The following is a 115,343-nucleotide window of genomic DNA, read 5'->3' as shown; positions in this document are numbered from 1 at the left end:
AAGACGCGCGATAGCAACCTGCTGATGATCGGCAGTGGAACCGGCATCGCACCCTTTCGCGCCTTTATCCAACGTATCTACAGCACACACCAGGGATGGGATGGAAAAGTCAGACTCTTTTTCGGCGATATGAACGGACTTGATCTGCTCTATATGAATGACGTCGACAGCGACTTGGCCAACTACTATGTGAATGAGACCTTTGAAGCTTACCAGAGCATCAGCACCAAATATGGTGTAAATGCTGATGAAGCACTGGAGTTGACCTTGGAGGAACATGCAACAGAAGCCTGGGATATGCTGCAGGATCCGAAGACCCATGTATTTCTCGCGGGCACTCGCAAGGCCAATGACGCGCTAGACAAAATTCTGGCCCAGCTTGCAGGCTCCACGGAAACCTGGGATGTGATGAGACAAAAAATGAAGGATGAAAATCGCTGGTCAGAATTGCTCTACCTCTGAGCAGAAGTATCCCGATGAACACACTCCGTGTTCAGAACGGGATCAGGTAGCCAACAGATCGACCGGGCTGCGAACACCATGTCCGCCACGCTGCATGACGTGAGTGTAAATCTCAGTGGTAGAGACATTTGCATGCCCCAACAGGGCCTGTACAGTACGGATGTCCTGCCCCGACTCCAACAAATGGGTGGCAAAGGAGTGACGTAAGGTATGGCTGGTTACGCGCTTGTCAATACCGGCTTCCAATGCTGCCCGTCGCACCGCCTTCTGTAGCGCAGACTCATGCATGTGATGGCGCCGGGCAGCACCACTTCTCGGGTCCGTAGAGATACGGCTGGCAGGAAACAGATATTGCCAACGCCACTCCTTCGCCGCATTCGGGTACTTACGTTTCAAAGCGCTCGGCAGGTAGGTCTCGCCGAAACCTTTTCTTAGATCCTCATCGTGTAGTTTTTCCGCCTCCGTCATGTTTTCCCGGACGGTGTTACTGAGGCTATCCGGTAGTGGCACGACCCTATCCTTGCCGCCCTTTCCATGACGTACTGTAATCTGCCGGTAGTCAAAATCAAGGTCCATAACACGCAGCCTGACACACTCCATAACACGCATTCCGGTACCATACATCAGCGATGCCATCAGATGCGTACGACCGTTCATGCAGTCAAGCAAGGCCTTCACTTCCCGATGTGACAAAACCGTAGGAATACGCCGTTTCGGCCGGGCGCGGACGAACGAAACAGCATCAGTAACATCGAGACCCAGAACCTCACGATAGAGAAAGATCAAAGCATTGAGTGCCTGATGCTGAGTAGACGAAGAGACACTCCTCTGAACAGCAAGGTGCTCCAGGTAAGCGGCAATCCCTTTTGCGGCAAGGGTTTCAGGATCAGCCCATTGGTGAAAAGAAAGATAGCGGGCAACCCATTGGCGGTAGGCCTTCTCCGTGTTATAGGCAAGCCCCCTCACCCGCAGAGCAGTCAGCAGGCGCTTGAACAGATCCGGAGCATTTGCTGCAAAATTGCGCGAGTGGATGTCAGCGTCCACATTGAAGAGCAGCAACGGATCGGTGGTAATTACATCTCTTCCATGTGTCGCGTGATCATTTTCAAGCGATTTAGCTGCCAGGAAAATCCCCTTCCAGTCAATCAAACCGCACCAATCCACATCGAGTTGCCGACAGAATAAGATACGCAGCGCATCTACCGCTTGACTAAAGCGCCACGCCTCAAGCCGCTGATCCCGCCCGATTGTCTCAAGATATGAAGCCACCTGCTTCGCTGTATGTTCAGCAAGCCTTGCTGGTTTGGTGGCAGTAATATACGCCTCTACATGCCTCCTGTACCAAGGCATTGCACGTGCAGCGACAGACTCATTTCTCAGTAACTTCTGATAGTTACCCCAAAACTGAGCAACTTTTACCCGATCTTTCTGCAAGACATCCTGATTCATCTCCGCCCTCCGTGGCTGGATTCCAATTCCCATTGGAGTACACTACATTGAGGAAGAATTGAAAACAATATCCCGAAGCAGGATAACTCCCAATATGTGGGATTATTTGGGAAGCTGTATATTTAACTGTTAAATGTCATAAAGGAAGATCGTGGAAATATTCAAATACAAATACGATGAACTTTTTAATCCAGTGCTACAGGCTTTGCATAAGCTTGGTGGCTCTGGTACCAATTCTGAAATTGAAGAACAAGTCATCCTATTGCTCAATCTTTCAAACGAAGAAATAGAAGACATTCATAGGGGCAACACCACAAAGCTTTCCTATAGGTCAGCATGGGCAAGAAATTATCTAAAACGACTCGGGTTAATAGAGAATTCTAGCCGCGCAGTATGGTCTTTAACGGCAGAAGGGCTAAAGACAACAGAAATTGATAAAGATGAAGCAAAGAAAATCGTTAAAGAGCTATCAGGTGTAAAAAAACAAAAGCCGCAAGAAGCTGAAGCAGTAGATGAATCAGAAGAGCTAAGTGAGTTAACCTGGGAAGAAGAATTAATAGAAATATTAAAAACAATTGAGCCCGATGCCTTTGAGAGATTGAGTCAACGGCTACTTAGAGAACTAGGTTTCACAAATGTAGAAGTTACAGGCAAAACAGGTGATGGTGGCATTGATGGTGTTGGTGTAATAAAACTAGGCGGTGTTTTGTCTTTTCATGTTGTATTTCAAAGTAAGCGTTATTCTGGATCAGTATCATCGAGTGCAATTAGAGATTTTCGTGGTGCTATGATTGGCAGAGCTGACAAGGGTGTGTTTATAACTACAGGCACATTTACACGTAGCGCTAAGCAGGAGTCACAACGTGATGGCGCGCCACCAATTGATTTAATTGATGGCAATGATTTGGCTGAACATCTTAAAAACCTAAGATTAGGGGTTGATGTACAAATGCGTGAAGAAGTAACAATTAAGCCGTCATGGTTCAAAGACATTTAACAAGTAGCTCAACCCGACCATTTATACGCCGTTTCGCTTCGCTGCACTCTGTATAAATGGCCGGTTAGCAAAGCGTTATGTGTAAAAAGGAAAAGTAGAATGAAGGCAATATTCAAACCTCCTAGAGAACCTTACACTGGCAATCTTCTTTGGGATATTGTTGAAGCTCGTGCATTTAGCTCTGAAATCACGAATTCTCTCGAGATGTTAAGGAAAAAAGGGTATTGGGCAAGTCCTTTTCCAGAAGGTGATGGTGTTACATTCACTGATGAAGGAAAATCAAAGAAAGATATAGAATTGCTAAATGATTTCAGAGCATGTTTTGATTGGTTAGAAATTAGTCTAGATTTAACTTTTTCTAAAGAAAATATAAAAACGAAACCTGCGGAATCAAAGCTGAGTTTTGAAAAAAATGTGGTACTTAGTAAAATTGAAATTGCACTTACACAATTGGAAGATGCTATTGAGTTATTTATAACAGGAAAAAGACTATCGGTTATTACATTGGCTGGCGCAGCAGATGGAATATTTGCTGGTTTATTAAAGCAGCGCGGTGATAAAAATGCTGCTGAAGATACGTGGAAATATATTGAAGAGATGCGAGCTAATACGGGTATGGCTTATGCCGGTGATCGAACTAAAAAAGAAGCCTTTAATGAGTGGAATGAACACAGAAATCGTTTGAAGCATCATGATAATCGAGATGAAGAAACATTGGAGTTTAGTGCTTTTGATCAAGCCTATTATGCTATTCAAAGGGCTAATGCAGATGCTGAAAAACTTGGAGTTGAAGCAAAGAATCGTCAAGAATATGAGAACTGGTTAATTGAAACCATATATATGTAAAAACACATAACAAATAGCTCCAGCGGACTTTTGGTACTGGGTGGTTTTATGTGCATGCCTTCGGCATTTTTAGCACAAAAACCACCCAGTACCAAAAGCCGCTGAGCAAGGCGTTATGTGAAAAAATGAAATACAAAACGAGGAATCAAAATGTCCCGTGATATTGATACAAAGGTAATTGGGTGCTTCTCGTACAAGTCTAAAACCGAAGTTACTTGTGACGGAGATGCTTGCATAATTTCAGGCTCTGAAAAGTCCATGCGTGATTATCTACTATCAATGTCAAAAGAAGCACATGAAGAATCAACAATTAAAAAAACAAGGTTTGGTGAAATAATACAAGGGTTAAAGCGTGGTGGCGCATATGCATTTGATGAAGAATCTTATAATCGCTTTTATCCTCTTGCCAATAGAATTGGGTATGATTTAAAAGAAGAAGAATTTGCTCCAACAGAAACTGGGCGGCATTTTGTGGTAATAAGACCATAAATCATCACAATATCCTTGAAATTCAAGTAACATAAAAAAGAATCAAAACAAATGCCAAAGAAAAATTTCATTCCAAATAAGTTAAAGCCATGGATTGAAGCAAGAAAGAAATATAGTTTGTCTCATGCCCAAATACAAATGGCTAGGGAACTTGGTTTAAATCCAAAGAAATTTGGTAGCCTTGGTAACACAAAACAGCAACAGTGGAAGCTCCCACTGCCTGAGTTTATTGAAGAAATATATTTCAAGCATTTCAAAAAAAGAGCACCAGAAAACGTAAGGTCTATTGAGCAAGTTGTAAAAGACAAAGCAAGAAAAAAAGCGGAGTCCAAAGCACGTAAAGAAGCAGCAAGGTCTGGTGATGAGGCAACAATCACATAACAAAAGGTTGCACTCCGACCCACCTAACTTTTGCGGCGTTTCAAGCGCATTGGTTTCAATTGGCTATGTCATGCAATCAAGTTCTGTGTGGTTAATCCGGTGGTCGGGTGAACCTAAACGTTAGCTTTACAAAAAAAGGAGAGCGCAATGCGAACAAAACGCAACTCAACAATTATGGCTATGTCGCTTATTGGTCTAGGACTGCTCTATCAAAATTCTGCAACCGCAGATGTGGTGGATGACGCATATAGGCTTTGTTCAGCCCTTGAAGGAACTGGCCTTACAACTGAGTGCGAGGTTAAAGGATGGGGTTCAACCGTTGATGTAAGAATTGCAACGAGTAGCAGTGAAGCCAGAAAAATATGTTCAGGCGTAGTAGATATGATGGCAAAGCAAACAAGAAGCTTTAATGGCAAATGGAAGTTACAAATATTTTCACCTTACAGTGGTGATCATCCTATTGCCACATGCACTTTACTGTAATTGAGGGGGGAAAATGAAAAAGCTATTCATGCTTGTGGTTGTCGCCCTAATCAATATTTCAATTACACATGCAGCCGATAAGGGCACATTTACAACAAATCAAATATGCAAGGCAGGCATCGCAAAGATAATGGGGCGTGATCCTGCAATAATCAAAATAGACCGCACCAGCGGGGAAACAATATACCTTTCATATATCCGACAGGATGACAAAACCAAATGGAAATACAAGTGTAAATTAAATGGCAATCAAATTTTGTGGGGGTCTGATACTGGGCGTTGGCGTACACATGCAATGGATTCAAAGGTTCGTTACAAGATAAACGGTAATTCAATTACAGTAACTGATACTTTTAGTGACGGTTCCTCAAGTAAAGAAACATATTCGGTAGAGAACATCGGTAATTGAAAGCAAAAAAGCTAACAAAAAGCTCCAGCGGACGCGCCAAAGGCGCGCGCCGCTGAGCTTAGACGTTATGTTTAATAAGAAACATGGAAGCAACGTATAAAATATCTGAGAAGGACTATGTAAAGGCTAGCCAGTTGTATTCACAATTGGAAAAGCCTGCAAAATTGCGTTACTCAGTAGCAATACCTATTTTGCTTGTAGTCTCAGTTATTAGCGATTCATCTACATTAAAATATGCGTGTATATTCGCAATCATTGGCGGCATCCTGGGCCACCTAATTCAGCAGCATTTATATATTCCATGGAATGCAAAAAAAATATATAAAAAACATAAAACGGCACATGAACAAATAGCTGTAAAAAGTACAGATGAAGGAATAATCTTCAAATCTGCAAATGGTAAAGGGATGCTTCACTGGAAAGATATTTGTTACTGGAAGGAAAGTTCTGAGCTTGTCTTGGTTTATCAAGCACCAAATCTATATCACATTATTCCTAGCCATATAGAAAACCAAGGCTTTGATCTAGGCAATGTTAGAGAATTACTGAAAATCCATGCAAAGAAAAAAACATAACAAGGTGGTCAACAACGCTCGTACCTCGCTTGGACGCTCACTTCGTTCGCGCCAGTTACCACAACGTTAGGCATAATAATGACACGACATTCCGGATTTATAGGAAATACACATGTTTGGACTATCTAAACGTGAACGGTATGAAAAAAAGGTGAGGGTAATACTTAGCGCCCTTTCCATCGATCTTCCCGATATGCCCGGCCCTTCAATAGCCCCCCTTATTGAAGAGAATTTTCGAGAGCATTGGAATGATGTCATTAACGAAGGAATTGAAAAACATCAATCACCAAGCCTTATTGCGTTTATGCTCGCTGGCCTCAACTTCCAAGATATGCTGATTAATGCCATAAATGAATCTGATCGTGTGCACATGCAAAAATGCATTAAGGAAAAAATCTACGAATTTGAAGAATGCGGGGCGTTTCTTACTAGATTAAAGTTTTACACAATGATGGGTTATGGCATGTCAAAACGTGACATTGATCCATCAGTTCTATCTGCAATGATTAGAGATATCCATCGCACACTGTTTGGCTATGAAGATAGCCTTGATGACACCATCGAATATATGGCTCAAGGTAGCTATTTGTTAAAAAAGGAGTTAGAAGAATCGGAGTACTTTCGTAACCTTAGAGCAAAGGCCTAACTCAAAGCGGTAAACAACAGATATGGTAAGTCTCGGAAAAGCCTGGATCGTTCTAGAGGAGTCATTTCATTCCGGTCAAAAGCAATTGGTGGCAGTATTAAGCCCGAGGAAAACTAGCGCTTATGTGGCTGAATACATTGAACAAGCATATGTAGACCGTTTCGCTAACTTTGATGAAAAAATCACGTTTAAGAAAAACAGGAAAAATTCACCATACAGAATTGAGCGTTACATGATAGGGGACACAACAATCAGCCATGGCCATGAACCAATATTCAATGCTTACTATGCACACAAGCTGGAGCGTGACGATAGGCTTCTCAGATTTCATTATCGCATCTACAAAGGTGACTTCGATAGCAGAGAAGTCACGGAATACATTGAGGAAGTAAGAATTGCCTAACAATGCCGTAAACTCGGACGCATTTTTCGTTCGCTGCGCTCACTACAAATGCGCCGGTTACGGCTGGCGTTAAGTGCAAAAAGGATCTGAGGAAATGGAAACTATCGTTGTATTCGCCAATTCTGTAAAACATGGCCAACATTGCGTGGCGGGTAAAAGCTTAGCTTCGAGGCAATGGATTCGGCCGGTCGCAGACGCAAATGGAAAAGAACTCGATCATGAACAAGCGAAGTATCGAAATCCATATGGCCGATTCTTGGTAAAACCACTTCAAAAAATACAGATGGAATTAGGTGCTAATGTACCCCTAACCCATCAACCCGAAAATTACTTAATCACTGACAGAGAGTGGTCACAACATTACAAAATTGAGCCACACGAAGTACCACCTTTTCTAGATGCTCCAGATAATTTATGGGGGCACGGGCATGCCGTAGATGCAAACTTGGTAAATATTGGGTTAATTAATATCCAGCAATCTCTTTATCTAATATATGCTCCAGACCTGAATTTATACAGAAACGAGGATAATAAAAGGAGGGTCGCATTTTCCTACAATGGCTCAAACTACGATTTCCCGGTGACTGACCCCAATTTTGATGCTCTATTAAGTGGAGAGAAGGAAAATCATGGATTCATCTGCGCAAGTCTAGTTCTACTTTGTCAGATTCCATCACCCGGCAACCGACTGTTCCAGCGTCTGTTTTCGATATTGGGAGTCGATAGCCGCTTGTCGTTTACGATGCCGTTTCGTCATTTGCCGTAGTATTTCATCGCGTTCAATATCTCGCCGTGGCAGGAAGGCACGCAATAGCGATTCGATGTCTGAACAACTGAGTAAGGGGTGATCATCTTTTTGCACAATTCGCTCTTCGAGCATGAATAACATCGCCATCATGACCAAGGCCATATGGTGATGCCAGGATTTCCATTTACGGGCCTGATAATCAGCAAGACCTGATTCACTCTTACCATCCTGGAACGAACGCTCAACCCAGAACCGCTGCGCCTGCATCTTTGCAAGACAATGGGATGGCGTTTCTTCCGGTGCATTCGACAAGGTGTATTTAATCGTCTCCGGTGAATTGACCTCTCGTCGTACAATCAGGTGCCATTGATGTGCCTGGGCTTCTTTTCCATCCCAAAGCCAAACCCGATGATGCAGGATCTCGACGCGCAGTTTGCCCTTGCTGCTATCCCGTAATACCACTTGCTGCCACTCGCTGTCCCGTTGCTCATTGAGCCACTGGTCAACGCGCAGACGGGCTGCCTGGGCTTGCAGACGACTTCGACGACGACCGCGCGTTGTCGTGCTCTCCGGTATGAACGGCTGTGGATCTTCCAGGTAGACCTGTTGGTCTTTGTGGATGTCCACCACAAAGGTTTCACCCATCGCCTCCAAACCCCTCAGAAAAGCCGGATCCTTCCCGTATCCCCCATCTGCACCCACCCAGGCAAAACGCAGGCCAAGCGTCCTCTGATGACGCACCATCTCCAGCGCCAACTCTGACTTGCTTTGATGTTTCCGTTCAACTTCCGGGATACCCACCTTGCGACAGCGAGCCGGGTTCGATACCCACTCTTTGGGTAGATAGAGACGTTCATCTATCAGCGTGGACAAGTGCCCTTTACCCAGTGCTGCGAATACACCAACCTGGCAGTTATCCACCTTGCCCTGGCGGCCATTCCATTGGCGTTTAACCCCCACTGAATGTTTACCCTTCTTGGCAAGGCCACTCTCATCGAGCAACAGACAGGTATCCGCGGTTCCACCCAGCCATTGATCGGCTTCCAGCGCCACTTGGTCTAACACCGCACGATGATCCCACGGGGACTCGGTGAGCATATGCTGGAGACGCTGATCATCTGCGCCTGCAACCACCTCTTCCATGCGTTCCATGTTCTTTCTCTGCGCTTGCATCAGGCCTTTGAGATAGTGTGTGACCGGTTGAAACACCGACCTCGTCTTGCTTCGAAAATGGGATTCAAAGCGGTACTGGAAACGTTGGAATCGCTCCGCTATGCGATCGATTCTACTTATGCGCGTATCAGGTAATTCAAATGACCTTGGTGCTTGTCATTTGATGCTCTTCCTTACGATGATTGCCAAGAAATTCACAGCATATATTTTATATTATTCAGTGAGTTACTTATAGATCTAATCTGACAAAGTAGAACTAGGTGAGGAGTATAATGGGCGGCATTATAAAATCGCTGCAACCATCTTATAGCAGAATTGGGAAATTACTATGAATGTCTACACTATCGGGTTTACCCAGAAAAAAGCGGAGAGATTTTTTACACTTGTCCGTAATTCGAACATCAGCACTTTAATTGATGTAAGGCTGAACAACGTGTCGCAACTCGCGGGCTTCGCAAAAAAAGATGACTTACGTTTTTTCCTCAGGGAATTGTGTGATGCATCATATATTCACATGCCAGATTGGGCTCCGACAAAAGAAATTCTCAACGCCTATAAGAAAAATACAATCACCTGTGACGTGGTCCAATGGACAGGTACACCCCAGTTAAGCATCATTGACTTAACTGAGGTAGAAAAATGAAAGAACGAAAGAAATATTCGAAGGAATTCAAGCTAGACGCGGTCAGTCTGGTTCTTGAGCAGGAATATACTCGAAGGGAAGCAGCAAACAGTCTGGGCATCAATGCCCAAATGCTGGGGCGCTGGGTGAAAGAACATCAGGCAGAAGATGGGCAGGCATTTCGAGGCAATGGCAAGTTGAGTTCTGAACAGGAAGAAATCAGGAAGCTCAAGGCTCAGGTTAAACGCCTTGAGATGGAGAAAGAAATCTTAAAAAAAGCAACGGTATTCTTTGCAGCAGAAACGAAGTGAAATATTCGTTCATCACCCAGCATAAGAATGCCTATCCAATCAGCTTGCAATGTCAGGTTTTGGGTGTGAGTCGTAATGGTTACTACCAGTATCAAAGGGGCTTGGGTAACAGGCCAGACCGAACATCAGGAGATGCTGGAGTGGGTTGAGGATATCGCCAAGAGTTCAGACTACACTTATGGCAGTCGCAGAATGAAAAAAGCCTTGAATGTCCTGGGCTATCCGGTGAGTCGGAATAAGGCAAGGAAGTTAATGCGTGAAGCCAATGTACAGGCGCGTCAGCGCAGGAAATATAAGGTTACGACAAACAGTAACCACCAGCAGTCGGTTTTTAACAACCTGCTCAAGCGAGAGTTTGCTGTGGCCCAGCCCGATCATGTCTATGCGGCGGACGTGACTTATGTATGGACCCAGGAAGGCTGGTTATACCTGGCGGTAGTGATAGACCTGTATTCACGTAAAGTGGTCGGCTGGAGCATGAGTTCCCGGATGAAGGCAAAGCTGGTCTGTGATGCATTGCAAATGGCGATCTGGCGACGTCGACCGAAGGGCGGATTGATTCACCACTCAGATCGTGGTTCTCAATATGCCAGCAAGGCTTTTCGGCGGTTACTCAAAGCCCATGATATCAATGGCAGTATGAGCAGGAAGGGTGACTGCTGGGATAATGCTGTAGTGGAAAGCTTCTTTGGCAGCCTCAAGCAGGAACGGGTGCATTGGAGAAGCTACCAGACACGTTACGAAGCCCAGCAGGACATATTGGAATATATTTCCATGTTTTATAATAGTACGCGGCTGCATTCATACCTGGATTATATGAGTCCGAATGATTTTGAGCAGCAAATGATGGCGCAGAAAAAAGCGGCTTAACTGGGTGTAACAAAATCCTTGACCACGTCAATTCGAAGGAATTCAAGCTAGACGCGGTCAGTCTGGTTCTTGAGCAGGAATATACTCGAAGGGAAGCAGCAAACAGTCTGGGCATCAATGCCCAAATGCTGGGGCGCTGGGTGAAAGAACATCAGGCAGAAGATGGGCAGGCATTTCGAGGCAATGGCAAGTTGAGTTCTGAACAGGAAGAAATCAGGAAGCTCAAGGCTCAGGTTAAACGCCTTGAGATGGAGAAAGAAATCTTAAAAAAAGCAACGGTATTCTTTGCAGCAGAAACGAAGTGAAATATTCGTTCATCACCCAGCATAAGAATGCCTATCCAATCAGCTTGCAATGTCAGGTTTTGGGTGTGAGTCGTAATGGTTACTACCAGTATCAAAGGGGCTTGGGTAACAGGCCAGACCGAATACATCAGGAGATGCTGGAGTGGGTTGAGGATATCGCCAAGAGTTCAGACTACACTTATGGCAGTCGCAGAATGAAAAAAGCCTTGAATGTCCTGGGCTATCCGGTGAGTCGGAATAAGGCAAGGAAGTTAATGCGTGAAGCCAATGTACAGGCGCGTCAGCGCAGGAAATATAAGGTTACGACAAACAGTAACCACCAGCAGTCGGTTTTTAACAACCTGCTCAAGCGAGAGTTTGCTGTGGCCCAGCCCGATCATGTCTATGCGGCGGACGTGACTTATGTATGGACCCAGGAAGGCTGGTTATACCTGGCGGTAGTGATAGACCTGTATTCACGTAAAGTGGTCGGCTGGAGCATGAGTTCCCGGATGAAGGCAAAGCTGGTCTGTGATGCATTGCAAATGGCGATCTGGCGACGTCGACCGAAGGGCGGATTGATTCACCACTCAGATCGTGGTTCTCAATATGCCAGCAAGGCTTTTCGGCGGTTACTCAAAGCCCATGATATCAATGGCAGTATGAGCAGGAAGGGTGACTGCTGGGATAATGCTGTAGTGGAAAGCTTCTTTGGCAGCCTCAAGCAGGAACGGGTGCATTGGAGAAGCTACCAGACACGTTACGAAGCCCAGCAGGACATATTGGAATATATTTCCATGTTTTATAATAGTACGCGGCTGCATTCATACCTGGATTATATGAGTCCGAATGATTTTGAGCAGCAAATGATGGCGCAGAAAAAAGCGGCTTAACTGGGTGTAACAAAATCCTTGACCACGTCACCTGGGATTCCTATGAAGATAAGTTCTTGAACTTGATGGCCCGTCGTTCGATAGAAAAAGATGTTGATCAAAAAATTTTAGAGCAAGGCTGTTTGCTCTGTAGCGAACACGAGCCACACCACTGTCATAGAAGGCTCGTAGTTGAATACTTAAATGAACATACCGGCCTTGAATTGCAAGTGAAGCATTTAACTTAGAATGATACGCGTCTTAGTTCTTGTTCCGAGTGAATTCAATTGCTTTTCTAAGTTTGAAAGAAAGGTAAATCGTATTACTCAAAGCTTTTCTGAGTTTACAGTTGTTTATCCAGAGGATAACAATAAATTAGTTCAGAAACTTTTTGAGAATAGAGAGAATGTGACACTTGAAGCTAACAAAAATTGGGATATAAGTTCCATTACGCATGCCATTGTGTTTGACGATGGCGAAGTGTTTCCTGAAGAATTGGCCGAACTGAAAAATCACAGCGTACCAGTACGGGTAATAAATATTAGTATCACTCGGGTTGTTAATATCAAAAAAGAAGAAAAATACCAAGGTATCAAATCAACGCCAAATTTTGAATATATCGGAAGGGGTTCATACTGGGGGAATCCTTATTCCATGTATGAAGAAGGTGATGATCGCGACGAAGTCATCAGAAAATACCGATATGATTTTGAGTTTGACAAATTCATAAACATCGAGAAATCAAAAGTTTATGATTTGGCTGGCAAGCGTTTAGGCTGCTTTTGCAAGCCTGCTGCCTGTCATGGTGATGTATTGGCAGAGTATTTAAATAGCTGGGACGATGGCAAATAAGCACTTAACAATGCCGTCAACAAGGACGCAAAACTCTCCGCTGCGCTACAAGTTTTGCGCCTGTTACGGCTGGCGTTATGTGTAAATATATGAAGCGCTGACATATGTACTACCACTACACTAATATTGAAGCCCTTTTTAACATCATAAAATGCAAATCTGTTTGGTTTGGCAGCCTTGCATTTATGAATGATGAAATGGAAGGATTTGATCTCTATTCTGTGTTGAGTGAGGTCTTAGAGCTAAAGCATGGATCTGAGCAATGTAAAAACACACTTGAATGGATTAATGACCTTATCCAAGTGTACTTAAGACACCAAATGTGTTTTAGCGCATCCACTCTAAAAGATGACATTAGTCAATGGCGCGCATATACAAAATTGGGTCAAGGTGTTTGCATAGAGTTTACTGATGGATTCGTCGTTGACCCGAAAGCCCAAAAAGTGCAATGTCTTTATGATTTTGATGATAAAAAAACAGCAATAGTGGCAGATCAACACTTAAAGTCTAACGATGAAACAATGATGAGAACCATCCAAACTCAAGAAGGACTAAGAAGTTATATTAAATCAATAATTCAAACGCTAGTACGTTTCAAAAACGCATCATTCAAACCAGAGCAGGAAGTAAGGTGGGTTTACAACTTTAATGGCTTAACAGACGCTGATGCACAATTTGAATTTCGCCCACATAGGCTGGGATTGACTTCGTATCACAAATCACTAGTAGATATCAGCAAAATCACATCCATCACAATTGGCCCACAAGTACCTACGCAAAACTTAAAATCAATAGAAGACTTCTTGATATTAAAGAGGTGCCCTTGACGTGGTCAAGGATTTTGTTACACCCAGTTAAGCCGCTTTTTTCTGCGCCATCATTTGCTGCTCAAAATCATTCGGACTCATATAATCCAGGTATGAATGCAGCCGCGTACTATTATAAAACATGGAAATATATTCCAATATGTCCTGCTGGGCTTCGTAACGTGTCTGGTAGCTTCTCCAATGCACCCGTTCCTGCTTGAGGCTGCCAAAGAAGCTTTCCACTACAGCATTATCCCAGCAGTCACCCTTCCTGCTCATACTGCCATTGATATCATGGGCTTTGAGTAACCGCCGAAAAGCCTTGCTGGCATATTGAGAACCACGATCTGAGTGGTGAATCAATCCGCCCTTCGGTCGACGTCGCCAGATCGCCATTTGCAATGCATCACAGACCAGCTTTGCCTTCATCCGGGAACTCATGCTCCAGCCGACCACTTTACGTGAATACAGGTCTATCACTACCGCCAGGTATAACCAGCCTTCCTGGGTCCATACATAAGTCACGTCCGCCGCATAGACATGATCGGGCTGGGCCACAGCAAACTCTCGCTTGAGCAGGTTGTTAAAAACCGACTGCTGGTGGTTACTGTTTGTCGTAACCTTATATTTCCTGCGCTGACGCGCCTGTACATTGGCTTCACGCATTAACTTCCTTGCCTTATTCCGACTCACCGGATAGCCCAGGACATTCAAGGCTTTTTTCATTCTGCGACTGCCATAAGTGTAGTCTGAACTCTTGGCGATATCCTCAACCCACTCCAGCATCTCCTGATGTATTCGGTCTGGCCTGTTACCCAAGCCCCTTTGATACTGGTAGTAACCATTACGACTCACACCCAAAACCTGACATTGCAAGCTGATTGGATAGGCATTCTTATGCTGGGTGATGAACGAATATTTCACTTCGTTTCTGCTGCAAAGAATACCGTTGCTTTTTTTAAGATTTCTTTCTCCATCTCAAGGCGTTTAACCTGAGCCTTGAGCTTCCTGATTTCTTCCTGTTCAGAACTCAACTTGCCATTGCCTCGAAATGCCTGCCCATCTTCTGCCTGATGTTCTTTCACCCAGCGCCCCAGCATTTGGGCATTGATGCCCAGACTGTTTGCTGCTTCCCTTCGAGTATATTCCTGCTCAAGAACCAGACTGACCGCGTCTAGCTTGAATTCCTTCGAATATTTCTTTCGTTCTTTCATTTTTCTACCTCAGTTAAGTCAATGATGCTTAACTGGGGTGTACCTGTCCATTGGACCACGTCAATTAAGGCAGCAGTTTTTGTGGTCTGCGCAACAAGCATTGGAAAAATACCTGAAAGGAATACTTCTATATAATGGTAAGAGTGCGAGGTTTTACATTCCAGAAGGTTCTTCAAAGAAAAAAGAATTTGGCCACAATCTTATCATGCTAAATCATGAGGTTTGTAACATTGATTATCTAAAATACGAGCTGCCAGATTGGGCACAACCATATATGGGGTATTTGGCAGAGTTAGGCGGGTTTAATAGATACTTAACAAAAAGTTCTTACAATACTCCTGATGCAATGCATAAGCTTGATGAATTAGTATGGAATGTCCGAAGATATTGCCAGTGCATTGCAGGCAGAGTACCAGGAATGAAGGAGGCTGTTATCAACTCCATAAATAATCCTATACATCACAAAAAACCTATGGCATTCAAATTGTCTAATGGTGATCTAGAAAAAATCCTGGAAAGACCTCACAAAGATCCAGCCAGAAAAGCTCTTGTATGGGCCAATCTATTTTATGGGAAAAGAAATAGAAAAATAGTTACGTTTCACTCAATGTCATCAGGTGAAATTCCTCCACAGCATAGACATTGGTTTGAAAACGAGACAAATCGGGAAGCTATTTCTGAATATATACGGTTATGATGTCAGCTAACAAAGCCATAAACACGGACGTCAAAAAGCTGCGCCGCTCGTTCCTCGCTATACAGCTTTTTGCCTCCGGTTATGGCAAGCGTTGGGCCAAGAAAATATCATCGGAGGACACATCATATGGGGTTTTTCAGCAATTTTTTCAGCGCATCAATGGACGATCCAGTTGATATTGAGCCATTCAAAATTGATGAAACGAAAATTAAGGGGGTTGTTTCTAAGAACACTCTCGGGACCAAATCAAATGAGTATAGAAATTATTTGTCCATTAATACGAAGTGCCTACGTATTGCGCTATCTCTAAGGCAAAGAACAATGGGTAAAGCTAGTGAGATCACTGATCGCAGTATAGAGGAGAATCCCATAGGATACTATTTCGCACTTGTGGAATCGAACCTGCGCAAACTGTCAAACTCGTTAACAGAAATCGGTACAGTTCTGACACTAATGTCAGTGGGAGGCTCTGATATTGACGATACTATGGGAGAAGCCCTCAAACGCGCCTCTCAAATTTTCGGCGTTGCAACTGAATCAGGAACAGATACAACGGGGCTAAGTCCCGAGGAGAAAATATTAGCTTACAGTGAGACGCATAAGATTGCACTTGAAAAGCTACAAGATTTACATCAGGCAGGCTGCCAGATGGAAATGCCAGATCGTAGCCTAAGGAAGGACTGCAATGAAATGTTATCATTTCTCAGGGAAGAATTAGAAACGGCGAAAAGGCTTTTTGGGTAACGCTGCAAATGAAGCCCAACAAATCCGTCAACGCGGACGCCTGAAAGTTTCGAGTGGGCTTCACACGCGATACTTCGTTGCAAACTTGGTGGTGTCTTCAAAGCTGCTGCAGGGCGCCGGTTACGGTAGGCGTTAGGGCCAAGAAGGAACGAAGATGAAAACAAATTCGAAGCTAGCGATTTTGCAGTTGATGTCAGGCTTATTTGGCTGGGTGTGGATCATAGCATCACTTGCTGCACTATATTTTCTAGCTGTAGCGGCATTCTCTGATGGTCTATGGTCAAATTTCTTTTGGGCAGTAGGAATAAGCGTTGTTGCTAAATGGCTAACTCGTGGCATTGAAGATAATAAAACTCGGGTTGCATTCGAAGCCAAGTTGGTGGAAGAAGGGCATACCCCCGAGGAGGCAGGGAATATCTGGTTACAGCAATATTCAAGTAATGGAAGTGTGGATCTCCCATCAAACAATATTGAAACAATCGTACAAGAATATGGCGGAGTTTTAGAAAATTCAGCCCCAGCACCAGGATGTGTGTCTGATTCAAAGAACCTTCCCTATTCAAAGCAAGAAATACAGCAAGCCTTGATTGCAGCACTAAATCTAAGCACTGATCCTCAAATAAAAGAGCATTTGAAAACCGGCTATATAAGTCTCGCTGATTGGCAAGATGGTGTAGGTGATTCAGACATAGGTCTTGATGTATCCACTCTAGACATGAGTCAGGATACGCAAGCATTGGCCAAGGCCGTCCTTGAGCAGTCGGAAGGAAGTGAAAAATGGAATGTACTTGTGCGGCAAGAGCAAGAGGTGCTTAAGCAAGAGCTGCAAGCATTGGGTTTATGGTAAATAGCCCTAACAAGAAAATCATGCCACTCACTACGTTCGTTCGGACGCGCTAACGCGCGCCGCATATTCAAACGTTATGTGTAAATAAGACAATGCCAAAACTCTTGTTCATAGACACTAATATCTATCTGGACTTCTACCGGATAGAGTTATTGTCAAAAGTGGTGTTTGCCAACCTGAATCAAGCGGCAGCCTGGCCGATTTCTGTCACTTCGACACCATCTTTAAATTTTATTCCGGTTATCACCTTCGCCAGGTAATCGAAACCACGTAGGCGCCTCCATCTCTTCTCGGCACACTGTCCAAGTTTGAACATCATATGCAGCATGCCGTCCCGAGACAGGCAACCCTTTGAACGCTTGGTCCGGTGACGGATCGTGCCGAACGTTGATTCAATCGGATTGCTGGTCCGTATGCTCTGCCAGTGCTGTGCAGGGAAATCATAGAATGCCATCAGTTCATCGCGATCTTTTTGCAAACAGATTGCGGCCTTCGGATATTTTGGCTCATAGGTCTTGAGGAACAGATCAAAGGCTTTCTCGGCATCTGCTTTGGTCTCCGCCTGCCAAATCGCATGCAGTGCCTGTTTTGCCTTCGCCTGAGCTGATTTTGGCAGACAATTTAGCACGTTCATGGTCTTGTGCATCCAGCAGCGTTGTTGGCGTGTCTCACTGTAGACCTCTTCGAGTGCCGCCCAAAACCCCATGGCACCATCACCAATCGCTAACTCCGGCACATTCATTCCCCGTGATTTCAATTTCAGCAATACTTCACGCCAGCTCTGTGTTGATTCGCGTACACCGTCCTCAATCGCCAGGAAACGCTTCTCGCCGCGCTCATTCACGCCGATCACCACCAGCGAACACAGCTTGGTCTGTTCCGATCTTAATCCACTGTAAACGCCATCTGCCCAGACATACACCCAAGCATCCTTATCCAACCGCTCATCGCACCAGGCCCGATACTCCTGAGCCCAGACTTGCTTCAACCGTGACACAGTGCTCGCTGACAGCCCCTGTGCTTCTGGCCCCACCAGAACCTTCAGGGCCTCTCCCATCTCACCACTGGATACTCCTTTCAGATACAACCAGGGAATCGCTGCCTCCAGTGACTTCGTTTTCCGCACATAGGGAGGTACCAGTGAAGAGCGGAAGGTCAGCGGCTTGCCCGTCTTGGCGCGAACCTTGGGTATCCGGACTGTTACAGGCCCCATGCCTGTCTGCAGTTCTCGCTCAGGCAGGTAGCCGTTGCGCACGACACCGGCCCTGCCATCCTCTGTGCGTCGTCCTGAGTAGTCTTCAAGCATCTCTTGCAGTTCAACCTCGACTGCCTGCTGGATCAACTGTCGTGCCCCTGCCTTGAGCATCTCTGTCAGCGGGTCAGCAATCGTATCTCGACCTGCCAGGCCAACAACGGTATTCTTCTTCATGGTGGCGTATCTCCTCAGGTTGTTTGTCGTGTCGCAACTACAAATCAACCAGATACGCCGCCTTTTTTCAAATCAGTCAAACACCAGATTCAGTTATAACTCTACTAAAAAACGACAAATCGGCAACAGCATTAGACAAAGATCAACAAAAAATACAAAAGAGAATAAAAAAGCTGAAAACTCGTCTTGATAGTGTTCTGGAGAACCCAGGTCGTTACGATAAAGTTTATCAAGTTTTACAGCGCCTATTTTCAAAGAAAAAAGACATCGACCTGTATCGGAAGCATAAAAAACGATATGAGGTCAGAGAGCTTGCTCAGAAGCGTTTTATACTAGGCTATCCGCCACGTAAGAAAAATGATACCAGTATCGGCGATGCCATCAACTGGGAGTGGCTGATTTATGTAGCGGAGGAAAAGAATGCTGACATATGGATCGTGTCAAGAGATGGTGATTATGGAGTAACCCAAGATAATAATGGTTTTTTGAATGACTGGTTGAAGCAAGAGTTTAAAGAACGAATTCACAAAAAACGAAAAATAATATTATGCCCTAAGCTGTCTATTGCTCTTCGTGAATTCGAAATACCAGTCACTAAAGAGGAAGAGCAAGAGGAAGAACGTATCATTTTAGAAGAGAGCGTGTCTGTAAGTGACAGTGTCTCTGCAAGGGTGTTTCGTAGTTGTGAGCAATGCGGCCAACAATTTGAAGCGAAAGGTGATGAAAAATCGTGTACTAACTGCTTACCAGAATGGCTCACATAACAAGGCCTTCCAGCGGACACAGTCGCTAACGCGCCTGCTCCGCTGAAGGCAACGTTAGGGGTTTAATGGAGAAAATATGAACGTATCGGAACTATATGATCTTACTCAATGGATCACGCGTGAAATAGAGCAAGCTCAAATTCCGCAAAAATACCAAGCTCTGCATACAATACTTCAACAGCATGCCCAGCCTAATCAACAAAGACAGCCTTTTGAAGCTCAGAAAGAAGAACTATTTAAGGTATTAAATAACGTCCCTATTAACCAGCTAACGAGAGATCAAATTGAGTTTCTTTCCCATTTAGGAATAGCCGAATCTGTAGGAGCTCAGGGAATAGAAACTATTGAGGATATTCTTTATAAAAACGTAATTGATGTCGCTACATCGGCATCTAAATTACAGCAAATTATTCAAAAATTAAATGAAGGAATACAAAAATCCAAACAAATTCAGACTGGTTTAACTGATTGTGTTTTTGAAGAAGAGTATGAGGCAGAAAATGAAGTCTTGATGCGTGTAAGCTTTACAGGTCATGCGTTAATGAAGAATGTGTCAGATTTCAAGAGCTGGGGTAATATTTGGTACGACATAGGTCGTGGAATAGCAATGGTACACAATGCTTCACCTGAGGAAGTGAAAATTGTTGGAGCAACAAAAGGATCAATTGTAATTGAGCTTGCCGTTATCGCTAAAATCGCTGCTACTGCAAGTGGAATTATTCTTGCGGCATTAAAGGTTGCCGAAAAGGTACTTGATATTAGAAAGAAGGCAGAGAAACTAAAAGGGCTAAAATTGAAAAACGATAAAGTCATAAAGGATTTAGAACAGGAAGCGGAGAATGAAAAGAAATCTGGCATAGAAGAAATTACAGGAAATATATCAGGTGAACTTAAAATTAAAAAAAATGGTGAAGGCGATAAGGTAAAAGCATTAGATACAGCGGTTAAGAATCTTGTCAATTTTGTGGAAGAAGGTGGAGTTGTAGATTTTATTGAACCCAAAGATTCAGAAGATATAGATGAGGAGCAAGCAAACGAAAATCAAAAACTAAGAGTTGCATTTCAAGAGATAAGACAGCTTGAGAATAAATTATCTTTACTCGAGCATAAAGACCCCTAACAAAAGCATACACACGGACCGCCAAAAGCGGCGCGGCTTTCGCTACGCTACAGCCACACCACTTTTGTCAGCCGGTGATACTGAGCGTTAGCTCTCAAAATAAGAATATCCGATGAAAAACAAGGCTGAAGTGTACTTTGCGCTTAAAGGAGAAGATTTCGATCCTGATTCTTTCACTGTTGAGTCTGGTTTAAAGCCGACAAAAAGCTGGCAGAAAGGAGAAAAAGGCAGATACGTTGAGCATTACAGATTCGGATATTGGCAAATTGGCGAAGAAGCCGTCGAAGGCGAAACGGTCTTAGTTGATGAAATAGCCGATAAACTAATCAAACGAATCGAAGAGAAGAAAGAAGTAATTCGCGAGTTTATCGATAGGCATAGCCTTTACGCTGCGCTTGTGGTGGTACTGCATATTTCCATGAATGAGCAAACCAGCACTCCCGCATTAGGCTTCAATACTTCAACTATTCAGTTTCTGAATTTCGTGAAAGCTGAGATTGATGTCGATATATACAGAAACTAGAGCTAATCGGGTAAGGGAGGGTCTCTAACCCTCCCTCCCCACACCACCTGGCATGCGGGTCCGCACCAGGCGGTTCATCAGGCATAGTGAAACTTAATCCATAGTTCTCTCACAGAGACGAGACCCTGTTTCTCCAACCACTTAAGGGTCATTCCAGATTGTGTCGCCAGCGTTCTGGCTAAACGGTAAGGGCCTTTAGAGCTTAACCAAAGACACACAGCTGTTCGTGACCTGGTGCCCAGCCGGATTAGATTGCGGATACGAGTGCGCGGTTTACGCCACTGCTTCAGATAGCACATGCGTATGCGTCGCCGTATCCATTCATCCAGCCCCGGTAAGGGCCGATAATATTCTGAAAGACCGAAGTAGTTGATCCACCCCCGGATATAGAAACGAAGTTCGCGGTAGCGACGTTGCATTGAGATTCCCCAGGAACGTTTCGTCAATCGACGAATGTTTCGCTTGAAGTCACTCAGCGCTTTGTCACTCCACCGAATCTTCTTCCCTCGGAAGGTAAAGCCAAGGAAGTGGAGGTCGTTGGTTTTCACCACCTTACTCTTCTCCTCATTGATCACCAGCTTTAGTTTGGTAGTCAGAAAACGCTTCAACCATTCCATCATACGGAATTGCATATTCTGGCCCATCATGAACACTGATTCTGATCCATCGTGAACACCTATTCTGGACGAACGTGAACCCCCATTCTGATTGATCGTGAACGCTTTTGGCATTTCACCAGAATCACCGTTCACGATGCCAGAAACCCTTTCCACACATTGATAAAGCCTTGCTAACCTTGCCCGTTTTGACCGGGGAAGGCGATGCCAACAAAGAGACTATCAATGCGTAAATTAAGAGAGATATTAAGACTCCGGTTGTCTGCCCAGCTCAGCATGCGGCAAATCCGGGACAGTCTGCGCCTCAGCCTGGGTGCAGTGCAAAAAATCACCTGCAAAGCTCATGAACTGGGATTGGACTGGGAGGCTATCGAAAAACTGGATGATCGCCAGTTAGCCAATGCCATTTATCCTGAATCAGACACACGAACCTCTGGATCGTTACAGTTGCCAGACTGGAAAGATGTTTATAAGGAACTGCATTTTAAACATGTCACCAAGCACCTGCTCCGGGAAGAATATGCCCAGCAATACCCCAACCGCAGTTACAGCTATCCGCAGTATTGCCACTTATACAGTGAGTGGCTAAAAAAACAAAAACGCTCCATGCGCCAGACCCATAAGGTCGGTGACAAACTGTTCGTGGATTATGCAGGCCAGACCGTACCAATTGTTCAAGGTGATACCGGTGAAGTGCGCTTTGCCCAGATCTTTGTCGCGGTACTAGTGGGCCATGCGTAAAATAATGTAACTAAAACGTTAACGGTGTAAAATATGGAATGCGTTTACCTAAGACATTTCAGATTACTGATAAAGCCGCTGGGATTTTAAAAGAGTGGTGCCGATCAACAACCCTTCCTCATGGCCAGATCATGAGAGCCAAGATTATTTTACAACTCAGTGAAGGGATGACACCGATGGAAGTTGCAACTGCCCAAAGGACATCAGCGAAGACAGTGCACCGCTGGCGAAATCGATTTGAGGCCGAAGGCGTTGATGGACTACTTGAAAGAGTCCGTTGCGGACGTCCTACGGTCATAGACAAGGCGACTGTCGACAAAGTTCTATTTCTGACCACAAAAAGAATTCCACAGGAATCTACACATTGGAGCATCGAGTTAATGTCTCGATACGCAGAAGTGACACCTTGGCAGGTTCGTCAGATCTGGAAGGCTGCAGATCTGCGTCCACACCGGCTGAAAACGTTTAAGATCAGTAATGATCCTGAGTTCGCTGATAAAGTCATTGATATTGTCGGTCTGTATATGAATCCTCCTGAGAATGCAGTTATTCTCAGCGTGGATGAGAAGACGCAGATTCAGGCATTGGATCGTACCCAACCTGGACTACCATTGAATCCGAGCCGGATCGGCAGTCGCACTCATGATTACAAAAGACACGGCACCACCAGTCTTTATGCTGCATTTAACACACTGACTGGAAAAGTGATTGGCAAAGTTTCGGATCGAACGAACAGCAAAAAATTTCTATCTTTTCTGAAACTACTTGATAGACGCACGCGTGCAGACCGAGAATTGCACATCATTATGGATAATCTGAGTGCTCACAAGACAGAGGCTGTTCGAGAATGGGTGGCCTCCCGACCGCGCATCCACCTTCATTTTACGCCAACCAGTTCATCATGGCTCAATGCCGTGGAAGGCTGGTTCTCGCAACTTGAGCGACGTGCGTTATACCGAGGGGTGTTCACCAGCGTTCCAGAACTAAAGACTGAGTTGGAGCGGTTCATCAAGGTTCATAACAGGGAGAGCGCAAAACCCTTTAAATGGACTAAACCTGCCAGCCACATTCTGGCGGCTGTTGGGCGTGCAAAGAAATCATTACAGAATTAACCGCATGTCCCACTAGGCGCCTCCAATTACACCTTTGCAGAAGCTACCTGGACACAGGGCTTGCATGACTGGCTGGCCAGTCATGCAAGAGCATTCGCTTTTATCGGTGGTGTTCCAAAATTAGTGGTTCCGGATAACTTAAAAAGCGGCGTTACCAAAGCCTGCCGTTACGATCCGGACCTCAACCCCAGTTACGAACAACTGGGTGCACATTACGGTACCGCCATTATGCCGGCTCGCCCCAGAAAGCCACAGGATAAAGCCAAGGCAGAAGTGGGTGTGCAAATCATCGAACGCTGGATACTGGCTCGCTTACGCCACCATACCTTCTTCTCCCTGGCCGAGTTGAACCAATGTATCGTTGCCTTGTTGGCTGACGTTAACAAAAAACCTTTTAAACAACTGGAAGGTTCACGTCAGGAATGGTTCCAGTCAATCGACAAGACTGCTCTGTCTCCATTGCCGAAGCACACCTATGAATATACCTATATTAAAAAGGTGAAGGTCAACGTGGATTACCATGTGCAGTATGAAAAGCATCTGTACTCTGTGCCCCATCAGCTGGTTGGTGAGCAGTTGGAAATCCATACCAAAGACAAACTGGTAGAGATCTTCTTCCACAACAAGCGGGTGACCAGCCATGTACGAAAATACTGCCATGGCATGACCACCGTTCCTGACCACATGCCCAAAAAACATGAGAAACATCATCAATGGTCTGCTGGACGGTTGATGAACTGGGCCAAGGATCTGGGTGATGAGGTTCTCATCTGGGTAAAAAGCATACTGGCTCAAAAGCAACATGAGCAGCAGGCATACCGTGTCTGCCTGGGTCTGCTGAATCTATCCAGAAAATACGAACCTGACCGGCTGAATAAAGCATGTGCGATTGCCAATCATCACCAGCTTTATCGCTTAAAGCAGATCAAATCCATCCTGCAAAGCAATCAGGATCAACTGCTGCCGGCATCAAAAGAGCAGCTCTCTTTATTACCCCAGTCACATGAAAACATCCGTGGCCCGAAGAGCTTCCACTAAACCCAAAGGAAACCATAATGTTAGATCAAACCATTACACAGTTACGACAACTCAAGCTCAGTGGCATGGCCAACGCACTGGTAACTCAGCAGGAGCAGCCTGGCACTTACGAGGGCCTGTCCTTCGAGGAGCGCCTGCAAATACTGGCAGATAATGAACTCAATGACCGGGAGCATCGCAAGCAACAGCGTTTATTAAAAGCGGCCAAGCTCAAAATAGCAGCCAACCCTCAAGACGTTGATTACCAGCATCCCAGAGGGCTGAAGAAATCCCTGGTGGCCAGTCTACTGCAATGTGACTGGATCAATAAAAACCAAAATCTGCTGCTGACCGGTCCTTGTGGCAGCGGAAAGACTTACATTGCCTGTGCGCTGGCTTATGCTGCCTGCATGAAAGGTTACCGGGTCAAATACTATCGACTATCCCGGTTGCTGCTGGAACTCGCACAAACAAAAGCCGATGGCAGTTACAGCAAAGCACTGCAAACACTGGCCAGGCTCGACTTGCTCATCCTTGATGACTGGGGACTGGAGCCGCTCAACGCTGCACAGCGAAATGATCTCATGGAAATAATGGATGACCGAAATGGCAGCACATCAACGGCCATCCTCAGCCAGTTGCCAACGAATCAATGGTATCAGTCCATCGGTGATAATACGTTGGCTGATGCCATTCTGGATCGGCTCATGCATAACGCCCACCGGATCACGCTGAAAGGCGAATCTTTACGGAAGCGGCAAGCCATAACTTGACTGATCGTGAACACTTGAAGTAAAAATACACCGAGCCCTATGTGTGGTTAGGTTGGGTGTTCACGATCACCAGAATCAGCGTTCACGTTCGCCAGAATACGCAGGAATCCTGCCGATGTCGACTTTACGCTGATGACGAAGTCATCAGCATAGCGGGCAAAATGCACTCCGCGTGATTCCAGGAGTTTATCCAGATCATCCAACACCACGTTGGCCAGCAACGGTGAAAGCGGACCTCCTTGCGGAACCCCTTCTGGTGTGGGATGGAGATTGTCATCGATCACTACACCGGCACGTAGATAACGCCCAATCAATTTGAGTAGGCGTTTATCTTGGATATGCCGGGATAGCCGAGCCATGAGGATGTCGTGGTCCACTCTGTCAAAGAACTTAGAGAGATCGACATCCACGGCAACACGATACCCCTCTTCAATACAGGCCTTGATCTGTCTCACTGCACCGTGGGCGTTACGCCCAGGCCGGAAACCATGGCTGGAATCAGAGAAGGTGGGATCGATAATCGGTTGTAACACCTGGGCAATAGCCTGCTGTATCACACGGTCATTTACGCTCGGAATACCCAGCAGTCGGCTACCGCCATTTGGCTTGGGGATCTCTACGCGTTTTACCGGCTGTGGGACATAGTAGCCACGTTCCAGGGCTCGACGGGTCGCGATCCAGTGTTGTCTGGCCCATTGAGGGTAATCCTCAATGGTAACCTCATCAACACCGGGAGCCCCTTTGTTCCTCCGCACCTGCTTCCATGCGGCGTGGAGGTTTTCCGGGGACAATACCCGTTCCAGTAGATTTTCGTTCAAGGCTGGTTGCTGCATCACACCGCCAGTCTGAGACTTTTCGTTTTGCACGAACTACGCCTCCGCTGAGATGAGTGAGACTCCTCCTTGGCTGATGTTCGGCCCTTCCCGATAGCTCCCTGCCTTGGGTTCATCAGTACTATGGCCTCGGCTGTCTTCTGCTCAATCACTCGGTGGATTGCCCCACAGGGCGCTATCGGTTTTCCATCTGATTCGCTCCTATCAGTCGATGGAGGCTGATAAGCCCAGGCTTGATCAACCAGTGGCCTGACTGGTGCTCTACCGATCGCATGTTGAGCAGATCTCCCCAGATAAGAGCATGAACTGTCACGGCACAACCGCGTCATTTACCTTATCCCCCGAACCACAGGGCTTTGCTGTCTTGTGCCAGCTCGCCCCAGGGAAGTAGGCCTTATATGACGTTTCTGTTCGTCGGCTCGCCGTTCTGCGCTTAGGCTTCCTCCAGACCCCACCTCGCGGTGGCGCCCTTGCCCTCGGCGGGTAGTTGGTGTCAAATGGACAAGAATGAAAGGAGTCACCCACAGAGAGGGAATCCTATGTATCTCATTTCCGATCATCGACAGTGGCTCTCCTACAGGGGACTTTCACCCCATAAGTTCATGCCCATGCTGGGCGTACACAAGGAAAATCAACGCGGACGCAATACTCGCTATCGCTCGCATTTCTCCGGTTATTTGCGACGTTTTTTTACGTGGGTAAGACCACATTTATAAAAGTTGAGGAGAGTCATTTTGAAGCAATGGTATGAACAGCTTTTCGATAATTACAGTAAAAAATATGATAATGAATCCTTCACTCAAGGAACAACGGGGGAATGTGACTTTATCGAAGAGGAAATAAGTCACAATAAATCTATTCAAATACTTGACGTTGGTTGCGGTACAGGCAGACACTCCATCGAACTGTCTAAAAGAGGATATTTAGTTAAAGGAATAGATTTATCTCAATCGCAAATTGACCGAGCTATAGAAAAATCAAAAGGAAAATTAATTTTTACCACATTGAATGGATTATTCCCGCTATTTCACTCAGTTAAAGAGTTTATTAATTCAGGAGCAGAAAAGGGCCAAACTTCCGGAAACACATTCGATTTATTGACATTTCGAGATTACTCAGTATATGAAACGAAAGATGACTCAGGAAACAGGTTATCGCTAAAGTGTAATGAGCGGTGCTATGTGCCCTCGGAAATCAGTTGGCTAGTAAAGTCTCTTGGTTTTACCAAAGTACAAATTTATGGAGCCAAACTGGGCCAGTTCTCACGGTCTGATGCATTAACCACTGAAGACTATGAGATGTTAGTGATTGCGGAGAGACAACAATAATAACTATCAAAAATCACACGGAATGGAAAAATGTCACCCGCCTCTCGCCGCTCTGCTTTTTGCTGCCGATGGCAAGATGTTATATGCGAAAGTCAATTGATATAGAATGGTAACGTACTTAAATAATTAATATAAAAGTTATATGTTTATCAGCGTATTAGATTTATTTAAAATTGGAATTGGCCCATCGAGTTCACATACGCTTGGTCCGATGGTCGCCGCATATGACTTCATTGAACGCATAAAAGATAAGAAAGTAATTAAACCAAGTATAAAAGAGGTGCTTATACGTTGCACGCTTAAAGGGTCATTGGCTTTTACAGGTAAAGGACATTCTACTGACCGCGCAGTGGCTTTAGGGTTGCATGGTTATTTACCAACCATGCTTACTGATAAAGATGTTGCAAGTTTGATTAAACAGATTTGGGAAAGCGATCGTATTCAAATTGACAAAAATATCAGTATTATATTCAAGCCAACGGAACATATCGTTTTTGATAAAGAAGAGTCTTTGCCCGAGCATCCAAACGGTATGGTTTTTGAGCTTAAAGACCAAGACAACAAAATATTATCTTCAGAAACTTATTTTTCTATTGGCGGCGGCTTTATCAGTACTTTGGCTGAAGTTAATCAATTGCAAGCGCCCCTCAAAATGGAACCTTCTGCTTCGTGCACATATCCGTTTGATTCTGCAAATGCTATGTTAACAATGGCGAAGGAAAATAACATTTCAATATCACAGATGAAGCTGGTGAATGAAATGGATCACCTGACTGAAAAAACACTTCATGAAGGCATGGATAGGATCTGGCAGTCCATGCAGACATGTATAGAAAAAGGGATGAAAGCAAAAGGGACATTACCTGGTGACCTTGGTATATTGCGGCGTGCTAAAGGCCTCCAAGATGATCTGAATAATAATCCACAAAGTGCAAATATTAATGATTGGTTATGCGCTTATGCTATGGCCGTAAATGAGGAAAATGCAGCAGGTAATATGGTTGTAACTGCGCCAACGAATGGTGCTGCCGGTGTTATACCGGCTGTTATCTATTACTTTGTTACCCATGAACATGGCACAATCGAACAGGTGCATGAGTTTCTTCTTACCGCTAGTGCAATTGGTGGTTTAATTAAACATCGAAGCTCTATTTCTGGTGCCGAAGTGGGTTGCCAGGGTGAAGTTGGTTCAGCTGCAGCAATGGCCGCCGCTGGTTTGTGTTCTGTTCTGGGCGGTACACCTCAGCAAGTAGAAAATGCTGCTGAGATTGCGCTTGAACATCACCTTGGTATGACTTGTGACCCCGTAAATGGACTTGTTCAAGTTCCTTGTATCGAACGTAATGGTTTTGGTGCTATAAAAGCGTATACGGCAGCCTCTCTTGCACTTCGAGGTGACGGCAGTCACTTCATGCCACTGGACAACTGTATTGCGGCAATGAAGCAAACCGGACTGGAAATGTCTCATAAATATAAAGAAACATCATTAGGTGGACTTGCCGTAAGCATTACTGAATGCTGATATTCAGCATATATCAAGGTAAATTCAGCCGACGCCTACAGTCGCTGCCGTTCCTTTCGGCTCGGCTGATTTGCGGCGTTAACTTAATAACAAGCGAGTCTTCGACCTCGTGACAGATTATGGGACATCCAAGTCCCCAAAATCGACTCGGCCTTCGACAACCTATTAGTACCCCGGACGTCCTGGTCACTGACCGCTACGTGATAACATCGCAAGCTCGTTACCAATCCACAGTCAGTTCCCAATGACTTGACGCCGTGTTCGAATGCCTACTTTTCTTCCCCTCTGGAGCTATGCGCACGCCGGGTAAGCAGTGCGGCCTCATGACTACCGGAGACTACCAGCCCTCGCTTCGCTCTCCATGGCTGGCAGCAACTGACCGTCGCAGGAGCAATGCATGCTGATTGAATGAGAACATGCATTCAACGCCAATAACCAGGTCAGTCAGGTCGGGAGGAATCACTTTCATCGAGGCTTGAGGCGAACCGGATATTTTCTTGTGTAGACAGGGTTCACCTGATGCATCAAGTATGCAAACATAGAGGCATCTGGCGTGGAGATCTATTCCGCAGAAATGGGTATGTGATTTGGTGTAGAATTTCATATGAGCCTCCTTCTTCATCATTGTGCAAAGGTACACAATTGGTTGGTAGGCTATGCCTGCCAAATCCACTGAGGGAGGAGGCTCAATGAGTACCAAGAAGTTTAACAACGCTCGTGCGTTCGCGCCGGTTAACTAAACGGGCAATAATTAAAAAGTAATTTAATTACTTATGGCGTTAGAAACAACATCAGAACTACTGAAGAGCCTATATTGGATTACGCTGCTTGCGGTAGTCGTATCTTCAGCATCGGGAGTTCTAAAAGCAGGTTTCAAACAATTTGATTTATTCGGTGTAATAATTATCGCTATTGCCACTGGTTTAGGCGGTGGCTCACTTCGTGACATGCTATTAGATAGAGAAGTTTTCTGGATAGAAGATCAGACATTTTTTACTGCTTCAATCGGTAGCGCAATATTCATTTTTTTTGTTGCCAGGTTTGCAAAAATCTTACCTAAATATTTTTTGGTCGCTGATGCAGCCGGCCTTGCAACTTTTGGTATTGCAGGGACATTGGTCTCACTCATGGCAGGTGCACCAGCTGTGATTGCCAGTTTTATGGGAGTCATGACTGGAACAATGGGCGGTATATTTCGCGACGTACTTTGTAACGAACAACCCGTTGTATTCTCAAGTCCTTTATATGCAACAGTCTCTTGGGTCGGGTCTTTAGCTTTTTTAGGCCTATTGTATGCTGATATTGATGTAACTATTTCAGCTATTATTGCTGGTGTAGGCATATTCGCCTCCCGCCTAATAGCAATTCGGTTTAATATCAGCTTACCTAGATTCCGGTTTAAGAATTAAAGCCCATGAGCACATATCAACATAAAATGCCTGTAACCAATGATTCGTAGATCCACCCAATTTTTCATCAAGGGGATTACCGGAACTTGGGAATAGGCAGATCCACCCAGGTTGAAGTTCATAAATCGACTGGCATATAGAAAAAAACAAATCGACCCCGTTCGAAATCCACCTTCAGCCTGGCACCATGGTGGATGCCGTAGTCCACATAACCGGGCACCGCGCTATCCTGGTGGCACTCACTGGAGTGTTGAGGTGATTCAAAATCACGGTCCCTGTCGTACCAGGATATCAGCATGAAGTCTGAAAACCGCTTAGCTGCCAAACTATCAGCCACTTTCATCGCCTCCAGATAATCCTTCAATGGCTTCTCTGTAATATATTCAATCAAATGGATGTTAGACATGTCTGGTGCGCCTGGCGCTTGGCAACTCAGCCCCAAATTGATTTTTTTCTCTTGCATTGCCATCAATCTCCCATCTGAGATACAAATATTTAATCAGTAATCTATACTCCTATATTATCCTATGATTTTCGGGTAGTGGATAATCTTTGACACTTTCCCGGGACGAGTGCAGATGGTATCAAGAGTGCTCTGATGTAGTGCAAATCACAGATCAGCCAAGGCACGCATGAGCGGTGAATCCAGTGAATGATCTCAAGTCCATAATAAACGATGCTTTCGAAAAACGCGCTGACATTACGCCGCTTTCCGCCGACACACTCGTCAGAGACGCTGTCGATGAAATCATTAACCAACTCGACCATGGCACAATCCGCGTTGCGGAAAAAATCGATAGTGACTGGCAGGTCAATCACTGGATAACAAAAGCGGTCCTGCTCTCCTTCCGTTTTTCGAATAACGATTTTATGAAAGGGGGATTTACCAACTACTACGACAAAGTCCCTTCGAAATACGCTGATTACAACACTAGGGATTTTCGCAGTGACCATGTGCGCGTGGTGCCTCCCGCCAGCGCACGCCGGGGTGCCTATATCGCACCTTCCTGCATCCTCATGCCCGCATACATCAACATCGGTGCCTATATCGATAGCGGCACTATGATCGACACCTGGTCTACCATCGGATCCTGTGCCCAGATCGGTCAAAACGTCCACATTTCAGGTAATGTCGAGATCGGCGGTATGCTGGACCCCCTGCAGGCCTCGCCGACAATCATCGAAGACAACTGTTTCATCGGCTCCCACTCCAACATTGTAGAGGGGGTAATCGTCGAAACCGGTTGTGTGATCTCCATGGGCGTCCACATCAGCCAGAGCACAAGAATCTACAATCGCCAAACAAAAGAGATCATCTATGGTCGCGTTCCTGCCGGCTCCGTCGTGGTACCGGGCAATCTGCCGGCTGACGATGGCAGCCACAGTCTCTACTGCGCCGTAATCGTCAAGCAAGTCGACGAAAAGACCCGCTCCAGGACCAGCATCAATGAACTGTTAAGAGATATCTGAAGCCGTATGACAACCACCGGATTCTGCGTGTATAGTCCGCAATCCCAATCTCTAAATTTCACGAAAACAGATGACGACTATCTACGGCATTCCCAACTGCGATACCATGAAAAAAGCCCGCAAGTGGCTGGATGACCAGGGTATCGACTACCACTTCCACAACTTCAAAAAAGCGGGACTGGACGAAGCACTTCTGTTGCGCTGGACTGAGGCAGTCGGCTGGGAAAAACTGCTCAATAAACGGGGTATGATGTGGCGCAAGCTGGATCAGGAGACAAGGGACAACATCGACAAAGGCAGTGCCATTCGCATCATGCTGGAGACACCGTCGATAATAAAACGTCCGGTGTTGGATGATGGTAAAGGGCTGTACGTGGGATTCATCGATGCCGACTACCGGGAGATTTTTGGGAAGTAACAACGCACAAATTATCTGATCTGTAGGCCGGCTCAAGCGCAGCGGAACCGGCAGACATTGATTGCTGTGCCGAGCCTGTCGCCTGATCCACTACGCTTGATCAGGCCTACGAATCAGGGACAAGGACGGCCCGAATACCCTAAGGAAAAGAAGTAATACCCCCCATCCACCACTCTCCGTTTCCTGTATAATAGCGCGTTTTCGTTTTTCCGGGATTGCCGCATGATCAAAATCAACGAGAACTACAATAAACTCCAGGCCTCATATCTGTTCTCCGATATCGCCAAGCGGGTGGCCGCCCACACTGAGGCGAACCCTGATCAGAGCATCATCCGCCTCGGGATCGGCGACGTCACCCGCGCCCTGCCGGACGCCTGCATCAAGGCACTTCATGCCGCAGTGGATGAGATGGCCAGCGACAACTCCTTTCACGGTTACGGCCCGGAACAGGGATATGACTTCCTGCGCGAGGCCATCGCCAAAGGTGACTTCCAATCCCGTGGTGCCGATATCGAGGCCGACGAGATCTTCGTCAGCGACGGGGCAAAATGCGACTCAGGTAACTTTCAGGAGATCTTCGCCGCCGACGCCACCGTTGCCATCCCAGATCCCGTCTACCCTGTCTACGTCGATACCAACGTCATGGCCGGTCGTACCGGCGAGGCAAAAGATGGCCGCTACGATGGACTGGTCTATCTGGACGCCACCAAGGAAAATGGCTTCATCCCCGATCTGCCGGAAACTCCGGCCGATCTCATCTATCTCTGTTTCCCCAACAATCCGACCGGGGCCACTGCCACCAAGGCGCAGCTGAAGGCCTGGGTCGACTACGCCCGTGACAACAAGGCACTGATCCTTTTCGACGCGGCCTACGAGGCCTTCGTGCAGGACGACAGCCTGCCCCGCTCCATTTACGAAATAGAGGGCGCCAAAGAGGTGGCGATCGAATTCCGCAGCTTCTCCAAGACCGCCGGTTTCACCGGTACACGCTGCGCCTACACCGTGGTCCCAAAAGCCTGCATGGCCTACACTGAATCGGGTGAGAAAGCCTCTGTTCATGCGCTCTGGAACCGTCGCCACACCACCAAGTTCAACAGCGTCTCCTACCCGGTGCAGCGCGCAGCCGAAGCGGTCTTCAGCCCGGAGGGGCAGGCCCAGGTGCAGGAACTGGTCTCCTACTACCTGAAGAACGCCAAATATATCCGTGAACAGATGGAGTCGCTGGGCTACGATTGCATGGGCGGCGAGAACTCACCCTACATCTGGATCGATGCCAAAGGCGACTCCTGGGAGCTCTTCGACAAACTGCTGAACAATACCGGCGTGGTCTGCACCCCCGGCGCCGGTTTCGGCAAATGCGGCGAGGGCTACATCCGCATCAGCGCCTTCAACAGTTTCGAAAACGTCCAGGAAGCGATGTCCCGGATCAAAGACGCGCTCTAATTCGTCGCCAGCAGGAAACCACGATGCCAATATCCCAAGATTTCAAGCACCGGCTCTCCCCTGTTCTGAAGAACATCGTCGAGCACTATGGCACCCCTTTTCATCTCTACGATGAGCAGGGCATTCTCGATACCGGAAAAACGCTGACCGAGGCGTTTTCCGGCATCGAGGGTTTCCGCGAGTACTTCGCAGTCAAGGCGCTGCCCAATCCCAGGATTATGCAGATCATGCAGTCGATGGGATTCGGCTTCGACTGCAGTTCCATCGCAGAATTGATCCTCAGCCGCGATATCGGCGCCTCCGGCGAAGACATCATGTTCACCTCAAACAATACCAGTCCGGAGGAGTTCGAAGCGGCTGCAGCCCGAGGGGGCTGTGTGCTCAATCTCGATGACATTTCCCTGATCGACAAGGTGCCGGAGATGCCTGAGCTGGTCTGTTTTCGTTACAACCCAGGTGAACGCCGCACCGGCAACAGCATCATCGGCAACCCGGTGGAAGCCAAATACGGCGTCACCCATGATCAGCTGCTGGATGCCTACAAAGCTGCCAAGGGACGCGGCGCCAAACGCTTTGGCCTGCACACCATGCTCGCATCCAACGAGCTGAACTACACCTACATGGTGGAGACCGCACGCACCCTGCTGGAGCGGGTCGAGTGGATCTCGTCGCAACTGGGCATCACCTTCGATTTCATCAATATCGGCGGTGGTCTGGGCATTCCTTACCGTCCTGAAAACGAAGCCCTTGACATCCAGGCCATGGGCCGGGAGATCACCGCGCTCTTTGATACCTTCAAGTCCCATAACGGTTATGCCCCCAAACTCTATGTCGAGAGCGGCCGTTACATGACCGGTCCCCACGGCGTTCTGGTCACCCAGGCGATCAACCGCAAGGAGATCTACCGCACCTATGTCGGTGTGGACGCTTGCATGTCTGCCCTGATGCGCCCCGGCATGTATGGGGCCTACCATCATATCGACGTATTGGGTAAAAGCGGCTGCGATGAGACGGTGGATGTGGCGGGTTCACTTTGCGAGAACAATGACAAGTTTGCCGTCCAACGCAGTCTGCCGAGGATCGAGGACGGAGACATCCTCTACATTCACGATACCGGTGCCCACGGCCAGGCAATGGGTTTCAACTACAACGGCAAGGTACGGCCAAAGGAGCTGCTGTTGAAGACCGACGGCAGCGTCGAACTGATCCGTCGAGAAGAGACCCTGGATGACTATTTCGCCACGCTGAATTTCGAAGCCGACCGGTTCGTTCCGGCATCTGGCTAGTTCGTAGGCATAATCAAGCTCAGCGGATCAGGCAAAAGGCGCGCGCATCATACGGGGTTCCGCCGGTTCCGCTGCGCTTGAACCGGCCTACAGGGAACAGCTAGCCCTCGCGTCCGGCTAGGCGTATTCGTCGATACCCAACAGGGCACTAACATATTCTCGCTCATCACTCTCCGCTGTGGATGCATAGGCACTGATCGCCCGATAGGAATGGGGCTCCAGATCGACCTGATAGGGGTTTTCTCTGGTTCTGGTCCTGAGTATCAAAGCCTCCGCCTCGATAACGGAAGGCACTTCACGCGGCAGAGCCGTTTGCTGCGACTGAAGTATTTCCTCCACCCCACGGGGCACCAACGCCGACTCTTGCGTGAGTAAGCGCCGTTCGAGGGGAAGAGTGAGTGAACCTGAAATCTTCACTTGATTCGTCTTGGCCTATGTCCGAATGCAGATTATAGCCTACCGGGTCAGGCCGTCTCTGCGCTGTAACCCGCATCCTTTACTGCAACAATAAGCAGATCAACCGCAGCGGAGCCGGTAATCACCGCCTCACCTGCATCGAGGCTGACCTCGACACTTTCCACACCCCCGACACCCTGCAGGGCCTTGGTAACATGATTCACGCAGTGGGGGCAGGTCATACCGGTGACATTGAGTTTGATAGACACGGGTCTCTCCAGTCTCAGTGGTTGAAAAAAACGCAGCCGGTTGGCATTGACAACCACCGTCACCGATGACAATGCCATGGCGGCGCTGGCGAACATCGGCGGCAACAGCCAACCTGTGACCGGGAACAGCACCCCGGCAGCCATGGGTATGCCGATCACATTATAAATAAAAGCGCCGAACAGATTCTGCTTGATATTCCGGATCGTCGCGCTGGAGATGGCGATTGCGGTACTTACATCAGCCAGCGAGTCTCCCGCCAGGGTGATATCGGCGTTGTCGATAGCGACATCGGCCCCACTGCCGACAGCAAAACCGGTATCCGCCTGAGTCAGCGCAGGGGCATCATTGACGCCGTCACCCACCATGCCGACCCGGTATCCCTGCCGTTGCAACGACTTCACCACGTCCAGCTTCTCTCCCGGCATGCGTTCGCTGTGGACCTCATCGATTTTCAGGTCGACGGCTACCGCCTCTGCCGTCGCCCGGTTGTCACCGGTGCACATTACCACTCTGACGCCTTCGCGCTGCAGGGCCTCCACAGCAGCAAAACTGTCGGGACGAACCGGATCGTTCACTGCCAGCAATCCCGCAATCTGCGAATCGACCGCCAGCCAAACCGGCGTGGCCGCACTGGCGGCATGCCGCGCAGCCTCCTTCAGCAGCGCCGGTGGGAGGGTAACACCCTGCTCCTCCATCAAATGATGATTACCAAGCAGAAGCCTGCGCCCCCCAGTCTGCCCTGAAACGCCCCTCCCCTCCAGGGCCTGAAAATCACTCACCCCGGCAATATCGAGACCACGACTTCTTGCAGCCTCAACCACGGCTTCGGCCAGGGGATGCTCCGAGCCTGTCTCAACCATTGCAGCAAGGCGGATCACTTCGCACTCCGGAGTCGTCCCTGCAGGGTGGATGGCAGTCACCGCGGGACGCCCCTCAGTCAGGGTGCCGGTCTTGTCGACCACCAGATGGGTCAGGCGACTGGCGCTCTGCAGTGCGTCGCTGTTTCGGATCAGGATATTCAGCTGGGCGGCCCGGCCAGTACCGACCATAATCGCAATCGGCGTCGCCAGTCCCAAGGCACAGGGGCAGGCGATCACCAGTACCGCGATGCCTGCAGTCAGGGCGTAGGCAGTTCGAGGATCCGGCCCAACCTGTGACCAGACAATCGCTGTCAATACCGCAATAACGATCACAATCGGGACAAAGACCGCCGACACCCGATCCACCAAACGAGCAATGGGGGGTTTGCTCATCTGCGCCCGCTTCACCATGGTGATGATGTGGGCTAGGGTGGTCTCCTCGCCCAACCGGGTAATGCGAAACAGCAACGTGCCGCTACGGTTCATGGTGCCGCCGATCACCTGATCTCCCGGCTGTTTGGCCACCGGCATCGACTCACCGGTCAACATCGATTCGTCGACGCTGGAACGCCCATCGATGACTTCACCGTCGATAGGCATCCGCTCCCCTGGGCGCACCCGGATATGATCCCCGAGCCGCAACAGCGAAACCGGTATCTCCACCTCGCCAAACTCCCGTTCGACAACTGCAGATTTTGGCGCCAACCCCACCAGACTGCCGATCGCTTCGCTGGTGGTCCGTTTTGCTCTCGTCTCCAGCACATGGCCGAACTGCAGAAAGGCGAGGATGAGCACCGAGGCGTCGAGATAGAGATGACCACCGCCGGGAATAAAGTCCGGCCGGATGATGAGTATTACCGAAGAGAGCCAAGCAGCGCCGGTGCCCAGAGCCACCAGGGTATCCATGTTGGCGGCAAAGTGTCTGGCCTGTTTCCAGGCGCCCAAATAGTAGTTGCGGCCGCTGAACCACATTACAAACAGACAGACCACGGCGACCAGCCCCCAGAAGGCCTGACCGCTGAGCCCAATCGGACCATCGGCATCTGTCAGTGCAGGCAGCCAACCTGCAAGATTCGCCGCCATCAACCCACCACCGACAAGAGCTGCCAGCAGCGCCCGTTGCCGGGAGCGGCGGATCTCCTGCTGCGCCTCCAACCCCTGTTCCACATAGGGGTCGACAAACTGTTCCAACAGTTTGCTCTCATAGCCCGCCGAGTGCAGCGCAATCAGCAGATCGGCGGGATGCGTAGTGGTGGTCACGGAAAGCGTCTCACCTTCGGTCACCATTTTCGCAGTCTCATCCAGGCTGCGGATGACAGCTTCCAGCGCCGCAGGCGACACCGTTTCGCCGAGGCCTGACACTGAAAGCAGCAGGCTGTCACTGACCTTGGGACGCACCAGCAACCGGGCGCTGTACCCCTGGTCTATTACCGCGTTGACCACTGCCCCGGGATCACCACCCACGACCTGTGCCCGCTTCTCCACCAGATTCACAGAGGTCTCGCTGACGCCCGGAACCGATTGGATTGCGCGCTCCACAGCAGCCACACAGCTTGAGCAGGTCATGTCGCCGATGGCAATTTCATAATCGCCGGTGATCTGTTTTTCTGCTGCAGACGAAGGAACAGTGGGATCAGGAATGGGACAATCGGCTGGAATCTGCGGCAAAGGGCGGGCGGTATAGCCCGCTTCCATTATCGCCGCTATGACCTTATGGGGCAGACCTCCGCTGACTTGGGCGAACTGCTTCTCCAGGTCGACCTCGACACTGACAACATCCGCCACTGCAAACACCGCTTTCTCCACCGCCGCCACGCAGTGGCCGCAGCTCATGCCCTCAATGGCGATGAGATAGGAGTCCTCGCCCGTGCCTGCTGCCGGGGAGATCATGTCACTATTGATCCCCGGCTCAACCAGGGGGCCAGCCCATCGGACGCCCGCCCAGCAGATGCAGGTGGATGTGGAATACAGTCTGCCCCGCCTCGGCGTTACAGTTCAGCAGGGTGCGATAACCAGCCTCGGCGATACCCTCATTCTCGGCGATCCTGGCAGCAGACAGGACAAGATTGCCCATCAAGGCCTCATCACCGGGTTCAAGGTCGTTCAGGGTGGAGATATGCCGCTTTGGAATCACCAGGATATGGGTCGGCGCCTGGGGATTCAGATCCCGGAATGCCAGGACGTCATCATCCTCGTAGACCACATTCGGCTGGATGTCGCCGCTGACCATTTTACAGAACAGACAATCACTCATGGTTACTCCTTGCTCGGAACAGTGCCCGGTCAGTCAAACGGGCTTGGTGATGGTTGTTGGAATGGCTTGCCATTCAGGCACACTATGATGATAGACACCAATTGGAGCCGGTTGTCCCTCTCAAAATTCGGAACGGCCGGAAAAGGCGTGAGCGATGGTCGCCCCGTCGACATACTCCAGTTCACCCCCCATCGGGACGCCCTGGGCAATGCGCGTGGTACGGATGCCCCGGGCATTTGCCATATCGTGAATGTACTGGGCTGTCGCTTCACCCTCCACCGTTGGATTGGTGGCGAGTATGACCTCCTTGACTTCTCCCTCTGCGAACCGTGCATCCAGGAGATCCAGGCCGATCTCGCGCGGCCCTATCCCATCCAGGGGAGAGAGATGACCACCCAGTACAAAATAGAGTCCACGGTAGTCGATAGCCTGCTCAAGGATGGTCTGGTCTGCCGGCGTCTCCACCACGCACAACTGGGCTGCGTCGCGGTGAGAATTGGTGCAGAGACGACAAACCTCCAACTCAGTCAAGGTACGGCAGCGGCTGCAGCGGCCAATCCGCTCCATTGCCTCGGCCATGATGCGGGAGAGATGCCTGCCCCCTTCGCGGTCCCGCTCCAGCAGATAGTAGGCCATCCGCTGGGCAGTCTTGGAACCCACACCGGGCAGGCAGCGCAACGCCCCTATCAGTTGGTCGAGCAGACTCTGTGAAGTCATCGGTCGTTCAGAATGGCAGTTTCATACCCGGCGGCAGCCCCATCCCGGCAGTCAGACCGGACATGCTCTCCTGCATTTTCTGGGAGACCCGCTGAGCCGCATCGTTCATGGCCGCTGCGATCAGATCCTCGAGCATCTCTTTATCGTCTTCCATAAGGCTGTCATCGATAGACACGCGACGCACCTCATGCTTACCATTCATGATGACCTTCACCATGCCGCCACCGGACTCGCCGGTAATCTCTTCCTGCGCCAACCGCTCCTGGGCCTGCTGCATCTCGGCCTGCATCTTCTGGGCCTGTTTCATCAGGTTGCCTATACCACCCTTCATTACCGAATCCTCATCAAAGAAAAACTTAATTTAATCGTAACTGTTCAGCACAATTCAATGTAGGTCGGGTTAGTCGCGCAACCGCACAAGGCCTAAATACGGCACTGCAACTTGCGCCCAACCTACAAAAAGCACATATTCAGGACCAAACTGAATAGTTACATTCAATCTACCGGTTTGACAGAGCCACTGACCACTCGTGCTGAGAGATGCTCTTCCAGCTCTCTTACCAGCGGATCTTCAGCCATGGAGGCCTCCGCTTCCTGCTGGCGTTCATTCAGGTTTCGTTTCTGCCGCATGGCGGGAGTCTCCTTGTCGGAGGTTTCCACCACAAAGTCGATTTTGACCTCTGCACCCAATACGGACCGGATACCGTCCAGCAGACGCTTCTCCGCCTGCCCAACCCTGAGCTGCCTGGAGGCAGGGTCAAGCTTGAGCTTGAGCGCCTTCCCATCCCACCCGGCGAAGGCACAATTATTGGCCAACTGGCTGGCAATGCCGCCAAGCCTGAGACCTGCCGCAAACTCATCCCAACGGCTGGGGTCGGTCACCTGCTCCCGTTTCTCCGTCTGCGCTGGTTGGGGTTTACCTGCCTGAGTCGGCGCGCGCTCTCTTCTTACCTGTTTTCCGCCAACTGAAGCGGTCGCATTCGGAGCAGGTGACCCTGATGGTACCTGGGTGCTTTCTCCCGTATTCGAACCAGATCCGGCAGCCTCCGGTCTGAAGGCCAGCATGCGCAACAGCAGCATCTCGAACCCACTGCGGGGATCCGGTGCGAGTGACAGCTCCCGCTGCCCACTCAAGCCGATCTGGTAGTAAAGCTGTACATCTTCCGGAGCGAGGCTCTGTGCAAGCCGCTTTACCTGGGCCACATCGAATGCGTCATCCGGCTGAAAATCGGGAACCAGCTGGCACAGGGCGATCTGATGCAGTAAGGCCAGAAGGTTCTGGGTGGCAGTGGCAAAGTCAGCCGCCAATTCCGACATCCCAGCGATGCGCTGCAACAGGCCGGCGGCATCATTCCCGGCAAGTGCGTCCGCCAGAGCGTGAATCGAATCCCCGGCAATGGTACCGAGCATTGCCCCGACATCAGCAGCCTGCAGTGCCCCGCCGCCAAAGGCGATAGCCTGATCCAAAAGACTCAGTCCGTCACGCATACTGCCATCGGCCCCACGAGAGAGCAGTGAGAGCGACTCATCATCAAATCCAATACGCTCCTGTCCCAGGATATGACTGAGCTGTCCGCCGATCTGTTCCCGGGAGAGACGCTTGAGATTGAACTGCAAACAGCGGGAGAGCACGGTCACCGGCACTTTCTGGGGATCGGTTGTAGCCAGAATAAATTTCACATGCGGAGGCGGTTCCTCAAGTGTTTTCAACAAGGCATTGAAACTACTGGCGGAAAACATGTGAACTTCATCAATCAGATAAACTTTGTAACGCCCTCTGACCGGCGCATAGGGAACGTTTTCCAACAGTTCTCTGGTCTGATCCACTTTGGTCCGGGAAGCCGCATCCACTTCCAACAAGTCGACAAACCGCCCTTCGTCTATCTCCCGACAGGCGGAGCATACACCGCAGGGTGTTGAGCTGACCCCCTCCTCGCAGTTGAGCGATTTGGCAAAGATTCTTGCCAGGGTAGTCTTACCAACACCACGGGTACCGGTAAACAGATAGGCATGGTGGAGCCGGTCATTGTCGAGGGCGTTGGCAAGCGCCCTGACGACATGTTCCTGCCCAACCAGCTGGCTGAACAGTTGAGGACGCCATTTTCGGGCAAGAACCTGATAGGACATGGAAGCCGGTACGTAATTCTATATGGATAGAGAGGCAATGAGTGTAACCCAAGATCTTGCCTGAATCATCGCCAATGCATAGGGTTCTTTTTAGGAAAAGGGTGGCGGCCGACACCAGCCACACCCCGGCACACGAGTCCACTGCTGCCGCTGCTCCCTTCCGGGCCTGACGGGGTTCACAGCTTCACGTTGCGGGGGGACCGATATCAGCCACCATAGAAACAGTGATGAAGCGGCGTGATTATACGCCCTATCGGAATGAAAACAATGGAGGATGTGACCCGGAACCGGCAATCACCAGGATCAACTATCAGCTGCTAGAGAACAACAACCGCTTCGGGAGAATAGGAGGACTCAATGCCACTCAGGCTTACTGCCGTCACTGCGAAATAGTGGGTGCCCAGACCGCTGACAGTGAACTCCGCCACCGTATCGCCATCGACCCAGACCTTCTCGACATACTCGCCGGAGATCTCACCATGATAGACATAGTAACCGGAAACATCTGTAGTGCTGCCTGCGCTCCAGGAGAGTTGAATCGGATAGGTGCAGGAGATTGCGCCACAGTCCACAGAGATGGAAACCATCGCCGTGGAGATCGCCCCGTTAGCGTCGGTAATCTGATAGAGAAATGAATCTGTGCCGGTGAATGAAGCATCAGGCACGTAGGTAACCATGTTATCCAGGCCAAGGAACAGGGCACCGTGGGCAGCCTGAGTCAGGATAGAGACTGAAACCGCCCCTATATCCTCGGCAGTGTCGTTATCCAGCACACTGAAAACGACCTCCTGACCTTCGACGGTAGAGGCGGCATCAGGGTTCGCCACCGGCTCACGGGAGCTACCGACCGCCTCGGAAGTCGTATCGACAGTCACACTATCGTCTACACCGCAGGCAACAAGCGTCAGACTCGCCAAAGCGCAAGCCAGAAACCTAAGTAGATTTGAAGTGTAATAAGTCATACTGCAAAGACCCTGTTAATTATTGGGCCTTAGAATATCGTTCCACTTCACAAAGCGCCATACCCAACACCCTGTATTTTATAGAACAACGTCACAAATTCGTAAAAACATTTTAAAACTCTACGTCAGAACACAGAAATTAAATATTTTTTTATTATTTTTCAAGGAGTTATAAATAGCGCGTAAATACTTAAATTCGCATTTAAGCACTTCTATTTGATCACAAAAACAGTACTGCAGTGCTTAAAGAAATAATTTCATAAAACGACACTAAATTACTGGTTTTAACTTGCAATACCAGACACTAGATTTATAGGCAATCCGGAACACTTGCAAACGGCATTCAGGGCCGATCACCGAGGCAGGGAAAATCCAGCTCAGAAAGCCCTTCAGCATCATCCTCTTTGAAAAAAGTGCATTTATCTTCTAAACATCACATTAGGACTCGTTCAGTTTCAAAGCATATTGCATCCAGCAGGCACCATTGGTTCGTACAAACCAATAGGCTTTTTCAGAAAAATTATAAAGATCATCCTAAACAGGAGTTACTATGCCCAGCGCCGCACGATTGTTCATCAAATGTCTCGAAAATGAAGGTGTCGATACTATTTTCGGGATACCGGGAGAAGAGAACCTCGATGTCATGGATGCGCTGCTGGATAGCAGCATCAAGTTCGTCACCGTTCGACATGAACAGGGCGCTGCCTTTATGGCCGATGTCTACGGAAGGCTTACCGGCCGGGCCGGGGTTTGTCTCGCAACGCTCGGGCCTGGCGCGACCAACCTGATCACCGGCTTTGCGGATGCAAATATGGACCGGGCACCCATTGTCGCTATCGCCGGGCAGGGCGCCACCACCCGGATGCACAAGGAGAGCCATCAGGTACTCGATCTGGTCAATCTATTTGCACCTATCTCCCAATACAGTACCGAAATCCTCGAACCCGGGGTCGTACCGGAGATCGTACGCAAGGCATTCAAAGACGCGCAAACAGAGAAACCCGGCGGCGCCTTCATCAGCTTTCCGGAAAATATTGCCGGCAGCCAGGTGAGTGAGACGATCAAGCCACTCAGGGCCCAGGCGCCAACCCCCTCATCGCCGCCTTATGAGAAGATCGGACAGGTGGCGGATCTGATCTCCGATGCCAAGGCACCGATCATCATGGCGGGCAACGGCGTGATCCGAAGTGATGCCTGTGACGCCCTGGTAAAATTTGCGGAGAACCTCAATATCCCGGTGGCCCAGACATTCATGGCAAAAGGGTGCATCCCCTTTTCCCATCCACTCAGTCTCGGCACCGTCGGCTTACAGGCCAATGACTATGTCGCCTGCGGCTTCAGCCGTGCAGACCTCATCCTCTGTATTGGTTTCGACATGGTGGAGTACCACCCTCATCTCTGGCATCCCAACGCTGATAAAAAGATTATCCACATCGACCAAACCTATGCGGAGGTTGATGCACACTACGTCCTGGAGGCCGGGGTGATCGGGGATATCACCGAATCCCTGCAACGCATAGAGAAACTGGCAAAACCCCGCGACCTGGCACCGACCAGCGACCTGCGGGAACTTATCATCAACGAGTTGGATCAGTATGCCGATGACGACAGTTACCCCTTCAAACCCCAGAAGATTCTCTACGATACACGGCAGGTGATGGGGACTGAGGACATACTGATCTCCGATGTCGGCGCCCACAAGATGTGGATAGCCCGGCTCTACCGCTGTGAGCGGCCCAACACCTGCATCATCTCCAACGGTTTCGCCTCCATGGGGATCGGCGTACCCGGTGCGATCTCGGCGAAGATGGTGTTTCCGCAGCGCCGGGTGATGACGATTACCGGTGACGCAGGTTTCATGATGAACTCCCAGGAGATCGAGACCGCACTGCGGCACAACATCGCCATCGTAATCATGATCTGGCACGACAGTGAATATGGGCTGATCAAGTGGCATCAACAACGCCACTTCGGCCGCACCGGACATATCAGCTTCAACAACCCTGACTTCGTAAAATACGCTGAATCCTTCGGCGCCAAAGGGTACCGGGTAGAGAGTGCCGAAACACTCATTCCGACTTTGGAACAGGCCTTTGCCGATGAGACCGTCGTAGTGGTTGATGTCCCGGTGGACTACTCGGAGAATATGAAATTGACCGAAAAACTGGGCAAACTGATCTGCCCGATTTAGGAGAAAGAGTATTTCACCCCACCCGTCTGACCAACAACCCAGCCTCTGTGTGATCATTCCCACCCTCAATGAGGGGAGACAACTGCCGTCACTGCTCAATCAGTTGTTGGAGCAGGAGGCCATAGACCTTGAGGTTATTGTGGCTGACGGGGGTTCGGACGATGACACTGTGGCGTTGGCAGCACATGCCGGGGCCAAAGTTGCCAAGACGACTCCCGGGCGGGGGCGACAGATGAACGGCGCACTCTCGCAGTGCAACGCACCCTACCTGCTGTTTCTGCACGCCGATTCCAAGCTGACCTCACGATCACAGCTGTCAGATGCGCTCAAGGCATTGCAGCAACAGATTGCAGCAGCAGGACACCAGCGTATCGCAGGCCATTTCCGTCTGCGATTTCTGCGCGACAATCCAGGCCGAAATCTCACCTACCGCTATTACGAGGAGAAGAGTGCACTGAACCGGATGGAGTGCACCAACGGCGATCAGGGATTTCTGATGTCGCAGGACTTCTTCAATCAGCTGGGCGGTTTCGATGAATCTCTCAGGTTTCTTGAAGATCAGCGTCTGGCGGAGACCATTCGCCTCAAGGGCTGCTGGATAACCCTGCCGGGAGAGTTGCAGACCTCAGCGCGCCGCTTCGAAAAGGAAGGACTCGGACGCCGTATGATCCTCTCCGCCCTTATCATGAATTTCCACCAGATCGGATTTATCGAATTCTTTCAAAGAGCCGGCAAGGTCTATCGCAACCAGAGTGAAACCGGTCCTTTGCAACTCTCACCGATATTCCAACTTATCGATAAGCTCAATAGAGAGGCGAAACCCGGGGTCGCCCGCAAGCGCTGGGTTGCCACCGGTCACTATGTGCTCGGCCATGCGTGGCAGCCCTTTTTCTATCTCGATATCACACTGTTGTATTTTTTTGGATTTAAAAAACGCCCGTTTTTAACCCTGCACGACCGAATATTCAAACCTCTGACCAACTTCGTCCTTTTCGACGATTTGACCGCTGGCTTGGTCTGGCTCTGGTTCAGGGCCTCCTGGACGTTCTTCCGTTACCGGGAAAAAACCTAACATTCAAAACTTCCCAAAACCTTCTTGCCCCGCCTTACCAGGAACAAAAATCCCCGCCGGAGCCAGACATAAAGCAACTTAACAAAAATACCCCGCTCTTTTCTGTCGTTTCAGCGCAAATGATATATATTCCTACTACGGGGATTCCGATTGACTCATGTCACAGAATTTGGTGAGAAGCACCACTTTTCCATAACTCTTGCGGCTTGATTTCTCCCTGTCCCGAGAGCGGCAAAAATAAAAACCGATGGAAGTACAACCACACGGAGAGGGTCTTGAAAGCAGGGCACACTGACAAAATATCCACACCGGCCAAGACGGCAGACATTCAGCGGCTCAACGCCGAGCGGCTCAAACTGCTCTATTCCATGGGGCATGTTGCCCTGCTGGCCAACCAAGCCACCGCATTGGTGGCAGTTGCTATTTTTTGGCGTCCCATCGAAGTTTCACTGCTGCTCTTCTGGTTTTTCGCCCTGGGCATCATCAACGCCGCCCGTGAGTTCTTGCTGCGCTCCTTCCACAAACACAATGGGCGGCCGCTCCCGGGAATCAGTTGGCAGACCGCCTATATGGCAGGCGCCATTCTCTCCGGCACACTTTGGGGCTTTTTCGGTCTATTTCTCGATTTCGGATGGCCACTACCTTACCAAGTCGCCATGTTCCTTCTGCTGACCGGCCTGACCGCCGGCGCGATCCCCTCCAACGCCGTGGTTTTTCCGGTCTACCTGGGATTTGCTGCACCGGTCATCACACCGCTGCTGATACTACTACTCACCCGCGGGGATCTCACCAACCAGGCTATGGCAGGCATGGTCATCATCTATCTGATCCTCATCATTGTCACCGGCCGCAACTACGCACGCAGTATCTCGCGATCGCTCGCTCTGAGAATGGAAAACCGTGAACTGCTCCGAAGCATCACTTCAGCCAACGCAGAGCTCTCTTTCCAGGCCAGCCACGACCCTCTGACCGGTCTCAACAACCGCCGCGAGTTCGAACACCGCCTCGAACAGGCATTGGACAACGCACAGCGGGAACACCGGCAACATGTCTGTATCTACATGGATCTTGATCAGTTCAAGATAGTCAACGATACCTGTGGTCACGCCGCAGGAGACCAACTGCTGCGCGAGCTTGCTGTAACACTTGAGCCGAAACTGCGCAGTTCAGATATCCTGGCGCGTCTGGGTGGTGACGAATTCGGCATCCTGCTGGATGGTTGTTCTCTGAATAAAGGGATGGAGATCGCCCACACCTTTCAGCGAACTGTGGAAGCGTTCCAGTTTTTCTGGGAAGGCAAACGGTTCCAGGTCAATGCCAGTATCGGCGTAGTCTGCATCGACCAGGAGAGCGCCGGTGCCGACACCATACTCAGTGATGCGGACATGGCCTGTTATGCCGCCAAAGACCTCGGGCGGGGACGGGTGCACCTATACGAGAAGAGTGACAAGGAACTCACAAAGCGCCGTATCGAATACCACTGGGTTAACCAGTTACGCGGCGCCCTGGATGAAGATCGATTTCGGCTCTACAAACAGGATATCGTGCCCTTCAACACAAGTGTTAAAGAAGAGCGCCGGGCCGAGGTCCTGCTGCGTCTGCAATGTGAAGGGAACGAAATCATCCTTCCCGATCAATTCCTGCCCTCAGCAGAACGTTACGGCCTGATGATGACCATTGACCGTTGGGTGATCGAACATAGCCTGCGGTGGCTGGTTGAATGCAGGGAAACCGACCTGCTGCTCAACGTCAATCTTTCCGGCGTCTCCCTGGGGGAGGAAACCACCCTCACTGCTATCCGCCAAATGTTCATCGACTACCCGGTGGATCCCGGCGTCATCTGTTTTGAGGTAACGGAGACCGCTGCCATCGCGAATATGTCCACCGCCTCCCGGTTCATCGAAGAGATGCGGAGGATGGGTTGCAGCTTTGCGCTGGATGATTTTGGCAGTGGACTCAGCTCCTTCGCCTACCTGAAACATCTGCCGGTGGACTTTCTCAAGATCGACGGCGATTTTGTGAAGGATGTACTCGATGACCCGGTAGACCGTGCAGTGGTGGAAGCGGTTATCACACTGAGCCGCAGCCTGGGTATCAGCACCATCGCAGAACATGTGGAATCTGCTGCCATAAAAGAGGAGATGATCAAGCTGGGCGTCGACTACGGGCAGGGTTTCGCGCTCGCCCGCCCTGTCCCTCTCGACTGATATTCGTCTAGTCCTGAACCAGAGTGATCTTCGCTTCCGCCGTGGTTTTATCGATAACGACTTCCACTTCACAATACTCCGGCTGTTCATCAACAGGCGTCGGATCATCGGAGCAGTTGCAGCCCGCAATGATCCCGGCATAAAAAATACCGGCATGCACCCTAACAGCGTTTGAGTCATCAGACACGCCGATGATCATCATACGAAAGGGCGTTTCGCCGACATAACTGCTGTTTGCCAATCCCTGTTGCAGAGGGAGTTGTTCGGCATCCAATTGCTCGATTTCATCCTTGAGCACATCCCTGAACTCAGGTGTATTCCAACTGTTTATGGAGCTGCTAAGTTTCATCATATTGAAAGATCAGGGCATTTTGAGTGCGCGCACCTGAAGGTGCGCGCATATAACCTTTAACCAATTGATTTATATAACTTGTTCACCAGATAGTTTACACAGGGTTTATACTCACGGAAAGTCCTGCTGCATGAAAGAGCAGGAGTGGCTCGTGCGTTCCTGACTGAATCCAGCTTTATTCCAGAACCAAATCAATCCGGTAACCCGCATGACAGGAGATGCAATTCTGCATCAGTTCGGCCAATGCGCCCAGGGTCTGTTCCTTGTCACCGAACTGCTCGGCATCCAGAGCCAGGGAGTCAAATTTGGTATGGGTATCGAATCCCAGCTTCTTGAAATCGAGGGGCAGTTTTCCCATCAAAGAGACTGGCACGGCTTCCTGCGCCGCGCGTCCCACTTTGCGTGCGGCATCGGCAACCTTTTTCATGTCATCCTGAACAACACCTTCATTGATCTGCTGCACGGTCACCAGAAAAGCGCGCATCTCCGCCATCACCAGATCCTTTTCGGCGGGTTCCAACTGCAGGCTCAAGCGCCCGTCGGTAGCCTGTTCAACGCTACCCACGACGATAAATTTGTAGGCCATGCCCAGTATCACAATCAGCATCAGGGCAGTAATGGTCCAGCAAGTCTTACACATGGTTGAATCTCTCCTTTTTTGGGTCAGTCCCAAGTTAGGGAAACTCTGATTAATTGGGTCATTGTCATCTCGACCATAAGGAGAGATCTCAAACTACAAGGCATCTAGCCAAGTTTTGAGGTATGAGATTTCTCACTGCGTTCGAAATGACAATTAATCAAAGTTTCCTTAGTTTATCGATTTTGCGCTGCCGCCATTTTAGCCTGCAACACATGAAAAAATTGTCTCTCATCAATTCGGGGCGCCTCTGTAGACGCCCCGAACGTTCATTTCAGGTAATCAACCCGAACAGGCTGTTCCATCCGGCACCCCAAACTTTTTCAGGATACTGGAGAGCGGACAGATATTGGTGATACCGCTCTGCATCAGGTTAGCGCCGACAAACAGGGTCAAAAACGCCCAGTAAGGATGGACATAGTGAGTCAGGGCCAGACTCAGCAGGATCATCACTCCCGCCATCAGGCGGACAATTCTATCAATAGTCATAATGTTTTCCACTTATACGGACCAGATCAAAGCGCGTAGCTCAACTGCACGTAGACGATGTTCTGCTCGATGGATATGGTATTCCCGGAGCCGGTATTGGACGTTAATTCATTTTCAAAGGCGTGGGTATAGGAGAACGAACCGGAGATCCGATCAGTGAGTTTACGCGTCAGCCCCAGTGAGAGATGCAGTTCCGGTATCGCCACGGAACCGAGGTTGTTGTCCACGTCCTCTTCACCAAAAGGTGCCTCCGCATAGTTGATGCCAAACCGCACAGTCGTCTTCGGGTTTATCTCTTTCTGCACGCCCAGGGCTATGACCAGTTGGTCATCCCACCCGAAGTTCAGTGTTGACGGCACCATCATTCCGAAATCACCCGGGGTGTAACCGGCAGGATGGCTGATATTCACCGATCCCATAGTGTCGCTGAAGTCGATCCATTTGGCATCCAGTTCGACCAACATACCGTCGAGAGGACGGAAGGCGAAACCCAGTGCAAAGGTCTGGGGCATATCAATATCGACGCCAAACTTTCCTGCAGCTGTATTGAATTCATGTTCACTTACCTCCGTCTTACTGACCCATGACGCACCGAGCTGCATCTTGTCATTGAGGTGATAGATCGCACCCAGTGTCACGCCAAAACCAAATTGCTGATTTTGCGCAAAGGTGAAGCCGGGTGTACTAAGTGCCAGACTCTGGTAGCCGATATTGACAGAACCACCGAGAGAGAGTTTGTCACTGACTTTGTACGCAATCGACGGCGCCAACTTAAAAAATCCCTTGGTTGTCACGAACTGCTGATTGTTTTGCATTGGAAGTGCATCTGAAAAATCAACACCAAAACCCGAGATGGCTGCCATACCCAAACCAAAATAGAGCTGGTCGTTGATTTTAAACGCAGCAGTTCCAGACGGCATGAAAAAGAGGTTGGAATCACTCTCGTTGCCATTGACCTCTCTTGGTGGATTAAGAAAACCCGGACTCAGATCGAATCTGGCCTCTTCGATTCCAAGTTCGGCAATTCCCGCCGGGTTGGTGAGCAGGGTACCGGTATCCTGTGGTGCTGCCACCACGGCTCCACCCATACCCCATTGGGTCGCAGTCACGCCCAACACCTGATCTCCGTTGGTCGCGTTCGCAGCCATCGGCAGGCTGCCGAGCAGCGTAATTGCCAGGATATTTTTTCCTCTATTCATCAACATGTTCGACTCCTCTGGATATTTAATTTTCTATTTATAATTTATGTATCAGCGCAACAAACTTGACTGACCAGGGACACCGCGAAACATGGCGTGGCAGCCCACGCACCCTCCAGTGATGTCATCCATATATGAGGCCGCCTTCCCCATGTCCCCTTGGTCAGCCGCATCGGCCAGACGCTTTGCTGTACCTTCCACGCTGGCGTTGAAGCCATCGAGGGCCGCCAGGCTGTTGTCGTTGATCTGATCCAGATTCATATAAGGCAGCAGACCGCCTCTGGGAATGCGGTGATTGGCGAGACGCCGGGCGCTGTCAGCCGCCTGTTCTGCATTGTCGGTCATGATGCCGGCTGCCATGCTCTGGTAGTCGGAAAGCACCTCGTGCATCACTTGACGCAACGTGACCTTGGCGCTGTGACGGGAGTGCTGCGCATAGATAGTGAGGAGCATCTTTTTGGTCTTGGGCGAGAGCGCCTTGACCCGCTTCTGCAACTCCGGCTTCATCAGTCCAATCTGTTGCTTCATCAACTGCTGGACCTGTTTCATGTCAGTCGCCATCGGCTGCGGTTCGCCGGCAACCGTCACCCCGGCGCACAACAACATCGAGGCGGAAACACAGAGAAGTCCCAAACCCCTCCGCAGTGAGTGAATTCGAAATGTGTTATTCTTTTGCTGAACGCGTCGCATGTTTTCTTCTCCTAATAGTGTCTGAATCTCAGTCATGCTCCGTGTTGCAGGCAGCACCGCCCCAGAGCAATAAACGCAGTATGATGGGGTTATTTTCCGAGGCGTTAACCAGCCGGTAACAGGTTGTAACGAGTTGTTTCAGAAATATTTCATCCCGTGGATACGGCATGACCAACAAAGAGACCCGTTATCGTCTTCTCGTGGTGGATGACGAAGCTGAACTCCGATCGCTGTTGCAGCGGTATCTGACCAATGAGGGATACCAGGTAGCTGCAGTGGAAGACGGGGCAGCTATGACCCGCCACCTCAAGACGCACCATGTCGATCTGATCATCCTTGACCTGATGCTGCCGGGAGAGGACGGCCTGTCGCTTGCCCGCAATCTGCGCAGCCAGGGCAATCAACCCATCATCATCATCTCGGCCCGGGGAGAGGAGCTGGACAGGATTATCGGCCTCGAGGTCGGCGCTGACGACTACCTCCCCAAACCCTTCAACCCGCGGGAATTACTGGCAAGGATTCGCGCCGTCCTGCGCCGCATGAATAACGCGGATCGACCCGCGGCAACGGTAGAAAAATCCGCGCTGGAATTCGGCCCCTTTTCCCTCGACGTGGATAAATACCGTCTCACCCGGGAGGGAGACGAGATACCCCTGACCCATGGAGAGTTCACTCTTCTGCGGGTTTTTCTCGAACACTCAGGCCGGGTACTCAGCCGGGATAAACTGATGGAGATCACCAAAGGTTATGAGCGCTCCCACCTGGACAGGAGCATCGACGTCTGCGTAAATCGACTGCGCCGGAAGATAGAATCCAACCCCTCTGAGCCTATCTTTTTACGCACGATTTGGGGTGCCGGCTACCTGTTCTCACGCAGCGGAGAGTGATGGGACTGTTTCGATTCCACAGCCTGTTCGGCCGAACGCTGGCCACCATCGCGCTGGTCTCTGTCGGATTTCAGCTTCTGACCCTGAGTGTATTGGCCTTCTATGTATTGGTCCCTTTGGGAAAACGCGCCACCGACGATCTGGCGGCGGTGATAACGCACTCCGTTCAGCGCTGGGACAAATTGTCTGAGACGGAGCGCCCGGCATTTCGCAAGATTCTGAAGCGAAACCATGATCTGACCCTTGTAGTCACGAATACCCCTCTTCCCGACAACACCGATTTTCTACCCTATTTCTATTTCCTCAAACAGGCACTCGCCCGGCGCCTTGGCGACGAGGTACGCCTTAAGACAAGCCGTGATTCCAGAGACAATGAGTGGATCTGGGCCGAGATACCGGGCTATAGCCAAAAGCTGCGCCTGGGATTTCCCCGCTCACGCATCGGCATCCAACCACCACTTGCGTTATTGTTCCTGTTTTGTGTTGGCACGGCCCTTACCTTTTTTACCGCGGCGCTCCTGGCGCGACGCCTCACCATCCCCCTTGAACGCGTTTCCCGTTCAGCACGACTGATCGGAAAAGGCAGCTGGCCGAAGCCGATAAGAGAAGAAGGGCCGGAGGAGTTGCAGGTTCTGACGCAGACTTTCAATCAGATGAGCCAGCAGGTCAAAGAGTTGCTGGCCAACAGGACACTGTTGTTGGCCGGTATCTCCCACGACCTCCGCACCCCGCTCACCCAGGTACAATTGGCTTTGGAAATGCTGCCTGATGAAGGCGGGGACCCAGAACTGATGGCGGGAATCAAACGGGATCTCGCCACGATAAACCGACTGATCAGTGAAACCATGCAGATCAGCATGGAACTCGAGAAGCAGGAGCAAGTAGAGACGGATATCGCCGAAGTTTTGGAAACCATCATCCAAGCCGCACGCTCCTATGACAGAGAGATCAAGTGGGAGAACAGCCAGTCCTGCATGAGAAAACTGAATCCACTGGCGCTGCACCGTGTCATTACCAATCTGCTGGAAAATGCAATCCGTTACGGAGACTCAAAGCCGATCAAGGTCGAGTTGGAGTGTGACGAGAGCCTGCTCAAAATCAGAATTCAGGATCAGGGACCGGGTATTCCAGCTGATCAGAGAGAGTCAGTATTCCTCCCTTTCTATCGTTTGGAAAAATCCCGCAGCACCACCACTGGGGGCAGCGGTTTGGGCTTGGCCATCGTGCGCCAGCTGGCTGATGCAAACGGCTGGAGCGTTGAACTGCAGCCTGCGCCAAAATTCGGCACTGTGGCCCTCGTCACTATCCCACAGGCGAGATAATCAAGGGAAAATTACCCCCTCTGGGGGTGAGTTCAAACTACATACGTCTCAGCTTTCCACTACCTTCTGCCAATCAGGAGCGTCTATCTGAATGAACAGCCCCCCAGTCAAGCCCGAAACGTGCCAGGTATTTACGTAATCGGTCTGAGTCGTTGACCGATGTCTTGTGCGTTCGAGAGACGCCGAACAGCCGGCGGCCGGCTTCCGACAGTGAAGCACATTCGAGGCAGACTTTTGCCACCTGTTCGAGCTGAAGCCGGTCGAACAGATCGAGTTGATCAATTGTTTCAGGCGGCAATAATTTACCCAGGAAACTCTCCGACGCAACGGGCTGTTCCCTGATCCAGGACCACTCCAACCTGGAGATCTCCCGCTCCACAATTTGGCTGTCGATACGACCACTGCCTGCCAGCGTCGCCATTCTCGTGACACTGGCATTGAGATCGCGAAAGTTGCCGCACCACATCGCCGAAGGGGAGTGTGCAAAATCGAGATACCGCTGCATCACCTCCCGATTAAAACTTACCTGCCGGCCGTTGCGGCTTGCGAACTTGTCGAGTTCAAACACGATATTGGGTGTGATGTCCTCGCTGCGCTCGCGAAGACCTGGCAGGTCGAAATGCCAGAGATTGATGCGGGCAAGTAGATCCTCGCGAAAACGGCCGGCACGAACCTCGACACGCAGATCACGGTTGCTCCCTGCAATCAGCTGAAAATCGCTGCTCGCCTCCCTGTCCGAGCCAATGGGATAGAAGCGTCCCTTCTCTAACGCCGTGAGCAACATCGCCTGCTCCTCCGGACCAAGCTCGCCGATCTCATCAAGAAAGAGCAGGCCCTGGTCGGCGGTCTTCAACAAACCCTCGCGAACGTTTATCGCGCCGGTGAAAGCGCCTTTGCCATGACCAAAGAGCGTCGACATCGCAGCGTCACCACGCAGTGTTGCGCAATTAACCGGCACAAAGGCGCCGCTCAGTTGGTGACGTTGATGTTTAAGCTCGTAGATACGTTGCGCAAGTACCGATTTTCCGGCACCGGTGGGACCGGTCAACAGAATCGGTTGTTGCGAAGCAATCGCGACCGTTTCTATCTCATCGATCATACGATTGAAGGCAGGATTCTCGGTTGCGATGCCGGACTTAAGAAATTGTTCTCCACGCGCCTTGCGCCGTTCAAAGCGCTGTGCGAGGCGATCATATCGGGCAAGCGTAAGGTCAATCGTGCGCCAGCCTGCCTCTGCACCCAGACCATAGGCATCGGCCGGATAGGTTTGCAGCATGCGACCGGGCAACAGTCTGGACTCGCATAAAAGAAACAGGCAGATACGGGCGACGTGGGTGCCCGCAGACATATGGGCAAAATAATCGGCCTTGTCCGGATCGAAGGGGTAATCCTCGACGATATCGTGCAAAACCGCGAACACCTCCTCGAAATCCCACGGATCCTGAAAGTGGATATTGTGACAAACAATACGGGTTTCAGGCGAACATGCAGCCATCTCGGCGATCGCGGCCTGCGCCATCTCAAGATGCGTACGCTGAACCAGTAGTTCGAGCCTGCTGACGGGAAGATCGACGTGACTCAGCAGGGAGACTGTTGGACGCCATTGATTTAGACGACCGCTCGGGTCGCCACCATCGAGCTCCGGGTCAAATAGGCCAAACACGATATTCACACGAGAATTATATATCAGTATTGATAATATTTTCTCGTTTTTCTCATTATGGAATTACCTCGCACAGCGGCCACCTAAGAAATTTCCATTGTTAAGACAATGACTTGGTAGCTATTTTTTTAAACCGGCACAACATTTGCTTTATTACATACAAGACAAACGATAAAGCAATAATCCCCATCTGGAGGGCCGTAATCATTGACAAGACCTACCGACTCACACTGAACCGTTGGCACAAAGTGGCAGAGCGCCTGTCTCGTCGTGCCAATGACATTGCCGAGGAAGTTCGTACAGGCTTTAACCAGACCGAGGTCATGGGCCACTTGGGTGAAGATCAGCAGGCGCGGCTCAGGACCGAGGGTGAACGCCTGGCTGCGCTCATGCCTGTCTTGTTTGACTTGCAGTCTGCCATCGCGCAGATTCGCAAGGCCCTCGGCTCCGCAAACGAGGCGACAGGCATCAGTTCCAACCTAGCCGAACTCGACATGCTCAACAAGCAACTTCGCCTGATGGAGAGCTTGATCAACGGCCAGGAAGCCGGGCTGGTTGGAATCGACGAACTACCAAGCCTGCCGGTACGGATCCAGGAGGAGCATGGCCTGTTCGCCAGGCCGTCGACGTTTCGCGTACGGGTAATGCCGGATAGCGCGCTTGAGGCGTACCGTCAGAAACTGGAGAACGTCCGCACTGAAAGCTTCGCAATAGCCGACCAAATCGCCGCCAGGAATCGGGAGGTTCTGCCAATTTCCATAGCAGAAGAGGTTGCCCGAATTGCCGGGCTCACCGCTTCACCATAGGTGACTCAGGTCGCTGCGCCGCGGGCGACCGGATGACTGTTAGCGGCTACGGGCATGACCTCCGTCACCAGACTCAAAACCTGGTGGACTCCTCCAGGCCGGACGTTTGGCAGGAGCAGCTCAGACGCTTCCGGCAATCTTCACGATTGCAACTGGAGTTGATTCAGCGTCGGGTTGCCGAATGCCATCAATCGGACCGGACTTTTGCAGGTTGACTGTTGTCGGTTGTTTTGGCCATGCCCGTATTTAATTTAACTTTTGGATCATTGAAAATGCACCATAAGAGAGGAAGACCGAGAAACCGGCGAGCCGGATGCAAGCTGTGCAAACCCTGGAAAGTCAACGGAGTGCGCACGGAACGAGCAGACGGTGAAAAATTCAGTGACCATCGCCGACGGATAATCACTGCCGAAAAGATTGCTGTCTATGATGAAGATATGAACAGTGACTCTGAATGAATCAGATACGCTCCGCCGCCAATAGAGTGGCTGGCCAATGCTACTGGATTTTACGAAAAGAGGGTTTTATTCTTCCCGTAAGCTAACCAATATCGGAAGCAGCCTTGTGTGCAAACAGATTTTCCATCTCGTGTTTATCCTCTGCCTGTTAACACAAACCGGCAATCTGTCCGCTAACTTGCCGTTGGGCGCAAAAGCACCGGACTTCCAGGGCCAGGATCTCAAGGGAAACAGGCATCTGCTGAGTGATTACGCCGGTAAAATCGTGGTTCTTGAGTGGTCCAGTCCTGAGTGCCCCTACTCCCGCCGCTATTACGATAACGGCACGCTGGATTCACTGTATGAATACGCGGCGAAAAATGGTGTCGCATGGATCAATATCGTACCCAAGTTGCAAAAGTTGACCCCGGCACAGGCCTTAGAGCATTTTGACCCAGCCAACAAAACGGTCATCCTGGATATGGGACTCGATATTTCCACCATCTATAGCGCAACAACGACACCTCAGATCTTTATCATCGACAGGCAGGGAATCCTTGCCTATTCCGGCGCAATAGATTCCAACGCCATGTTGAAAAAAACGACTGGAAAGCTGGTTCCCTATACCCGAAACGCGCTGGATGATCTGCTGGCAGGCCGGGAGGTCCGCAAAAAGATAACCCGGGCATATGGCTGCTACGTCAGGAACAAGACACAATCCGCGGGCGAACTGCCGCAGATTATTGCGCCCGATTCGCAGTAATCGAGGCCATTACCATCACCTCATCGCCCATGCGTCGTATGCCCACCCTGTCGAGGCCGTAGACAACCCCGAAATCAGAACGTTTGAAAGTACCAAACGAGGAAAAGGCGGCTACCATCCTGCCCTTACTGGTCTGCCCCGTCTTGTCATGAAACGTAACCTCCATCTCGAAGGGATGCGTCATTCCAACCAGCGTCAGGTCACCTTTAACGATGGCGGTAACCACACTGGATTTCTCTCCATAGGCATCAAACTGCTGTGCATTCGTACGTTTTATTTCGGTGCTCTTAAAACTGACCAGTGGAAATTTGGCCGCATTAAGCAACTTGGTACCCATGACGATTGTTTCAATATGATCACTTCGGTGATATTCATGATCAAAGACCGCGGAAACTGCAGTAACCGTGATATTGACACTGGAATTCTCCAGATTCTCTTCATCCAGAAAGATCTCCCCTGAGACGTTTCCAAACTCACCTTTCAGCAGATCTGGCTCGCACATCTTGGCCGCAATACGGACAAATGACTGCTCACCATCCACTGTATAACGTTCCGCCGAAAAAACTGCGGGGGAAGAGAAGAGGCCAAAAAGAACGACCAAAAGGTAACCATATAATCCAGATAGTTTAGGCATCATCCATCCTTCAGCATATTGAATCAGTATCGGATACATTACTTCCGGCAGCGTACCACAATAATTGCTGTCATTTGTGGCGTACCAAGGAACACCTCATCATTGTGCAATACACCACACAGCCCCCCCGATGCGACCCCGCTTAATATACAAGCCAGTTTCACGCATTTGACGACCTGACGCAGGCTGCGGGTGGTGACACAGGAAAAGATTGCAGGGAACAGGGGGTTATTCTGTTCAGGCTCCGGTGACTGCAAAAAACCGCTTGAGTGATGGAGGGGGTGTTACAATCCCTGCTGATTTCAGCCTTGATGTGGCTTTTGGGCTGAACTTGTTTCCATGGAATAGGACTGTAAGTAGTCAAGATGAAAATCACCCCGCTGCTGTTGAGCCTGGCTTTAAGCCCCCTGCTGCTATCCTGCGGAACAGAGACCGAACCTGTCGCGCCAGCGGAAATTCTCCGTCCTGTTCGCACCCTGGAGGTCGAACCCACCGTCACCAGGGCAACCCGTGAATTTCCCGCCGTGGTGGACGCCGCCCGCAGCGCCGATCTCAGTTTCCGCGTATCAGGCATCGTCAATGAGATGCGGCTCAAGGAGGGAGAGAAGGTCAAGAAGGGCGAGATCATCGCCAAGCTGGATCAGACCGATGCCAGAATTGAACTGAAGTCCAGCCAAGCCAGTTACGAGACCGCCAGATCCAATTTCCAGCGCGGCAAGAAACTCGTCGGCCCCGGCCATATCTCCCAATCCGATTTTGACAAGCTCAACGCACAGTACGCCACCGCAGAGGCCCAGTTGGCAGCGACAAGACAGAGCCTGAATTACACCGTACTGCACGCTTCCTTTGATGGCCGCATCGCGAGACGCTTCGTCGAAAGGCACGAGGAAGTCACCCCACAGACCCAGATCGTCACCCTGCAGGATATCTCCACACTCACCATCCAGATCAATGTGCCGGAAAGCATCATGTTACGCACCCGGAAGAAGACTCAGGTGCATTCCTACTTCGTAAAGTTCGACGCCATCGCCGAACAGCGCTTCCCGCTAAAGCTCAAAGAGGCGGCAATCAGCGCGGACGAGGAGAACCAAACCTATGAAGTGACCTTCACCATGCCCCGCGTGAAGGGCTACACCATTCTCCCCGGCATGAGCGCGGTGGTGGTCATTGAGACCGAGAGCAGCGCCGAGGATAACGGCGCCATATTCCATGTGCCCGCCTCTTCGGTGCTGGAAGATATGCAAGGGCGTTATGTGTATGTGGTGGAGGCACTGGCTGAATCCGACACCAATCCCGAGACCGACAAGAGTGGCGTCGGCGTCATCCAACGCCGTACTATCACCACCGGTGAGCTTGATGCCCGTGGCCTGCTCATCTCCTCAGGCCTGAAACGGGGCGACCACGTCCTCACCGCAGGTATGAGCCAGGCACAACCGGATATGAAAGTCCGTTGGAATCAAGAGACCAAACCTTGAACATCACCGAGTTCGCGCTGAAGAACAACCGGACGACCTTGGTCCTATTGGTGGTTCTGCTGTTGGCCGGTGTGGATGCGTTCACCAAGATGCCCCGCGCCTACGATCCGGGTTTCGTCATCCGCACCGCCCAGGTGACCACCTATTTCCCCGGCGCCAGTCCGCAGCGCGTCGAACAGCTTGTGACAGATAAGTTGGAAACGGTCATTCAGCAGATTCCGGAGCTGGATTTCGTCACCAGTGAATCCCGTGCAGGGGTCTCCATTATCTCGGTCAATATCAGAGAGAGCTACGCCGTCATGCGGCCGATCTGGGACGATCTGCGGCGCAAGATCGACAGCGCAGCGGGTGATCTGCCGGACGGCATCGTCGGCCCCATCGTCAACGATGAATTCGGCGACGTGTTCGACATCGTCATCGGCGTTACCGGGCCGGATTTCAGTTATGCCGAGTTGAATGAGTTTGCCGAGCAGAGCCGCGATGAGCTGCTGCGCCTGCCGGATGCCGCCAAGGTGCAGCTCTACGGCGCCCAGGACGAACGCATCTTCGTCGAATACAACAATGCGCGCCTGACAGAACTGGGCATCTCGCCCGCGCAACTCAGCCAGATGCTGGCCAGCCGCAACATCATCGTTGCCGGTGGCACAGTCACCCTGGGCAGGGAACGCATCGACCTGGAACCCAGCGGCAACTACGAAACCCTGGAAGAGATTCGCCATACCATCATCCAGGTACCGGGCAATCGCACCCTGATCTATCTGAAGGACGTGGCCAAGGTCTGGCGCGGTTATATCGATCCGCCAGCCACCAAGGTCCACGCCGACGGCATACCTGCCCTTGCCCTGGGTATCTCCATGCGCGAAGGCGGCAACAACATCATGCTCGGCAAACAGGTGTCGGAAGTCCTGGCGGACCTGCAGGGAGCTTACCCACTGGGCCTCAATCTGGACATCGTGCATTTCACGCCCAAAGAGGTGCAGGACAAGGTCAGCAGCTTCATCTCCAACCTGATGCAGGCCATCGCCGTGGTGGCGGCGGTGATGATCGTCTCCTTGGGGCTGCGCAGCGGCATGATCGTCGCGGCCCTGATTCCCGCCAGTATGATCATCACCATGCTGATCATGTCCTTCTTCGACATCGGGCTGGATCAGATCTCGCTGGCCGCCCTGATCATCGCCTTGGGCATGCTCGTGGACAACGGCATTGTCATGTCAGAAAGTATCATGACACGCATGGCCAACGGCATGGAGAGAGTGCAATCAGCCATCGAATCCGCCGCCGAGCTGCGCATTCCGTTGCTCACATCCTCCCTGACCACCTCCGCTGCCTTTCTGCCCATATTCCTGGCCGAATCCACCACAGGTGAATTCACCGCCTCTCTGTTCAAGGTCGTCACCATCACCCTGCTCTGTTCCTGGATCCTGTCACTTACGGTCATCCCTATGCTGGCTGTGACATTCCTCAAAGTGGATCAGCAGCAGGAGAGCTTGGACAGCGCCTTCTACCGGGGTTACAGGGGCATGCTGAAACTACTGCTTAGGTTCAGATTTTCCACCCTGTTGATCATCGCCCTGGTGTTCGCCAGCGCTCTCTACAGCTTCCGCTTCATTCCCAACATTTTCTTCCCACCCTCGGACCGAACCTATTTCAAACTTGAACTGGAACTGCCCCTGGGCACCTCCATTGAAACGACCGAGTCGGTGGTGAAACAGATCGAGGGCTTTATTGAGGATGGACTGAAACCCGAACAACGGGCTTCTGATGAATTGGCGAAGGAAGCTGAAGGCGTCACCCGAACCGTGAGTTACATCGGCTTTGGCGGGATGCGCTTCGTACTCACCCATTCGCCTCACTCGGTCAGTTCAAACTACGCCCTGATCATCGTGCATGTCACCTCAGCAGAGGCCATCACCGGGTTGATGGAAAAGCTCAACCACTACACCTTCGAACATTTCCCCGACCTGCGTGCAACCATGCGCCGTTTTGAAAACGGCGCGGCCATCGCCAACCCGGTGGAGGTCCGCCTCTCCGGCCGTGACACGGACGAACTCTTCTCTCTGGTCGCCCAGGTCAAGCAGAAAATGAAGGAGATCCCCGGGCTGAGGACCATCAACGACGATTGGGGTCAGCGAATCAAGAAACTGGCGGTTAAGATCGACCAGTCGCGAGCCCTGCGCTCCGGTGTCTCCAGCGAGGACATCGCCGTCTCCCTGCAGGCGGGCTTGAGCGGCATGGAACTCACCCAGTTCCGCGAGGACGATGAAGTGATTCCTGTCATGCTACGTTCCTCCACCGCCGACCGACAGGACATAGGCAAGCTCGAAGCCCTGTCGGTCTATTCACAGGCCAGCGGCAACGCCGTCCCACTCAAGCAGGTAGCGGACATGGATGTGCTGTGGGATGCCGCAAAAATCCTGCGCCGGGATCGAATGAAAACCGTTTCCGTCGGCGCACAGTTAGAGGAAGGCAGCACCGCGGCCGTAGCCTTCGCCACACTTAGACCCTGGCTGACGGCCCAACAAGCCGACTGGCCACCGGGCTATCGCTACGAACTCGGCGGCGAAGCCGAATCCTCCAGCGCCGCCACTCAGTCCATCGCCGAAAAACTGCCCATCGCCGGCTTCATCATCATCATGCTGCTGGTGGCCCAGTTCAACTCCCTGCGCAAGTCACTCATCGTGATCCTCACCATCCCCCTGGGACTTATCGGTGTGATCTACGGACTCATCCTCGCCGACTCTTTCTTCGGCTTCATGACCCTGCTGGGTGTGATCTCCCTGGCCGGCATCGTCATCAACAACGCCATCGTCCTTCTTGAACGCATCCAGCTTGAACTGGAGGTCAACGGACTGCCACCGCAACAAGCCATCATCGAAGCCGCCCAGCGCCGCCTGCGTCCCATCCTGCTCACCACAGCCACCACCGTACTGGGACTGATCCCTCTCTACCTGGGAGGAGGAGAAATGTGGGAGCCGATGGCGGTCGCCATCATTGCCGGGATTTTGCTCTCCACTGTTTTGACGTTGGGGATCATACCCGTGATTTATGCTGTGTTTTACAGGGTCAAGAGTCCTCAGCCTGCGGAGGTCTCCACCCAGCCCGGGTGATCAGTACCGACAAACGGCATCTGCGTCGCCGTACGAAAGTAGTGTTTCAGCCCAGTCGCAACGGCCTGAATGCCCACGCACTATCGAGGAAACTGTACTTGCCGGGATGACGATATGGCAAATTCTGCTGGAAGAAAAAGGGTGGCCAAAGCTCCCCTATCCATAAAGATGTGACGTTACACTTGTCTGCGACGACGGGCTGCTCCTACCCCCAATAGTCCCGCTGCAAGCAACACGAGGCTGGCTGATTCCGGCACGGGCGTCTATCAGATAAAAAAACGGGGCGTTTTTCGCCCCGTTTTTTTATCGCCGGTTTAACTGACTCAGCAGTTCAGCGCTATTGTGGCAGTGGGGGAGGCGCCGGCTGGTTATTCTGCTGCTGATAACCGGGAGCTCCATAGCCATAACCAGGATAACCATAGGGACCACCATAGCCACCATAAGGTCCTCCATAGCCACCGTAAGGTCCTCCATAACCATAGCGACCGCGGTCATAGTAATAGTCATCATCATAATACCGGTCTCTATTATTATTATTCATCCATTTTGATGGATTCATCATGTTGCCCATATTGAACGCATATGCGCTGGGAACAATTGCCAAACTGCTACCACCAATGGCAAGCATGGCACTATAGATGATCAGTTTTTGTTTACTCACGATTTGGGCACCTCTGTAATTAAAGTCCTGCAAACTCTTGTAACGAGTCCATTGGTTTAACAAGGAAAAGACTCACTTCAGGTTTTGTAACACTGGCGACCCCAACAGGTCAATGCTGGGTAGGCGGTCTTACTCATCATAGCAATAGATATGGGATGATGTACCCGCTGTACTGACATAGGTCACCAGACAGGCCTTTTTACTTTGAGTATCGAGAACCTTTCGTACCACCAGATCACCCTCTTTCAAATAACTGGACTGATAGAGACCTCCCTTGCTGCCGGCCGGGGAATCATAGCAGACGAGAGAAGGAGAAGTTCCCTTGGTGGTGATATAGGCTACCAGGCAGGTTTTCATGTTGCCGGCATCGATGATCCGACGCACATCGAGATCGCCTTCCCGCAGATGGCCGGATTCAACCATATGATCCTTGAACTCTTGCTTGTTGGGGTAGCAGTCCACTGCCGGAGAGGTGCCCGGTGTACTCACATAGGCGGTCAGACAGAACATGCCGTTCTTGGTATCTTCCAGTTTACGCACGACCAGGTCATCTGCCTTGATATGCCCCACCTGATTCAAGTTGGCGCCAAATCCCGACACGGCATCATAACAGTGTGTGATCGGACTGGTGCCACTGGTGCGAATGTAGAAGGTCAGGCAGGTCTTCTTGCTTGTCAGATCGGTGATATTGCGAACAATCAGATCGCTCTCCCGCATCTGTCCTGTCTGCACCACCAAAGAGGGTTCAAACTTCCCGGCGTGGGCGAAAAATGAAAGGCCGAATGCCATTAGGGCGAGCAATATCTTCATATCGGTTTCTCCAACCTGTGTAATTGAGCCTGGATAAATATCTGATTGAGCCATTAAACCTGCCAAGGGTGGGATCAGAAATGCGTGATCATCCCCATTACTCAAACCCTGGACAGAATGTTTTCAACTATAGATTATTCCGCAGATGTATGGCGTATTACAATGGCTTATTTCAACCGCCACGCCTCCAAGGAAAACACATGCCCTGACGGCATCTAATCAGGTTTCATTAAACGAATCTTCGGCTATCATTAAAGGCTCAATCATCTAAAATTGGTACATCGTCTGCATTAGGGCCTGTTAACACTTTGCGGATGCCCATCGACGGAGCCCTAGTAACATGCGAAAAGAGAAATTGAGTCGAGGAGAACTACCAGAATGAAAAAGATGCGCGTGCTAACTTCGGCATTGGTGGCTTTGGTCGGTGTTTTATCAACCCAGCAGTCCCATGCGTTTTTTGGTTTTTTTGATGATGACGATGATTATTATCCACGCCACTGGCGTCGCGGCGGTCCCTATGGTTGGAATGGCCCTTATGGCAGGAGAGGCCCTTACGGTTGGGGAAGCCCTTACGGCTGGGGCAACCCCTATGGCTGGGGATATCCCGGCCATTATTACCCTCAGACCAACAATACCCAGAAGCCACCCCCCCCTCTGCCCCGTCCTGAATAGGGGTAACGAAAGAAAAGGGGACAGACCCGTCTAGCAGTGGGGATGCCGGTTAGCCGGCGTCCCCTGCACAGACCCGGACGTGCGGTTCTCTCGCATCCGGTTCCTCAGTCATACCCACTTTCGCGCAAGACAATACCATCATGCGAACACCCTTCGGGGTGACCCCACCATAATGCATGGTTTCCTGAACAGGCAACGGTCCACCGCTCGCCAGAATCAAGTCACTTTAGTTGGATTTGGAATTTTCTCAGTCAAAGAACGGACCGCACGATCGGGAAGGAACCCGATAACTGGAGAAACGATATACATCAAGCGTTCTATGATTTCGGCCTTCAAAACCTGAAGAGCATTAATAAAGGGCTGTTAACTTCGGTTGGCGGCGATAAGATTAATTTCCAGACTAAAGGAAAGCCTCCACTAGAATCGCTTCACGACAGTCTTTTTCACGAGCTACACCAGCCATTTCGCTCGTACCCACCCTTTGTGCCCAAAGTCAGGAGAAATAGCTAGTGAGTCAATAAGTTAGCGGTAGAACAACCACTTACAAGAAGATGGCGTCCCCAAGGGGAGTCGAACCCCTGTTACCGGCGTGAAAGGCCAGTGTCCTAGGCCTCTAGACGATGGGGACAGATCCTTTCCGATGGGCCAAAGTCGGCGACCTCCAGATAGGACAGGCGCGAAATTTACGGGAGTTTGCGCACGGTGTCAAGACCGGCCCCGCCCTTCACGTGGAAAAAGCAGTCAATCAAAATGCACGTAGGAGCGGTGCCTCGCCGCTTCCCGATCATTGCGGCTGTAGCTGAGGAAGATCTGTTCGATTTGCCGGACGTCCGCCATCTGTCTTTCCAGACTGTTACTTTTTATTCCTAGGCGTTCAAGGATAACCGACAGGGGGTGATTCCTCCACTGACTGAAGGGGCATGCCGGTTCCGCTACGCTTGATAGGGCCTACGTCTGCCGGATCCGGGGTAGAATATCCTGCTCCGCCAAACGACAGACTCAAGCTATGCCAGAAGGCCCGGAAATTCGACGTGCAGCCGACAGGATCGCGGCTATCCTGCAAGACCAGGTCATTGAAAGGATCTGGTTTGGCCTGCCTGAGCTGAAGCCCTTTGAGGATAAACTCTCAGGCGCCCGACTGATCGAGGTGGAGACCCGAGGCAAGGCGCTGCTCAACCATTTCGACAACGGCCTTTCGATCTACAGCCACAATCAGCTCTATGGCCGTTGGTACTGTCTCGACAAAGGGGAGATGCCGGATACCTCTCGCCAGTTGCGGCTAAGGCTGGAAACGGCGTCGAAGGCAGCACTGCTTTTCAGTGCTTCGGACATTGCGGTTCTGACGCAAGCAGGGCAGGAAAGCCATCCGCTGTTGAGTCGATTGGGACCCGATATTTTGAGCGACTCTCTTGATGCTGAAACCATCGCGAAACGGCTTCTTGGCAAACGATTTCGCAACCGACAATTGGCAACGCTGCTGACAGACCAGTCATTTCTGGCGGGACTGGGCAACTATCTCCGTTGCGAGATTCTGTTTACCGCCTCGCTGCATCCGGGCATTAAACCCAACCAGTGTACGGACAGGCAACTGGAAGTCATTGCAGCTGCCATAGTGGAACTGCCCAGGCAATCCTATGAGACCGGCGGCATCACCAATCAACTGTCACTGGCAAAACAACTCATCTCAGACGGGAGCAGTTTTGAGGCTGCGCGGTTCAAGATATATCGCCGGGAAGGTCTGCGCTGCTACCGATGCGGCGAAAAAATCATCAAGATCGTTTCAGGCAGCCAGGGCTGTTATCTCTGTCCCGAGTGTCAGCAAGTCTAAGGATGCCCTGATAAATTGCGTCAATGTCATCTCGACCTTAGGGAGAGGTCTCAAACTACAACGCCCATAGCCAGATTTCGAGGTATGAGATTTCTCACTGCGTTCGAAATGACAATTAATCAGAGCTTCCCTAAAAACAGAACGTGTCTATTCAACACTGAAGTAACCTGTAAGATGTGGTGAGTGAAACGAACCGCATCAATCGCGACAGATGCGCATCGCTACGCTCAGCACATCCTACGTCTTGGATTATTCGCTGTTATGGCGCCGATCAGGCAGTGAACTGAATAGTTACAATAATCCCTGCTTGCTGATTTCCAGATATTCAACCCAACCAATTCGTGATGACGTTGATATAAAATTTGATGACCAGCGCGTTGAGCAGGTCGATAAAGAAGGCACCCACCAACGGTATCACCAACAGCGCCTTTGCAGAGTGGCCGAACCGTGCCGTCACCGCGCTCATATTGGCAATCGCCACCGGCGTAGCACCCAAGCCCAGACCGACGAATCCGGCCGCCATCACTGCTGCATCATAGTCCTTCCCCATCACCCGAAACACAATCAGTGTGGTGAACAGGGTGATCACCAGCATCTGCAGGATCATGATGAAAAATATCGTACCTGCAGCGCCTGCCAGGCTCCAAAGTTGCATGCTCATCAGGCTCATAGCGAGAAACAGGGCAAGACTCACCTCGCCAAATTTGTTGATGGTATGCAGATTGATACGGAGGCGGATGAGATCCGCAAGATTTGTGAGCAGGATACCGACAAACATGGAGGTGAGGAAACCGGGCAACAACACCCCCTTTTCGAATAACAACCGGTTCACCAGGTCGCCGCTCTCCACACAGATCGCGAGCAGCAAAATGGCGCCGAGCAGATTGGAGAGAGAGGCGGAGTTGCCCGTCGCAACAGGTTTACCGTCCGAACTGCCCTCAACGGCTGCTGCTCCCCCTTTCAGCTTGTATCGGTTAATCAACCCCCTGGCCACGGGTCCGCCAAGCAAACCTCCCCCGATGAGTCCAAAGGTGGCAAAGGCAATACCTGCCACGCTGGCTTTATCCAGGCCTGCCGCTTCCGCCTCTGCGCCCCAGGCAATGGCAGTACCGTGGCCACCGGCAAAAGAGACACTCCCGGCAAAAAGGCCATAACCGGGATGCCCTCCCGCAAGCGTAACCAGGCCGACACCTGTCGCATTCTGAATCACAAGAAAAAGCCCGGCCACAACCACCATCACCGCCAGTGCCTTGCCCCCGGCAGCCAGCGTACTCAACTTGGCGGAAAGCCCGATGGTGCTGAAAAAGACCAGCAACAGAACATCCCTGATCTGCATATCAAAGCTGATTTCGACGCCCTGGTAGACATAGATCAACGCAATGATTCCGCTACAGATCAACCCTCCGGTCACAGCAGGCGGAATATAGTAGTCGCGCAACATACGGATCTTGCGGGTCAGATAGATTCCCAGATACTGCACCAAAATACTGATCATCAGCACATCGATTGGTTTCACCTGGATCTGTGTAATCTGCTCTGCAGGCATAAAGAACTCCATTCAATGAATAAACTGACTATGCACAATAATTCTGATGAGGTCGAGATACCTGACCATATTCCTGTAGGAGCCGCGCCTTCGCAGCGAGGCACCGCTCCTGCATTATGTTTAGAGCACCCACGGCTCACAATGGAGATTGCGCTTTGTCATGGATTGAGACAAGAGCCCTGAGAACAATATTCAATATCCTCTAAATAAAGTTTGGCAAGAGAAGCTGATTCCATGCGCAAGACATTCAACGACCTGATAGCGGAACAGTCCAAATCAGTGGATGAGATACTCCCCTGGGACCTGGCTGAAGAGCTTTCAGCCAGAGACGATCTGCTGCTGCTTGATATCCGCTGCCCCTATGAATTTGATGGTGGCCACATTCAGGACTCCCTGATCGTGCCACGGGGCATCCTGGAAACGGCGTGTGACTATGGGTATGACGAGACGGTGCCGGCACTGGTAACCGCACGGGACAAACGCGTAGTGGTGATTTGCCGCTCAGGTAACCGGAGCATTCTGGCCGCCTACACCCTTAAACAGATGGGGTTTGATGAGGTTGTTTCACTGAAGACCGGTTTGCGGGGTTGGAACGACTATGATCAGCCACTGGTCAACAATGCAGGGAATCCGGTCGACCCGGACGCTGCAGATGCCTTTTTCTCGCCCGCCATCACACCCGAGCAACTCGGTTCTGCACACTGAGCGCCAGTTGATAACTTCCCACACCATGCAGAAGCAGATCAAGTAGCCAACAGACTTCCGTGTCGCCCAGCAGAGAGACAGGCGACAACCTGACCGGAATCGGCAGGCACCCCCACAAGATAGCCTTGAATGTAATCGCATCCCTGCGCGCGCACAAAGGCCAACTGCTGTTCGGTCTCAACACCTTCTGCCACTACCTGCATACCAAACGCATGGGCCAGTTGGATAATCGCCCGTACAAGATTCGCATCATTGGCATCGGAATGCACATTGCTGATAAAGTCGCGATCGATCTTCACCAGGTCGAATGGAAACTGCCGCAGGTGGCTCAATGAAGCCTGACCGACGCCAAAATCATCCAAGGCGATCTTTGCACCAAGATTCTTCACTTGCTGTAGAAACTCATTCGCCTCGGCAAGCTCACGGGTCAGGGTATCCTCCGTGATCTCAAGTACCAGGCTTCCGAGCGGAAATTCTCTTGCCACCAGCCGTTTTAACAGTCCGCGACAAAATGCCGGATCATTCATCAGACGTGCCGACAGATTGACCGACACCGCAACATCCCTGCCAAGTTTCTTGCTGAGCTTCTCCCGATGGTTGGAGGCCTGATCCAGCAGCGTATCGATAATCGACGTAATCAGACCGGTATCATCCAGTACATCCAGAAAGACCTCCGGCGCCAACAAGCCTTTTTCCGGATGCTGCCACCGCATCAAAGCCTCACAGCAATAAAGCTCACCGTTCCAGAGACTGACCACCGGTTGAAAGTGGAATAGGAACTCTCCGCTCTCTACCGCGGAGCGAATTTCATTTTCAAGCTGCAGGCTCTCCGCCACAACATAGGTCATCTCATCAGTAAAAAAACGATAGGCCGCCCTTCCCTGTTGTTTCGCTGAATACATCGCTGTATCCGCATCACGAATCAGGTTGTCGGCCACAACATCGTCCAGAGGAGCCATCGCTATTCCCACAGAGACGGTGATTCTCAGCTCATGCTCGGCAATCCCGATCGGTTGTTCCAGTGCCTCTAACATCTTCTCCGCCAGAGGAATCATATCATCACGTTGGTTGATGCCTTCCACCAGCACGGCGAACTCGTCACCACTGAGCCTGGCGACCGTATCTGACTCCCGAATCAGCGCTCGCAGACGTTCTGCCACAATCTTCAGCAACTCATCTCCAACCAGGTGACCGAGGCTGTCATTGACCTGTTTAAAGCGATCCAGATCCAAAAACATCAGACCGATCAAGCGACCTTCCCGTGCCGCAATCTTCAGTGCATGCTCCAGCCGATCACGAAACAGTACCCGGTTCGGCAACCTCGTCAGTGCATCATGATGGGCCATATGATCCAGATGCTGTTGCCGCATATGCACCTGTTTGCGCATCTCATTAAAGGCTTCGACCAGGCTCGCCGTCTCCTGCAGGGAGGCAGGCGGAGGGGTGATATCCAACACCCCCTGGGCTTCCTGTTTCAGTGCCATTGCCGTCTCTGCAATCGGTCTGAGGAGTGTGCGATTGAGAAAAATATAGGCAAAGGTAATCAGCAAAATACCGAAGAACGCTATGCCGAGTATAGAAAAAGAGAGAGTGCGCGCAGTCTTGGTCAATAGAGTAATATCCTGGGCGGACTGTTTGTCCAGTTCCAGGTCCAGAGCAGAGAGCTGCTGCCTCATTTGCTCAAGCAGGGGATCAATCGACTCAGTCAGAATCACCAGGTCTACACGCCATCCCGGATTGTCCAATAATGCGATGAGCTGTTTGGATGCGCTTATCCAGTCCCGGTGATGTCTATCGAGCACATCCAATGCTTCTGGACCAATGAAACCCAGGCGATCCGAATCCACCATTGCTCTCAGGATCTGTATGTAACCCGGCACTTCCTCAGAATAGTAACCAATATTGACCATCCGTGATCGCATCCCGGCACTCGCTTCATTGGAAAAAACGCCAAAACGGTTGGCCACCAACAGACGCAGTTCGGAGACCATGTTGTTCCAGGCATGGCGCAATGAAGATATTGCGTTGATCGCTTCGAGCTGCTCTTCCGGTTCCAGCGCCTCGCGGACCTCGGCGAGTATGGTATCCAACTCACTCAGCACAGCCTGGTTGTGCGGCAGCATCTGCTCACGCATCAGCCGCATGGCGGGAAACCAGCGTTCCATGTCTGTTCGCACTTCCACCAATTCAATGGTCGCTGCATGTAATCGTTGTGCATCCAGATGAAGTTCTCGAACAACCGCCGCGGTAGCACCATTGGTCGTATGCGGCAGTGATTTCTCCAACTGGAGTAGCGCAACGTTGAGCCAGCTGAACTCTTTATTGATGTCCTCAATCTCGGACTCACGTGGCTCCGTAATAATCCGGGATAACCCGTTATCGATATGATTAAGCAGCTCTTGCGTGTCGGCCACAGCCCCCGCAATCATAGCCCGTTGCTCAATATTGGCGACCTGGATACGGCTGGTACGGTTCACGTACTCCCAACCGATATAAGCCACCGTGATCAGCCCGATCATGGCCATCAAAGCAAAATAGGCGTACCTGCCCCTATAGGAGCCAAATCCCGGCAAACGAAATAGAATCCCTTTCAGCAACACTTCAGACTGTCTCTCCAATCATCCGGACTATAACCCTTCCATGGGGATCATACTCCTCATCACTGACCAGAGTCAGTGCGCTCAAGCCCGCTTTGTCCAACGCACATCTCCCCTGCCGAGTCTCTGTTCTAACCCTGCCATCCGGGAACAATAACTGAACCGATCTGTCCAATCGAAAAATAACTTCATCGAAACAGCCTGCCATGCTCATTCGAGACACGACGCTGCACTTCGGCATTATAAGCATTCTGCTGCACTGGAGCATGACCTTGCTCATCATCGGGTTGTTTGCACTCGGCTACTATATGGTCGGTCTCGACTACTACCATCCCTGGTACCATGCCGCACCCTGGTGGCATAAGAGTTTTGGGCTGGTTCTACTGGGATTGCTATTCGTGCGCAGCCTGTGGCGCGCAAACAATCTCAAACCCGCTCCACTGCCCAACCACTCATCCTGGGAGCGTTCCCTTGCTTCCCTGACCCACTATTTACTCTATGTTCTGCTCTATAGTCTCTGTATCAGCGGCTATCTTATCGCCACTGCCAAGGGGAGTGGAGTTGAGCTGTTCAGTCTGTTCGAAGTACCGGCACTGTTCCCTGAGATGGACGACCAAAAGGATTTCGCCGGTAAGCTGCACAAGTATTTTGCTTACACCCTGGCTGCATTCGTTGCCTTGCATACTGCCGGTGCGTTGAAACACCACCTCTTCGATAGAGACGAAACCCTCATACGAATAATCAAAACACAACCCGACAACAACCACCGGAGGAAACCCTGATGAAAAGCTCATGCACAATATTGTTTCTGTTGCTATCAACCCTGCTGCCCCTGTCAGGCAGTTTATACGCCGCAGACTATGTCATCGACACCAAGGGATCCCATGCCTCGATACAGTTCAAGATCCCGCATCTCGGCTATAGCCTGCTGCTTGGCCGCTTTGATAATTTCAGTGGAAAATTCAGCTATGACGAGAAGAATCCGTCAAACGCCGGTGCCGAGGTAATTATCAATACGGCCAGTGTCGACTCTAACCATGCAGAACGGGACAAACATCTGCGAAGCGAGGATTTTCTCTTTGTCAAACGCTACCCGGAAGCCCACTTCGTGAGCACCGGTTACCATTCAAATGGCGACAACACGGGTATCCTGAAAGGCAACCTGACCCTGCGTGGCGTGACAAAACCAATCAGCATCGATGTTAGACAAATCGGCGCAGGCAAGGATCCCTGGGGCGGTTTCCGGCGTGGTTTCGAAGGGCACACGAAGTTGAAACTTTCTGACTACAACATCGACTTCAACATTGGTCCGGCCTCCAAAGAGGTCGAGTTGGGTCTCTATGTAGAGGGTATCAGACAATAGTCAAACGGTCGGAGCCGATTCCTGTTCTGACCAGAGAGTAAAACCGGCGATGACAATATTTCCGTCATTGCCGGTTCTGCATACCTGAATCGACTCCGGCCACTACTGCTCACCGTAAGAGAGTGTCGCAGAAACTCAATCCTTCATGACTCCTGCAATTTAGGTGGCAATCAAATGCTGGTCAAACCACCCTCAAAGACGAACTCTCCACTGGGTTTAGCCGCCGGCAGTTCCGCAACCGGCTCAATACTGATCTTGAAGCGACTGTCACTTCGCAGGGATACGGGTACATTCATCCGTTCCGCACCACGTTCAGGCAATATGCCCACCGACACCAACCGTCCATCGTTAGTCTCCATCCAGAGCTGACAGACCTTATCTTTTGGCACCCGGGTAGGCGCCACGGCTTTCACATGCAGTTGTCCGCCGGCACCGGCGGTGCCTATGATCCAGCCTGCCTGGGACTGATCGTTCATCACCACAAGCACCCGGTCCATCTCGATATCAGCGCGATCGATGCCGAAGAGGGTAAGCGTCAGCACCATCACCAGGCTGGCCATGACCAAACCCAGATTTCGCCAGAAACCAAGACTGTTCCAGATCCCCGCTTTCTCCCGCTGGGATGAAGGATCAAGGCGTTGTTCAATGTTGCGCCAGACATCAACAGGTGGCTTCACAGGCTCAATTGCCTCCAACATCGGAGCAAACCGCTGTTCCCAAGCCGACACCTCGGCCTGTAATGCAGTGTCCTCTTTCAGACGATGTTCAAAATCAGTCTGTCTCTCACCCTGCAGGGTGCCAAGCACATATTCACCCGCCAGATCTGGGGCTGGAGATTTTTGATTTTGTTGTGTCATGGTTCAAGACACCTCTTCAGTTGTTCAAGTCCACGACGTATCCATGTCTTGACCGTGCCAAGTGGCGTTCCCGTCTGACTCGCCAGTTCCTCATGGGTCAGCCCCTTGAAGTAGGCCAGGGCGATAACCTGGCGCTGCTGGCTCTTTATCTGTTCCAGACAATCGTTGAGACGACGCCCTTCATCACTCTGCTGCAACCGCTCCAGCGGCATCGTTTTGCTGTCCGATGCTTCGAGCAGCTTTTCCGGCTCCGCCATCTGCACTTCCCGACGCCGCCGACGCAGTAGATCCAGTGCCTGGTTGCGCGCAATGGTTGCCATCCAGGTAATCGGCGAGGCCAGGTAGGGACGATAGCTGCCTGCACTGTTCCAGATTTTGATATAGGCTTCCTGCAAACAGTCCTGCGCCCATTCATCTCTGATTAAGATACGCAGGATAACGCCATATAGTTTCGCCGAAGTCATCTCATACAGCTGGGCAAATGCCCTGCGGTCTTTCAGCGTACAGGCGGCAAGCAACGCTTTCAGCTGCTCGTTGCGCGCTGCATTCGCAATTTTCGGGTCGGTCTCCCCGGCTGCCATGTAAACTCCTTCAGAGACATTGCATTCAGATCTCCTGCAAGAGTAATGGTAGCCGCGAAAAGGAGCAAGAACCGGCCACTTATTTAGTGTCCACCCGGAAACAATGTTTTAACCACAAAGGACACGAAGAGCACGAAGGTAAAAGATTGATTAGGAATAAATATTCTTCGTGCGCTTCGTGGTTAGATATGGGTTTCCAGATAGACACTATTTAGTTTCCGGACGGAAACTATTTATCTTCGATCGGTTCACCCATATAGCCGGAGAACCTTATGCACTGCTTGCCGTCCACCTCCACGATGCGCACGGTTTCCCCCCGACCTCTACCCAGTCCCTCTATGACCGCCTCAGTGGAGGAGACGGGCTTCAGCGGCACACGAATAGAACTGTCGGAGAGGTGGGGTGCCCTATAATGGAGGCAGAGTACGCCGCTTTCAGTACTAAGCCGCAGATCCTCGATACTGAACGCACCATCAGGATTGATCGTGCGGTAACTGCCGGTGCGCTTTTTCCAGACCTCATCCCAGGGCTGGGATTCAATTCGGCTGCCAAGCACATACTCCTCGCCGTCCCGCTCCGCCACCAGCACCTCCAGATCATTGGTGGTGCGGGAACGGAAACGCATTTCACCCAGCACTCTGTAGGAGGGGGGCAGACTGGCCGCGCTCTCAGGTGTCAACCCGAGACTGCCGTCATCAAACCGCACCATATCCAGGACACGCTCGATGATGCAGGCGCAAAGGCGAGGATGTTCGGGATCCACCATCAGCAGCCCAAGATCGGTTGCATAACCGCCTGAAGGTGTATCGGGCAATGCAGCCATCATTTTCGGCGAGCGAATCGGCGCCGGTTCGTTACCCGTTCCGCGCACCTTTACCGCGAGCGCCAGAATCGTCGCTGCAAGTTTTCGGGTCGCCTTGTTGCTGCCCGCACCATTGGCAAGCACCACTACGCCAAGCTCATGATCCGGCAACATTGCCATCTCTGCGCCAAACAGCATTGTGCTGCCGCCATGACGTACCACACGCCCGAGCAGTTGATCATCCTCAATAAACCAGCCCAGCCCAGGCGAGTAACCCAACGCAATCTGACCCTTTGCCGTCTGCGAGGTCCACATTTCCAAGATCATTTCGGTATCGATATTGGGTATACGTCCAAGCAACAGGGACTGCATCAGGCGCCCAATATCTTTGGCGCTGCTGTAAAGCCCCAATGCCGGGGTGTCCCTCAGTGGAGGCTGTGGCCTGACCAGGCCATCCAGATGCCCGGCTGCTAACTTCTCACGCATTTCGAGCGTCACTTCATAGCCGCTACCCTGCATGTCCAGAGGCTGAAAAATATTCTGCTTCATATATTCAGCAAACGACATCCTGGATTTCTGCTCCACCAGATGGCCGAGCAGATCGTAACCGAGATTGGAATAGCTGTAGACGCTGTCCACCGCATAGGCGATGTACTCATCGTGCAACTGTGTAGTGACCTGCGTGAACGGCGTCGACGTATACATGCCTTTTCGCAGATCGCTGGGCAGGCCACTGCGATGACTCAGCAGTTGCCGTGGTGTGATGACGACCGCTTCAGCATCATGACTGCGAATGGAAAAACCGTCGAGCTGACGACTGATGGAATCATCAAGAGAGATACGTTGCTGTCCGCTCAGCTGCATAACGGCCAAGGCTGTCAGTGGCTTGCTCAAGGAGCCGACACGATAGATGGTTTCGGCCCCTGCCAGGGTGCCTTTCCGCATATCCGCCTTGCCGAAGCCTTCGAGCCAAAGGGGGCCGTTTCGATCTACCAACGCCACACTCAACCCCGGCAGCAGATCTTCATCCAGCATGCCCTGTATCAGCTTTTGCGCTTCGACCCGCACCGGTTCCATCTCATCCACAGGCAAGACGACATCGGATCGAAGTTCACTTTTTTGTGGTACGCAGGCCATCAGCAGCAGGCTGAACCCGCCAAGCAATAGGCGTGTTAGAGGATGATGGCGCATCTGCATCTTGTCGGTGGGTTGCAGAGCCTGTACGGGGCTGGATTTCCACCCCGTCAGGCCGTCAACTGTTTACCAGTCGATGCTGTGCCCCTGATCCAAAATGGTGCTGCCATAGGCCTCGTTGCTGCCCCTCTGACCCACATGCCGAGAGGTATTGACACCACCCAGACGGACATCACCGTAAGCTTCACCGATACCCGGCTGAACCGCTGTGGGCAGTGAAGTGGAGCCAGAGCTACCCACAAAGAGGTCAGGGTTACCATCATAACCATTGTATGCAAATTCTGAGCTCCCTCCTGCATAGAGATTGGCGGAAAGAAGCAGTGCGGCTGTAAATGCGATTTTTTTCATGACGAATTCCTCATCTGGTCAATTATGTCGTTTTGATAACGACTTTCAATAACCTATACGGAGGGCGTCAAAATTCAGATTCAAATTTTTTTGCAGGCACAAAAAAAGGGGCCGGAAGGCCCCTTTTTATCAGCTCAACGAAGCGTGATTACTCTTCGTTTACCGCCTTCATACTCAGGCGGATACGTCCCTGCTTATCCACTTCGAGGACCTTAACCTTGATGACATCGCCTTCAGACAGCTTATCGCTGACCTTCTCCACCCGCTCGTTGGAGATCTGGGAGATATGCACCAGACCATCCTTGCCGGGAAGAATGGTGACGAAGGCGCCAAAGTCCATCAGGCGGGCAACCTTGCCCTCGTAGATGGTACCGACTTCAACGTCAGCGGTGATCAGCTCGACACGCTTGCGGGCATCCTCGCCTGCCGCCTTGTCGACGGAGAAGATCTTGACCACTCCGTCATCGGTGATATCAACGGTGGCACCGGTCTCTTCGGTGATGGAGCGGATGGTAGCACCACCCTTGCCGATCACGTCACGGATCTTGTCCGGGTTGATACGCAGCTCGATGATACGTGGCGCATGCTCGGACATCTGCTCACGATGTGAGTTGATGACGCTGTTCATCTCACCCAGGATATGCATCCGACCCTCTTTGGCCTGCTCCAGGGCGATCTCCATGATCTCCTTGGTGATGCCGTCGATCTTGATGTCCATCTGCAGTGCGTTGATACCGCCACTGGTACCGGCCACCTTGAAGTCCATGTCGCCGAGATGATCCTCGTCGCCCATGATATCGGTGAGCACGGCAAATCTCTCATCTTCCTTGATCAAACCCATGGCAACACCGGCAACCGGCGCCTTGATCGGCACGCCGGCATCCATCAGCGACAAACTGGTACCGCAGACCGATGCCATGGAAGAGGAGCCGTTGGACTCAGTAATCTCCGAGACCACGCGGATGGCATAGGGAAAATCGGTGATGGTCGGCATGCAGGCCATCACGCCGCGTTTGGCCAGGCGACCATGGCCGATTTCACGCCGTTTCGGGCTACCTACACGACCTGTCTCACCTACGCAGAAAGGAGGGAAGTTGTAGTGCAGCATGAAGGGTTCGCGGTAGGAACCGTCGAGTGCATCAATGATCTGAGAATCACGCTCGGTGCCAAGGGTGGTCACCACCAGGGCCTGGGTCTCGCCACGGGTAAACAGGGCGGAACCGTGGGTGCGGGGCAACACGCCGGTACGCACACTGATGGGACGCACTGTAGTGGTATCGCGACCATCGATGCGAGGCTCGCCTTCGAGGATACGGCCACGCACGGTTGTCTTCTTCAGCTTCTCGATAACACCCTTGACTTCACCCTCGTCCCAGCGGGCGTCTTCTCCGCCGCAAAGTGCTGCAACGGCATCGGTAACCACCGCTTTGATGGCGGCGTAACGCTCCATTTTGTCAGCAACCTGGTAGGCATTGCCGATGCCATCGCCGGCAGCAGCCTCTACAGCAGCCACCAGATCGGCGTCCATTTCAGGAACTGCGTATTCAGCAGGGGTATTTCCAACCTCGGCAGCCAGTTCCTTGATCGCCTGGAGCGCAACCTGCTGCTGCTCGTGTCCGAAGAGCACTGCACCCAGCATAACCTCTTCAGACAGCTCACGGGCCTCGGATTCGACCATCAGTACCGCATGCTCGGTGCCGGAGACGATCAGATCCAGATCGGTAGCATCGTTCAAGCCGGTGCTGGGGGCATTCAGAATGTACTCGCCATCCTTGTATCCCACTCGGGCTGCGCTCACCGGGCCATTGAACGGCAGGCCGGAGATCGCCAACGCGGCGGAGGTGCCGATCAGGGAGGGTATCTCGGGATCAACCGCTGGATTCAGGGACATCACAGTGATGATCACCTGCACCTCGGTAGTGTATCCCTTGGGGAACAGCGGGCGGATCGGACGATCGATCAGTCGTGATGTGAGGATCTCTTTCTCGCTGGGGCGCCCCTCACGCCGGAAAAAACCGCCGGGGATAGTACCGGCTGCATAGGTCTTCTCCTGATAGTCCACGGTGAGTGGAAAGAAGTCCCGGCCGGGATCGTTTCGTCCGGCAACAACGGTAACCTGGACAACGGTATCGTCCATGTTGACCATGACGGCTCCGTCGGCCTGGCGGGCAATCTCGCCAGTCTCGATGGTGACCTTATTGTCGCCCCACTGAAATTCTTTTTTGATCAGAGTCACTGTCTCTTCCTCAGTGCAGATAAGAACGGATTAACGGCGTAGGCCAAGGCGGGAGATCAGATCGCGATAGCGCTCCGCATCCTTGCTCTTAAGGTAGTCAAGCAGCTTACGGCGGGAGTTGACCATGCGTACCAGACCCTGGCGGGAGTGGTGATCCTGCTTGTGTTGCTTGAAGTGTTCGGTGAGATAGGTGATACGGGAGGTCAGCAGGGCTACCTGCACCTCTGGGGAACCGGTATCACCGGGGCCACGCTTATACTCTTCCACGATGGCTTTTTTATCTTCTGCGCTCATTGTCATGACGTTGTACTCCTATGGGTTACGTCTCTAATAAATATGGCCATTTTTAAGATCTCCTCCGACAATGAGTTCAGGGGAGTCCGGCCGTCTCAATAAATCTGTACCGAAGCGCTCAATTGGCACTCCAGTGAACCGCGAATTATGCGCGGATTGTGTCTGAATCGCAATTAAATCAGTGACCTGATGGGTGGTGTTCTCAGTGATTCGTCTGCAGCAGTCGTTTGGGCGCCACGCGACCATCGTCCAGGATCTGTCCAACACCGAGAAAATCCACCTCATTGGCATAGAGGCGAACCCAGCCGCTGGTGGGCGCCTTGGGCACCAGCACCGGCTGCCCCTGTTTCAGATAGAAGGCGGCATCCGGTGTGAGGTTGATCTCCGGCCAATCGGAGAGTGCGCTCTCCAGCGGCAGCAGCAGCGCATCCATCTCCGCAAACCGGCGCGCCTCGAAATCCTCTTTTACCTGCTCCAGGGTCACCATCGACTGATCGTCAAATGGACCCACACCGGTGCGGCGCAAACCGCTGACATAAGCGCCACATCCCAACTTGGCACCGATATCCTCAGCCAAGGTGCGCACATAGGTACCTTTCGAGCAGTGCACGTCCATCTCGAATTCCGGCAGACCAAAACTGAGCAGATTCAGGGCGTGAATATGAATGGTGCGGGGTTCGCGCTCTACTTCTATGCCCTGCCGTGCCAGTTTGTAGAGCCTTTCACCCTTGTGCTTGATGGCTGAGTACATGGGCGGCAACTGCTGCTGCTCCCCAAAAAACTCCTGCAGCACTTCCAACAGAGCCGCTTCCGTGACGCCGTCGGTGCTGGCGGTTTCCAAGATTTCGCCCTCGGCATCCCCCGTGGTGGTGGTCTCGCCAAGCTTGACCTTCACCCGGTAATGCTTGTCCGCATCCAGCAGAAAGGCCGACATCTTGGTTGCCTCACCGAAACAGATCGGCAGCAGTCCGGTCGCCAGCGGGTCCAGACTACCGGTATGACCGGCCTTGGCGGCCTTGAAGAGAAACTTGATCTCCTGCAAGGCCTTGTTGGAGGTAATACCCTCCGGCTTATCAAACAGCAATACCCCACTGATATTGCGTCCTCTGTTTCGACGACGTCCCATCTTCTGCTCTAGGTAGTTTTTTCTGAATGAGTTTCCAGCGATTGCCGGGCTTATGAATCCGAATGATTATCGGCGACCGCCTGATCGATCAGGCAAGCCAGATGTTGACCCCGCTCAACCGACTCGTCAAAGACGAAATGCAGTTTGGGCACGGTACGTAACTTGCTCTGCTGCCCCAGCAGAAAGCGCAGGTGTCCTGCCGCCTGATTCAGCCGCTTTGCACACTCACTGACAGGGAGATTCGTACCCATCAGGGTAAAGAAGACCTTGGCCTGGGAGAGATCCCGCACTACTCGAACCTCCTGGATTGTAACCATGCCCAACCCAGGGTCCTTCATCTCCTCACGGACGAGGTCCGCCAGATCCCGCTGCAGCTGGGAGCCGATACGATCGGTGCGCTTGAAATCCTGCGCCATTGTCTACTCGACAATCCGCGCTATTTCAGTACGCTCGAATACCTCGATCTGATCGCCGGTCTGCACGTCATTGTAGTTCCTCACGCCGACACCACACTCCGTACCAGCCTTGACCTCAGGCACGTCATCCTTGAACCGGCGCAGTGACTCCAGCGCCCCTTCATAGATGACCACATTGTCGCGTAGCACACGAATCGGGCTGTTCCGTCTGACGGTTCCTTCGGTGACCATGCAGCCTGCAATCGCCCCGATCTTGGAGTTACGGAAAACATCACGCACCTCGGCCAGACCGATAATCTCTTCGCGAATTTCAGGGGAGAGCATGCCGGAGATCGCTTTTTTCACATCATCGATGACTTCATAGATGATGCCGTAGTAACGCATATCGAGACCCTGCTCTTCGACGATACGCCGCGCGCCCGCATCGGCGCGTACATTGAAGCCGAATATAATCGCATTGGAGGTAACCGCAAGGTTTGCATCAGATTCGCTGATCCCCCCTACGCCCGCAGCCACGATAGCCACCTTCACCTCATCGGTGGAGATCTTCAACAGCGACTCTCTCAGCGCCTCCACGCTTCCCTGCACATCAGCCTTGACGATGATGTTGAGATTCTGCACCTCACCCTGCCCCATCTGGCTGAACATCTCATCCAGTTTGGTGGCCTTCTGCGCGGCAAAGCGGTTGTCCCGTTGCTTGTCGACACGCAGACTGGCAATCTCGCGAGCGCGCCGCTCATCCGCGACCGCCCGTACATCGTCACCTGCATCGGGTGTACCGGAAAGCCCCAACACCACCACGGGTATGGAGGGACCGGCACTTCTCACTGACTTGCCATTTTCATCGAACATGGCACGAACACGGCCATACTCCTTGCCGGAGACAATGATGTCTCCTTTATTCAGAAGACCGGAGCGCACCAGCACAGTGGCAACGGGGCCACGTCCCTTATCCAGCGAAGATTCCACAATGGAGCCGACAGCCGGTCCCTCTGCGACGGCAGTAAGCTCCAACACCTCGGACTGCAGCAGGATGGCGTCAAGCAGATCATCGATGCCTTCGCCACTCTTGGCGGAGACCTGGGCGAACATGGTATCGCCGCCCCAGTCTTCCGGAATAACCTCTTCCTGGGCTAACTCCTGGATCACTCGATCCGGATTCGCTTCCGGCTTATCGATCTTGTTCACCGCCACGATCAGTGGCACTTTAGCAGCCCTGGCGTGCTGGATTGCCTCCCTGGTCTGGGGCATGACGCCATCATCGGCGGCGACCACGAGGATGACGATATCGGTTACCTTCGCTCCGCGGGCGCGCATCGCAGTAAATGCGGCATGGCCGGGGGTATCCAGAAACGAAATGGTACCTTTGTCTGTGTCGACGTGATAAGCACCAATATGCTGGGTGATGCCACCCGCCTCACCATCCGCCACTTTACTGACCCTGATGTAGTCGAGCAGCGAAGTCTTACCATGGTCGACGTGACCCATGATGGTAACTACCGGCGGACGTGCAATCTGTTCACCTTCCGCTTGCGCGGCGTCCTCTGAGCTAAGCAAATCCGCCTCTACGTCCTCATCCCGTTGCATGACCGGTGTATGTCCCATCTCTTCCACGATCAGCGTCGATGTATCCCGATCCAACGGCTGATTGATGGTGACCATCATGCCCATCTTCATCAGCACCTTGATCACTTCGGCGGCTTTCACCGACATCTGCTGCGCCAGCTCGGCCACGGAGATGCTCTCGGGTATTTTCACCTCATGCACCACTGGCGTGGTAGGCTTTTGGAACCCGTGTTCCGTATCAACCGCAGGCGTTCCCCGACGACGGGACGGCTTTTTCTTGCGACGCCCACGACCCTCTTTTGAAACATGCAACTCTTTGCGGCCGTAGCGGGACGAGCCACCTTTTGAATCTTTCTGCTCCTTGCCCTTGCTCTCCTTGTTGCCCTTTTTGCCCCGAGCTGCTTCCTGCTGTTTCGTTTCCTGCTCCTTCTTGACCCGGGCCTCTTCAGCCTGACGGGCCGCCTCACTCGCCTCTTCAGCCTGTCGCTTGGCCTCTTCCTCAGCCTTCAGGCGCGCCTCTTCTTCAGCTTTGCGGACTTCAGCCTGCTCCTCTTCACGCTTTTTCGCTTCCGCAGCCTTACGCGCTTCCACTTCAGCCTCAGCAACCGCCTGCTGCTTTGATTGCTCTTCCAACGCCAGGCGGGCGGCTTCAGCCTCCTGCTGCGTAGTGTCATCACCAGCGACTGTGCTGCGCTTCACGTAGGTACGCTTCTTCCGCACCTCGACACTGACGGTTTTGCTCGGCGTACTGGTTGCGCGATTGAGTGGATTGCGGCGGGTTGCACCCGGCTGACGCAACTCGCTGACCGTCTTGCGGCGCAGCGTCACCTTATTGGGCGCACTGGCGGATATTTTGGCCTTTTTGCCATGACTCTGTCGCAGATGGTTGAGCAGTTTACTCTTCTCATCATCCGAAATTTTGTCGTCGGGGCCTTTTGCCTGGATCCCGGCTTCAGCCAACTGTCCCAGCAACTGCTCGGAGGGAATGCCAACAACCTTGGCAAGCTGTTCTACCGTTACTTCACTCATTTGTTCAGGCCTCTCGACTTTGCCTTAACCATCATATTGCCACGCACTTGAATCATCACTATCCAACGGAGGTCTTCCGCCGGCACACCCTATTCCGTTTCTTCGAACCAGGGCGCACGCGCGGTCATGATCAACTTACCTGCCCGCTCTTCGTCCATGCCCTCAATCTCCATGAGCTCATCGATGGACTGTTCCGCCAGATCCTCCATGCACACCACGCCTCTGGCGGCAAGTGTATAGGCCAGATCCTTATCCACGCCTTCCATACCCAGCAGGTCTTCTGCAGGCTCTTTAAAACTCTCTTCGCTCGCGATCGCTTTGGTAAGCAGCATATCCTTGGCGCGATTTCTCAGCTCTTCGATCAAGTCGTCATCAAACTCTTCGATGGCCATCATCTCCTCGATGGGCACGTAGGCCACCTCTTCGATAGAGGTAAAACCCTCCTGCACCAGAATGACAGCAACATCCTCGTCCACATCGAGCTGTTCCATAAAGGTATCGATGAAGACCCGGGACTCGGATTCACTCTTCTCCTGCGCTTCAGCCTCGTCCATGACATTGAGTTCCCAACCGGTCAGATGGCTTGCAAGGCGTACGTTCTGACCGCCTCTGCCTATTGCCTGGGAGAGGTTCTCTTCGTTCACTGAGACATCCATCGAGTGCGCATCCTCGTCAACCACGATGGAGACAACTTCTGCCGGAGACATGGCATTGATCACAAACTGGGCCGGATTATCGTTCCAGAGAATGATATCGACACGCTCGCCGTTCAGTTCATTGGAAACCGCCTGCACCCGCGATCCGCGCATGCCGACACAGGCACCAACCGGATCAATGCGATTATCCAACGCCTTGACGGCAATCTTCGCCCGCAGACCCGCATCCCGTGCGGCACCTCGAATATCGATCAAACCTTCGCCGACCTCCGGGACTTCCAGCTTGAACAGCTCGATCAATAACTCAGGCATAGCACGGCTGACGAAAAGCTGGGGGCCGCGTGGCTCGGAGCGGATCTCGTATAGGTAGCCACGCAGACGGTCACCAACCCGAACCGACTCCTTGGGAATCATGTGTTCGCGGCCGATGAACGCCTCAGCATTGCCGCCCAGATCAAAAAACACGTTACCTCGATCAACGCGCTTGACCACACCGGTGACCAGTTCGCCTTCACGCCCCTGATAGGCTGCGACAACCTTGGCGCGCTCAGCTTCCCGGACCTTCTGTACGATTACCTGTTTGGCTGCTTGAGCTGCAATGCGTCCGAACTCAATGGAATCGATAGGCTCCTCCACGAAGTCGCCAGATTCGATATCCGCTTGATCCACTCTTGCCACATCGAGCAAAACCTGGCGCAACGCAGCATCCGGCTCATCTTCGGCATAAGTTTCAACCACTTCCCATCGACGGAAGGTATCGTAGTCGCCGGTTTCGCGATCAATCGCAACCCGCACCAGGACATCGTCACCATTCTTCTTTCTTGTAGCCGAAGCCAAAGCAGCCTCGATTGCCTCAAAGATGATCCCTTTTTCCACACCTTTTTCGTTGGAAACGGCATCAACAACCAGCAGAATCTCTTTACTCATCTGTTGTTTCCCAATTCAGAATTCCGGAATCAACCGCGCCGAATCAATCTCATCCAGAGGAATGTGATAACACGTTCCCTCATCAATGATGAGAACCTCGTTTTTCTCCACTCCACCCAGTTCCCCGGTGAAACGGTGTCTACCCTCAATCTTGCTGCGCGTCTTCAACCGCGCCTTTTGTCCTTTGAAGCGCTCAAAGTCAGCCTCATGGAACAACGGCCTGTCCAGCCCCGGCGAGGAGACCTCAAGGCTGTAATGCTCTTTGATCGGATCTTCCACGTCCAGCACACCACTTACCTGGTGACTCACCCGGGAACAATCATCCACATTTATGCCATCGGCATGATCAATATAGATCCGTAACAGCAATCCACCCGTACCCCGGCTGGTCAATTCGACACCGACCAGCTCATAACCAAGCAAGTCAACCTCTTGGCGCACCAGTTTTGTCAAATTCTCAGGGGCAGAACGCATTTTCCTCACCGCATAAAAAATGGGCCTATGGCCCACTCCAAAAATCCGACTTTTCCTTACATATCGGTCAGTTACGATCTCGATACCGGGTCAGGGCCACCCCGTTGCCGTTTAGCTGCAACGCTGGACGCCGGAAACAAAAAAACCCCGGTTACCGGGGCTTTCTTATAGTTCAGGAAAGCAGCCTGTGCATCGTACCGAAAACACAGCCCATATCACGCAAACCCGCTGAATAGCCCGGCATTGTAGGGCAATGATTCTTCCATTGCAAGCCACCTCAAGGCCCTTTCCCCTAAGGCTCCTTTATCCCGACATTTGCGCGTACAGAAACACGGGAAGCAACCATTCTATTATTTTAGTTCTCTAATTGTTTTTTTCAAACCTATTACTATGCGCAGCATAGATATAAACTTCAGTGACATTATAAATACTTAAAATATCAACAACTCCAATTAATACCAGATGAAAAAACCACTGGATCAATCTATATCACCATCAAGCAGCTATAAGAGAAAACTCCATAAACTTGGGATAACGCTGATCGAGCTTCTCATTGCAATTGCAATTTTTGCACTTATCACGGCTATCACCATACCCATGCTGGAGGGATTCAAGGAAGAGTCTGGATACGCCATAGCGATAAGAGATATAAAACTCCTCGACCATAGTGCACGAGTTTTCTTCCTATCAGAGAGCAGATACCCACAAACTCTGGAAGAGATAGAAAACGACATTGAGTTGGATCCGTGGGGAAACCCCTACCAATATCTCAACATTGCCGACGGTGGAAACAGAATCAGGGGAAGAGTACGCAAAGACAGGAATCTTGTACCACTGAACACTGACTTTGATATCTATAGCATGGGGCCAGACGGAGAAAGCCGCCCTCCTCTAACTGCGCGCCACAGTTGGGATGACATTGTAAGGGCAAGTAATGGAAGCTTCATTGGAGTAGCATCCGATTATTAAAGAGCATTCCTGAATGGAATTAAAACGACACTATTTCCAAAGCCGGGTTGCGAGAAGATTCTTTCTCTCATTCATGCTTTCAGCACTACTTCCTCTGGCATTATTTTTTCTGCTCTCTTCATTTTATGTTGTCGATCTACTCGACTCCATAGACTCAAAAAGAATCGAGGAAACATCCAAAGGAACAGGTATGGCAATAACACGCCATCTACGCCTGCTCGAGGAAGAACTCAAACTTTTTTCAAACTCCCTCCTGGAAAAAATAGATAACGTCCATAACGGAAATTTAATTCCGGTAACCGATGAACTGACCACAACTGTTGGAGCAATTTTCTCTACGAATCTTGTACCAAGCAAGTACTACAGATATGGGACCACTGATATAGAACTTCCCCGCCTCACGGTGGAGCAACAGCATTCTCTTGCCAAGGGGCGCTCCACGATACGCTTTGGGCACCCTGAGGAACAAAGACCCTATTTTTTTATTCTGAGAGCAATAGATCCTGAACGACTGAATTTGGGCCTGATCTGGGCAATTATTGACATTGAAATAATTAGAACCATTGGAGAGGAACAAGCAGTGGGGCCGGTTTTCTGTGTTGCGGATGAATCACTTAATCCACTATTTTGTTCTTCACAAGAACAGCTGCCCCTGATCTCATCCCTCTCAAATGACTTAAGCATCGACAACCGGAGCACTGTGTCCAGAAACTATATCGATGAGGAATTTCTTATTGGATACTGGAAGTTATTCCTTCCCTCTCTTTTTGAATCAGACCCATGGATTGTAGTGGTTGGATACCCCAGAGATTACTGGCGAGAGGGAGTCGTCGGATTTCTGTATTTGGTTATTCCTGTTGTGATTTTAGCCGGCTTGTTGGTAGCAATATCGACAATGAGGCAAGTCCGCAGCAGGCTCGCCCCTTTGGACATCTTACGTGATGCAACCGGGAAAATTTCCACCGGTGCTTTTGACCGTCGAGTACAGTTAAGCAGCGGCGACGAATTTGAGGAACTTGCAAACGACTTCAACCACATGGCCGAAAAACTGGGTGCGCAATTCAATAATCTTAACGCGTTGATCGAACTAGACAAAGCAATACTGTCGTCCCTTGATATCAACCTGATAATTGAGACAGTAGTACACCGACTTAATGATATTGCCCACTTCTCCAGCCCAGGATTCCTGCTGATCGAACGTTTCAGGAAAAACAAAGGTACGCTCTTCCATCTTCACGGCAAGGAGAGTCTGATAGAAGAGACTTCCATCAACCTCAATGAGGAATTTATTGAGAAAATCAATAAACCAACGAACCCAATGAACTGGTTCGAGGAAAATCCCAACTTCCTTTTCTCACCCTGCCCACCTGACACCGCCAATAATCATGCCTGCATTGTTCCGGTTCTCACTCAACAACGGTTAACCGGCTTCTTTATCTTTTTCAATGCACCCTGCTCAAACGCATCCCAGGAAGCCTCTGAAAGACTGCTTGAATATGCGAACCATGTCGCAATTGCCATCGGCAACGCCCAATGGGAAGAGGATCTATACCATCAGGCGCACTACGATCCGCTCACTGGATTACCCAACCGGGCTCTTCTATATGACCGGCTGGACCAGGCAACTCGATTAGCGCGACGTAACAACAACCATGTCGCAGTCTGCTTCCTGGATATCGACCTGTTTAAGAATGTTAATGACTCCTTTGGGCACAATATCGGGGACCTTTATCTGATTGAACTGGGGAAGAGGCTTTCTTCATCTATTCGTCAGACTGATACGATTGTGCGATTTGCGGGTGACGAGTTTGTGATACTCATGCCTGAAATCCCACCACACAAGACAGTCCCTTCAGTATTATCCGTGGTTGAAAAAATCCAAAACGCTCTAAAAGAGGATTTTGTAACAAGTAGTTTTTCCATCACTCCAAGCCTTAGCATTGGAATCGCTATCTTCCCAAAAGATGCAGAAGATACCGACTCCTTACTTAAATGTGCCGATACCGCCATGTATCACGCAAAAGAAAATAAACGCGGCGAATACCAATTCTACTCTCATGAAATGAACCGCGTGATGATCGAAAGACTGATAATTGGACAAGAACTGCAAATAGCGATCAGAGATGATCAATTTTATCTGACATTTCAGCCTCAAGTAGATGCCCTAAATGGAAAAATTACCGGCGCTGAAGCTTTGATTCGCTGGAGACATCCAGAAAAAGGGATAATTTCGCCTGAGGAATTTATACCTATTGCTGAAGACAGCGGCCTTATCAATGATATTGGTGACTGGATAATAAACAGGGCATGTATCGTTACAAAACAGATGATCGATGAAAACAAGAGCCAACCTTTCCGGATGAGCATCAATATTTCAGCAAAGCAATTCGAACAAGGAGATGCACTCATACAAAAATTAAACAATGCTATTAAACAATCAGGACTGGATCATAAGCACATCGAAATCGAAGTCACTGAAGGCATCCTGATGAAGGATTTAAAGAAAACAATCGAAATATTAAATAACATCAGAAAAACCGGCGTAACTGTCGCTGTTGATGATTTCGGAACAGGTTACTCTTCATTAAATTATTTAAGGAAATTACCCATAGATGTTCTGAAAATCGATAAGAGTTTTACTCAGGAGATGCAGACTCACAGCACATCAGCCGCAATTGTTTCGATGATCATACAGATAGCGCATTTACTGAAACTACGCGTCATCGCAGAAGGCGTTGAAACCAATCATCAGCGCAATGCACTTTTGGAGGAAGGCTGCACGCATCATCAAGGTTACTATTATGGAAAACCCATGAATCTCGCTAATCTCAGAAAATTATTGATTCAAGACCCTGACACTTCACCGAATTAAACTGACAGTCATGAAAAACATGCGGAGAAACATTTCTGAATCGGCAAGTGCTGCCAAAGCAAAACAGCCTGCTGTTGTCACAGACCGCCACCATTCTCTATAATCGTTGCTCCACGAAGTCCCTGCGACTTCTCCATAACCCTATCGCTGAAATCCTTTGCATTTCCCAGTATAGGCTGAAAAACCGGTTATCGAAATTCAAGGCAAAAAAAACCCGAAGTGTAAACACTTCGGGTTTGATATTGGTAGCGGGGGCCGGATTTGAACCAACGACCTTCGGGTTATGAGCCCGACGAGCTACCAGACTGCTCCACCCCGCATCAGCGAGGCGCAATATTAACGCCTCCAGTCATACTTGGCAAGTCCTAATGTGACACTATTTTTCAGCCAGCAAAAGCCGCAGTGCAGATAGACAACAACCCGGCAGGAAACATGCCCAACGCCAGCACGGAAAGGCCATTCAGAGATAAAACAATCCGTGTGTCCATGCCTGCAGTCAAAGGACTTTCATCAAGCGGTTTATCAAAATACATCAGCTTAATTATGCGTATGTAGTAGAAGGCGCCGATTATGGAGAAGAAAACGCCTACCAGGGCCACCCAGGTCAAATCGACGCTAACGACGGCATCGAGTACAAACAGTTTTGCAAAGAAGCCCACAGTCGGCGGCACACCCGCCATGGAGAACATCAAAAGCAACATCATGGCGGCAAACCAAGGACTACGATGACTCAGTCCTTTATAGTCGTCGAGACTCTCTGCCTCAAAACCCTTACGGCTCATGGCGATGACCATGCCAAATCCGCCCAGTGACATGATTGCATACACCAGGGTATAGAACATTGCTGCGGTATAGCCTTCCTGGGTACCCGCGAGTATGCCCAGCAGAATAAAGCCCACATGAGATATAGTGGAATATGCGAGCATGCGCTTGATATTGGCCTGCGCAATCGCGATCAGATTGCCCACACCCATGGAGAGTATTGCCAGGATAATCAACATACCCTGCCAACCTTCCCAGCCGCCTGGCATCTGCAGCTCGCCCAATCCATCTTTCAGGAGGCGAACTGCCAGTGCAAACGCTGCAATTTTTGGTGCACTGCCGAGAAACAGGGTAACAGCGGTGGGTGCACCATGGTAGACATCCGGCACCCACATATGGAAGGGGACCGCGCCAAACTTGAACGCCAAGCCAACAACCACAAAAACAAGACCGAACACCAGGACCATATTGTTCAGATCGGGACTGGCAAGCGCAGTACTCAATTCATCGAAACGAATGGTTCCGGTAGCGCCGTAGATCATTGAGATGCCATAGAGCAGCATGCCGGAGGCAAGGGCACCCAGGATGAAATACTTCATGGCGGCTTCCGCGCCCTGCTTCGAATCCCGGTTGAAGGCAACCAGGGCATAGAGAGAGAGCGCCAGCAGTTCCAGCCCCAGATAGATCACCAGAAAACTATTGGCGGAGACCATGATGCTCATGCCAAGCACGGCAAACAGCCCAAGGGTGTAGAACTCTCCTTTGAACAGTCCCCTGTCCTTCAGATAATCCTTGGCATAGAGAAAGGCGACGAAGCTGACCAGGTAGATCGCAACCTTCAACACATCGCTCATGGCATCGCGTACGTAGCTGCCGTCAAACACCACCTGCGCGTCCGGCTGTACCACTGCCAGGGTGACCACAGCGGCAAAAATCAGGCCGATCTGAGTAATCCCGTAAGTAATAATGCGCTGTTCATCTTTCAAAAAAAGATCGACCACCAGCACGATACACGCCAGGGTAAGGACGAAAATCTCCGGCAGAACCGGGATCAATATTGACGAGTCAAAATGCATTGAACGCTACCGAGTAAGTTGCCTGTTCAGAGCTTCGAGATGGAAACATGCTGCAGCAGATTGGCAATACTGGCATCCATCACCTCAACCAAGGGTGCGGGCCAGAGACCAAGGACCATGACGGCCGCTGCAAGCGTCCCCAGCACGATGAGTTCCCGAGAATTCATATCTTCCAGCGCTGCAACATTGTCATTCGACACATCACCAAACAGCACCCGCTTGATCATCCAGAGAGTATAGGCCGCACCAATAATCAGTGTCGTTGCCGCCAGGAACGCATACCAGAAATCGGCGCGAAAACTGGCCAGGATCACCATAAATTCCCCGACGAAGCCGGATGTGCCGGGCAGACCCGCATTGGCCATGGCAAAAAAGACCATGAATGCTGCAAATACCGGCATGGTGTGCACCACGCCACCATAGTCGTCGATCTGGCGACTGTGCATCCGGTCATAGAGCACACCGACGCAAAGGAACATGGCGGCAGAGATAAAGCCGTGAGAGACCATCTGCACCATACCGCCTTCCACGCCCAGCAGGGCGCCACTTCCCGTCCCTGATCCTGACTCACCCATGATGATGAAGACGATGAAAAAACCGAGGGTGACAAAACCCATGTGTGCAATCGATGAATAGGCTATCAGCTTTTTCATATCCTGCTGAGCCAACGCCACAAAGCCGATGTAGACGACTGCGATCAAAGACATGCTGATGATCAGCCAGTCGAGACTGTGACTTGCATCCGGCGTAATCGGCAAACTGAAGCGAAGAAAACCGTAACCGCCGATCTTCAGCATGATCGCAGCCAGGATGACAGAACCGCCGGTAGGCGCTTCAACGTGGGCGTCCGGCAACCAGGTATGCACCGGCCACATGGGAACCTTTACCGCAAACGCCATCAGGAAAGCGATAAAGATCAGGATCTGTTCCGTCAGGGTTAACTTCAGCTCATGGAACCCGAGGATATCGAAACTCCCGGACTGGAAGAACATGTAGATCAGCGCGACCAGCATGAAGACCGATCCGAAGAAAGTATAGAGGAAGAACTTGATGGTCGCATAGACCCGGTTGGGACCACCCCAAACGCCGATGATAATGAACATCGGGATCAGCATCGCCTCCCAGAAGACATAGAAGAGCATGGCATCCAGGGCTGAAAATACGCCAACCATGACACCTTCCATAATGAGAAAGGCCGCCATGTATTGAGAGGGTCTGTATTTGATCACTTCCCAGCCGGCGATGATTACCAACGGCGTGATAAAGGTGGTCAAAATAATCAGCGGCATGGAGATGCCGTCAACACCCAGGTAGTACTCGATCTTGAACTGGGAGATCCAGGAGGCCCGTTCGACAAACTGCATCGCCGCAGTGCCGCTGTCAAAGCCAAACCAAAGCGGCAGGCTCGAAGCAAAGGTAAGGGCAGCAACAATGAGCGCTGTCCAGCGGGTCGCATTGGGCTCCCTGTCACCACTGGCGAGCACCATTATCCCGCCGATAATCGGAAGCCAAATAGTCAGGCTGAGGATGGGCCAATCGGCAATCATGCTATACGTCCTTCCTTCTTAGGCAACCACAAACCAGGTCAGCATCAAGAGCAGACCCAGAATCATCGCAATGGCGTAGTGATAGAGGTAACCGGTCTGCACATGGCGAACAATACCCGCCAGCCAACCGACAGTACGTGCAGAGCCGTTCACAGCCAGCCCATCGATCAGGCCACGGTCGCCCACCATCCAGAGTATTTTGCCCAGCCCACGGCTCCCGCCGGCAAACAGCAGTTGATAGGCTTCGTCGAACCAGTATTTCTTGTCAAGCATGCTGTAGACAGGGCTTGCCATCGACTTGATCCTGTCGGCAACCGATGGATTTTTCATGTAGATATACCAGGCCACGGCGAGACCACCCATAGCCAGATAGAACGGCAGCCCCATCATGCCGTGTAGGATAAAACCTGCCGCACCATGAAAATGTTCGCCCATTTGTGCCAGTGCAGCATGTTCAGGCAGCACGAAGAGCACACCGTCGAACCAGTCACCGAAGAGCATGGGCCCGATGGTCAGGTAACCCAAAAAGATCGAGGGTATCGCCAACAGAATCAGCGGGATGGTAACTACCTTGGGTGTTTCGTGAATATGCGCCTTGGCATGTTCATCACGTGGACCTTCGCCATGAAAAACCAGGAAGAACATTCGAAAACTGTAGAGAGCGGTAACAAAAACACCCGCGACAACCAGCACATAGGCGTAGCTGGAGCCAACAATATCGGAGTGGTGCACTGCCTCGATGATCGCATCCTTGGAGAAGAAGCCGGAGAAACCCGGAAAGCCGATCAGGGCCAGTGAACCGATCAGGGAGGTCCAGTAGGTGATGGGCATATACTTCCTGATACCGCCCATTTTGCGAATATCCTGATTATGGTGCATACCGATGATGACGGAACCCGCTGCCAGGAAGAGCAGCGCCTTAAAAAAGGCATGGGTCATCAGATGGAAGATGCCTGCTGCGTAGGCAGAAGCACCCAATGCAACCATCATGTAGCCGAGCTGGGAGAGCGTGGAGTAGGCTACGACGCGTTTGATGTCGTTCTGCACGATACCGATAAGGCCGGTAAATAACGCGGTAGTCGCACCGATTATCAGTACAAAACTCAATGCAGTCTCGGAGAATTCGTAGAGCGGCGACATTCTCGCCACCATGAAGATACCGGCGGTGACCATGGTTGCGGCATGGATGAGCGCAGAGATCGGCGTCGGACCTTCCATCGAGTCGGGCAGCCAGACATGCAGCGGCACCTGCGCCGATTTACCCATCGCGCCGATGAACAGCAGGATGCAGATGACCGTCATCAACGACCAGCTGCTATCCCCCCAGATGGTGATCTGAGTATCAGCCAACGCGGGGGCCTTGGCGAAAACCTCGGCGTAATCGATGCTGCCGAAATACATCGCTACAGCCGCAATACCCAGGATGAAACCGAAATCACCCACCCGGTTGACCAGAAAGGCCTTGAGGTTGGCGAACACCGCTGTGGGACGAACCGACCAGAAGCCGATCAGCAGGTAGGAGACCAGCCCCACCGCCTCCCAACCGAAGAAGAGCTGCATGAAGTTGTTGGCCATCACCAGCATCAACATGGAGAAGGTAAACAGGGAGATATAACTGAAGAAACGCTGGTAGCTGTTGACGCCGGCCAGACTGTTACTCGGCCAGTTCTCTTCATCGTGCGCCATGTATCCAATGGTATAGATGTGCACGCAGAAGGAGACGAAAGTCACCACGCTGATCATCACTGCCGTCAGCTGGTCAACCAGAAATCCGACTTCCATGGTCAGGCCGTCGCTCACCATCCAGGTGTAGATGGAACCATTAAAGACCTGCTCACCGTCGAACATAAAGCGCTTGAGCACAAACAGCGAGAGCAGTGCAGAGAGACCGACACCGCCGCTGGTCACCCAGTGCGCCCCCTTACGGCCTATGCGGCTGCCGAAGAAGCCGGCAACAATAGCGCCCAAGAGCGGAGCCAACACTATGACGAGGTAGAGTTTTTCCATGATCGTCGTTCTTTATAATTAATTCGCAGTAATGGACCTTAACAGCCAGCCGGGGCTTTAACCCTTCAGGCTACCCAGATCTTCAACATTGATCGAGCGGCGGCTGCGGAACAGCACCACCAGAATCGCCAGACCGATTGCCGCTTCTGCCGCCGCAACCGTCATGATAAAAAAGACAAAGACCTGCCCAGTCGTATCCCCGAGAAAATGTGAAAAGGCAATAAAATTCATATTGACCGCAAGCAACATCAACTCAACGCACATCATAAGTACGATGAGGTTTTTACGGTTGATAAAGATGCCGGCGATGCTCAACGAAAACAGGATCGCGCCAAGTATGAGGTAATCTGAAAGTGCAATCATAATCCCGGCTCCTAACCCTTTTCCGCTTCCATTTTGACCATGCGTACCCGATCAGCACGTTTGACCGCCACCTGTTCAGTGGGATTCTGATATTTTGTTTCCGGGCGTTTGCGCATGGTCAAACCAATAGCAGCGATAATCGCAACCAACAGGATCACCGCAGCGATCTCGAAGGGAAACATATAGACGGTGTAGAGCACACTGCCCAACTCTGCAGTATTGCTGTAATCAGCAGCATGTCTGGCCGGTGCAGCAAACTTTTCCAACCCGAAGTTCTGGGGTCCAACCACAAACACCAGTTCCGCCACCATTGCGAGCATCATCAACACACCCAGCGGCAGCACCTTCATAAAACCGGCCCGCAGTGTTGCCACGTCGATATCGAGCATCATCAGCACGAAGAGAAACAGCACCATCACCGCACCGACATAGACCAGTACCAGTGTTATGGCCAGGAATTCCGCTTCCGCCAGTAGCCAGATTCCGCTGCTGGCGACAAAAGCCAGGATGAGAAACAGCGCAGAGTGCACGGGATTACGCCGTGTAATCACCATGCTTGCGGAGGCAATCAACACGAATGCCAACACATAAAAGATAAACTTTTCGAAAGTCATCAGTTTTTCCAGCCAGTTAGCCTGTATTTATCCAAATCAGCGATGCTTCGCCTGTGCATCAAGGTCAGCGGCAATCTGGGATTCGTATTTATCCCCCATCGCCAGCAGTTTTGCCTTGGTCATCAGGCTGTCTTCACGATTTTCGAAGTGGTACTCGTAGAGTCGTGTCTCGACAATTGCATCCACGGGACAGGACTCCTGGCAGTAGCCGCAGAAGATACACTTGAAAAGATCGATATCATAGCGCGTAGTCCGACGGGAGCCGTCGTCACGAGGCTCTGCCTCAATAGTGATTGCCAGCGCCGGGCAGGTTGCTTCGCACAGTTTACAGGCGATGCAACGCTCTTCCCCATTCGGATAGCGGCGTTGCGCATGCAGACCGCGGAAGCGTGGCGATACCGGCGCCTTCTCTTCCGGGTACATAACCGTGAACTTGCGCTTGAACAGGTATCTGCCAGTCACGCTAAGCCCGCGGAACAACTCCAACAGGAACAGGCTCTTGAAATAGTTGGTCAGGGCGTTCATGCGTCAGAGCCTCTCAATCGAACCACCAGGGGAGCTGATAGACCACTGCCAGGCCTACTACGGCAATCCAAACAATGGTAATGGGTATGAACACCTTCCATCCGAGACGCATGATCTGATCATAACGATATCGGGGGAATGTGGCGCGCAACCAGAGGAACATGAAACCGAACAGCGCCGTTTTCATCACCAACCAGACAAAACCCGGCACCCAGTCAAACAGGGGACCAAGGACTGGCCAGCCTTCGAAAGGAGACAACCAGCCACCCAGGAACAGTACCGCTGTCAAGGCTGAGATCAGTATAATGTTGGCATACTCCGCAAGGAAAAAGACCGCGAAGGTCATGCCAGAATAATCAACATGGAAACCTGCGACGATCTCAGACTCACCCTCCGCCACATCAAAAGGGGCACGATTGGTCTCGGCCACACCGGAGATCACATAGACACCGAACAGCGGCAATAACGGCAACCAGAACCAGGAGAATAGCCCGCCCTGCTGGGCTCTGACGATGTCACCCAGATTCAGACTTCCCGCTGCGACCAACACGCCCACCAGGGCAAAACCCATGGCGATCTCATAGGCGACGATCTGCGCTGCAGAGCGCATGGCGCCGAGAAAGGCGTATTTCGAATTGGAGGCCCAACCAGCGATGATGACCCCATATACACCTACTGAGGTCAGCGCCAGGATATAGAGCAGTCCGGCGTTGATATCCGCCAGCACCAGCTCTTCATTGAATGGAAATACAGCCCAGGCTGCCAGTGCCGGACCCAAAACCAACGTTGGCGCAATCAGGAACAGCACTTTGTTTGCACTGGTCGGGATCACGATCTCCTTGAACATCAGTTTGACTGCGTCTGCAATGGGTTGCAGCCAGCCCTTCGGACCAACCCGGTTGGGGCCGACCCGCACCTGCATATAGCCGATGATCTTGCGCTCGGCATAGGTAAAGTAGGCCACGCAGAGCATCACCGGCGCCACGATAGCGACGATCTTGAGTAGGGTCCAGATCAGAGTCTGTAACCCAAGCGGCAGGGCTTCCCAGATGCTGATAAAAAAATCCATCGGTTTACGCCTTCTCCAGGGTCACTTCGCCAAACTGTGCACCGAGGGTCTCGGTGCCGGCCAGTCCGGCAGAGATTCGGACGCAACCGTCCGGAATGTTCACGTCGATCGAAACCGGCAGTGTTGCCTCTCTGCCATCCTGTGTCACAACTGCGGAGTCGCAATCGGCAAGGCCCGCTTTTTTGGCCTCCTCCGCGTTGATACAGATCGCAGCGGGCGCCGCATCCTTGGTCTGCTGCAGCGCACTTGCCCTGCGCACCAGGCTATCCATCGCGTAGGCTGGCACATCACCAATTCTGATCAGGCCATCGACGGCGCTCTGCAGATCGGAGCTCTCAGTCTTTCCAACACTGTTGTCCGGCATCACACCCTCACAGAGTGAAGCCAGTTCATCGCGAACCTGCTCAGATGAGGTGTATTCGCAATCCTCCTGATCCAGGAGGTTACCCAGCACCCGCAGGACTTTCCAGGCGGGCCTGGCTTCCCCCAGCGGTTTTACCGCGCCGCGGAAGCTCTGCCACTCACCTGCGGCATTGACATAGGTGCCCGAGGTCTCCGCGAATGCGGCTATCGGCAGCATAATGTCGGCAGCAGCTTCCAGGGCAGGGGAAGTATGTGTATTCAGCGCAACCACCAAATCCGCACTCTCCAGCGCACTCTGGGTCAAACCCGCATTCCAGAAATCATAACCAGGCTCGGCCCCAAGCAACAGATAACCCTTACGGGGCAGTTTCTGCAGCTTCATGACATCCAGCCCCTTCTCAGTTGCCGCTTTGGCGCCCGGCAGCAGATGGGGCAGTGCGCCGGCGAGACGGGCGCCGATACTGTTGGCCGCTTCTGCCAGAAAACCTAATGTAGCACCGCTCGCGTTTGCTACCGCAGATGCCAGCGCACAGAGTATTGAGTAGTCGGGATGGGCCGCCGCGATATTTCCCAGCATCACTGCTGCGTTATCCGCATTTTTCAGGGCGCTTGCAATGGCTTTTGCATCATCGTCAGCAACCACTTTATCGATGACCTTGGCCGCAGCCCCCTCACCCGCCGCCCCCAATGCCTTGGCAACTGCGGCCAGGCTTTGCACCATGCCCGCAGGGGTGGTTACCTGCTGGCCGGCAGCATAATTCAGTTCCAACTGCAGCGGATTGATGAAATGCAACTTGGCACCACCCACTGCCGCCTTGCGCAGATTGTGCGCCAGGATCGGCTGCTCCTTGCGGGTATTGGAGCCCACCAGCAGCGCCGCATTCAAACCCTCTATCTCAGTTATCTTCAAACCGAGCCAGCTAAAGGCCGGTTCCGCGCCATCCAAACGAAAGTCGCCCTGACGGAGACGGTAGTCAATATTGTTGCTGCCCAGCCCCCGAGTCACCTTCTGTGCAAGGTAGAGTTCTTCGAGAGTCGACGAGGGAGATACCAAAGTGGCAATCTGCTCCCCTTCACCGATCTCCTGCAGCCCTGCGGCTACCATATCCAGCGCCACTTCCCAGGTCACATCCTGCCATTCGCCGCTCTGCTTGATCTTCGGCACGATCAGACGGTCATCGCTGTAGAGACCCTGATAGCTGAAACGGTCCCGGTCGGAGATCCAGCACTCATTAATCGACTCGTTATCCTTGGGCGCTACCCGCATTACCTTGTTACTGCGCAGATGGAGATGCAGATTGGAACCGACGGAGTCGTGTGGCGCCACACCCTCGACCTGGGTCAACTCCCAGGCACGGGCCTGGAAACGAAATGGCTTGGAGGTCAAAGCCCCCACCGGGCAGAGATCTATGATATTGCCTGAAAGCTCGGAGTCGATGCTCTTTTCAACGTAGGTGCCGATCACCATGTGTTCACCACGGCCTGTGGCGCCCATCTCCCGGATGCCGGCGATCTCCTCACCGAAACGGATGCAGCGTGTACAGTGGATGCAGCGGGTCATCTCGGTGGCAATCAACGGACCGATGTTCTTAGCAGGCACCACACGTTTGCCTTCCACAAAACGGGAGACATCGCTGCCACAGGAGACAGCCACATCCTGCAGCTCACACTCGCCGCCCTGATCACAGATCGGGCAGTCAAGCGGATGGTTGATGAGCAGGAACTCCATGGTGCCTTTCTGTGCAGCGAGCGCCAGCGGCGAGCGGGTAAACACCTTCATCCCCTCCATCACCGGCGTGGCGCAGGCGGGCAGCGGCTTGGGCGCATTTTTCACTTCGACGAGGCATTGACGACAGCTGGCGGAGATGGAGAGTTTTTTGTGATAGCAGAAACGGGGAATATTGATACCCGCCTCATCGGTTACTTCGATGAGCATGGCCCCGGCCTTTGCTTTCAGCTCCTGGCCGTTGATTTCGATGGTTACCATGGAATCCTGAGTCATCGTCGTATTTCGTCTCTACTGACCTTTAACCCGCACCGACCAGACACTTTTTGTGGTCGATGTGGTATTGGAATTCATCCCGGAAGTGCTTGAGCATACCAGCCACAGGTCCCGCGGCTGCATCACCCAATGCGCAGATTGTACGACCGCTGATTCTGGCAGCCACGTCATTGAGCAGATCCAGATCCTCCTGGCGACCCTGGCCGTTTTCGATACGGCTCACCACGCGATAGAGCCAGCCGGTACCCTCGCGGCAGGGGGTACACTGGCCACAGGACTCTTCATGGTAGAAGTAGGACATACGCTCAAGCACCTTGACCATGCAGTTGGTATCGTCAAGCACGATCACCGCACCGGATCCCAGCATGGACCCCGCTCCAGCGATAGCATCGTAATCCATGGTCAGATCCATCATCTGCTCGCCGGGAATGACCGGCGCGGAGGAACCGCCCGGAATAACCGCCTTGAGCTTGCGTCCACCCTTCACGCCACCAGCCATCTCCAGCAACTCAGAGAAAGGTGTACCCATGGGGATCTCAAACACGCCCGGATTATTCAGATTGCCGGAGATCGAGAAGAGCTTGGACCCCCCGCTGTTCTTGACACCGATATCGGCAAACCAGAGTCCGCCCTCTTTCAGGATCATCGGGATGGAGGCAAGGGATTCTGTGTTGTTGATGATCGTCGGACGGCCATAGAGGCCGAAATGGGCTGGGAACGGCGGTTTGAAGCGGGGCTGCCCCTTCTTGCCTTCGATCGACTCCAGCAGGGCCGTCTCCTCACCACAGACATAGGCACCACCACCAAGATGGGCGTGCAACTCAAAATCGAAACCGGAACCCAGCAGATTTTCACCCAGGAAACCAGCCTCGCGGGCCTCTTTCAGAGCCGCCTCGAAACGCTCGTAGGGTTCCCAGAACTCGCCGCGAATGTAGTTGTAGCCCTGGGTCGCGCCTATCGCATATCCGGCGATAATCATGCCTTCAACCAGCTGGTGCGGATTGTAGCGCAGGATATCGCGATCCTTGAAAGTACCCGGCTCACCCTCGTCCGAGTTGCAGACCACATACTTCTCTCCCGGGGCGTTACGGGAGATGAAACTCCACTTCAGACCAGTGGGAAAACCGGCGCCGCCACGACCGCGCAAACCGGACTTTTTCACCTCTTCGATGATCTCTTCCGGTGGAGTCTTCTCTTTCAGAATCCTGGTCAGCATCTCATAGCCACCCCGGCTCTGATACTGCTCGAGCAGCCAGGGACGATCCAGATCCAGAGTACGCAAACAGACTTCATTCACCATCCGTCTTACTCCAGTCCTTCCAGGATCGAATCGATGATCTCTGGTGTCAGGTTTTCGTAATATTGCTTGCCAATCTGCATCATCGGCGCACCGCCACAGGCCCCCAGACACTCGACCTCTTTGAGGGTAAAGCGACCATCTTCCGTGGTCTGGCCCAGCTTGATACCCAACCGATCCTCCAGATGATCAACAACCCGGTCGGAATTGTTAATCATGCAGGAGACATTGGTGCAGATGCAGATCTTGTGCTTGCCGACCGGCTTCAACTCGTACATCGAGTAGAAGGTAGCCACTTCGTAGACCGCTATCGGCGCCATATCGAGATAGGCCGCCACATCGTTCATCAGCTCGGTGGTCAGCCAGCCGCCATTGGCGTCCTGGATGATACGCAGTGCCGCCATCACCGCCGACTGCTTCCAGTCTGCAGGGTATTTGGCAACCCACCGGTCGATCTCTTCCCGAATCTCGGTGGAGAAAATTTCCGCTTTGTTATTCACTTCTATCGTGTTCATCTCAGTGCTCTAGCGGTCAATCTCACCAAATACCACATCCATGGTGCCGATCACGGCTACCACATCGGCAAGCATATGACCCTTGACCATCTCATCCATCGCAGCCATGTGGGGAAAACCGGGAGCGCGGATCTTCAGTCGGTAAGGCTTGTTGGCCCCGTCGGAGATGATGTAGCAACCGAACTCACCCTTGGGTGCCTCCACTGCGGCGTAGACTTCGCCGGGCGGGGTGCAGTAACCTTCTGTGAAGAGTTTGAAATGGTGAATCAGACTCTCCATATCGCCCTTCATGTCGGCCCGCAGCGGCGGAGCGACCTTGTGGTCATTCGCCATCACCGGGCCGGGATTGTTGCGCAGCCACTCGACGCATTGTTTGATGATCCGGTTGGACTGACGCAACTCCTCGATACGCACCAGGTAGCGATCATAAGAGTCGCCTTCGACGCCCACCGGGATATCAAAATCGATCTTATCGTAAGCGGCGTAGGACTGTTTTTTGCGTAGATCCCATTCGATGCCGGAACCACGCAGCATCGGGCCGGTAAAACCCAACTGCAGGGCACGTTTCGGGGAGACGACGCCAATGCCGACTGTGCGCTGCTTCCAGATCCGGTTATCGGTCAGCAGCGTCTCATACTCATCGACGCAGGCTGGGAAACGATTGGCGAAATCCTCGATAAAATCGAGCAGGGAACCGTGACGGGCATCGTTGCGCCGCTCGGCATCACGCCCCGTCACCCACTGGCTCTGCTGGTACTGAGGCATCTGCTCCGGCAGATCACGATAGACGCCGCCGGGCCGATAGTAAGCTGCGTGCATACGCGCGCCTGAAACCGCCTCGTAGCAGTCCATCAGGTCCTCACGTTCACGGAAGGCGTAGAGAAAAACCGTCATCGCACCAACGTCGAGCGCATGGGTCCCCAGCCACATCAGGTGGTTCAGGATACGGGTGATCTCGTCGAACATAGTGCGGATGTATTGGGCACGCTCCGGCACCTCCACATCCAACAGTTTTTCGATTGCCCGCACATAGCCGTGCTCACTACACATCATGGAGACGTAGTCGAGACGATCCATGTAGGGAATGCTTTGGTTGTAAGGTTTGGTCTCAGCCAGTTTCTCTGTCGCCCGATGCAGCAGGCCGACATGCGGGTCGGCGCGCTCGATAACCTCGCCGTCCATCTCCAGTACCAGACGCAAAACGCCGTGCGCGGCGGGATGCTGCGGTCCGAAGTTCAGGGTGTAATTACGAATCTCAGGCATCGCTGGAATCCTGCTGTTCTGACGCTTCCGGGAGGTCTTGATCGTTGCCGCGGATAACACGGGGAACCAGCGTGCGCCCCTCCATACTTACCGGCTCATAGATGACACGAGCCTGCTCCGGATCGTAGCGCATCTCCACCTGACCGATAAGCGGAAAGTCCTTGCGAAAGGGGTGACCGATAAAACCGTAATCGGTAAGTATGCGGCGCAGATCGGGATGCCCTTCAAACAGGATACCGTAGAGATCGAAGGCCTCTCGCTCGAACCAGTTGGCACAATTCCAGATACCCACCACTGAGGCGACAATCGGGTGTGTCGTATCCACGAATACACGCAGCCGCAAACGCATGTTGTTTTTCACGGAGAGCAGATGATAGACCGCTGCAAAGCGCTTCTCCGCTTCGAGATCAAATACCCTGTCAGACTCCACCACGCCACGTCCAAAGCCGGTTGATGAGGCCGTGGTCACATCCCACTCCGCCACACCATAGGCAGAGTAATCGACGCCACAGACATCGATCACCTCTTCAAAGGAAAAAGCCTCATCGTCCCGAAGGATCTCCCCAATCTCCAGGAGATGATCACGGGGCACGATCAGCGTGACTTCGCCGAAACCCTGCTCAACCTCGCAACCCAAGTCGGCAAATCGTCCGCTCAGGTCGTCTGCCAGGGTCGTCATTCTTGCTTCCAGGGGAGTCTGCGCGCTATCACTCATTCAATTCACCTATCGCGCAATCGTGCTGGTGCGGCGAATCTTGTCCTGCAACTGCAGAACACCATACAGCAGCGCCTCCGCAGTGGGCGGGCATCCCGGCACATAGATATCGACCGGCACTACGCGATCACAACCGCGCACCACCGCATAGGAGTAGTGGTAGTAACCGCCGCCGTTGGCACAGGAACCCATGGAGATCACCCAGCGAGGCTCTGCCATCTGATCGTAGACCTTGCGCAGAGCCGGGGCCATCTTATTGACCAGGGTACCGGCCACGATCATCACATCTGACTGCCGTGGACTGGGACGGAAGATGATTCCGAAGCGATCCATGTCGTAGCGAGCCGCAGCAGCGTGCATCATCTCCACGGCACAGCAGGCCAGGCCAAAAGTCATGGGCCAGAGAGACCCGGTACGCGCCCAGTTGATCAGCTTGTCGGCGGAAGTGGTGATAACACCCTTCTCGAGAAGACCTTCTACTCCCATTCAAGTGCCCCTTTCTTCCACTCGTAGATAAAGCCGATAACCAAAATACCGAGAAAGACCATCATTGCGACGAAACCCACCATTCCGAGTTCGCCCAAAACGACAGCCCAGGGAAAGAGGAAGGCAATCTCAAGATCAAAGATAATAAAGAGGATGGCAACGAGGTAGTAACGAACGTCAAACTTCATGCGGGCATCTTCGAAGGCCTCAAAGCCGCACTCGTAAGGCGAGAGCTTCTCCGCATCAGGCTTTCGGGTTCCAAGCAGAAACCCCATACCGATAACCACGACCCCCAGAACAAAGGCCACAGCCAGAAAAATCAGGATAGGTAGATAATTTTCGAGCATTGTTATGTCGCCCCCCTCAGAACGATCATAATTATCGCCAAAGCGAACTCTTTTATTTATTAACGCGAAAGTTTAGAGCAGCACCCAATTCATGTCAAGTCGCATACAGCCGAATAAACTGATATTTATCAATAAGTTATTCTATTTTTTTCAGGCATAAAAAAACGGCATCACCCGATTATGGACGATACCGTTCATTAATGGTGCCGATGGCCGGACTTGAACCGGCACGGCTTACGCCACTACCCCCTCAAGATAGCGTGTCTACCAATTCCACCACATCGGCAATTAAATCGTTGGATATTACTCTTTCACTTCTGGTTCAGGCGCTCTTGCCGGAACGTCCTGCCCAGGCGCAGGGATCACAGGCACGTCAGAATTGATCGTTTCTGCAGCGGGAACCGCCGTCTCCACCTGCTCAGTCTGCATCGACTCCATAAGCCCCTGCGGCTGTCGACTCTGAGTGGCGAAGTAAGCCAGCGCCATACTGGTGATGAAAAAGAGCGCCGCCAGTGCTGCGGTGGCCCGCGACAGGAATGAGGCTGAACCCTGCGCACCAAACACGGTCGCAGAGGCACCACTGCCGAATGCCGCACCGGCATCCGCACCCTTACCGTGCTGAATCAGAATCAGTCCGACCAGGCCCAGTGCCAGAAAGAGGTGAAATACAACAAGAATCGTCTGCATGAAACTTTTCGCTGCCTATCAGAATTTAGTTTGCGGCGGTACAGATGCCAAGAAAATCCGCCGCCTTGAGTGAAGCACCGCCTATCAGACCACCATCGATATCGGGTTTGCCGATCAACTCCCTGGCGTTATCCGGCTTCATGGAACCGCCATAGAGGATACGCAGTCCTTCTGCCACTTCCCCGCTCTTCTCAGCCACGCGACCACGGATAAAAGCATGTACATCCTGTGCCTGTTCCGGGGTCGCCGTCTTACCAGTACCGATTGCCCAAACCGGCTCGTAAGCGACAACGCCATCAGCCAGCGCCTCGACGCCTTCAAGTTCGATCACCGCATTCAGCTGGCGCGCGCACACATCCTCGGTAATGCCCTGCTCGCGCTCTTCGAGGGTCTCCCCGATGCATAGAATGGGAACCAAGCCGGCCGCACGCGCGGCGGCGTACTTCTTTGCCACCAACTCGTCGCTCTCCCCATGATAGGTACGGCGCTCAGAGTGACCGACAATGACATACTTGCAGGAAAAGTCGTTCAACATGGAAGCTGCTATCTCACCCGTGAAGGCTCCAGATGTCTCGACAGAGAGATCCTGGCCACCCCAGGCAATCACAGAACCCGAGAGTTGTTCCTGAACCTGCGGAATGAACACAGCAGGGGGACAAACTGCCATTTCAGCATTTTTGACTTCACCCGCACCGGCCCTGAGACCTTCGAGCAGTTCGCGAACGCTCTCGATGGAACCATTCATCTTCCAGTTTCCGGCTACCAGCGGCCTACGCATGTCAAAACTCCTGCTGAACGAACAAAGCGGACTAGCTTAACGGGCAACGCGCCTGAAATCAATGGCGGATAAGCTATTTAATCTCCAGCCATCTACGCAGAGACCATACTCAATCCACTGTGACCAGTCCCCGCACCACATCCGCGAGCTGCTCCGTCAGCCGGTCGACCTGCTCCATATCATTTCCCTCAAGCATGACCCGGATCAACGGCTCAGTACCGGAAGGCCGCAACAGCACCCGGCCACTACGTCCCAGCTCCGTTTCCACATCATGCACGGCATTGGTCACCTCGCCCGAGGCCATTACATCGGCTGGTGTCATATCTCCAAGCTTTATGTTGACCAGTTTTTGGGGATATTTCGTCATACCGGCCGCCAGTTCCCGTAGAGGCTGACCGGATAGTTGAACCTCCGCCAGTACTTGCAGCGCAGAGATTATGCCATCTCCAGTGGTAGTCCGGTCGAGGCAGATGATGTGACCGGACTGCTCACCACCGAGATTCCAGCCTTTTTCAGTCAGGCGTTCCATGATGTAACGATCCCCCACCTGGGTCCGCTCCAGCACCACACCCTGCTCGCGTAACGCAATCTCCAGCCCCAAATTACTCATCAGGGTGCCAATCACCGCCCCTTTCAGGGTTCCCTTCCGCATGCGGGAACTGGCGATAATGAAGAGAATCTCATCACCATCGACCTCTTCCCCCCGGTCATCCACCATAATCAACCGATCACCGTCGCCATCGAAGGCGACACCAAGGTCAGCCTTGTGTTCCAACACAGCTGCCTTAAGGTGCTCAGGATGGGTGGAGCCCACGCCGTCATTGATATTCAATCCGTCAGGCTGCACACCGATTGCCACTACGTCTGCACCCAACTCGTCTAACACATAGGGGGCGATGTTGTAGGTAGCGCCGTGGGCACAGTCGACCACGATCTTCATGCCCCTGAAGCTCAGGCTCATGGGAATCGTGCTCTTGCAGAACTCGATGTACCGTCCCTCGCCGTCATCCAGGCGGTAGGCTTTGCCGAGACTGGCAGAATCAACCGTCGTGATCTCTTTGTCCAGCTCTTGTTCTATGGTGGTTTCAACATCATCAGGCAGCTTGGTACCCTGGGCGGAAAAAAACTTGATGCCGTTGTCGTGGAATGGATTGTGAGAGGCGCTGATCACGATTCCCGCCTGGGCATGCAGGGTTCGGGTGAGATAGGCGATACCTGGGGTCGGCATGGGCCCCAACAGCTTGATGTTGACTCCGGCAGCCGACAAGCCTGCCTCAAGCGCTGACTCTAAAAGATAACCGGAGATGCGGGTATCTTTACCGATCAGCACACTGCTATTGCCCCCACCACCCAGGACACGACCAGCAGCCCAACCGAGCTTGAGCACAAACCCCGGAGTTATCGCACCCTGACCGACCAATCCGCGAATACCGTCTGTACCAAAATATTTGCGTTCCACCCTACTCTCCTTTTTCGGTTATTCCATCACTGCAGCAGCAACCTGCAGCGCATCAACCGTTGCTTTTACATCGTGTGCGCGAATGATCGACGCCCCCTGAGTGGCAGCCAAAACGGCTGCTGCAACGCTGCCGTACAACCGCTGATCCACCGGCGCATCACCAAGCAACGCGCCAATCATCGATTTGCGCGAGATGCCTACCAACAGCGGCACCGACAACGCAGAAAATTCCGACAGATTCTTCAATAGGGCAAGATTATGCGCCAGGGTCTTGCCGAAACCAAACCCAGGATCCAGCAATAGTCGCTCAAGGGGGATACCTGCACTGCGGCAGGCTTTGATGCGTTCAGAGAAAAAATCACGCACATCGGCCACAACATCAGCATACTCCGGCGCCGCCTGCATGGTGCGTGGCTCACCCCGCATGTGCATCAGGCAGACCGGCACCGCCAACTCAGCTGCCGTTTCAAGCGCACCTTCCGCCTGTAAAGCCTGCACGTCATTGATCAGTCCGGCGCCGGCCGCAACCGCTTCACGCATCACCGCCGGCTTGCTGGTATCGATGGAAATGGGAACGTCGAGCTCCCGACTGAGCCGCTCTATCAGCGGCACAACCCGGTCGATCTCTTGCCCTTCGGATACGGGACTGGCGCCGGGCCGGGTGGATTCACCGCCGATATCAACCATCGCAGCCCCCGCCTCCACCATGCCGACAGCATGTCTCAGCGCTGGATCGGATCGAGTGAAACGACCACCGTCAGAGAAAGAGTCCGGGGTAATGTTAAGGATGCCCATGACCCGGGGGGTCCCCAGGTCAACGGGTTTGCCTGCACAATCAATAATCAACGGGAACGGCTGAAGGATCAGTGCTGGTTGGCGGGGTTTCCAATAGTATCCGAGGAACCGTCTGAAGCAGGCGCCTCGCCAGAAGGTTTTTCCGAATCATCCGAGTCGGACTCATCCCAATCTGCTGGGGGACGAGGTTTTTTGCCCGCCATGATGTCGTCGATCTGGTCAGAATCGATGGTTTCGTACTTGATCAGCGCCTCAGCCATGATGTGCAGCTTATCGAGATTGTCCTTCAGAATCTGATCGGAACGCTGGTAGTTGCGGTCAATGAAACCGCGGATCTCCTCATCGATGACATGTGCGGTATCGTCAGAGACATTTTTGTGCTGAGTGACGGATCGGCCGAGAAAAACCTCCTCCTCCTCCTCTCCGTAGAGCAATGGACCAAGGCGCTCGGAGAGCCCCCATTTGGTCACCATGTTGCGAGCGATTTCAGTTGCCCGCTTGATATCGTTGGAGGCGCCGGTGGTCACCTTGTCGATGCCGAAAATCAGTTCTTCGGCGATGCGACCGCCAAACAGGCTGGAGATCTGGCTCTCAAGAAGCTCCTTGCTGTAGCTGTAACGATCCTCCTCCGGCAGAAACATGGTCACGCCGAGCGCCCGTCCACGGGGGATGATACTGACCTTGTAGACAGGATCATGAGATGGCACCGAACGCCCAACGATGGCGTGGCCTGCCTCATGATAGGCAGTGAGTTTCTTCTCATCATCATTCATAACCATGGAGCGCCGCTCGGCACCCATCATGATCTTGTCCTTCGCTTTCTCCATGTCCACCATCTCCACCAGGGTTTTGCTGGTGCGGGCGGCAAAAAGCGCCGCTTCATTGACGAGATTGGCCAGATCTGCGCCGGAGAAGCCAGGTGTGCCACGGGCAATGATAGAGGGTTTTACATCATCATCAGCTGCCACCTTGCGCAAGTGAACCTTGAGGATCAGCTCACGTCCCCGCACGTCCGGCAGGGGTACAACAATCTGACGGTCGAAACGACCGGGACGCAGCAGCGCCGGATCCAGCACATCGGGGCGGTTGGTGGCAGCGATCACGATAACGCCTTCGTTACCTTCGAAGCCGTCCATCTCCACCAGCAGCTGGTTCAGTGTCTGTTCACGTTCGTCATGACCACCACCGAGACCCGCACCGCGATGACGGCCTACTGCGTCGATCTCGTCGATGAAAATGATGCAGGGCGCGTGTTTCTTCGCCTGCTCGAACATATCGCGCACACGGGATGCGCCGACACCCACGAACATCTCCACGAAGTCGGAACCGGAGATGGTAAAGAAAGGCACCCTGGCTTCACCGGCAATGGCGCGAGCCAATAGGGTCTTACCGGTACCCGGCGAGCCCACCATCAGTGCGCCACGGGGAATCTTGCCGCCAAGTTTCTGGAATTTGGAGGGATCTCGTAGAAAATCCACCATCTCGGAGACTTCTTCCTTCGCCTCTTCGACACCGGCCACATCGCTGAATGTCACCTTCACCTGGTCCTCGCTGAGCATACGCGCCTTGCTCTTTCCGAAGGACATGGCGCCACGGCCGCCGCCGCCGCCCTGCATCTGACGCATGAAGAAGATCCACAGGCCGATAAGCACGAACAGGGGGAACCAGTTGATGAGGATATTCATCAGCAACGAGGGTTTCTCAGGCGGCGTGGCCACAATCTCAACATTGTTGTTGAGCAGGTCGCTCACCAGGCCATCGTCGCCGGGACTGTAGGTGGAGAAATGCTGCCCGGAACTCAGGGTGCCATCAATGGTGCGCCCATTGATGGTGACATCTTTCACTGCGCCGGACTTAACATCACCGATAAACTCAGAGTAGCTTTTCGGCTGGGCCTTGGTCTCGGTGGTGGTGAAATTGTTGAAAACCGTCATCAATACAACGGCGATCACCACCCAAAGAATCAGATTCTTTGCCATATCGTTCAAACTTCTTTCCTCTCAAATTATCCCGGCAGCTAAAAATATCTTTTTACATCAACTAATTAGCAAGAAAAAGACCACCGTCATCAAACTATTTCAGCACCGTAACCAAAGGGATACCTGGAATTTTGGCAGTTCTGTACGGTACTACAACTTAAAGCCCGTCGCTACCAGATAGATTTCGCGGCTTTTCGACCGGGAAGACTTGGGCTTACGGCTTACCACCCTGCCGAACGCCTCACGCATGTCCCGTATATAGTGCTCAAAACCCTCGCCCTGGAATACCTTGACCACAAAACCGCCACCGGGGCGCAGCACCTCTTTGGCAAAATCCAGTGCCAATTCACACAGGTACATGGAACGAGGCTGATCCACGGTGGCCATACCCGTAACATTGGGGGCTATATCGGAAATTACAAGATCCACGGGCTTCTCTTGCAGAATTCCCCGTAACTCATCAAGTGGCTCCTGATCCCGGAAATCCCCCTGGATGAACGGCACCCCGGCAATAGGATCCATCTCCAGGATATCCAGGGCAACCACCATGCCTTTATCTCCGACCAACTGCCGGGAAAATTGTGACCAGCCCCCCGGTGCGGCACCCAGATCCACCACCCGCATTCCGGGTTTAATAAGCCGGTCCTTCTCCTGGATCTCCATGAGTTTGAAGACCGCACGAGACCGGTACCCTTCTCTCTGGGCACGTTTCACGTACTCATCCTTGAAGTGACGATCAAGCCACTGGCGGCTGCTCTTACTACGTTTCATATTCAGTATCAGACCATCATTCCGGCAAAAATCCCACAACGCGTCTTTCAGGAGAGGCGCTATCTAAGGTAGAATTCCGCCCCAATCTTTACACGGCACCCGATTATGGCCCTCTCTGCCCAGCAAAAACGCGAACTGAAAAAATTGGCGCATCATCTCAAACCTGTGGTCATGGTAGGTCAACATGGGCTCAGGGAGAGTGTGCAGGATGAAATCGGCATCGCCCTCGACAGCCATGAACTGATCAAGGTAAAGCTTGCCGGCGCTGATAAAGCCGACCGTGAGCAGCTCAGCGAGGCGATTGCCTCCCGCCAAAATGCTGACCTGGTGCAGATTATCGGCCGCGTCGCCATCTTCTACCGGCCCAATCCGGATAAAAAGAAAAACCGGATTGTGGTCTAGTAGTCCTTCAATAAACAAAATCAGGATTTGTAGGGTGCGCCATGCGCACCATGAATAGCGTACATACCGTGATCACGGCTTGTTTTGGTGCGCATGGCGCACCCTACGTATACTTGCCGGTTTCGCTGCGCTTGAACCTGCCTACAATATGAGCGTCAGACGTAACGGACGTCCAATATCTCAAACTCCCTCGCGCCACCCGGCGTCTCGAGAAAGACGTCATCGCCCTCGGACTTGCCGATCAGCGCTCGTGCAATAGGCGAACTGATCGATATCAGACCGTTTTTGATATCCGCCTCATCTTCGCCGACTATCTGGTAGGTCAACTCCGCATCATTGTCGAGTTCCAGCACATCGACGGTGGCGCCGAACACCACCTTGCCTCCAGCATTGAGGGTGGTGACATCTATGATCTGGGCGTGGGACAGCTTACCCTCCAGATCCTTGATACGGCCTTCAATAAAACCCTGTTGTTCACGCGCGGCGTGATACTCAGCATTTTCTTTTAAATCACCATGTTCGCGGGCTTCGGCAATCGCCTTGATCACCTTGGGGCGGGCCACCCGCTTAAGCTCAACAAGTTCTTCCTGCAGACGCTCCGCGCCTCTGGCGGTCAGAGGTACCTTGCTCATATTCTGTCTCCTCGCCTCATTGCAATCAGCCGTGCAGATCCTGCAGGCAATTTACGCCGACTGCGTCCAACTGTTTCAGCGCCAGACAGGTTGCCTCGGCGCCGGAGATGGTGGTTGTGTAGTTAACCTTATACTGTAGCGCAGCACGTCGAATCTCCGCAGAGTCCGCAATGGCTTTGGCGCCCTCTGCCGTGTTGACAACAACGAAAGAGATCTCATTATTCTTGATCATATCCACGATGTGCGGTCGTCCTTCCTTGACCTTGTTGACCTGAATGCAATCGATTCCTGCACTCCTTATCACTTTTGCGGTACCCCTAGTGGCACAGATCTCAAATCCAAGAGCGATCAAATCCTCAGCCACGCTTACGGCACGTTTTTGGTCCACATCACGCACACTGATCAACGCCCTGCCACCATCAGGCAAGCGTGACCCGGCGCCAAGAATCGCCTTGCTGAAAGCTTCACCAAAAGTCTTGCCGACCCCCATCACCTCACCAGTGGATTTCATCTCCGGTCCCAGCACGGTATCGACGCCGGGAAACTTGACGAAGGGAAATACCGCCTCTTTGACGTAATAGATCTTAGGCACCACCTCATCGGTGAAACCCTGCTCCGCCAGACTCACACCCGCCATACAGCGTGCAGCCACCTTGGCCAGTTGAACGCCGGTAGCTTTGGAGACAAATGGCACGGTGCGGGAAGCTCTAGGATTGACCTCCAGCAGGTAGATTTCATCGTCCTTCACGGCGAACTGGGTGTTCATCAGACCCACTACCCCAAGCTCCAGGGCCATCTTACGGATCTGTTCGCGCATCCTGTCCTGCACGGAGGCCGACAGGGTATAGGGTGGCAGGGAGCAGGCGGAATCACCCGAGTGCACGCCAGCCTGCTCGATATGTTCCATGATACCGCCGATCACCACATCCTTACCGTCGCAGATGGCGTCGATATCCACTTCGATGGCATCACTGAGAAAATGGTCCAGCAGCACCGGCGAGTCGTTGGAGACACTCACCGCCTCGCGCATGTAGCGACGCAGGTCATTCTCGTTGGTGACGATCTCCATCGCACGTCCGCCCAACACGTAAGAGGGCCGGACAACCAGCGGATAACCTATTTCTTCCGCCAGCTTAACCGCCTGTTCAGACTCGGTGGCGGTATGGTTCGGCGGCTGCTTCAGACCCAGCCTCTCCACAGCCATCTGGAAACGTTCGCGATCCTCCGCCAAGTCGATGGCATCGGAACTGGTACCGATGATCGGTGCACCGGCGGTTTCCAAATCTTCCGCCAGATTCAATGGTGTTTGACCTCCGTACTGGACGATCACACCCTTGGGCTGCTCCTTATCGATAATCTCCAGCACATCCTCAAGGGTCAGCGGCTCGAAATAGAGCCGATCCGAGGTATCGTAGTCGGTGGAGACCGTCTCCGGGTTACAGTTGACCATAATGGTCTCGTAACCATCCTCGCGCATGGCGAAGGCGGCATGTACGCAGCAGTAGTCGAATTCGATGCCCTGACCGATCCGGTTGGGACCGCCACCCAGCACCATGATCTTATCGCGGTCACTGGGCTGCGCCTCGCACTCGTCCTCATAGGTGGAGTACATGTAAGCGGTGCTGGTGGCAAACTCTGCCGCGCAGGTATCGACCCGCTTGAATACCGGCCGGACGCCAGTAGCCCGTCGCAGCTCACGAACCTCCGGTTCGGTAACACCTGCCAAGACCGCGAGTCGTCTATCGGCAAACCCTTTGCGTTTCAAATAGCGCAGCCGAGACTCATCAAAAGCCGCCAGTCCCTGCGCCTTGATTTGACCTTCGAGGGTTACCAGCTCTTCGATCTGCACCAGGAACCAGGGTTCGATGCGGCTGTACTCATGAACCTCTTCCATGCTCATGCCCCAACGAAAGGCATCCGCCACATACCAGAGACGTTCCGGCCCCGGCAGACGCATCTCACGTGTCAGAGTGTACTCAACGCCCTCTTCCTCCAGGTCGACGACCTCACTGAGACCGTATTTCCCTGTCTCCAGTCCCCGCAGGGCCTTCTGCAGTGACTCCTGGAAGGTGCGACCGATGGCCATCACCTCGCCCACCGACTTCATCTGGGTGGTGAGCCGATCATCCGCCAACGGAAACTTTTCGAAGGCGAAGCGCGGCACCTTGGTGACCACATAGTCTATGGCCGGCTCGAAAGAGGCGGGCGTTGCGCCGCCGGTAATCTCATTCTGCAACTCATCGAGGGTGTAACCCACTGCCAGCTTGGCCGCCACCTTGGCGATGGGAAAACCGGTGGCCTTGGAGGCCAGCGCCGAGGAGCGGGAGACGCGGGGATTCATCTCGATGATGATCATGCGCCCGTTTTCCGGATTGATGGCGAACTGCACGTTGGAACCACCGGTCTCCACCCCGATCTCACGCAATACCGCCAGCGAGGCGTTACGCATGATCTGATACTCTTTGTCGGTGAGGGTCTGGGCCGGTGCAACGGTAATAGAGTCACCGGTGTGCACCCCCATCGGATCCAGGTTTTCGATGGAACAGATGATGATGCAGTTGTCCTTGCGGTCCCGCACCACCTCCATCTCATACTCTTTCCAACCGAGAATCGACTCTTCGATCAGGAGTTCACTGGTGGGGGAGAGATCGAGCCCCCGCTCGCAGATTTCGACAAACTCTTCCGCATTGTAGGCAATACCACCGCCACTGCCGCCCATGGTGAAAGAGGGACGAATGATCGTCGGAAAACCGATACCGACCTGTACCTGATTCGCTTCTTCCATGCTGTGCGCAATAGCCGAGCGGGGCATATCTAGACCGATCTTGCGCATCGCCTTACGGAACAGATCTCGATCTTCAGCCTTGTCGATCGCTTCCCTGGAGGCACCGATCATCTCCACGCCAAACTTTTCAAGCACACCTTCGCGCACCAGATCGAGGGCACAGTTGAGCGCAGTCTGACCGCCCATGGTGGGCAACAGAACCTCGGGGCGCTCCTTTTCGATAATGCGCGCCACCGTCTCCCAGGTGATGGGTTCGATATAGACCGCATCCGCCGTATCGGGATCGGTCATGATGGTCGCCGGATTAGAGTTCACCAGGACAACCCGGAAACCCTCTTCCCGCAACGCTTTGCAGGCCTGAGCGCCAGAGTAGTCGAACTCACAGGCCTGACCGATCACAATGGGACCGGCGCCGATAATCAGGATACTTTGTATGTCTGTACGTTTTGGCATTTACTCGAACCGTTGGATAATCAGCCGCGATTCCTGCAGCTAATTTAATTTTCCGTCTTCATCAACTCGATGAAATGATCGAACACCGGCGCCACGTCGTGGGGACCGGGGCTGGCTTCAGGGTGTCCCTGAAAGCCAAAGGCCGGTTTGTCCGTACGGTGGATACCCTGCAATGAACCGTCGAAGAGCGAACGATGAGTTGCCGTCAATGTTTCAGGCAGGCTCACCTCATCCACTGCAAAGCCGTGGTTTTGGCTGCTGATCATGACCGTCTTTTCGCCCAGATCCTGCACCGGATGATTCGCGCCATGATGGCCGAACTTCATTTTGACCGTTCTGGCGCCGCTGGCAAGGGACAACAGCTGATGCCCCAGACAGATGCCGAACACCGGCAGACCTGTATCGACAATCTCCTGGATTGCTTCGATAGCGTAATCGCAGGGCTCCGGATCGCCGGGTCCATTGGAGAGGAATACCCCATCCGGATTCATGGCAAGCACATCTTTCGCGGACATTTGGGCCGGCACCACCGTCAGGCGACAGCCCCGATCCACCAGCATGCGCAGAATATTGCGTTTAACCCCGTAGTCGTAGGCCACTACATGCAATGGTAACTTCTC

110 protein-coding genes, 3 tRNA genes, 1 other RNA gene and 3 pseudogenes (2 of these 117 only partly in view) are annotated in these 115,343 nt (G+C 51.9%); 53 read left to right on the top strand and 64 right to left on the bottom strand.

Annotated elements, in window-relative coordinates; translation table 11 throughout:
- A protein-coding gene (locus tag HPY30_14100; protein QYZ67011.1) for an oxidoreductase crosses the window boundary here: on the top strand, nucleotides 1–462 show its 3' portion. 405 nt of this gene lie to the left of the window's left edge; 462 of the gene's 867 nt are visible here — the last part of the coding sequence; the start codon falls outside the window, past its left edge; it ends in the stop codon at nucleotides 460–462.
- A gap of 42 nt (nucleotides 463–504) precedes the next feature.
- Here the strand turns inward: HPY30_14100 and HPY30_14095 are convergent, their stop codons facing one another.
- Entirely contained in the window at nucleotides 505–1,812 is a 1,308-nt protein-coding gene (locus HPY30_14095; GenBank protein ID QYZ68058.1) for an integron integrase, read from the bottom strand.
- A gap of 250 nt (nucleotides 1,813–2,062) precedes the next feature.
- Here HPY30_14095 and HPY30_14090 point away from each other — a divergent pair, with 250 nt between their 5' ends.
- The 10 genes and pseudogenes from HPY30_14090 (at nucleotide 2,063) to HPY30_14045 (ending at nucleotide 7,792) form a co-directional block, all read left to right on the top strand.
- Nucleotides 2,063–2,908, top strand: coding sequence for a restriction endonuclease (locus HPY30_14090; GenBank protein QYZ67010.1), 846 nt, complete (start codon nucleotides 2,063–2,065; stop codon nucleotides 2,906–2,908).
- 99 nt (nucleotides 2,909–3,007) lie between these two features.
- On the top strand, nucleotides 3,008–3,754 hold the full coding sequence (locus tag HPY30_14085) for a hypothetical protein (GenBank protein ID QYZ67009.1): 747 nt from the start codon (nucleotides 3,008–3,010) through the stop codon (nucleotides 3,752–3,754).
- A 150-nt stretch (nucleotides 3,755–3,904) separates the two neighbouring features.
- Nucleotides 3,905–4,243: a hypothetical protein gene (locus HPY30_14080; GenBank protein QYZ67008.1), complete on the top strand. Its 339-nt coding sequence runs from the start codon at nucleotides 3,905–3,907 to the stop codon at nucleotides 4,241–4,243.
- Between the two features lie 51 nt (nucleotides 4,244–4,294).
- Nucleotides 4,295–4,624 carry a hypothetical protein gene (locus HPY30_14075; protein ID QYZ67007.1) on the top strand — a complete coding sequence of 110 codons (330 nt, stop codon included), beginning with the start codon at nucleotides 4,295–4,297 and terminating at the stop codon, nucleotides 4,622–4,624.
- 147 nt (nucleotides 4,625–4,771) lie between these two features.
- Entirely contained in the window at nucleotides 4,772–5,107 is a 336-nt protein-coding gene (locus HPY30_14070; protein QYZ67006.1) for a hypothetical protein, read from the top strand.
- 13 nt (nucleotides 5,108–5,120) lie between these two features.
- The gene (locus tag HPY30_14065) at nucleotides 5,121–5,516 is read left to right on the top strand and encodes a hypothetical protein (GenBank protein QYZ67005.1); all 396 of its coding nucleotides are present in this window, start codon (nucleotides 5,121–5,123) and stop codon (nucleotides 5,514–5,516) included.
- 83 nt (nucleotides 5,517–5,599) lie between these two features.
- The gene (locus HPY30_14060; protein QYZ67004.1) at nucleotides 5,600–6,091 is read left to right on the top strand and encodes a YcxB family protein; all 492 of its coding nucleotides are present in this window, start codon (nucleotides 5,600–5,602) and stop codon (nucleotides 6,089–6,091) included.
- Between the two features lie 112 nt (nucleotides 6,092–6,203).
- Nucleotides 6,204–6,737 (top strand): hypothetical protein, encoded by a 534-nt coding sequence (locus HPY30_14055; protein QYZ67003.1) that lies wholly within the window; start codon nucleotides 6,204–6,206, stop codon nucleotides 6,735–6,737.
- 22 nt (nucleotides 6,738–6,759) lie between these two features.
- On the top strand, nucleotides 6,760–7,140 hold the full coding sequence (locus tag HPY30_14050; GenBank protein QYZ67002.1) for a hypothetical protein: 381 nt from the start codon (nucleotides 6,760–6,762) through the stop codon (nucleotides 7,138–7,140).
- Nucleotides 7,141–7,234: 94 nt separating this feature from the next.
- Nucleotides 7,235–7,792 (top strand): annotated as a pseudogene (locus HPY30_14045) (hypothetical protein).
- A 21-nt stretch (nucleotides 7,793–7,813) separates the two neighbouring features.
- On the opposite strand, the gene HPY30_14040 reads toward HPY30_14045, so the two are convergent.
- Nucleotides 7,814–9,061 carry an IS701 family transposase gene (locus HPY30_14040; GenBank protein ID QYZ67001.1) on the bottom strand — a complete coding sequence of 416 codons (1,248 nt, stop codon included), beginning with the start codon at nucleotides 9,059–9,061 and terminating at the stop codon, nucleotides 7,814–7,816.
- A gap of 328 nt (nucleotides 9,062–9,389) precedes the next feature.
- Between HPY30_14040 and HPY30_14035 the strand changes: the two genes are divergently transcribed.
- The 6 genes and pseudogenes from HPY30_14035 (at nucleotide 9,390) to HPY30_14010 (ending at nucleotide 13,699) form a co-directional block, all read left to right on the top strand.
- Nucleotides 9,390–9,704: a DUF488 domain-containing protein gene (locus HPY30_14035; GenBank protein QYZ67000.1), complete on the top strand. Its 315-nt coding sequence runs from the start codon at nucleotides 9,390–9,392 to the stop codon at nucleotides 9,702–9,704.
- Nucleotides 9,701–10,864: pseudogene (locus HPY30_14030) on the top strand (IS3 family transposase). The gene HPY30_14035 and the pseudogene HPY30_14030 overlap by 4 nt, the downstream one beginning before the upstream one ends.
- Before the next feature lie 14 nt (nucleotides 10,865–10,878).
- Nucleotides 10,879–12,041 (top strand): IS3 family transposase gene (locus tag HPY30_14025; protein QYZ68057.1). Its coding sequence is split into 2 segments (ribosomal slippage): nucleotides 10,879–11,137 and nucleotides 11,137–12,041, totalling 1,164 coding nucleotides; the frame shifts between segments, so codons are not numbered across the junction.
- A gap of 65 nt (nucleotides 12,042–12,106) precedes the next feature.
- A complete protein-coding gene (locus HPY30_14020) occupies nucleotides 12,107–12,268 on the top strand; it encodes a DUF488 family protein (GenBank protein ID QYZ68056.1) in 162 nt (53 codons plus the stop codon).
- Nucleotide 12,269: 1 nt separating this feature from the next.
- Complete coding sequence (locus tag HPY30_14015; protein QYZ66999.1) at nucleotides 12,270–12,872, top strand: DUF4326 domain-containing protein; 603 nt, start codon at nucleotides 12,270–12,272, stop codon at nucleotides 12,870–12,872.
- A gap of 104 nt (nucleotides 12,873–12,976) precedes the next feature.
- Nucleotides 12,977–13,699 (top strand): DUF2971 domain-containing protein, encoded by a 723-nt coding sequence (locus tag HPY30_14010; protein QYZ66998.1) that lies wholly within the window; start codon nucleotides 12,977–12,979, stop codon nucleotides 13,697–13,699.
- 27 nt (nucleotides 13,700–13,726) lie between these two features.
- Here the strand turns inward: HPY30_14010 and HPY30_14005 are convergent.
- A protein-coding gene (locus HPY30_14005; GenBank protein ID QYZ66997.1) for an IS3 family transposase occupies nucleotides 13,727–14,892 on the bottom strand; the annotation gives its coding sequence in 2 pieces (ribosomal slippage) (nucleotides 13,727–14,631 and nucleotides 14,631–14,892; 1,167 coding nt in all).
- 100 nt (nucleotides 14,893–14,992) lie between these two features.
- On the opposite strand from HPY30_14005, the gene HPY30_14000 reads away from it, so the two are divergent.
- The 3 genes from HPY30_14000 (at nucleotide 14,993) to HPY30_13990 (ending at nucleotide 17,180) form a co-directional block, all read left to right on the top strand.
- The gene (locus HPY30_14000) at nucleotides 14,993–15,589 is read left to right on the top strand and encodes a hypothetical protein (GenBank protein QYZ66996.1); all 597 of its coding nucleotides are present in this window, start codon (nucleotides 14,993–14,995) and stop codon (nucleotides 15,587–15,589) included.
- A 126-nt stretch (nucleotides 15,590–15,715) separates the two neighbouring features.
- Nucleotides 15,716–16,333 carry a hypothetical protein gene (locus tag HPY30_13995; protein ID QYZ66995.1) on the top strand — a complete coding sequence of 206 codons (618 nt, stop codon included), beginning with the start codon at nucleotides 15,716–15,718 and terminating at the stop codon, nucleotides 16,331–16,333.
- A 154-nt stretch (nucleotides 16,334–16,487) separates the two neighbouring features.
- Nucleotides 16,488–17,180: a hypothetical protein gene (locus HPY30_13990; protein ID QYZ66994.1), complete on the top strand. Its 693-nt coding sequence runs from the start codon at nucleotides 16,488–16,490 to the stop codon at nucleotides 17,178–17,180.
- A gap of 181 nt (nucleotides 17,181–17,361) precedes the next feature.
- On the opposite strand, the gene HPY30_13985 is transcribed toward HPY30_13990, so the two are convergent.
- On the bottom strand, nucleotides 17,362–18,609 hold the full coding sequence (locus HPY30_13985; protein QYZ66993.1) for an IS256 family transposase: 1,248 nt from the start codon (nucleotides 18,607–18,609) through the stop codon (nucleotides 17,362–17,364).
- A 23-nt stretch (nucleotides 18,610–18,632) separates the two neighbouring features.
- Between HPY30_13985 and HPY30_13980 the strand changes: the two genes are divergently transcribed.
- The 3 genes from HPY30_13980 (at nucleotide 18,633) to HPY30_13970 (ending at nucleotide 21,016) form a co-directional block, all read left to right on the top strand.
- Nucleotides 18,633–19,373, top strand: a complete 741-nt coding sequence (locus tag HPY30_13980; GenBank protein QYZ66992.1) for a DUF4935 domain-containing protein — start codon at nucleotides 18,633–18,635, stop codon at nucleotides 19,371–19,373.
- Nucleotides 19,374–19,449: 76 nt separating this feature from the next.
- Nucleotides 19,450–20,493, top strand: a complete 1,044-nt coding sequence (locus HPY30_13975; GenBank protein QYZ66991.1) for a hypothetical protein — start codon at nucleotides 19,450–19,452, stop codon at nucleotides 20,491–20,493.
- A gap of 112 nt (nucleotides 20,494–20,605) precedes the next feature.
- Nucleotides 20,606–21,016, top strand: coding sequence for a DUF4279 domain-containing protein (locus HPY30_13970; GenBank protein QYZ66990.1), 411 nt, complete (start codon nucleotides 20,606–20,608; stop codon nucleotides 21,014–21,016).
- A gap of 77 nt (nucleotides 21,017–21,093) precedes the next feature.
- Here HPY30_13970 and HPY30_13965 read toward each other — a convergent pair whose 3' ends face one another.
- The gene (locus HPY30_13965; protein ID QYZ66989.1) at nucleotides 21,094–21,747 is read right to left on the bottom strand and encodes a maturase; all 654 of its coding nucleotides are present in this window, start codon (nucleotides 21,745–21,747) and stop codon (nucleotides 21,094–21,096) included.
- A gap of 111 nt (nucleotides 21,748–21,858) precedes the next feature.
- Here HPY30_13965 and HPY30_13960 point away from each other — a divergent pair, with 111 nt between their 5' ends.
- From HPY30_13960 to HPY30_13945, 4 genes and pseudogenes are all read left to right on the top strand, one after another.
- On the top strand, nucleotides 21,859–22,374 hold the full coding sequence (locus tag HPY30_13960; GenBank protein ID QYZ66988.1) for a transposase: 516 nt from the start codon (nucleotides 21,859–21,861) through the stop codon (nucleotides 22,372–22,374).
- 38 nt (nucleotides 22,375–22,412) lie between these two features.
- Nucleotides 22,413–23,486, top strand: a complete 1,074-nt coding sequence (locus HPY30_13955) for an IS630 family transposase (GenBank protein ID QYZ66987.1) — start codon at nucleotides 22,413–22,415, stop codon at nucleotides 23,484–23,486.
- A gap of 12 nt (nucleotides 23,487–23,498) precedes the next feature.
- Nucleotides 23,499–24,524 (top strand): annotated as a pseudogene (locus HPY30_13950) (IS21 family transposase).
- A gap of 14 nt (nucleotides 24,525–24,538) precedes the next feature.
- Nucleotides 24,539–25,276, top strand: coding sequence for an ATP-binding protein (locus HPY30_13945; protein ID QYZ68055.1), 738 nt, complete (start codon nucleotides 24,539–24,541; stop codon nucleotides 25,274–25,276).
- A gap of 47 nt (nucleotides 25,277–25,323) precedes the next feature.
- On the opposite strand, the gene ltrA is transcribed toward HPY30_13945, so the two are convergent.
- Nucleotides 25,324–26,109 (bottom strand): group II intron reverse transcriptase/maturase, encoded by a 786-nt coding sequence (ltrA, locus tag HPY30_13940; protein ID QYZ68054.1) that lies wholly within the window; start codon nucleotides 26,107–26,109, stop codon nucleotides 25,324–25,326.
- 731 nt (nucleotides 26,110–26,840) lie between these two features.
- On the opposite strand from ltrA, the gene HPY30_13935 reads away from it, so the two are divergent.
- The 3 genes from HPY30_13935 to HPY30_13925 all read left to right on the top strand — a co-directional run bounded on the left by HPY30_13935 (nucleotide 26,841) and on the right by HPY30_13925 (nucleotide 30,368).
- Nucleotides 26,841–27,437 (top strand): methyltransferase domain-containing protein, encoded by a 597-nt coding sequence (locus tag HPY30_13935; GenBank protein QYZ68053.1) that lies wholly within the window; start codon nucleotides 26,841–26,843, stop codon nucleotides 27,435–27,437.
- Nucleotides 27,438–27,579: 142 nt separating this feature from the next.
- On the top strand, nucleotides 27,580–28,959 hold the full coding sequence (locus tag HPY30_13930) for an L-serine ammonia-lyase (protein QYZ66986.1): 1,380 nt from the start codon (nucleotides 27,580–27,582) through the stop codon (nucleotides 28,957–28,959).
- A gap of 773 nt (nucleotides 28,960–29,732) precedes the next feature.
- Nucleotides 29,733–30,368, top strand: coding sequence for a trimeric intracellular cation channel family protein (locus tag HPY30_13925; protein ID QYZ66985.1), 636 nt, complete (start codon nucleotides 29,733–29,735; stop codon nucleotides 30,366–30,368).
- Between the two features lie 118 nt (nucleotides 30,369–30,486).
- Here HPY30_13925 and HPY30_13920 read toward each other — a convergent pair whose 3' ends face one another.
- Entirely contained in the window at nucleotides 30,487–30,831 is a 345-nt protein-coding gene (locus HPY30_13920; GenBank protein QYZ66984.1) for an AF1514 family protein, read from the bottom strand.
- A 185-nt stretch (nucleotides 30,832–31,016) separates the two neighbouring features.
- On the opposite strand from HPY30_13920, the gene dapD reads away from it, so the two are divergent.
- The 4 genes from dapD (at nucleotide 31,017) to HPY30_13900 (ending at nucleotide 34,985) form a co-directional block, all read left to right on the top strand.
- Nucleotides 31,017–31,838 carry a 2,3,4,5-tetrahydropyridine-2,6-dicarboxylate N-succinyltransferase gene (gene dapD, locus HPY30_13915; GenBank protein QYZ66983.1) on the top strand — a complete coding sequence of 274 codons (822 nt, stop codon included), beginning with the start codon at nucleotides 31,017–31,019 and terminating at the stop codon, nucleotides 31,836–31,838.
- Nucleotides 31,839–31,908: 70 nt separating this feature from the next.
- Nucleotides 31,909–32,256 (top strand): ArsC family reductase, encoded by a 348-nt coding sequence (locus tag HPY30_13910; protein QYZ66982.1) that lies wholly within the window; start codon nucleotides 31,909–31,911, stop codon nucleotides 32,254–32,256.
- Nucleotides 32,257–32,478: 222 nt separating this feature from the next.
- Nucleotides 32,479–33,699 carry an LL-diaminopimelate aminotransferase gene (locus HPY30_13905; GenBank protein QYZ66981.1) on the top strand — a complete coding sequence of 407 codons (1,221 nt, stop codon included), beginning with the start codon at nucleotides 32,479–32,481 and terminating at the stop codon, nucleotides 33,697–33,699.
- 23 nt (nucleotides 33,700–33,722) lie between these two features.
- On the top strand, nucleotides 33,723–34,985 hold the full coding sequence (locus tag HPY30_13900; GenBank protein ID QYZ66980.1) for a diaminopimelate decarboxylase: 1,263 nt from the start codon (nucleotides 33,723–33,725) through the stop codon (nucleotides 34,983–34,985).
- 117 nt (nucleotides 34,986–35,102) lie between these two features.
- On the opposite strand, the gene HPY30_13895 is transcribed toward HPY30_13900, so the two are convergent.
- The 8 genes from HPY30_13895 to HPY30_13860 form a co-directional block, all read right to left on the bottom strand.
- The gene (locus HPY30_13895; GenBank protein QYZ66979.1) at nucleotides 35,103–35,402 is read right to left on the bottom strand and encodes a hypothetical protein; all 300 of its coding nucleotides are present in this window, start codon (nucleotides 35,400–35,402) and stop codon (nucleotides 35,103–35,105) included.
- A gap of 47 nt (nucleotides 35,403–35,449) precedes the next feature.
- Nucleotides 35,450–38,401, bottom strand: coding sequence for a heavy metal translocating P-type ATPase (locus tag HPY30_13890; GenBank protein ID QYZ66978.1), 2,952 nt, complete (start codon nucleotides 38,399–38,401; stop codon nucleotides 35,450–35,452).
- 19 nt (nucleotides 38,402–38,420) lie between these two features.
- A complete protein-coding gene (locus tag HPY30_13885) occupies nucleotides 38,421–38,765 on the bottom strand; it encodes a histidine triad nucleotide-binding protein (protein QYZ66977.1) in 345 nt (114 codons plus the stop codon).
- Between the two features lie 120 nt (nucleotides 38,766–38,885).
- Nucleotides 38,886–39,482 (bottom strand): recombination protein RecR, encoded by a 597-nt coding sequence (gene recR / locus HPY30_13880; GenBank protein ID QYZ66976.1) that lies wholly within the window; start codon nucleotides 39,480–39,482, stop codon nucleotides 38,886–38,888.
- A 7-nt stretch (nucleotides 39,483–39,489) separates the two neighbouring features.
- The gene (locus HPY30_13875; GenBank protein QYZ66975.1) at nucleotides 39,490–39,813 is read right to left on the bottom strand and encodes a YbaB/EbfC family nucleoid-associated protein; all 324 of its coding nucleotides are present in this window, start codon (nucleotides 39,811–39,813) and stop codon (nucleotides 39,490–39,492) included.
- A 164-nt stretch (nucleotides 39,814–39,977) separates the two neighbouring features.
- The gene (gene dnaX / locus HPY30_13870; protein QYZ66974.1) at nucleotides 39,978–41,609 is read right to left on the bottom strand and encodes a DNA polymerase III subunit gamma/tau; all 1,632 of its coding nucleotides are present in this window, start codon (nucleotides 41,607–41,609) and stop codon (nucleotides 39,978–39,980) included.
- A gap of 109 nt (nucleotides 41,610–41,718) precedes the next feature.
- Nucleotides 41,719–41,815: signal recognition particle sRNA small type (gene ffs, locus HPY30_13865), an RNA gene on the bottom strand.
- A 111-nt stretch (nucleotides 41,816–41,926) separates the two neighbouring features.
- A complete protein-coding gene (locus HPY30_13860) occupies nucleotides 41,927–42,526 on the bottom strand; it encodes a cadherin-like domain-containing protein (GenBank protein ID QYZ66973.1) in 600 nt (199 codons plus the stop codon).
- 595 nt (nucleotides 42,527–43,121) lie between these two features.
- Here HPY30_13860 and HPY30_13855 point away from each other — a divergent pair.
- The 3 genes from HPY30_13855 (at nucleotide 43,122) to HPY30_13845 (ending at nucleotide 48,041) form a co-directional block, all read left to right on the top strand.
- Complete coding sequence (locus HPY30_13855) at nucleotides 43,122–44,762, top strand: acetolactate synthase large subunit (GenBank protein ID QYZ66972.1); 1,641 nt, start codon at nucleotides 43,122–43,124, stop codon at nucleotides 44,760–44,762.
- Nucleotides 44,763–44,772: 10 nt separating this feature from the next.
- Nucleotides 44,773–45,834, top strand: coding sequence for a glycosyltransferase family 2 protein (locus tag HPY30_13850; GenBank protein ID QYZ68052.1), 1,062 nt, complete (start codon nucleotides 44,773–44,775; stop codon nucleotides 45,832–45,834).
- Nucleotides 45,835–46,109: 275 nt separating this feature from the next.
- On the top strand, nucleotides 46,110–48,041 hold the full coding sequence (locus HPY30_13845; protein QYZ66971.1) for an EAL domain-containing protein: 1,932 nt from the start codon (nucleotides 46,110–46,112) through the stop codon (nucleotides 48,039–48,041).
- 7 nt (nucleotides 48,042–48,048) lie between these two features.
- Here the strand turns inward: HPY30_13845 and HPY30_13840 are convergent, their stop codons facing one another.
- From HPY30_13840 to HPY30_13820, 5 genes are all read right to left on the bottom strand, one after another.
- The gene (locus tag HPY30_13840) at nucleotides 48,049–48,393 is read right to left on the bottom strand and encodes a hypothetical protein (protein QYZ66970.1); all 345 of its coding nucleotides are present in this window, start codon (nucleotides 48,391–48,393) and stop codon (nucleotides 48,049–48,051) included.
- 175 nt (nucleotides 48,394–48,568) lie between these two features.
- A complete protein-coding gene (locus HPY30_13835) occupies nucleotides 48,569–49,033 on the bottom strand; it encodes a cytochrome c (protein QYZ66969.1) in 465 nt (154 codons plus the stop codon).
- Between the two features lie 279 nt (nucleotides 49,034–49,312).
- The gene (locus HPY30_13830; GenBank protein ID QYZ66968.1) at nucleotides 49,313–49,519 is read right to left on the bottom strand and encodes a DUF2892 domain-containing protein; all 207 of its coding nucleotides are present in this window, start codon (nucleotides 49,517–49,519) and stop codon (nucleotides 49,313–49,315) included.
- A 26-nt stretch (nucleotides 49,520–49,545) separates the two neighbouring features.
- A complete protein-coding gene (locus tag HPY30_13825) occupies nucleotides 49,546–50,724 on the bottom strand; it encodes a long-chain fatty acid ABC transporter (GenBank protein ID QYZ66967.1) in 1,179 nt (392 codons plus the stop codon).
- A gap of 45 nt (nucleotides 50,725–50,769) precedes the next feature.
- On the bottom strand, nucleotides 50,770–51,324 hold the full coding sequence (locus HPY30_13820; GenBank protein QYZ68051.1) for a hypothetical protein: 555 nt from the start codon (nucleotides 51,322–51,324) through the stop codon (nucleotides 50,770–50,772).
- A gap of 251 nt (nucleotides 51,325–51,575) precedes the next feature.
- Between HPY30_13820 and HPY30_13815 the strand changes: the two genes are divergently transcribed.
- Both HPY30_13815 and HPY30_13810 read left to right on the top strand, forming a co-directional pair.
- The gene (locus HPY30_13815; GenBank protein ID QYZ66966.1) at nucleotides 51,576–52,295 is read left to right on the top strand and encodes a response regulator; all 720 of its coding nucleotides are present in this window, start codon (nucleotides 51,576–51,578) and stop codon (nucleotides 52,293–52,295) included.
- 392 nt (nucleotides 52,296–52,687) lie between these two features.
- The gene (locus HPY30_13810) at nucleotides 52,688–53,617 is read left to right on the top strand and encodes a HAMP domain-containing protein (protein QYZ68050.1); all 930 of its coding nucleotides are present in this window, start codon (nucleotides 52,688–52,690) and stop codon (nucleotides 53,615–53,617) included.
- A gap of 73 nt (nucleotides 53,618–53,690) precedes the next feature.
- On the opposite strand, the gene HPY30_13805 is transcribed toward HPY30_13810, so the two are convergent.
- Nucleotides 53,691–55,283: a sigma 54-interacting transcriptional regulator gene (locus HPY30_13805; protein QYZ68049.1), complete on the bottom strand. Its 1,593-nt coding sequence runs from the start codon at nucleotides 55,281–55,283 to the stop codon at nucleotides 53,691–53,693.
- Between the two features lie 320 nt (nucleotides 55,284–55,603).
- Here HPY30_13805 and HPY30_13800 point away from each other — a divergent pair, with 320 nt between their 5' ends.
- The 3 genes from HPY30_13800 (at nucleotide 55,604) to HPY30_13790 (ending at nucleotide 57,286) form a co-directional block, all read left to right on the top strand.
- Nucleotides 55,604–56,086 carry a hypothetical protein gene (locus HPY30_13800; GenBank protein QYZ66965.1) on the top strand — a complete coding sequence of 161 codons (483 nt, stop codon included), beginning with the start codon at nucleotides 55,604–55,606 and terminating at the stop codon, nucleotides 56,084–56,086.
- A gap of 32 nt (nucleotides 56,087–56,118) precedes the next feature.
- On the top strand, nucleotides 56,119–56,301 hold the full coding sequence (locus tag HPY30_13795; protein ID QYZ66964.1) for a hypothetical protein: 183 nt from the start codon (nucleotides 56,119–56,121) through the stop codon (nucleotides 56,299–56,301).
- A 349-nt stretch (nucleotides 56,302–56,650) separates the two neighbouring features.
- The gene (locus HPY30_13790; GenBank protein ID QYZ66963.1) at nucleotides 56,651–57,286 is read left to right on the top strand and encodes a redoxin domain-containing protein; all 636 of its coding nucleotides are present in this window, start codon (nucleotides 56,651–56,653) and stop codon (nucleotides 57,284–57,286) included.
- On the opposite strand, the gene HPY30_13785 is transcribed toward HPY30_13790, so the two are convergent.
- Nucleotides 57,264–57,923, bottom strand: a complete 660-nt coding sequence (locus tag HPY30_13785) for a YceI family protein (GenBank protein ID QYZ66962.1) — start codon at nucleotides 57,921–57,923, stop codon at nucleotides 57,264–57,266. The genes HPY30_13790 and HPY30_13785 overlap by 23 nt on opposite strands.
- A 362-nt stretch (nucleotides 57,924–58,285) precedes the next feature.
- On the opposite strand from HPY30_13785, the gene HPY30_13780 reads away from it, so the two are divergent.
- Both HPY30_13780 and HPY30_13775 read left to right on the top strand, forming a co-directional pair.
- On the top strand, nucleotides 58,286–59,395 hold the full coding sequence (locus HPY30_13780; GenBank protein QYZ66961.1) for an efflux RND transporter periplasmic adaptor subunit: 1,110 nt from the start codon (nucleotides 58,286–58,288) through the stop codon (nucleotides 59,393–59,395).
- Nucleotides 59,392–62,502: an efflux RND transporter permease subunit gene (locus HPY30_13775; GenBank protein ID QYZ66960.1), complete on the top strand. Its 3,111-nt coding sequence runs from the start codon at nucleotides 59,392–59,394 to the stop codon at nucleotides 62,500–62,502. Before HPY30_13780 ends, HPY30_13775 begins: the two co-directional genes overlap by 4 nt.
- Before the next feature lie 176 nt (nucleotides 62,503–62,678).
- Here the strand turns inward: HPY30_13775 and HPY30_13770 are convergent, their stop codons facing one another.
- The 3 genes from HPY30_13770 to HPY30_13760 all read right to left on the bottom strand — a co-directional run bounded on the left by HPY30_13770 (nucleotide 62,679) and on the right by HPY30_13760 (nucleotide 63,973).
- Nucleotides 62,679–62,759 (bottom strand): PEP-CTERM sorting domain-containing protein, encoded by an 81-nt coding sequence (locus tag HPY30_13770; GenBank protein QYZ68048.1) that lies wholly within the window; start codon nucleotides 62,757–62,759, stop codon nucleotides 62,679–62,681.
- Nucleotides 62,760–62,839: 80 nt separating this feature from the next.
- The gene (locus HPY30_13765; protein ID QYZ66959.1) at nucleotides 62,840–63,163 is read right to left on the bottom strand and encodes a sulfur globule protein CV3; all 324 of its coding nucleotides are present in this window, start codon (nucleotides 63,161–63,163) and stop codon (nucleotides 62,840–62,842) included.
- Nucleotides 63,164–63,292: 129 nt separating this feature from the next.
- Nucleotides 63,293–63,973, bottom strand: coding sequence for a hypothetical protein (locus tag HPY30_13760; protein ID QYZ66958.1), 681 nt, complete (start codon nucleotides 63,971–63,973; stop codon nucleotides 63,293–63,295).
- 378 nt (nucleotides 63,974–64,351) lie between these two features.
- On the opposite strand from HPY30_13760, the gene HPY30_13755 reads away from it, so the two are divergent.
- Nucleotides 64,352–64,645 (top strand): hypothetical protein, encoded by a 294-nt coding sequence (locus HPY30_13755; protein QYZ66957.1) that lies wholly within the window; start codon nucleotides 64,352–64,354, stop codon nucleotides 64,643–64,645.
- 172 nt (nucleotides 64,646–64,817) lie between these two features.
- Entirely contained in the window at nucleotides 64,818–64,988 is a 171-nt protein-coding gene (locus HPY30_13750; protein QYZ66956.1) for a hypothetical protein, read from the top strand.
- A 209-nt stretch (nucleotides 64,989–65,197) separates the two neighbouring features.
- Here the strand turns inward: HPY30_13750 and HPY30_13745 are convergent.
- Nucleotides 65,198–65,273, bottom strand: a tRNA-Glu gene (locus HPY30_13745).
- Nucleotides 65,274–65,651: 378 nt separating this feature from the next.
- Here HPY30_13745 and nei point away from each other — a divergent pair.
- Nucleotides 65,652–66,473 carry an endonuclease VIII gene (gene nei / locus HPY30_13740; protein ID QYZ66955.1) on the top strand — a complete coding sequence of 274 codons (822 nt, stop codon included), beginning with the start codon at nucleotides 65,652–65,654 and terminating at the stop codon, nucleotides 66,471–66,473.
- Nucleotides 66,474–66,798: 325 nt separating this feature from the next.
- Here the strand turns inward: nei and gltS are convergent, their stop codons facing one another.
- Nucleotides 66,799–68,019, bottom strand: coding sequence for a sodium/glutamate symporter (gltS, locus tag HPY30_13735; protein ID QYZ66954.1), 1,221 nt, complete (start codon nucleotides 68,017–68,019; stop codon nucleotides 66,799–66,801).
- 234 nt (nucleotides 68,020–68,253) lie between these two features.
- Here gltS and HPY30_13730 point away from each other — a divergent pair, with 234 nt between their 5' ends.
- Complete coding sequence (locus HPY30_13730) at nucleotides 68,254–68,724, top strand: rhodanese-like domain-containing protein (GenBank protein QYZ66953.1); 471 nt, start codon at nucleotides 68,254–68,256, stop codon at nucleotides 68,722–68,724.
- A 38-nt stretch (nucleotides 68,725–68,762) separates the two neighbouring features.
- On the opposite strand, the gene HPY30_13725 is transcribed toward HPY30_13730, so the two are convergent.
- On the bottom strand, nucleotides 68,763–71,243 hold the full coding sequence (locus HPY30_13725; protein ID QYZ68047.1) for an EAL domain-containing protein: 2,481 nt from the start codon (nucleotides 71,241–71,243) through the stop codon (nucleotides 68,763–68,765).
- Between the two features lie 284 nt (nucleotides 71,244–71,527).
- Here HPY30_13725 and HPY30_13720 point away from each other — a divergent pair, with 284 nt between their 5' ends.
- Together HPY30_13720 and HPY30_13715 are read left to right on the top strand one after the other, a co-directional pair.
- A complete protein-coding gene (locus tag HPY30_13720) occupies nucleotides 71,528–72,103 on the top strand; it encodes a cytochrome b (protein QYZ66952.1) in 576 nt (191 codons plus the stop codon).
- Nucleotides 72,103–72,684, top strand: coding sequence for a YceI family protein (locus tag HPY30_13715; GenBank protein ID QYZ66951.1), 582 nt, complete (start codon nucleotides 72,103–72,105; stop codon nucleotides 72,682–72,684). The genes HPY30_13720 and HPY30_13715 overlap by 1 nt, the downstream gene beginning before the upstream one ends.
- 170 nt (nucleotides 72,685–72,854) lie before the next feature.
- Here the strand turns inward: HPY30_13715 and HPY30_13710 are convergent, their stop codons facing one another.
- The 11 genes from HPY30_13710 to rimP all read right to left on the bottom strand — a co-directional run bounded on the left by HPY30_13710 (nucleotide 72,855) and on the right by rimP (nucleotide 85,190).
- Nucleotides 72,855–73,541: a hypothetical protein gene (locus HPY30_13710; GenBank protein QYZ66950.1), complete on the bottom strand. Its 687-nt coding sequence runs from the start codon at nucleotides 73,539–73,541 to the stop codon at nucleotides 72,855–72,857.
- Nucleotides 73,538–74,122 carry a sigma-70 family RNA polymerase sigma factor gene (locus HPY30_13705; protein QYZ66949.1) on the bottom strand — a complete coding sequence of 195 codons (585 nt, stop codon included), beginning with the start codon at nucleotides 74,120–74,122 and terminating at the stop codon, nucleotides 73,538–73,540. The genes HPY30_13710 and HPY30_13705 overlap by 4 nt, the downstream gene beginning before the upstream one ends.
- 229 nt (nucleotides 74,123–74,351) lie before the next feature.
- Nucleotides 74,352–76,061 (bottom strand): beta-lactamase family protein, encoded by a 1,710-nt coding sequence (locus tag HPY30_13700; protein QYZ68046.1) that lies wholly within the window; start codon nucleotides 76,059–76,061, stop codon nucleotides 74,352–74,354.
- Between the two features lie 123 nt (nucleotides 76,062–76,184).
- Nucleotides 76,185–76,466 (bottom strand): hypothetical protein, encoded by a 282-nt coding sequence (locus tag HPY30_13695; GenBank protein ID QYZ66948.1) that lies wholly within the window; start codon nucleotides 76,464–76,466, stop codon nucleotides 76,185–76,187.
- A gap of 148 nt (nucleotides 76,467–76,614) precedes the next feature.
- On the bottom strand, nucleotides 76,615–78,702 hold the full coding sequence (pnp, locus tag HPY30_13690; GenBank protein QYZ66947.1) for a polyribonucleotide nucleotidyltransferase: 2,088 nt from the start codon (nucleotides 78,700–78,702) through the stop codon (nucleotides 76,615–76,617).
- Nucleotides 78,703–78,732: 30 nt separating this feature from the next.
- Nucleotides 78,733–79,002, bottom strand: a complete 270-nt coding sequence (gene rpsO, locus HPY30_13685; protein ID QYZ66946.1) for a 30S ribosomal protein S15 — start codon at nucleotides 79,000–79,002, stop codon at nucleotides 78,733–78,735.
- 196 nt (nucleotides 79,003–79,198) lie between these two features.
- A complete protein-coding gene (gene truB, locus HPY30_13680) occupies nucleotides 79,199–80,122 on the bottom strand; it encodes a tRNA pseudouridine(55) synthase TruB (GenBank protein ID QYZ66945.1) in 924 nt (307 codons plus the stop codon).
- A gap of 50 nt (nucleotides 80,123–80,172) precedes the next feature.
- On the bottom strand, nucleotides 80,173–80,538 hold the full coding sequence (rbfA, locus tag HPY30_13675) for a 30S ribosome-binding factor RbfA (GenBank protein ID QYZ66944.1): 366 nt from the start codon (nucleotides 80,536–80,538) through the stop codon (nucleotides 80,173–80,175).
- A gap of 3 nt (nucleotides 80,539–80,541) precedes the next feature.
- Nucleotides 80,542–83,133, bottom strand: a complete 2,592-nt coding sequence (gene infB / locus HPY30_13670) for a translation initiation factor IF-2 (GenBank protein QYZ66943.1) — start codon at nucleotides 83,131–83,133, stop codon at nucleotides 80,542–80,544.
- An 89-nt stretch (nucleotides 83,134–83,222) separates the two neighbouring features.
- Complete coding sequence (gene nusA, locus HPY30_13665; protein ID QYZ66942.1) at nucleotides 83,223–84,716, bottom strand: transcription termination/antitermination protein NusA; 1,494 nt, start codon at nucleotides 84,714–84,716, stop codon at nucleotides 83,223–83,225.
- 15 nt (nucleotides 84,717–84,731) lie between these two features.
- On the bottom strand, nucleotides 84,732–85,190 hold the full coding sequence (gene rimP, locus HPY30_13660; protein QYZ66941.1) for a ribosome maturation factor RimP: 459 nt from the start codon (nucleotides 85,188–85,190) through the stop codon (nucleotides 84,732–84,734).
- A 462-nt stretch (nucleotides 85,191–85,652) separates the two neighbouring features.
- Here rimP and HPY30_13655 point away from each other — a divergent pair, with 462 nt between their 5' ends.
- A complete protein-coding gene (locus HPY30_13655; GenBank protein QYZ66940.1) occupies nucleotides 85,653–86,159 on the top strand; it encodes a prepilin-type N-terminal cleavage/methylation domain-containing protein in 507 nt (168 codons plus the stop codon).
- Nucleotides 86,160–86,172: 13 nt separating this feature from the next.
- Nucleotides 86,173–89,031, top strand: coding sequence for an EAL domain-containing protein (locus HPY30_13650; GenBank protein QYZ66939.1), 2,859 nt, complete (start codon nucleotides 86,173–86,175; stop codon nucleotides 89,029–89,031).
- A gap of 243 nt (nucleotides 89,032–89,274) precedes the next feature.
- Here HPY30_13650 and HPY30_13645 read toward each other — a convergent pair.
- From HPY30_13645 to rlmE, 22 genes are all read right to left on the bottom strand, one after another.
- Nucleotides 89,275–89,351: transfer RNA gene (locus HPY30_13645), tRNA-Met, on the bottom strand.
- Between the two features lie 63 nt (nucleotides 89,352–89,414).
- A complete protein-coding gene (nuoN, locus tag HPY30_13640; GenBank protein QYZ66938.1) occupies nucleotides 89,415–90,869 on the bottom strand; it encodes an NADH-quinone oxidoreductase subunit NuoN in 1,455 nt (484 codons plus the stop codon).
- Between the two features lie 26 nt (nucleotides 90,870–90,895).
- Nucleotides 90,896–92,416, bottom strand: coding sequence for an NADH-quinone oxidoreductase subunit M (locus HPY30_13635; protein QYZ66937.1), 1,521 nt, complete (start codon nucleotides 92,414–92,416; stop codon nucleotides 90,896–90,898).
- Between the two features lie 18 nt (nucleotides 92,417–92,434).
- On the bottom strand, nucleotides 92,435–94,423 hold the full coding sequence (gene nuoL, locus HPY30_13630; protein ID QYZ66936.1) for an NADH-quinone oxidoreductase subunit L: 1,989 nt from the start codon (nucleotides 94,421–94,423) through the stop codon (nucleotides 92,435–92,437).
- Nucleotides 94,424–94,480: 57 nt separating this feature from the next.
- Entirely contained in the window at nucleotides 94,481–94,786 is a 306-nt protein-coding gene (nuoK, locus tag HPY30_13625) for an NADH-quinone oxidoreductase subunit NuoK (protein QYZ66935.1), read from the bottom strand.
- A gap of 11 nt (nucleotides 94,787–94,797) precedes the next feature.
- Nucleotides 94,798–95,400: an NADH-quinone oxidoreductase subunit J gene (locus HPY30_13620; protein QYZ66934.1), complete on the bottom strand. Its 603-nt coding sequence runs from the start codon at nucleotides 95,398–95,400 to the stop codon at nucleotides 94,798–94,800.
- A 36-nt stretch (nucleotides 95,401–95,436) separates the two neighbouring features.
- Nucleotides 95,437–95,925, bottom strand: a complete 489-nt coding sequence (gene nuoI / locus HPY30_13615; protein ID QYZ66933.1) for an NADH-quinone oxidoreductase subunit NuoI — start codon at nucleotides 95,923–95,925, stop codon at nucleotides 95,437–95,439.
- Between the two features lie 13 nt (nucleotides 95,926–95,938).
- Nucleotides 95,939–96,994, bottom strand: a complete 1,056-nt coding sequence (gene nuoH / locus HPY30_13610; protein QYZ66932.1) for an NADH-quinone oxidoreductase subunit NuoH — start codon at nucleotides 96,992–96,994, stop codon at nucleotides 95,939–95,941.
- Between the two features lie 4 nt (nucleotides 96,995–96,998).
- Nucleotides 96,999–99,359: an NADH-quinone oxidoreductase subunit G gene (locus tag HPY30_13605; GenBank protein ID QYZ66931.1), complete on the bottom strand. Its 2,361-nt coding sequence runs from the start codon at nucleotides 99,357–99,359 to the stop codon at nucleotides 96,999–97,001.
- Nucleotides 99,360–99,384: 25 nt separating this feature from the next.
- Nucleotides 99,385–100,659: an NADH-quinone oxidoreductase subunit NuoF gene (nuoF, locus tag HPY30_13600; protein QYZ66930.1), complete on the bottom strand. Its 1,275-nt coding sequence runs from the start codon at nucleotides 100,657–100,659 to the stop codon at nucleotides 99,385–99,387.
- Between the two features lie 5 nt (nucleotides 100,660–100,664).
- Nucleotides 100,665–101,171 carry an NADH-quinone oxidoreductase subunit NuoE gene (gene nuoE / locus HPY30_13595; protein QYZ66929.1) on the bottom strand — a complete coding sequence of 169 codons (507 nt, stop codon included), beginning with the start codon at nucleotides 101,169–101,171 and terminating at the stop codon, nucleotides 100,665–100,667.
- Nucleotides 101,172–101,180: 9 nt separating this feature from the next.
- The gene (locus HPY30_13590) at nucleotides 101,181–102,434 is read right to left on the bottom strand and encodes an NADH-quinone oxidoreductase subunit D (protein ID QYZ66928.1); all 1,254 of its coding nucleotides are present in this window, start codon (nucleotides 102,432–102,434) and stop codon (nucleotides 101,181–101,183) included.
- Nucleotides 102,427–103,149: an NADH-quinone oxidoreductase subunit C gene (locus tag HPY30_13585; GenBank protein ID QYZ66927.1), complete on the bottom strand. Its 723-nt coding sequence runs from the start codon at nucleotides 103,147–103,149 to the stop codon at nucleotides 102,427–102,429. The genes HPY30_13590 and HPY30_13585 overlap by 8 nt, the downstream gene beginning before the upstream one ends.
- A gap of 9 nt (nucleotides 103,150–103,158) precedes the next feature.
- Nucleotides 103,159–103,635 carry an NADH-quinone oxidoreductase subunit B gene (locus HPY30_13580; GenBank protein ID QYZ66926.1) on the bottom strand — a complete coding sequence of 159 codons (477 nt, stop codon included), beginning with the start codon at nucleotides 103,633–103,635 and terminating at the stop codon, nucleotides 103,159–103,161.
- A complete protein-coding gene (locus HPY30_13575) occupies nucleotides 103,626–103,982 on the bottom strand; it encodes an NADH-quinone oxidoreductase subunit A (protein QYZ66925.1) in 357 nt (118 codons plus the stop codon). Before HPY30_13575 ends, HPY30_13580 begins: the two co-directional genes overlap by 10 nt.
- Nucleotides 103,983–104,183: 201 nt before the next feature.
- Nucleotides 104,184–104,268: transfer RNA gene (locus HPY30_13570), tRNA-Leu, on the bottom strand.
- 17 nt (nucleotides 104,269–104,285) lie between these two features.
- Nucleotides 104,286–104,669 carry a preprotein translocase subunit SecG gene (gene secG, locus HPY30_13565; protein ID QYZ66924.1) on the bottom strand — a complete coding sequence of 128 codons (384 nt, stop codon included), beginning with the start codon at nucleotides 104,667–104,669 and terminating at the stop codon, nucleotides 104,286–104,288.
- Nucleotides 104,670–104,694: 25 nt separating this feature from the next.
- Nucleotides 104,695–105,447 (bottom strand): triose-phosphate isomerase, encoded by a 753-nt coding sequence (locus tag HPY30_13560; GenBank protein QYZ66923.1) that lies wholly within the window; start codon nucleotides 105,445–105,447, stop codon nucleotides 104,695–104,697.
- A gap of 109 nt (nucleotides 105,448–105,556) precedes the next feature.
- Nucleotides 105,557–106,906, bottom strand: a complete 1,350-nt coding sequence (glmM, locus tag HPY30_13555; GenBank protein ID QYZ66922.1) for a phosphoglucosamine mutase — start codon at nucleotides 106,904–106,906, stop codon at nucleotides 105,557–105,559.
- An 18-nt stretch (nucleotides 106,907–106,924) separates the two neighbouring features.
- A complete protein-coding gene (folP, locus tag HPY30_13550; protein QYZ66921.1) occupies nucleotides 106,925–107,701 on the bottom strand; it encodes a dihydropteroate synthase in 777 nt (258 codons plus the stop codon).
- A 68-nt stretch (nucleotides 107,702–107,769) separates the two neighbouring features.
- Complete coding sequence (ftsH, locus tag HPY30_13545; protein ID QYZ66920.1) at nucleotides 107,770–109,689, bottom strand: ATP-dependent zinc metalloprotease FtsH; 1,920 nt, start codon at nucleotides 109,687–109,689, stop codon at nucleotides 107,770–107,772.
- 141 nt (nucleotides 109,690–109,830) lie between these two features.
- A complete protein-coding gene (gene rlmE / locus HPY30_13540) occupies nucleotides 109,831–110,451 on the bottom strand; it encodes a 23S rRNA (uridine(2552)-2'-O)-methyltransferase RlmE (protein QYZ66919.1) in 621 nt (206 codons plus the stop codon).
- A gap of 105 nt (nucleotides 110,452–110,556) precedes the next feature.
- On the opposite strand from rlmE, the gene yhbY reads away from it, so the two are divergent.
- Nucleotides 110,557–110,853, top strand: a complete 297-nt coding sequence (gene yhbY / locus HPY30_13535; protein QYZ66918.1) for a ribosome assembly RNA-binding protein YhbY — start codon at nucleotides 110,557–110,559, stop codon at nucleotides 110,851–110,853.
- 155 nt (nucleotides 110,854–111,008) lie between these two features.
- Here the strand turns inward: yhbY and greA are convergent, their stop codons facing one another.
- The 3 genes in view from greA to carA are tightly spaced (at most 44 nt apart) and all read right to left on the bottom strand, a layout consistent with a single transcriptional unit that may run on beyond the window.
- The gene (gene greA / locus HPY30_13530; GenBank protein ID QYZ66917.1) at nucleotides 111,009–111,485 is read right to left on the bottom strand and encodes a transcription elongation factor GreA; all 477 of its coding nucleotides are present in this window, start codon (nucleotides 111,483–111,485) and stop codon (nucleotides 111,009–111,011) included.
- Nucleotides 111,486–111,510: 25 nt separating this feature from the next.
- Nucleotides 111,511–114,723, bottom strand: a complete 3,213-nt coding sequence (gene carB / locus HPY30_13525) for a carbamoyl-phosphate synthase large subunit (GenBank protein ID QYZ66916.1) — start codon at nucleotides 114,721–114,723, stop codon at nucleotides 111,511–111,513.
- Nucleotides 114,724–114,767: 44 nt separating this feature from the next.
- Nucleotides 114,768–115,343: the 3' portion of a glutamine-hydrolyzing carbamoyl-phosphate synthase small subunit gene (carA, locus tag HPY30_13520; protein QYZ66915.1), read on the bottom strand. 567 nt of this gene lie beyond the right edge of the window; only the last 576 of its 1,143 coding nucleotides appear in the window; its start codon lies beyond the right edge, outside the window; its stop codon occupies nucleotides 114,768–114,770.

This window comes from Gammaproteobacteria bacterium (ex Lamellibrachia satsuma) (genome assembly GCA_019623805.1).
Lineage (GTDB): Bacteria > Pseudomonadota > Gammaproteobacteria > Chromatiales > Chromatiaceae > QGON01.
Note: the sequence above shows the minus strand (reverse complement) of the source record. Positions and strands in the feature narration are given on the sequence as shown.

What these genes read in the sequence shown, in the direction of transcription:
- HPY30_14095 (QYZ68058.1), bottom strand. Translation starts at nt 1,812, where the DNA reads ATGCCTTGGTACAGGAGGCATGTAGAGGCGTATATTACTGCCACCAAA.
- HPY30_13605 (QYZ66931.1), bottom strand. Translation starts at nt 99,359, where the DNA reads ATGACTCAGGATTCCATGGTAACCATCGAAATCAACGGCCAGGAGCTG.
- HPY30_13815 (QYZ66966.1), top strand. Translation starts at nt 51,576, where the DNA reads ATGACCAACAAAGAGACCCGTTATCGTCTTCTCGTGGTGGATGACGAA.
- nuoH (QYZ66932.1), bottom strand. Translation starts at nt 96,994, where the DNA reads ATGGATTTTTTTATCAGCATCTGGGAAGCCCTGCCGCTTGGGTTACAG.
- rlmE (QYZ66919.1), bottom strand. Translation starts at nt 110,451, where the DNA reads ATGAAACGTAGTAAGAGCAGCCGCCAGTGGCTTGATCGTCACTTCAAG.
- yhbY (QYZ66918.1), top strand. Translation starts at nt 110,557, where the DNA reads ATGGCCCTCTCTGCCCAGCAAAAACGCGAACTGAAAAAATTGGCGCAT.
- carB (QYZ66916.1), bottom strand. Translation starts at nt 114,723, where the DNA reads ATGCCAAAACGTACAGACATACAAAGTATCCTGATTATCGGCGCCGGT.
- HPY30_13930 (QYZ66986.1), top strand. Translation starts at nt 27,580, where the DNA reads ATGTTTATCAGCGTATTAGATTTATTTAAAATTGGAATTGGCCCATCG.
- HPY30_14055 (QYZ67003.1), top strand. Translation starts at nt 6,204, where the DNA reads ATGTTTGGACTATCTAAACGTGAACGGTATGAAAAAAAGGTGAGGGTA.
- folP (QYZ66921.1), bottom strand. Translation starts at nt 107,701, where the DNA reads ATGGGCATCCTTAACATTACCCCGGACTCTTTCTCTGACGGTGGTCGT.
- HPY30_13590 (QYZ66928.1), bottom strand. Translation starts at nt 102,434, where the DNA reads ATGCCTGAGATTCGTAATTACACCCTGAACTTCGGACCGCAGCATCCC.
- HPY30_13990 (QYZ66994.1), top strand. Translation starts at nt 16,488, where the DNA reads ATGAAAACAAATTCGAAGCTAGCGATTTTGCAGTTGATGTCAGGCTTA.
- HPY30_13720 (QYZ66952.1), top strand. Translation starts at nt 71,528, where the DNA reads ATGCTCATTCGAGACACGACGCTGCACTTCGGCATTATAAGCATTCTG.
- ltrA (QYZ68054.1), bottom strand. Translation starts at nt 26,109, where the DNA reads ATGCAGCAACCAGCCTTGAACGAAAATCTACTGGAACGGGTATTGTCC.
- HPY30_13975 (QYZ66991.1), top strand. Translation starts at nt 19,450, where the DNA reads ATGAACGTATCGGAACTATATGATCTTACTCAATGGATCACGCGTGAA.
- HPY30_13925 (QYZ66985.1), top strand. Translation starts at nt 29,733, where the DNA reads ATGGCGTTAGAAACAACATCAGAACTACTGAAGAGCCTATATTGGATT.
- HPY30_14085 (QYZ67009.1), top strand. Translation starts at nt 3,008, where the DNA reads ATGAAGGCAATATTCAAACCTCCTAGAGAACCTTACACTGGCAATCTT.
- HPY30_13995 (QYZ66995.1), top strand. Translation starts at nt 15,716, where the DNA reads ATGGGGTTTTTCAGCAATTTTTTCAGCGCATCAATGGACGATCCAGTT.
- HPY30_14010 (QYZ66998.1), top strand. Translation starts at nt 12,977, where the DNA reads ATGTACTACCACTACACTAATATTGAAGCCCTTTTTAACATCATAAAA.
- HPY30_13655 (QYZ66940.1), top strand. Translation starts at nt 85,653, where the DNA reads ATGAAAAAACCACTGGATCAATCTATATCACCATCAAGCAGCTATAAG.
- HPY30_14050 (QYZ67002.1), top strand. Translation starts at nt 6,760, where the DNA reads ATGGTAAGTCTCGGAAAAGCCTGGATCGTTCTAGAGGAGTCATTTCAT.
- nusA (QYZ66942.1), bottom strand. Translation starts at nt 84,716, where the DNA reads ATGAGTAAAGAGATTCTGCTGGTTGTTGATGCCGTTTCCAACGAAAAA.
- HPY30_13725 (QYZ68047.1), bottom strand. Translation starts at nt 71,243, where the DNA reads ATGATCGGGCTGATCACGGTGGCTTATATCGGTTGGGAGTACGTGAAC.
- greA (QYZ66917.1), bottom strand. Translation starts at nt 111,485, where the DNA reads ATGAGCAAGGTACCTCTGACCGCCAGAGGCGCGGAGCGTCTGCAGGAA.
- HPY30_13620 (QYZ66934.1), bottom strand. Translation starts at nt 95,400, where the DNA reads ATGACTTTCGAAAAGTTTATCTTTTATGTGTTGGCATTCGTGTTGATT.
- HPY30_13910 (QYZ66982.1), top strand. Translation starts at nt 31,909, where the DNA reads ATGACGACTATCTACGGCATTCCCAACTGCGATACCATGAAAAAAGCC.
- HPY30_13820 (QYZ68051.1), bottom strand. Translation starts at nt 51,324, where the DNA reads ATGTTGTTGTGCGCCGGGGTGACGGTTGCCGGCGAACCGCAGCCGATG.
- HPY30_13580 (QYZ66926.1), bottom strand. Translation starts at nt 103,635, where the DNA reads ATGGGAGTAGAAGGTCTTCTCGAGAAGGGTGTTATCACCACTTCCGCC.
- HPY30_13700 (QYZ68046.1), bottom strand. Translation starts at nt 76,061, where the DNA reads ATGGCCTGCGTACCACAAAAAAGTGAACTTCGATCCGATGTCGTCTTG.
- HPY30_13920 (QYZ66984.1), bottom strand. Translation starts at nt 30,831, where the DNA reads ATGCAAGAGAAAAAAATCAATTTGGGGCTGAGTTGCCAAGCGCCAGGC.
- infB (QYZ66943.1), bottom strand. Translation starts at nt 83,133, where the DNA reads ATGAGTGAAGTAACGGTAGAACAGCTTGCCAAGGTTGTTGGCATTCCC.
- HPY30_14075 (QYZ67007.1), top strand. Translation starts at nt 4,295, where the DNA reads ATGCCAAAGAAAAATTTCATTCCAAATAAGTTAAAGCCATGGATTGAA.
- HPY30_13730 (QYZ66953.1), top strand. Translation starts at nt 68,254, where the DNA reads ATGCGCAAGACATTCAACGACCTGATAGCGGAACAGTCCAAATCAGTG.
- HPY30_13855 (QYZ66972.1), top strand. Translation starts at nt 43,122, where the DNA reads ATGCCCAGCGCCGCACGATTGTTCATCAAATGTCTCGAAAATGAAGGT.
- HPY30_13830 (QYZ66968.1), bottom strand. Translation starts at nt 49,519, where the DNA reads ATGACTATTGATAGAATTGTCCGCCTGATGGCGGGAGTGATGATCCTG.
- HPY30_13795 (QYZ66964.1), top strand. Translation starts at nt 56,119, where the DNA reads ATGACTGTTAGCGGCTACGGGCATGACCTCCGTCACCAGACTCAAAAC.
- HPY30_13575 (QYZ66925.1), bottom strand. Translation starts at nt 103,982, where the DNA reads ATGCTCGAAAATTATCTACCTATCCTGATTTTTCTGGCTGTGGCCTTT.
- nuoL (QYZ66936.1), bottom strand. Translation starts at nt 94,423, where the DNA reads ATGGAAAAACTCTACCTCGTCATAGTGTTGGCTCCGCTCTTGGGCGCT.
- HPY30_13750 (QYZ66956.1), top strand. Translation starts at nt 64,818, where the DNA reads ATGCATGGTTTCCTGAACAGGCAACGGTCCACCGCTCGCCAGAATCAA.
- nuoK (QYZ66935.1), bottom strand. Translation starts at nt 94,786, where the DNA reads ATGATTGCACTTTCAGATTACCTCATACTTGGCGCGATCCTGTTTTCG.
- HPY30_13965 (QYZ66989.1), bottom strand. Translation starts at nt 21,747, where the DNA reads ATGCCAAAAGCGTTCACGATCAATCAGAATGGGGGTTCACGTTCGTCC.
- HPY30_13970 (QYZ66990.1), top strand. Translation starts at nt 20,606, where the DNA reads ATGAAAAACAAGGCTGAAGTGTACTTTGCGCTTAAAGGAGAAGATTTC.
- HPY30_13585 (QYZ66927.1), bottom strand. Translation starts at nt 103,149, where the DNA reads ATGAGTGATAGCGCGCAGACTCCCCTGGAAGCAAGAATGACGACCCTG.
- HPY30_14080 (QYZ67008.1), top strand. Translation starts at nt 3,905, where the DNA reads ATGTCCCGTGATATTGATACAAAGGTAATTGGGTGCTTCTCGTACAAG.
- HPY30_13960 (QYZ66988.1), top strand. Translation starts at nt 21,859, where the DNA reads ATGCGTAAATTAAGAGAGATATTAAGACTCCGGTTGTCTGCCCAGCTC.
- nuoN (QYZ66938.1), bottom strand. Translation starts at nt 90,869, where the DNA reads ATGCATTTTGACTCGTCAATATTGATCCCGGTTCTGCCGGAGATTTTC.
- HPY30_14060 (QYZ67004.1), top strand. Translation starts at nt 5,600, where the DNA reads ATGGAAGCAACGTATAAAATATCTGAGAAGGACTATGTAAAGGCTAGC.
- HPY30_13560 (QYZ66923.1), bottom strand. Translation starts at nt 105,447, where the DNA reads ATGCGTAGGCCGCTGGTAGCCGGAAACTGGAAGATGAATGGTTCCATC.
- HPY30_13955 (QYZ66987.1), top strand. Translation starts at nt 22,413, where the DNA reads ATGCGTTTACCTAAGACATTTCAGATTACTGATAAAGCCGCTGGGATT.
- truB (QYZ66945.1), bottom strand. Translation starts at nt 80,122, where the DNA reads ATGGGACGTCGTCGAAACAGAGGACGCAATATCAGTGGGGTATTGCTG.
- HPY30_14040 (QYZ67001.1), bottom strand. Translation starts at nt 9,061, where the DNA reads ATGCAAGCGCAGAGAAAGAACATGGAACGCATGGAAGAGGTGGTTGCA.
- HPY30_13695 (QYZ66948.1), bottom strand. Translation starts at nt 76,466, where the DNA reads ATGAAAAAAATCGCATTTACAGCCGCACTGCTTCTTTCCGCCAATCTC.
- HPY30_13825 (QYZ66967.1), bottom strand. Translation starts at nt 50,724, where the DNA reads ATGTTGATGAATAGAGGAAAAAATATCCTGGCAATTACGCTGCTCGGC.
- HPY30_13835 (QYZ66969.1), bottom strand. Translation starts at nt 49,033, where the DNA reads ATGTGTAAGACTTGCTGGACCATTACTGCCCTGATGCTGATTGTGATA.
- HPY30_13755 (QYZ66957.1), top strand. Translation starts at nt 64,352, where the DNA reads ATGAAAAAGATGCGCGTGCTAACTTCGGCATTGGTGGCTTTGGTCGGT.
- gltS (QYZ66954.1), bottom strand. Translation starts at nt 68,019, where the DNA reads ATGCCTGCAGAGCAGATTACACAGATCCAGGTGAAACCAATCGATGTG.
- dnaX (QYZ66974.1), bottom strand. Translation starts at nt 41,609, where the DNA reads ATGTCCTATCAGGTTCTTGCCCGAAAATGGCGTCCTCAACTGTTCAGC.
- HPY30_14065 (QYZ67005.1), top strand. Translation starts at nt 5,121, where the DNA reads ATGAAAAAGCTATTCATGCTTGTGGTTGTCGCCCTAATCAATATTTCA.
- HPY30_13900 (QYZ66980.1), top strand. Translation starts at nt 33,723, where the DNA reads ATGCCAATATCCCAAGATTTCAAGCACCGGCTCTCCCCTGTTCTGAAG.
- HPY30_13985 (QYZ66993.1), bottom strand. Translation starts at nt 18,609, where the DNA reads ATGAAGAAGAATACCGTTGTTGGCCTGGCAGGTCGAGATACGATTGCT.
- HPY30_13885 (QYZ66977.1), bottom strand. Translation starts at nt 38,765, where the DNA reads ATGAGTGATTGTCTGTTCTGTAAAATGGTCAGCGGCGACATCCAGCCG.
- HPY30_13705 (QYZ66949.1), bottom strand. Translation starts at nt 74,122, where the DNA reads ATGGCAGCCGGGGAGACCGACCCGAAAATTGCGAATGCAGCGCGCAAC.
- HPY30_13875 (QYZ66975.1), bottom strand. Translation starts at nt 39,813, where the DNA reads ATGAAGGGTGGTATAGGCAACCTGATGAAACAGGCCCAGAAGATGCAG.
- rbfA (QYZ66944.1), bottom strand. Translation starts at nt 80,538, where the DNA reads ATGGCGCAGGATTTCAAGCGCACCGATCGTATCGGCTCCCAGCTGCAG.
- HPY30_13760 (QYZ66958.1), bottom strand. Translation starts at nt 63,973, where the DNA reads ATGAAGATATTGCTCGCCCTAATGGCATTCGGCCTTTCATTTTTCGCC.
- nuoE (QYZ66929.1), bottom strand. Translation starts at nt 101,171, where the DNA reads ATGAACACGATAGAAGTGAATAACAAAGCGGAAATTTTCTCCACCGAG.
- nuoI (QYZ66933.1), bottom strand. Translation starts at nt 95,925, where the DNA reads ATGAACGCCCTGACCAACTATTTCAAGAGCCTGTTCCTGTTGGAGTTG.
- HPY30_13800 (QYZ66965.1), top strand. Translation starts at nt 55,604, where the DNA reads ATGGGCCACTTGGGTGAAGATCAGCAGGCGCGGCTCAGGACCGAGGGT.
- rpsO (QYZ66946.1), bottom strand. Translation starts at nt 79,002, where the DNA reads ATGACAATGAGCGCAGAAGATAAAAAAGCCATCGTGGAAGAGTATAAG.
- secG (QYZ66924.1), bottom strand. Translation starts at nt 104,669, where the DNA reads ATGCAGACGATTCTTGTTGTATTTCACCTCTTTCTGGCACTGGGCCTG.
- HPY30_13650 (QYZ66939.1), top strand. Translation starts at nt 86,173, where the DNA reads ATGGAATTAAAACGACACTATTTCCAAAGCCGGGTTGCGAGAAGATTC.
- HPY30_13710 (QYZ66950.1), bottom strand. Translation starts at nt 73,541, where the DNA reads ATGACACAACAAAATCAAAAATCTCCAGCCCCAGATCTGGCGGGTGAA.
- recR (QYZ66976.1), bottom strand. Translation starts at nt 39,482, where the DNA reads ATGACTTCACAGAGTCTGCTCGACCAACTGATAGGGGCGTTGCGCTGC.
- HPY30_13635 (QYZ66937.1), bottom strand. Translation starts at nt 92,416, where the DNA reads ATGATTGCCGATTGGCCCATCCTCAGCCTGACTATTTGGCTTCCGATT.
- nei (QYZ66955.1), top strand. Translation starts at nt 65,652, where the DNA reads ATGCCAGAAGGCCCGGAAATTCGACGTGCAGCCGACAGGATCGCGGCT.
- HPY30_13785 (QYZ66962.1), bottom strand. Translation starts at nt 57,923, where the DNA reads ATGATGCCTAAACTATCTGGATTATATGGTTACCTTTTGGTCGTTCTT.
- HPY30_14015 (QYZ66999.1), top strand. Translation starts at nt 12,270, where the DNA reads ATGATACGCGTCTTAGTTCTTGTTCCGAGTGAATTCAATTGCTTTTCT.
- HPY30_13840 (QYZ66970.1), bottom strand. Translation starts at nt 48,393, where the DNA reads ATGATGAAACTTAGCAGCTCCATAAACAGTTGGAATACACCTGAGTTC.
- HPY30_13715 (QYZ66951.1), top strand. Translation starts at nt 72,103, where the DNA reads ATGAAAAGCTCATGCACAATATTGTTTCTGTTGCTATCAACCCTGCTG.
- rimP (QYZ66941.1), bottom strand. Translation starts at nt 85,190, where the DNA reads ATGCGTTCTGCCCCTGAGAATTTGACAAAACTGGTGCGCCAAGAGGTT.
- nuoF (QYZ66930.1), bottom strand. Translation starts at nt 100,659, where the DNA reads ATGGTGAATGAAGTCTGTTTGCGTACTCTGGATCTGGATCGTCCCTGG.
- HPY30_13890 (QYZ66978.1), bottom strand. Translation starts at nt 38,401, where the DNA reads ATGATCTCCCCGGCAGCAGGCACGGGCGAGGACTCCTATCTCATCGCC.
- HPY30_14020 (QYZ68056.1), top strand. Translation starts at nt 12,107, where the DNA reads ATGGCCCGTCGTTCGATAGAAAAAGATGTTGATCAAAAAATTTTAGAG.
- HPY30_13780 (QYZ66961.1), top strand. Translation starts at nt 58,286, where the DNA reads ATGAAAATCACCCCGCTGCTGTTGAGCCTGGCTTTAAGCCCCCTGCTG.
- HPY30_14035 (QYZ67000.1), top strand. Translation starts at nt 9,390, where the DNA reads ATGAATGTCTACACTATCGGGTTTACCCAGAAAAAAGCGGAGAGATTT.
- HPY30_14070 (QYZ67006.1), top strand. Translation starts at nt 4,772, where the DNA reads ATGCGAACAAAACGCAACTCAACAATTATGGCTATGTCGCTTATTGGT.
- HPY30_13905 (QYZ66981.1), top strand. Translation starts at nt 32,479, where the DNA reads ATGATCAAAATCAACGAGAACTACAATAAACTCCAGGCCTCATATCTG.